This is a genomic window from Catellatospora tritici, from assembly GCF_019083965.1.
GTDB lineage: Bacteria > Actinomycetota > Actinomycetes > Mycobacteriales > Micromonosporaceae > Catellatospora > Catellatospora tritici.
The window spans coordinates 224834-339885 of the sequence record NZ_JAHRCY010000009.1 but is presented as its reverse complement, the minus strand read 5'-3'; the positions used below and the strand labels follow the sequence as shown (position 1 = coordinate 339885).

The 115052-nt window shown below is 71.3% G+C and carries 104 protein-coding genes (2 of these 104 running past the window's edge); 61 read left to right on the top strand and 43 right to left on the bottom strand.

Annotated features, from left to right (window positions below; all coding sequences use genetic code 11):
- On the top strand, positions 1 to 191 hold the 3' portion of the coding sequence (locus tag KUA19_RS22400) for an alpha/beta fold hydrolase (RefSeq protein WP_217398552.1). It extends 622 nt beyond the left edge of the window; only the last 191 of its 813 coding nucleotides appear in the window; the start codon falls outside the window, past its left edge; it ends in the stop codon at positions 189 to 191.
- A 3-nt stretch (positions 192 to 194) separates the two neighbouring features.
- Here the strand turns inward: KUA19_RS22400 and KUA19_RS22395 are convergent, their stop codons facing one another.
- Positions 195 to 767, bottom strand: coding sequence for a dihydrofolate reductase family protein (locus KUA19_RS22395; RefSeq protein ID WP_217398551.1), 573 nt, complete (start codon positions 765 to 767; stop codon positions 195 to 197).
- A gap of 121 nt (positions 768 to 888) precedes the next feature.
- Between KUA19_RS22395 and KUA19_RS22390 the strand changes: the two genes are divergently transcribed.
- Complete coding sequence (locus KUA19_RS22390) at positions 889 to 1392, top strand: winged helix-turn-helix transcriptional regulator (protein ID WP_217398550.1); 504 nt, start codon at positions 889 to 891, stop codon at positions 1390 to 1392.
- 9 nt (positions 1393 to 1401) lie between these two features.
- On the opposite strand, the gene KUA19_RS22385 is transcribed toward KUA19_RS22390, so the two are convergent.
- Entirely contained in the window at positions 1402 to 2802 is a 1401-nt protein-coding gene (locus KUA19_RS22385; RefSeq protein WP_217398549.1) for a serine/threonine-protein kinase, read from the bottom strand.
- A gap of 538 nt (positions 2803 to 3340) precedes the next feature.
- Between KUA19_RS22385 and KUA19_RS22380 the strand changes: the two genes are divergently transcribed.
- Positions 3341 to 3664 carry a hypothetical protein gene (locus KUA19_RS22380; protein WP_217398548.1) on the top strand — a complete coding sequence of 108 codons (324 nt, stop codon included), beginning with the start codon at positions 3341 to 3343 and terminating at the stop codon, positions 3662 to 3664.
- On the opposite strand, the gene KUA19_RS22375 is transcribed toward KUA19_RS22380, so the two are convergent.
- Positions 3657 to 4319 (bottom strand): hypothetical protein, encoded by a 663-nt coding sequence (locus tag KUA19_RS22375; RefSeq protein WP_217398547.1) that lies wholly within the window; start codon positions 4317 to 4319, stop codon positions 3657 to 3659. The two genes, KUA19_RS22380 and KUA19_RS22375, sit on opposite strands and share 8 nt — an antisense overlap.
- Before the next feature lie 231 nt (positions 4320 to 4550).
- On the opposite strand from KUA19_RS22375, the gene KUA19_RS22370 reads away from it, so the two are divergent.
- A complete protein-coding gene (locus KUA19_RS22370; protein ID WP_217398545.1) occupies positions 4551 to 5297 on the top strand; it encodes a hypothetical protein in 747 nt (248 codons plus the stop codon).
- 134 nt (positions 5298 to 5431) lie between these two features.
- Here the strand turns inward: KUA19_RS22370 and KUA19_RS22365 are convergent, their stop codons facing one another.
- Positions 5432 to 6997, bottom strand: coding sequence for an MFS transporter (locus KUA19_RS22365; protein ID WP_217398544.1), 1566 nt, complete (start codon positions 6995 to 6997; stop codon positions 5432 to 5434).
- 118 nt (positions 6998 to 7115) lie between these two features.
- Here KUA19_RS22365 and KUA19_RS22360 point away from each other — a divergent pair, with 118 nt between their 5' ends.
- Positions 7116 to 7781 carry a TetR/AcrR family transcriptional regulator gene (locus tag KUA19_RS22360; protein ID WP_217398541.1) on the top strand — a complete coding sequence of 222 codons (666 nt, stop codon included), beginning with the start codon at positions 7116 to 7118 and terminating at the stop codon, positions 7779 to 7781.
- Positions 7782 to 7818: 37 nt separating this feature from the next.
- On the opposite strand, the gene KUA19_RS22355 is transcribed toward KUA19_RS22360, so the two are convergent.
- The 4 genes from KUA19_RS22355 to KUA19_RS22340 form a co-directional block, all read right to left on the bottom strand.
- A complete protein-coding gene (locus tag KUA19_RS22355) occupies positions 7819 to 8661 on the bottom strand; it encodes a hypothetical protein (RefSeq protein ID WP_217398539.1) in 843 nt (280 codons plus the stop codon).
- Between the two features lie 286 nt (positions 8662 to 8947).
- On the bottom strand, positions 8948 to 9157 hold the full coding sequence (locus KUA19_RS22350; protein ID WP_254549872.1) for a DUF1737 domain-containing protein: 210 nt from the start codon (positions 9155 to 9157) through the stop codon (positions 8948 to 8950).
- Positions 9158 to 9358: 201 nt separating this feature from the next.
- The gene (locus tag KUA19_RS22345; RefSeq protein WP_217398537.1) at positions 9359 to 10003 is read right to left on the bottom strand and encodes a response regulator; all 645 of its coding nucleotides are present in this window, start codon (positions 10001 to 10003) and stop codon (positions 9359 to 9361) included.
- The gene (locus tag KUA19_RS22340; protein WP_217398535.1) at positions 10000 to 11172 is read right to left on the bottom strand and encodes a sensor histidine kinase; all 1173 of its coding nucleotides are present in this window, start codon (positions 11170 to 11172) and stop codon (positions 10000 to 10002) included. Before KUA19_RS22340 ends, KUA19_RS22345 begins: the two co-directional genes overlap by 4 nt.
- A gap of 149 nt (positions 11173 to 11321) precedes the next feature.
- On the opposite strand from KUA19_RS22340, the gene KUA19_RS22335 reads away from it, so the two are divergent.
- Positions 11322 to 12080 carry an ABC transporter ATP-binding protein gene (locus tag KUA19_RS22335; RefSeq protein ID WP_217398533.1) on the top strand — a complete coding sequence of 253 codons (759 nt, stop codon included), beginning with the start codon at positions 11322 to 11324 and terminating at the stop codon, positions 12078 to 12080.
- Positions 12077 to 14710, top strand: a complete 2634-nt coding sequence (locus tag KUA19_RS22330; protein WP_217398531.1) for an ABC transporter permease — start codon at positions 12077 to 12079, stop codon at positions 14708 to 14710. Before KUA19_RS22335 ends, KUA19_RS22330 begins: the two co-directional genes overlap by 4 nt.
- A 91-nt stretch (positions 14711 to 14801) precedes the next feature.
- Here the strand turns inward: KUA19_RS22330 and KUA19_RS22325 are convergent, their stop codons facing one another.
- Positions 14802 to 16772 carry an elongation factor G gene (locus KUA19_RS22325; protein ID WP_217398529.1) on the bottom strand — a complete coding sequence of 657 codons (1971 nt, stop codon included), beginning with the start codon at positions 16770 to 16772 and terminating at the stop codon, positions 14802 to 14804.
- A 239-nt stretch (positions 16773 to 17011) separates the two neighbouring features.
- Between KUA19_RS22325 and KUA19_RS22320 the strand changes: the two genes are divergently transcribed.
- Positions 17012 to 17401, top strand: a complete 390-nt coding sequence (locus tag KUA19_RS22320; protein WP_217398527.1) for a hypothetical protein — start codon at positions 17012 to 17014, stop codon at positions 17399 to 17401.
- A gap of 37 nt (positions 17402 to 17438) precedes the next feature.
- On the opposite strand, the gene KUA19_RS22315 is transcribed toward KUA19_RS22320, so the two are convergent.
- Both KUA19_RS22315 and KUA19_RS22310 read right to left on the bottom strand, forming a co-directional pair.
- Positions 17439 to 18296, bottom strand: a complete 858-nt coding sequence (locus tag KUA19_RS22315; protein WP_217398525.1) for an oxidoreductase — start codon at positions 18294 to 18296, stop codon at positions 17439 to 17441.
- A gap of 9 nt (positions 18297 to 18305) precedes the next feature.
- Positions 18306 to 19220: a carbohydrate kinase family protein gene (locus KUA19_RS22310; protein ID WP_217398523.1), complete on the bottom strand. Its 915-nt coding sequence runs from the start codon at positions 19218 to 19220 to the stop codon at positions 18306 to 18308.
- Between the two features lie 108 nt (positions 19221 to 19328).
- Between KUA19_RS22310 and KUA19_RS22305 the strand changes: the two genes are divergently transcribed.
- The 7 genes from KUA19_RS22305 (at position 19329) to KUA19_RS22275 (ending at position 28827) form a co-directional block, all read left to right on the top strand.
- Positions 19329 to 20849 (top strand): multicopper oxidase family protein, encoded by a 1521-nt coding sequence (locus tag KUA19_RS22305; RefSeq protein WP_217398522.1) that lies wholly within the window; start codon positions 19329 to 19331, stop codon positions 20847 to 20849.
- A 2-nt stretch (positions 20850 to 20851) separates the two neighbouring features.
- Complete coding sequence (locus KUA19_RS22300) at positions 20852 to 21658, top strand: MOSC domain-containing protein (protein ID WP_217398520.1); 807 nt, start codon at positions 20852 to 20854, stop codon at positions 21656 to 21658.
- A 319-nt stretch (positions 21659 to 21977) separates the two neighbouring features.
- Positions 21978 to 23603, top strand: coding sequence for a glycoside hydrolase family 10-like protein (locus KUA19_RS22295; protein WP_217398518.1), 1626 nt, complete (start codon positions 21978 to 21980; stop codon positions 23601 to 23603).
- Positions 23604 to 23692: 89 nt separating this feature from the next.
- A complete protein-coding gene (locus tag KUA19_RS22290; RefSeq protein WP_217398516.1) occupies positions 23693 to 24346 on the top strand; it encodes a spermine/spermidine synthase domain-containing protein in 654 nt (217 codons plus the stop codon).
- A gap of 350 nt (positions 24347 to 24696) precedes the next feature.
- The gene (locus KUA19_RS22285; protein WP_217398514.1) at positions 24697 to 25551 is read left to right on the top strand and encodes a hypothetical protein; all 855 of its coding nucleotides are present in this window, start codon (positions 24697 to 24699) and stop codon (positions 25549 to 25551) included.
- Between the two features lie 48 nt (positions 25552 to 25599).
- Entirely contained in the window at positions 25600 to 26796 is a 1197-nt protein-coding gene (locus KUA19_RS22280) for an MFS transporter (RefSeq protein WP_254549941.1), read from the top strand.
- Between the two features lie 453 nt (positions 26797 to 27249).
- On the top strand, positions 27250 to 28827 hold the full coding sequence (locus tag KUA19_RS22275) for a pectate lyase family protein (protein WP_217398510.1): 1578 nt from the start codon (positions 27250 to 27252) through the stop codon (positions 28825 to 28827).
- A gap of 80 nt (positions 28828 to 28907) precedes the next feature.
- On the opposite strand, the gene KUA19_RS44615 is transcribed toward KUA19_RS22275, so the two are convergent.
- Both KUA19_RS44615 and KUA19_RS22265 read right to left on the bottom strand, forming a co-directional pair.
- A complete protein-coding gene (locus KUA19_RS44615) occupies positions 28908 to 31013 on the bottom strand; it encodes a bifunctional diguanylate cyclase/phosphohydrolase (RefSeq protein WP_217398508.1) in 2106 nt (701 codons plus the stop codon).
- Positions 31014 to 32638: 1625 nt separating this feature from the next.
- Positions 32639 to 34855, bottom strand: coding sequence for a DUF11 domain-containing protein (locus KUA19_RS22265; protein ID WP_217398506.1), 2217 nt, complete (start codon positions 34853 to 34855; stop codon positions 32639 to 32641).
- Between the two features lie 141 nt (positions 34856 to 34996).
- Between KUA19_RS22265 and KUA19_RS22260 the strand changes: the two genes are divergently transcribed.
- From KUA19_RS22260 to KUA19_RS22250, 3 genes are all read left to right on the top strand, one after another.
- The gene (locus tag KUA19_RS22260; RefSeq protein ID WP_308167572.1) at positions 34997 to 35506 is read left to right on the top strand and encodes a mycothiol transferase; all 510 of its coding nucleotides are present in this window, start codon (positions 34997 to 34999) and stop codon (positions 35504 to 35506) included.
- 164 nt (positions 35507 to 35670) lie between these two features.
- Positions 35671 to 37584: a fibronectin type III domain-containing protein gene (locus KUA19_RS22255; protein WP_217398503.1), complete on the top strand. Its 1914-nt coding sequence runs from the start codon at positions 35671 to 35673 to the stop codon at positions 37582 to 37584.
- A gap of 293 nt (positions 37585 to 37877) precedes the next feature.
- The gene (locus tag KUA19_RS22250) at positions 37878 to 39173 is read left to right on the top strand and encodes a S1 family peptidase (protein WP_217398501.1); all 1296 of its coding nucleotides are present in this window, start codon (positions 37878 to 37880) and stop codon (positions 39171 to 39173) included.
- A gap of 134 nt (positions 39174 to 39307) precedes the next feature.
- Here the strand turns inward: KUA19_RS22250 and KUA19_RS22245 are convergent, their stop codons facing one another.
- A complete protein-coding gene (locus KUA19_RS22245) occupies positions 39308 to 39871 on the bottom strand; it encodes a TetR/AcrR family transcriptional regulator (RefSeq protein ID WP_217398499.1) in 564 nt (187 codons plus the stop codon).
- Positions 39872 to 39927: 56 nt separating this feature from the next.
- Here KUA19_RS22245 and KUA19_RS22240 point away from each other — a divergent pair, with 56 nt between their 5' ends.
- A complete protein-coding gene (locus tag KUA19_RS22240) occupies positions 39928 to 40989 on the top strand; it encodes an FAD-dependent monooxygenase (RefSeq protein WP_217398497.1) in 1062 nt (353 codons plus the stop codon).
- A gap of 9 nt (positions 40990 to 40998) precedes the next feature.
- Here KUA19_RS22240 and KUA19_RS22235 read toward each other — a convergent pair whose 3' ends face one another.
- Together KUA19_RS22235 and KUA19_RS22230 are read right to left on the bottom strand one after the other, a co-directional pair.
- Complete coding sequence (locus KUA19_RS22235; protein WP_217398495.1) at positions 40999 to 41619, bottom strand: hypothetical protein; 621 nt, start codon at positions 41617 to 41619, stop codon at positions 40999 to 41001.
- 190 nt (positions 41620 to 41809) lie between these two features.
- A complete protein-coding gene (locus tag KUA19_RS22230) occupies positions 41810 to 42187 on the bottom strand; it encodes a winged helix-turn-helix transcriptional regulator (protein ID WP_217398493.1) in 378 nt (125 codons plus the stop codon).
- Positions 42188 to 42290: 103 nt separating this feature from the next.
- On the opposite strand from KUA19_RS22230, the gene KUA19_RS22225 reads away from it, so the two are divergent.
- The 5 genes from KUA19_RS22225 (at position 42291) to KUA19_RS22205 (ending at position 46596) form a co-directional block, all read left to right on the top strand.
- Positions 42291 to 42653 (top strand): DoxX family protein, encoded by a 363-nt coding sequence (locus tag KUA19_RS22225; RefSeq protein WP_217398491.1) that lies wholly within the window; start codon positions 42291 to 42293, stop codon positions 42651 to 42653.
- Between the two features lie 216 nt (positions 42654 to 42869).
- Complete coding sequence (locus KUA19_RS22220) at positions 42870 to 43871, top strand: hypothetical protein (RefSeq protein ID WP_217398489.1); 1002 nt, start codon at positions 42870 to 42872, stop codon at positions 43869 to 43871.
- Positions 43872 to 43961: 90 nt separating this feature from the next.
- The gene (locus KUA19_RS22215; protein WP_217398487.1) at positions 43962 to 44786 is read left to right on the top strand and encodes an ATP-grasp domain-containing protein; all 825 of its coding nucleotides are present in this window, start codon (positions 43962 to 43964) and stop codon (positions 44784 to 44786) included.
- Between the two features lie 183 nt (positions 44787 to 44969).
- Positions 44970 to 45512, top strand: a complete 543-nt coding sequence (locus KUA19_RS22210; RefSeq protein ID WP_217398484.1) for a magnesium transporter CorA family protein — start codon at positions 44970 to 44972, stop codon at positions 45510 to 45512.
- A 16-nt stretch (positions 45513 to 45528) separates the two neighbouring features.
- Positions 45529 to 46596 carry a hypothetical protein gene (locus KUA19_RS22205; RefSeq protein WP_217398482.1) on the top strand — a complete coding sequence of 356 codons (1068 nt, stop codon included), beginning with the start codon at positions 45529 to 45531 and terminating at the stop codon, positions 46594 to 46596.
- 3 nt (positions 46597 to 46599) lie between these two features.
- Here the strand turns inward: KUA19_RS22205 and KUA19_RS22200 are convergent, their stop codons facing one another.
- The 6 genes from KUA19_RS22200 to KUA19_RS22175 form a co-directional block, all read right to left on the bottom strand.
- Entirely contained in the window at positions 46600 to 47196 is a 597-nt protein-coding gene (locus KUA19_RS22200) for a TIGR03086 family metal-binding protein (protein WP_217398480.1), read from the bottom strand.
- Between the two features lie 43 nt (positions 47197 to 47239).
- A complete protein-coding gene (locus tag KUA19_RS44610; RefSeq protein WP_308167571.1) occupies positions 47240 to 47938 on the bottom strand; it encodes an ester cyclase in 699 nt (232 codons plus the stop codon).
- A 127-nt stretch (positions 47939 to 48065) separates the two neighbouring features.
- Complete coding sequence (locus tag KUA19_RS22190; RefSeq protein WP_217398476.1) at positions 48066 to 49268, bottom strand: ABC transporter permease; 1203 nt, start codon at positions 49266 to 49268, stop codon at positions 48066 to 48068.
- A complete protein-coding gene (locus tag KUA19_RS22185) occupies positions 49265 to 49927 on the bottom strand; it encodes an ABC transporter ATP-binding protein (RefSeq protein WP_217398475.1) in 663 nt (220 codons plus the stop codon). The genes KUA19_RS22190 and KUA19_RS22185 overlap by 4 nt, the downstream gene beginning before the upstream one ends.
- Positions 49924 to 51000, bottom strand: coding sequence for a peptidoglycan-binding protein (locus KUA19_RS22180; RefSeq protein WP_217398473.1), 1077 nt, complete (start codon positions 50998 to 51000; stop codon positions 49924 to 49926). Before KUA19_RS22180 ends, KUA19_RS22185 begins: the two co-directional genes overlap by 4 nt.
- Positions 50997 to 51551, bottom strand: coding sequence for a hypothetical protein (locus KUA19_RS22175; protein WP_217398470.1), 555 nt, complete (start codon positions 51549 to 51551; stop codon positions 50997 to 50999). Before KUA19_RS22175 ends, KUA19_RS22180 begins: the two co-directional genes overlap by 4 nt.
- A 127-nt stretch (positions 51552 to 51678) precedes the next feature.
- Here KUA19_RS22175 and KUA19_RS22170 point away from each other — a divergent pair, with 127 nt between their 5' ends.
- The 5 genes from KUA19_RS22170 (at position 51679) to KUA19_RS22150 (ending at position 55020) form a co-directional block, all read left to right on the top strand.
- The gene (locus KUA19_RS22170; RefSeq protein ID WP_217398468.1) at positions 51679 to 52335 is read left to right on the top strand and encodes a response regulator transcription factor; all 657 of its coding nucleotides are present in this window, start codon (positions 51679 to 51681) and stop codon (positions 52333 to 52335) included.
- Positions 52332 to 53489, top strand: a complete 1158-nt coding sequence (locus tag KUA19_RS22165; protein ID WP_217398466.1) for a sensor histidine kinase — start codon at positions 52332 to 52334, stop codon at positions 53487 to 53489. Before KUA19_RS22170 ends, KUA19_RS22165 begins: the two co-directional genes overlap by 4 nt.
- A 73-nt stretch (positions 53490 to 53562) precedes the next feature.
- A complete protein-coding gene (locus KUA19_RS22160; RefSeq protein ID WP_217398464.1) occupies positions 53563 to 54213 on the top strand; it encodes a hypothetical protein in 651 nt (216 codons plus the stop codon).
- A gap of 64 nt (positions 54214 to 54277) precedes the next feature.
- On the top strand, positions 54278 to 54526 hold the full coding sequence (locus KUA19_RS22155) for a hypothetical protein (RefSeq protein ID WP_217398463.1): 249 nt from the start codon (positions 54278 to 54280) through the stop codon (positions 54524 to 54526).
- 89 nt (positions 54527 to 54615) lie between these two features.
- On the top strand, positions 54616 to 55020 hold the full coding sequence (locus KUA19_RS22150) for a hypothetical protein (protein WP_217398462.1): 405 nt from the start codon (positions 54616 to 54618) through the stop codon (positions 55018 to 55020).
- Positions 55021 to 55060: 40 nt separating this feature from the next.
- Here KUA19_RS22150 and KUA19_RS22145 read toward each other — a convergent pair whose 3' ends face one another.
- Positions 55061 to 56860 carry an ABC transporter ATP-binding protein gene (locus KUA19_RS22145; RefSeq protein WP_254549870.1) on the bottom strand — a complete coding sequence of 600 codons (1800 nt, stop codon included), beginning with the start codon at positions 56858 to 56860 and terminating at the stop codon, positions 55061 to 55063.
- Between the two features lie 78 nt (positions 56861 to 56938).
- Between KUA19_RS22145 and KUA19_RS22140 the strand changes: the two genes are divergently transcribed.
- Positions 56939 to 57355: a MarR family winged helix-turn-helix transcriptional regulator gene (locus tag KUA19_RS22140; RefSeq protein WP_217398460.1), complete on the top strand. Its 417-nt coding sequence runs from the start codon at positions 56939 to 56941 to the stop codon at positions 57353 to 57355.
- On the opposite strand, the gene KUA19_RS22135 is transcribed toward KUA19_RS22140, so the two are convergent.
- Positions 57336 to 57899, bottom strand: a complete 564-nt coding sequence (locus KUA19_RS22135; RefSeq protein WP_217398458.1) for a hypothetical protein — start codon at positions 57897 to 57899, stop codon at positions 57336 to 57338. The two genes, KUA19_RS22140 and KUA19_RS22135, sit on opposite strands and share 20 nt — an antisense overlap.
- Before the next feature lie 129 nt (positions 57900 to 58028).
- Here KUA19_RS22135 and KUA19_RS22130 point away from each other — a divergent pair, with 129 nt between their 5' ends.
- A complete protein-coding gene (locus KUA19_RS22130) occupies positions 58029 to 58754 on the top strand; it encodes a PIG-L deacetylase family protein (RefSeq protein WP_308167570.1) in 726 nt (241 codons plus the stop codon).
- Here KUA19_RS22130 and KUA19_RS22125 read toward each other — a convergent pair.
- From KUA19_RS22125 to add, 3 genes are all read right to left on the bottom strand, one after another.
- Positions 58751 to 59065, bottom strand: coding sequence for an NIPSNAP family protein (locus KUA19_RS22125; RefSeq protein ID WP_217398456.1), 315 nt, complete (start codon positions 59063 to 59065; stop codon positions 58751 to 58753). The genes KUA19_RS22130 and KUA19_RS22125 overlap by 4 nt on opposite strands.
- Positions 59066 to 59113: 48 nt before the next feature.
- Positions 59114 to 59794, bottom strand: coding sequence for a DUF899 family protein (locus KUA19_RS22120; RefSeq protein WP_217398454.1), 681 nt, complete (start codon positions 59792 to 59794; stop codon positions 59114 to 59116).
- Positions 59795 to 59891: 97 nt separating this feature from the next.
- Positions 59892 to 60851 carry an adenosine deaminase gene (add, locus tag KUA19_RS22115; protein WP_254549869.1) on the bottom strand — a complete coding sequence of 320 codons (960 nt, stop codon included), beginning with the start codon at positions 60849 to 60851 and terminating at the stop codon, positions 59892 to 59894.
- Positions 60852 to 60989: 138 nt separating this feature from the next.
- Between add and KUA19_RS22110 the strand changes: the two genes are divergently transcribed.
- Genes KUA19_RS22110 through KUA19_RS22100 form a run of 3 tightly spaced genes read left to right on the top strand, consistent with a single transcriptional unit; the run spans position 60990 to position 63244 of the window.
- Positions 60990 to 62165 (top strand): RCC1 domain-containing protein, encoded by a 1176-nt coding sequence (locus tag KUA19_RS22110; RefSeq protein ID WP_217398452.1) that lies wholly within the window; start codon positions 60990 to 60992, stop codon positions 62163 to 62165.
- A gap of 51 nt (positions 62166 to 62216) precedes the next feature.
- A complete protein-coding gene (locus KUA19_RS22105) occupies positions 62217 to 62870 on the top strand; it encodes a pyridoxine/pyridoxamine 5'-phosphate oxidase (RefSeq protein WP_217398450.1) in 654 nt (217 codons plus the stop codon).
- A gap of 59 nt (positions 62871 to 62929) precedes the next feature.
- Positions 62930 to 63244 (top strand): STAS domain-containing protein, encoded by a 315-nt coding sequence (locus tag KUA19_RS22100; protein WP_217398449.1) that lies wholly within the window; start codon positions 62930 to 62932, stop codon positions 63242 to 63244.
- Between the two features lie 51 nt (positions 63245 to 63295).
- Here the strand turns inward: KUA19_RS22100 and KUA19_RS22095 are convergent, their stop codons facing one another.
- Positions 63296 to 66223, bottom strand: a complete 2928-nt coding sequence (locus tag KUA19_RS22095; protein ID WP_217398447.1) for a glycosyl hydrolase family 95 catalytic domain-containing protein — start codon at positions 66221 to 66223, stop codon at positions 63296 to 63298.
- 975 nt (positions 66224 to 67198) lie between these two features.
- On the opposite strand from KUA19_RS22095, the gene KUA19_RS22090 reads away from it, so the two are divergent.
- From KUA19_RS22090 to KUA19_RS22065, 6 genes are all read left to right on the top strand, one after another.
- Positions 67199 to 68470: an ABC transporter substrate-binding protein gene (locus KUA19_RS22090; protein ID WP_217398445.1), complete on the top strand. Its 1272-nt coding sequence runs from the start codon at positions 67199 to 67201 to the stop codon at positions 68468 to 68470.
- Between the two features lie 69 nt (positions 68471 to 68539).
- Positions 68540 to 69430: a carbohydrate ABC transporter permease gene (locus KUA19_RS22085; protein ID WP_308167569.1), complete on the top strand. Its 891-nt coding sequence runs from the start codon at positions 68540 to 68542 to the stop codon at positions 69428 to 69430.
- Positions 69427 to 70272, top strand: coding sequence for a carbohydrate ABC transporter permease (locus KUA19_RS22080; RefSeq protein ID WP_308167568.1), 846 nt, complete (start codon positions 69427 to 69429; stop codon positions 70270 to 70272). Before KUA19_RS22085 ends, KUA19_RS22080 begins: the two co-directional genes overlap by 4 nt.
- Complete coding sequence (locus KUA19_RS22075) at positions 70269 to 72875, top strand: hypothetical protein (RefSeq protein WP_217398442.1); 2607 nt, start codon at positions 70269 to 70271, stop codon at positions 72873 to 72875. Before KUA19_RS22080 ends, KUA19_RS22075 begins: the two co-directional genes overlap by 4 nt.
- A complete protein-coding gene (locus KUA19_RS22070; RefSeq protein ID WP_217398441.1) occupies positions 72866 to 73573 on the top strand; it encodes a FadR/GntR family transcriptional regulator in 708 nt (235 codons plus the stop codon). Before KUA19_RS22075 ends, KUA19_RS22070 begins: the two co-directional genes overlap by 10 nt.
- Before the next feature lie 38 nt (positions 73574 to 73611).
- Complete coding sequence (locus KUA19_RS22065) at positions 73612 to 74583, top strand: LacI family DNA-binding transcriptional regulator (protein ID WP_217398439.1); 972 nt, start codon at positions 73612 to 73614, stop codon at positions 74581 to 74583.
- A gap of 23 nt (positions 74584 to 74606) precedes the next feature.
- On the opposite strand, the gene KUA19_RS22060 is transcribed toward KUA19_RS22065, so the two are convergent.
- The 3 genes from KUA19_RS22060 to KUA19_RS22050 are packed head-to-tail and all read right to left on the bottom strand — an operon-like array spanning position 74607 to position 77716.
- Entirely contained in the window at positions 74607 to 75773 is a 1167-nt protein-coding gene (locus KUA19_RS22060) for an argininosuccinate synthase-related protein (RefSeq protein WP_217398437.1), read from the bottom strand.
- A 57-nt stretch (positions 75774 to 75830) separates the two neighbouring features.
- On the bottom strand, positions 75831 to 76859 hold the full coding sequence (locus KUA19_RS22055) for a hypothetical protein (RefSeq protein ID WP_217398435.1): 1029 nt from the start codon (positions 76857 to 76859) through the stop codon (positions 75831 to 75833).
- Positions 76860 to 76870: 11 nt separating this feature from the next.
- Positions 76871 to 77716: a transporter substrate-binding domain-containing protein gene (locus KUA19_RS22050; protein WP_217398433.1), complete on the bottom strand. Its 846-nt coding sequence runs from the start codon at positions 77714 to 77716 to the stop codon at positions 76871 to 76873.
- A gap of 720 nt (positions 77717 to 78436) precedes the next feature.
- Here KUA19_RS22050 and KUA19_RS22045 point away from each other — a divergent pair.
- The 4 genes from KUA19_RS22045 (at position 78437) to KUA19_RS22030 (ending at position 82202) form a co-directional block, all read left to right on the top strand.
- Positions 78437 to 78841 carry a DoxX family protein gene (locus KUA19_RS22045; protein WP_217398431.1) on the top strand — a complete coding sequence of 135 codons (405 nt, stop codon included), beginning with the start codon at positions 78437 to 78439 and terminating at the stop codon, positions 78839 to 78841.
- A gap of 489 nt (positions 78842 to 79330) precedes the next feature.
- Complete coding sequence (locus KUA19_RS22040) at positions 79331 to 80170, top strand: universal stress protein (RefSeq protein ID WP_217398429.1); 840 nt, start codon at positions 79331 to 79333, stop codon at positions 80168 to 80170.
- A gap of 77 nt (positions 80171 to 80247) precedes the next feature.
- Positions 80248 to 81555: a sensor histidine kinase gene (locus tag KUA19_RS22035; RefSeq protein ID WP_217398427.1), complete on the top strand. Its 1308-nt coding sequence runs from the start codon at positions 80248 to 80250 to the stop codon at positions 81553 to 81555.
- Entirely contained in the window at positions 81543 to 82202 is a 660-nt protein-coding gene (locus tag KUA19_RS22030; protein WP_217398425.1) for a response regulator transcription factor, read from the top strand. Before KUA19_RS22035 ends, KUA19_RS22030 begins: the two co-directional genes overlap by 13 nt.
- On the opposite strand, the gene KUA19_RS22025 is transcribed toward KUA19_RS22030, so the two are convergent.
- Both KUA19_RS22025 and KUA19_RS22020 read right to left on the bottom strand, forming a co-directional pair.
- Positions 82199 to 83098: a DUF5996 family protein gene (locus KUA19_RS22025; protein ID WP_217398423.1), complete on the bottom strand. Its 900-nt coding sequence runs from the start codon at positions 83096 to 83098 to the stop codon at positions 82199 to 82201. The genes KUA19_RS22030 and KUA19_RS22025 overlap by 4 nt on opposite strands.
- Complete coding sequence (locus tag KUA19_RS22020) at positions 83095 to 83793, bottom strand: class I SAM-dependent methyltransferase (protein WP_217398635.1); 699 nt, start codon at positions 83791 to 83793, stop codon at positions 83095 to 83097. The genes KUA19_RS22025 and KUA19_RS22020 overlap by 4 nt, the downstream gene beginning before the upstream one ends.
- A gap of 175 nt (positions 83794 to 83968) precedes the next feature.
- On the opposite strand from KUA19_RS22020, the gene KUA19_RS22015 reads away from it, so the two are divergent.
- Positions 83969 to 84172 carry a cold-shock protein gene (locus KUA19_RS22015; protein ID WP_217398422.1) on the top strand — a complete coding sequence of 68 codons (204 nt, stop codon included), beginning with the start codon at positions 83969 to 83971 and terminating at the stop codon, positions 84170 to 84172.
- 195 nt (positions 84173 to 84367) lie between these two features.
- On the top strand, positions 84368 to 84760 hold the full coding sequence (locus KUA19_RS22010; RefSeq protein WP_217398420.1) for a four-helix bundle copper-binding protein: 393 nt from the start codon (positions 84368 to 84370) through the stop codon (positions 84758 to 84760).
- Between the two features lie 84 nt (positions 84761 to 84844).
- Here KUA19_RS22010 and lon read toward each other — a convergent pair whose 3' ends face one another.
- On the bottom strand, positions 84845 to 87181 hold the full coding sequence (gene lon, locus KUA19_RS22005) for an endopeptidase La (RefSeq protein ID WP_217398418.1): 2337 nt from the start codon (positions 87179 to 87181) through the stop codon (positions 84845 to 84847).
- 162 nt (positions 87182 to 87343) lie between these two features.
- Between lon and KUA19_RS22000 the strand changes: the two genes are divergently transcribed.
- Together KUA19_RS22000 and KUA19_RS21995 are read left to right on the top strand one after the other, a co-directional pair.
- Positions 87344 to 87721, top strand: a complete 378-nt coding sequence (locus tag KUA19_RS22000) for a hypothetical protein (protein ID WP_217398417.1) — start codon at positions 87344 to 87346, stop codon at positions 87719 to 87721.
- Positions 87722 to 88010: 289 nt separating this feature from the next.
- Entirely contained in the window at positions 88011 to 88400 is a 390-nt protein-coding gene (locus tag KUA19_RS21995) for a hypothetical protein (protein ID WP_217398415.1), read from the top strand.
- A gap of 142 nt (positions 88401 to 88542) precedes the next feature.
- Here the strand turns inward: KUA19_RS21995 and KUA19_RS21990 are convergent, their stop codons facing one another.
- Positions 88543 to 89058: a hypothetical protein gene (locus KUA19_RS21990; protein ID WP_217398413.1), complete on the bottom strand. Its 516-nt coding sequence runs from the start codon at positions 89056 to 89058 to the stop codon at positions 88543 to 88545.
- A 148-nt stretch (positions 89059 to 89206) separates the two neighbouring features.
- On the opposite strand from KUA19_RS21990, the gene KUA19_RS21985 reads away from it, so the two are divergent.
- Together KUA19_RS21985 and KUA19_RS21980 are read left to right on the top strand one after the other, a co-directional pair.
- Entirely contained in the window at positions 89207 to 89953 is a 747-nt protein-coding gene (locus KUA19_RS21985; RefSeq protein ID WP_217398411.1) for a hypothetical protein, read from the top strand.
- Positions 89953 to 90282 carry a winged helix-turn-helix domain-containing protein gene (locus tag KUA19_RS21980; protein WP_217398409.1) on the top strand — a complete coding sequence of 110 codons (330 nt, stop codon included), beginning with the start codon at positions 89953 to 89955 and terminating at the stop codon, positions 90280 to 90282. The genes KUA19_RS21985 and KUA19_RS21980 overlap by 1 nt, the downstream gene beginning before the upstream one ends.
- 115 nt (positions 90283 to 90397) lie before the next feature.
- Here KUA19_RS21980 and thrS read toward each other — a convergent pair whose 3' ends face one another.
- Positions 90398 to 91624 carry a threonine--tRNA ligase gene (thrS, locus tag KUA19_RS21975; protein WP_217398634.1) on the bottom strand — a complete coding sequence of 409 codons (1227 nt, stop codon included), beginning with the start codon at positions 91622 to 91624 and terminating at the stop codon, positions 90398 to 90400.
- Between the two features lie 256 nt (positions 91625 to 91880).
- On the opposite strand from thrS, the gene KUA19_RS21970 reads away from it, so the two are divergent.
- Entirely contained in the window at positions 91881 to 92270 is a 390-nt protein-coding gene (locus KUA19_RS21970) for a DnaJ family domain-containing protein (RefSeq protein ID WP_217398407.1), read from the top strand.
- On the opposite strand, the gene KUA19_RS21965 is transcribed toward KUA19_RS21970, so the two are convergent.
- Positions 92267 to 93538: an arginine deiminase gene (locus KUA19_RS21965; protein ID WP_217398405.1), complete on the bottom strand. Its 1272-nt coding sequence runs from the start codon at positions 93536 to 93538 to the stop codon at positions 92267 to 92269. The two genes, KUA19_RS21970 and KUA19_RS21965, sit on opposite strands and share 4 nt — an antisense overlap.
- Positions 93539 to 93641: 103 nt before the next feature.
- Complete coding sequence (locus KUA19_RS21960) at positions 93642 to 95450, bottom strand: GH25 family lysozyme (protein ID WP_217398403.1); 1809 nt, start codon at positions 95448 to 95450, stop codon at positions 93642 to 93644.
- A 163-nt stretch (positions 95451 to 95613) separates the two neighbouring features.
- Between KUA19_RS21960 and KUA19_RS21955 the strand changes: the two genes are divergently transcribed.
- On the top strand, positions 95614 to 95937 hold the full coding sequence (locus KUA19_RS21955) for a plasmid stabilization protein (RefSeq protein ID WP_217398401.1): 324 nt from the start codon (positions 95614 to 95616) through the stop codon (positions 95935 to 95937).
- Positions 95938 to 96004: 67 nt separating this feature from the next.
- On the opposite strand, the gene KUA19_RS21950 is transcribed toward KUA19_RS21955, so the two are convergent.
- Positions 96005 to 96400: a hemerythrin domain-containing protein gene (locus tag KUA19_RS21950; protein ID WP_217398399.1), complete on the bottom strand. Its 396-nt coding sequence runs from the start codon at positions 96398 to 96400 to the stop codon at positions 96005 to 96007.
- A gap of 120 nt (positions 96401 to 96520) precedes the next feature.
- Here KUA19_RS21950 and KUA19_RS21945 point away from each other — a divergent pair, with 120 nt between their 5' ends.
- Positions 96521 to 96760, top strand: coding sequence for a hypothetical protein (locus tag KUA19_RS21945; protein ID WP_217398397.1), 240 nt, complete (start codon positions 96521 to 96523; stop codon positions 96758 to 96760).
- A 147-nt stretch (positions 96761 to 96907) separates the two neighbouring features.
- Positions 96908 to 97663 (top strand): ATP-binding protein, encoded by a 756-nt coding sequence (locus KUA19_RS21940; protein ID WP_217398395.1) that lies wholly within the window; start codon positions 96908 to 96910, stop codon positions 97661 to 97663.
- Here KUA19_RS21940 and KUA19_RS21935 read toward each other — a convergent pair whose 3' ends face one another.
- Positions 97664 to 99259: a PP2C family protein-serine/threonine phosphatase gene (locus tag KUA19_RS21935; protein ID WP_308167567.1), complete on the bottom strand. Its 1596-nt coding sequence runs from the start codon at positions 99257 to 99259 to the stop codon at positions 97664 to 97666.
- 159 nt (positions 99260 to 99418) lie between these two features.
- Between KUA19_RS21935 and KUA19_RS21930 the strand changes: the two genes are divergently transcribed.
- Positions 99419 to 103729 (top strand): HAMP domain-containing protein, encoded by a 4311-nt coding sequence (locus KUA19_RS21930; protein WP_308167577.1) that lies wholly within the window; start codon positions 99419 to 99421, stop codon positions 103727 to 103729.
- Positions 103730 to 103740: 11 nt separating this feature from the next.
- Complete coding sequence (locus tag KUA19_RS21925; protein ID WP_217398631.1) at positions 103741 to 104283, top strand: response regulator; 543 nt, start codon at positions 103741 to 103743, stop codon at positions 104281 to 104283.
- 49 nt (positions 104284 to 104332) lie between these two features.
- Here the strand turns inward: KUA19_RS21925 and KUA19_RS21920 are convergent, their stop codons facing one another.
- On the bottom strand, positions 104333 to 106702 hold the full coding sequence (locus KUA19_RS21920; protein ID WP_217398393.1) for a SpoIIE family protein phosphatase: 2370 nt from the start codon (positions 106700 to 106702) through the stop codon (positions 104333 to 104335).
- Between the two features lie 149 nt (positions 106703 to 106851).
- Here KUA19_RS21920 and KUA19_RS21915 point away from each other — a divergent pair, with 149 nt between their 5' ends.
- Both KUA19_RS21915 and KUA19_RS21910 read left to right on the top strand, forming a co-directional pair.
- Positions 106852 to 107175, top strand: coding sequence for an STAS domain-containing protein (locus KUA19_RS21915; protein WP_217398391.1), 324 nt, complete (start codon positions 106852 to 106854; stop codon positions 107173 to 107175).
- A gap of 184 nt (positions 107176 to 107359) precedes the next feature.
- Positions 107360 to 108163, top strand: a complete 804-nt coding sequence (locus KUA19_RS21910; protein WP_217398389.1) for a SigB/SigF/SigG family RNA polymerase sigma factor — start codon at positions 107360 to 107362, stop codon at positions 108161 to 108163.
- A 75-nt stretch (positions 108164 to 108238) separates the two neighbouring features.
- On the opposite strand, the gene argS is transcribed toward KUA19_RS21910, so the two are convergent.
- On the bottom strand, positions 108239 to 109954 hold the full coding sequence (argS, locus tag KUA19_RS21905; protein ID WP_217398629.1) for an arginine--tRNA ligase: 1716 nt from the start codon (positions 109952 to 109954) through the stop codon (positions 108239 to 108241).
- A 269-nt stretch (positions 109955 to 110223) separates the two neighbouring features.
- Between argS and KUA19_RS21900 the strand changes: the two genes are divergently transcribed.
- The 3 genes from KUA19_RS21900 (at position 110224) to KUA19_RS21890 (ending at position 114720) form a co-directional block, all read left to right on the top strand.
- Positions 110224 to 110976 carry a class I SAM-dependent methyltransferase gene (locus tag KUA19_RS21900; protein ID WP_217398387.1) on the top strand — a complete coding sequence of 251 codons (753 nt, stop codon included), beginning with the start codon at positions 110224 to 110226 and terminating at the stop codon, positions 110974 to 110976.
- Between the two features lie 53 nt (positions 110977 to 111029).
- Positions 111030 to 111653, top strand: coding sequence for a DUF305 domain-containing protein (locus KUA19_RS21895; RefSeq protein ID WP_217398385.1), 624 nt, complete (start codon positions 111030 to 111032; stop codon positions 111651 to 111653).
- A gap of 646 nt (positions 111654 to 112299) precedes the next feature.
- Positions 112300 to 114720, top strand: coding sequence for a Xaa-Pro dipeptidyl-peptidase (locus tag KUA19_RS21890; protein ID WP_254549865.1), 2421 nt, complete (start codon positions 112300 to 112302; stop codon positions 114718 to 114720).
- A gap of 67 nt (positions 114721 to 114787) precedes the next feature.
- Here the strand turns inward: KUA19_RS21890 and KUA19_RS21885 are convergent, their stop codons facing one another.
- Positions 114788 to 115052, bottom strand: the end of a protein-coding gene (locus KUA19_RS21885; protein WP_217398383.1) for a class I SAM-dependent methyltransferase. 539 nt of this gene lie beyond the right edge of the window; 265 of the gene's 804 nt are visible here — the last part of the coding sequence; its start codon lies beyond the right edge, outside the window; it ends in the stop codon at positions 114788 to 114790.

The following is a 115052-nucleotide window of genomic DNA, read 5'->3' as shown; positions in this document are numbered from 1 at the left end:
GGAAGACGATCCCGTCCTACTTCGTGTACGGCTCGGCGGACAAGAACATCCCGGCGGCGGCACAGGACTTCATGGCCAAGCGGGCGGGTGCCAAGCAGACCGAGGTGGTCGACGGCGCGTCGCACGTGGTCATGGTGTCGCATCCCGACGCCGTCGCGAAGATGATCCAGAACGCGGCGAACGCCTCCTGACCGCTACCGTCGCGTCACCTCGAAGCGCAGGTCGGTTAGCTGGCCCGACTCGGCCAGTGCGGTGCGCTGCAGCTGCACCGGGCGGTCCGCGCCGGGGCGGGCGAAGAGCCGGACCCCGTCGCCGAGCAGCACCGGCACCACGTGGACGAGGATCTCGTCGAGCACGTCGGCGTCCAGGCACGCCTGGGCTACCGTCGGCCCGAAGACGACCACGTCCCGACCCGCGGCGGCCGTCCGCGCGGTGGCGACGGCGTCGCGGATCTCGCCACTGACGAACGCGACCTGTGATCCCGGCGGCGGCGCGGGCGGCCGGTGCGTGAGCACGAAGACCGGCCCCTGCCAACTTCCGCCGTAGGGGGCCCAGTCGGGGCGGGTCAGGGACATGTCGTACCACCTGCGTCCGGCCAGGATGGCGCCGGTGTCGCGGATCATCGCCGTGCCCGCTTCGGTGGGGCCGAGGTCGGCGCGCAGTGCCCAGTCCATCGAGTCGCCGGGTCCGGCGATGAAGCCGTCCAGCGACATCGTGGTGTGCCAGACGACTTTGCCAGCCGTTGTCGCGGCCGCGTCCGTACCCATCGGTCCTCCCGTGTCCAAGGCAAACTGATTGCATAATGCAATCGGTTTTGGACGGTATCCGACACCGCTTGTAAACTGCAAGCGGTTCGGTCCGCCGACACGCCAGCGAGGAGGGTCCCGGATGGAGGAGCCCCGCTCCGGGTGCCCGATCAACCTCGCCGTCGAGGTGCTCGGCGACAGATGGTCGCTGGTGATCATCCGGGACATGATGTTCGGCAACCGTCGCCACTTCCGCGACCTGCTGCACCACAACCAGGAGGGGATCGCCTCCAACATCCTCGCCGCGCGGCTGCAGCGCCTGACCGACCTCGGCCTCGTCACCCGCGGCCCCGACCCCGGCCACAAGCAGAAGGTCGTCTACAGCCTCACCGAGCCCGCGATCCAGCTCGTGCCGATCATCGCCGAGCTGGGCGCCTGGGGACTGCGGCACCTGCCTGCCTCGCGACCACTGGCCGTGCGGGCGCGGCTGCTGGCGTGCGGCGGGCGCGAGCTGTGGGACGAGTTCATGGACGAGCTGCGCGAACAGCACCTGGGCAGCGCCCGCCCGCCGGGCGCCGAACCGGTCGTCGCCCGGCTGCGCGCCGCGTACGAGGCCGAGCTCGCCGCCGAGCGGGCGGCGTCCTGAGCGGGCCGGTCAGGCCTGCTTGCAGGTCCCGAGCGCCTTCGCGACCACCACGTCGACCGGGTCGCCGACCCGCACCACGGTGCCCCCGGCCGGTGACTGCCGGATCGCGTAGCACTGGTCCAGCGTCATCTCGTACGTGATGCGCGGATCCAGGCCCAGCCGGGTCAGCTCCGAGCGGACCTCGCTCTCGGTCCAGCTGTACATGCCGGGGACCGTGCGCGCGGTGGAGTTGGGGCTCGGCGATGGTGCCGACGGGCTGGTACCGGTCGGGTTGCCCGGCGCGGGCGCCTTGCGGCTGGGCGTGGCCGACGGCGTCCGGCGTGCCGGACCGCGCCAGGAGGCGGTCGCCTGCGCGAGCGCGGTCGAGGCGGCACCGGTGGCGGCCGCCGATGCCGACGCGCCCGGTGCCTGGCCCTGGGCCGGATCCGCACCGTTGCCGGAGGAGAGGATGAGGACCGTCGCGGCCGCGACGGCGAGCACCGCGATCGCCCCGGCGCCTGCCAGCATGTTCCGCCGTCGCCGCGAGGATGCGGCGGCCGCTCGCGGAGTCGCGGCGGCCGCTCGCGGAGTCGCGGCGGCCGCTCGCGGAGTCGCGGCGGCGGTCGCGGCGGCCTCGGCCGCCTCGGCGAAGGCAGCGGCGGTCGGCCAGCGGTCGGTCGGCTCCTTGGCCAGCGACCGCTCCACCAGGGTTCGGGCCGGTTCCGGCAGGTCCGGCGGCAGCGGCGGGGGCGGCTCGTGCACGTGCTGGAGCGCGACCGACAGCGGGGTGTCGCCGGTGAAGGGCCGGCGGCCGGTCAGCAGCTCGTAGGCGACCACGCCCAGCGCGTACACATCGGTGGCGGGTCCGATGTCGTCACCGGTCACCTGCTCGGGCGCGAGGTAGGACGCGGTGCCCTGGATCTCGCCGGTGGCGGTGAGCCGATCTCCGGCGACGATGCGGGCGATGCCGAAGTCGGTGAGCGCCACCCGACCATCGGCCCGCAACAGCAGGTTGGCGGGCTTGACGTCGCGGTGCACGATGCCCTGCGAATGCGCGGCGTGGATGGCCCGCGCCGCCTGTCCGATCAGCCGCATCGCGCGGCCGGGCTCCAGCGGGCCGTCCTGGCGGACCAGCGACGACAGCGAATCGCCCTCGACGAACTGCATCACCAGGTACGCGATGCCGTCGGTCTGGCCGTAGTCGTAGATCTCGACGATGCCCGGGTGGCTCAGCGCCGCCATCGCCCGCGCCTCGGCCCGGAACCGGGCGGAGAAGCCGGGATCGGCGGCGAGGTTCGGCAGCAGCACCTTCACCGCCACCCGGCGCCCCAGGACGGTGTCGTCGGCGCTCCAGACCTCGCCCATGCCCCCGCGCGCGATCCGAGTCGTCAGCTCATAACGGCCGCCGAGCGTCACCCCCGGGTCAAGCATGCGCGCAAGCATTCGCCATGGATTGCGCGCCCGTCAAACCAGCAGCACATAGGACAGTGAGCGATCACTGGGCGGCGGTGTCTCGGCGGCTGATCGCCATCAGGGCTGAGACGCGGCCTCGGGTCGGCTGTCCGCGCGGTGAAATGACCGCAAATCGCGATCTTCGATGGCGGCGCTCGCGGGTGATTGCAGATTCCGGGCAGAAAGTCGATTTCTGCCGGTGAGCCGTGTGGTGTTGTGACCCGGAGCAGCGATCTTCGGGGCTGTGGTGCGCGATGATCGTCGTCCGCGGTCGAAATGTGCGCGTACAGCCGAGGTGGTGACCGCCGACCGCGATCTTTCGCTTGGGCACGAGGCTTGATCGCCGTCGGAGGTCAGAAGCTGCGCTGCCGCGACCCTGTGCGGGGGGCGGCGGAGTTCGCGATCTTGGCGGCTGGGCGCGTCGTGGCCCGCGCGATGGTGGCCGGTGCGGGTGGTTTGCGGCGAAGCGGACGTGTCGTGCCTGGTGAGCGGCGATGATGGGCGGAGGAGGTGGACGGTGTCGATCGGTCAGGGGACGTTGCAGGTGACTTTCGCGTACCCGGCGTTCACCCGGCTCTACCGGACCAGCTCGCCGCGCCTGCAGGTCGACGGCGTCGAGCAGGTGGTCCGCACCTGGGGCACGCACACGGTCGCCGTCGGCGCGGGCCCGCACCGAGTGCGGGTGTGGGTCGTGCCGAACTCCGGCACCGACTTCGGCGTCGCCGAGGAGACGGTGGTGATCGAGCTCGGCGCGCGGACGGGGCTGTCCTACCGGGCACCGCACTTCCACGGCGCCCACGGCAGGATCAAGGTGCTGCCGGTGGCCAGCACCGTCAGCTGACGCCACGGCGCGGATCGAGCCCGAACGCGGTCGCGACCAGCCGGACCGTATCCGCCTCGGCGGTCCGACCGTCCAGCTCCAGCCCGGTCAGGCCCAGACGGCGGACCTGCTCGGTCAGCCGCGCGGTGAACATCCGGTCGCGGTCGAGCAGGTTCGCCAGCGCCCGCCCCGGGTCGCCGGTCCTGGCGAGGAATCCCCACGACTGGCCGCCCCGGGCCTCGAACACGGCGGCGCGGAACCCGGGTGTCGGCAGCAGCCATACGGCGTGGTCGGGGTCGGTCAGCAACGGTGCGACGAGATCGGGCAGCAGCCGAAACCCTTCGACGACCACGATCGGGTCGTCGGGCAGCCGGAGCAGGTCCGCGACGATCTCGTCGAAGCCCTCGCCCTGATACCAGTGGAAGGTCTCCAGCATCTCCTCGGGCGTGCGGTGCACCCAGCGCTCGTCCATGTCCATCGCGATGAACCGGTGCAGGTAGGGGGCCGCCTGAGGCGACAGGCGGCGGGCGTGGTCGGGCATCGCGTCGTCGCTCGGGTAGCGGCGCAGGCTGTACCGGTCGGCCAGTCGGCGGGAGATGGTCGACTTCCCGCCGCCGCTGCCGCCGCCGATCCAGCGGACGTGCCGCAGCCGCCGGGCCAGCGCGTCCTGTCGCACGAGGTCAGCGTAAGGCCGCCCCGGGCGCGCCGTCGGCGACGGACCGGGGCATGACTGAGCCCGGAGACGATACGTAGACTCCTGGCGATGGGTGATGGTCGGCTGGCCGGGATCGAAGCGGTGGAGTGGCATCGGCTGCACCATGCCTACGGCCCCGCGACGGACGTGCCCGATCAGCTTCTCGCACTGCGCAGCCCCGACCGGGCCCGGCGCGGCGAAGCACTGTCGCGGTTGTTCGGCAACGTCTACCACCAGGGCACCAGATGGCAGGCCAGCCGGGCGGTCGTACCCTTCCTGGTCGCGCTGATCGACGACGCCGAGACGCCGGACCGCGCCGATGTGCTTCACCTGCTGCGGAGGATCGCCGTCGGCGACCGGCGTGATGACGGGTTGCCTTTCGATCCCGAGCGCGCGTTCGCGGCGGGCAACGCCTTCGACGGCGTGCGCGACGACGAACTCGTTCGGCGGTTCTACGCCGGGGAAGAGCTCGGCGACGACGAAGCGGGTGTGCTGGACGCCGCGGCGGTGCGCTGGGCGGCCGACAGCTATTTCAGCGCCGCAGCCTTTGTACCCGCGATCGTCGGCTGGGTGTCGGACCCGGACGATCAGGTGGCGGCCAACGCCGCAGCCCTGACCGCCTGGTTCGAACCCACCGCCGTCACCGTGTCCGCGCTGATCTCCGTGCCTGAGCGCCGGGCGCAGCCGCGGGCGAGCGCGAACCTGGCGCTCGCGCATTCGCCCTCCACCGAGGCTCAGGTCGACCGGCGACTGCGTGCGCTGGTCGGTTCGGGCACCGAGGTGGTAGCCGTCACGGCAGCTGTCGCCTCGGCATACCGGGAGGGCGAGTCGATGTCCGGAGAGGCGTTGTCGATCCTGGTCGACGCGTCCAGCCGGGACGATCTCGAGGCGATCGTCGGGTGGGACCGTGCCCCGCGCGGCTTCGTGATGCTCGCCCTGCAACGCCTCGGCCTCGGCTGACCTCGTCGACCGACGGCCTCGGCTGTCCTCTTCGATTGACGGCCTCGGCTGTCCTCTTCGATTGACGTGAAAACCGACTCGGGCCGTGCCCGCCGAGAATGGCGGCCACGGCCCGAGTGGGCGTGCGTCAGGCGTCAGCTGACCGTGGTGCGGGCGGTGTCGCGGTGACCCAGGTGAGCGTGCAGTTCGATCGGCTCGGCGGGCAGGTCCGCCACGCCCGCCGCGACGGACTCGGCCCGGCGGCGGCGGGCCGAGGGCAGGATCAGCGACGCGACCACGGCCAGCACGGCGACGCCCGCGCAGACCCAGAACCCGGACGTGAACGCCTGGTCGGTGGGCAGGCCCTGCGGCGTGGTGTTGCCCGCGATGACCGCCGCGACCACGGCGGTGCCGACGCTGCCGCCGATGGTGCGCACGATGCTGTTGACGCTGGTCGCCTCACCGGTGTGAGTGGCCGGGACCGACTCGATGATGGCGTTGGACATGGCCGCGAAGGCCAGGCCCATGCCCGCGCCGGTAAGCAGGCCGGAGGCGACCAGTTGCCAGAGCGAGTCGTGGACGGCGGCAGGCAGCGCGTACGCGGCGGTCACCAGGGCGGCGCCGAGGAACAGCGGCAGCTTGGGGCCGTAGCGGCGGTCCAGCAGGCCGGACAGGGGACCGAACACCAGCATCATCATGGTGGTCGGCATCAGGAACAGGCCCGCCTGCGAGACGGTCTTGCCGAAGCCGTATCCGGTGGCGGCGGGCAGCTCCAGCAGCATCGGGATGAGCAGGAACGTGCCGAACATGGCGAACCCGAACGCCAGGCCGACCAGGTTCGTCGCCCACACGCCCCGGATGGCGAGCAGCCGCATGTTGATGAGCGGTTCGCGTACCCGTAGCTCAACCAGGACGAACGCGATCAACGCGACCACGCCGACGGCCAGCAGGCTGATGGTCTTGGTCTCGTCCCAGCCCCACTCGCGGCCCTTGCTGATGGCCAGCAGCAGCGACACCAGCGACACCGACAGGATCGCCGCGCCGAGCACGTCCAGGCGCCCCGGCGTACGCACCGGCGACTCCGGCACGCCGAACAGCACGCCCAGCAGCGCCACGCCGATCAGCATCAGCGGGAACCAGAACAGCCACTCCCAGGACAGGTGCTCCACGATCGGACCGGCCAGCACGATGCCCAGGCCCGCGCCGATACCGAAGATGGCCGAGAGCAGGCCGACGGTGACGCTGACCTTTTCGCGCGGCAGTTCGTCGCGGACGATGCCGATGGACAGCGGCATGATCGCGCCCGCCGCGCCCTGCAGTGCCCGCGCCGCGACCAGCACCGGCAGCGTCGTGGACAGCGCGGCCAGCAGCGTGCCCGCCGCCAGCAGCACCAGCACGACCAGCATCATCTTGCGCTTGCCCACCATGTCGCCGAGGCGGCCGAGGATCGGCGTCAGCACCGACGCCGACAGCAGGTACGCCGTCAGCACCCAGCTGATGTCGCCGGTGGAGCTGTGCAGGTCCTGGGCGATGATCGGCAGGGCCGGGGCGACCAGCGACTGCAGCACCGCGAAGGCGAGGCCGCCCAGCGAGAGGAAGAGCACCACGAGGGTGCTGTTGGCGTGGCGTCCGCTGCGGGCAGCGGGCGGTGCGGCCGCCGCGGTGTCCGCGGGGATGGGCCCGGAGGTAGGCGCGCCCACCGTCTTGACTACGTGTTCCATTGGTTCCCGCCGAAGTAAACAATTGATTACTTGGACGGTATCCCGGTCCCGGAAGCTAAGTCAACAGTCGTTTACATCACATGGGGCACCGGCTACGCTGGTCGTGAAGGAGGGCGGAATGACAGTGGGCACCGACCAGGGACAGCGGCGCCGCGACGCGGGCAAGACCCGTCAGCTGCTGCTGGAGGTGGCGCGCCGGCGTTTCGCCCGTGACGGGTACGCGGCCACCACCGTGCGCGACATCGCCGACGAGGCGGGCGTCAACGTCGCCCTGATCAACCGCTACTTCGACTCCAAGGAAGGCTTGTTCGAGGCCTGCCTCGCCTACGCCGTGGAGGAACTGGCCCGCGCCGCGGGTGACGTGCCGCGCAGCGACATACCCGCCGCCATCGCGCAGCAGGCGGCGGGCACCACGCCCGATGGTGGGCCCAACCAGGTGCTGCTTCTGCTACTGCGCTCCTCCGGTGACGAGCGCACCGAGCAGATGCGGCTCGGCGTGCTGCGCCGCTTCGCCGAACGGCTGGCCGCGACCGCGGGCTGGCAGCCCGACACCCCCGACGACGGCCAGCTCATGCTCCGAGCCCAGCTCGTGCTGTCCGCCGCCATCGGGGTCACCCTGCTGCGCGTCTCCGGCCTGCAGCCGCTGACCTCCGCCACCGAGCACGACCTCGTCGAACCGCTGCGCGACCTGGTCCACGGTGTGCTGCACGCCGGGCCGCCGCGCCACCCGGGATCGGTCGGTGGCGACGACCCGGCTCCGGGCCGCCCCACCTCGGACGACTGACCGGCGGCTCGGATCCGCCGCCGGTCAGGTTGGTACCTCAGTCGAGCTCGCGCAGTTCCGCACGCAGCCCGGCCACCTGCGCCATGTAGTCGCTCTCGGCCAGGTCGCCGCGCCGCCGCGCGCTGTCGAGTGCGGCCAGAGCGTCCTCGATCTCCTCGATGGTGCGCTGGCGCGGTGCCGCCTGCGCGGCTGCTGCCTGCTCCGGCGACGGTGCGGCGGCGACCGGCGCGGCCGTGGGCGCGGCTGGAGCGGGCAGCGGTCGGCCGGGGTGTACGCCGACCACGACAGGCCTGCGGAACCACGCGTTGGACTCGCGCCGCGCCAGCAGGATGATGACCGCGATCAGTGCCATCAGACTCAGGATGCCCAGCACGGTCGCGGCGATCCGGTAGTACGGCGGGTAGCCGTCGGGCAGGCGCTGCGAGAACTGCCGCATGCCCGAGCCCGTGTTGCTCCACGCGTTGACGTAGCCGATACCGCTGAACGCGGGCGTGCCCGACGCGGCGGCCGCGCACAGCCCGCACATCAGCGCCAGTCCGCCCGCGATCCAGGCGAACACCCGGCCGGTCCGGCTACGGCCGCGGACCAGCACGGACAGCACCAGCATCACCACGGCCGCGACGACCGTCAGGACGATGGCCATGATCGCCACTCCCAGCGCGAAGCTGTGCAGCAACTCGCCGACCTTCTGGTCCACGCCGGACTCGCGCAGGGCCTGCGCGACGCGGTCCGGATAGCTCCCAGCGCCCGCGACGAGCATGCCCGCGTCGATCAGATAGGCGCCACCGACCCCCGCCAGCAGCCAGGCGGCGGCGGTCACGGTACGTGGCCGCGCGTCCGGATCCGCCGGGACGGTGTAGTCAGGAACGAGCTCGCTCAATGGGCCTCCCCGTGGCGTACCTGTGGATCTGCCGCTTCAGGCGCGGCGGACCCGTTCCGCGCCGTCGTGACGCAGCAGGGTCGACACGTTAGCAACCACCACCAAGGCGAGGAGCCGCACTTCCGGGAACGGGAGCCCGCAGTTTCGGGGAACGGGGAGCCCGCAGTTTCGGGGAACGGGGAGCCCGCAGTTTCGGGGAAACTGCACGAAAGGCGGCCAAGATTCGTGCAGTTTCCCCGAAACTGCACGCGGAACCCCCACCCACGCCGGGAGTGGGGCGGGCGGGTCAGTGGTCGGCGGGGCCGCCGGGCCAGACCACGGCCTGGGCAGCGATGATCTGTTCGCCGTCGAAGGTGACCGCCGCGCTGCCGTGCAGCCGGTAGCCGAGGTCGAGCGCCTCGCTGACCCGGCGGCAGAACTTGTCGTCGTCCGGGCCGGTCAGCAGCCGGTACCGGGGCAGCCCCTGCGGAGGCTGGTTGGTCAGGCCATTGCTCATGCCGCCAGCATGGCACGGATCGCAGCTCCGATCAGGCAGTCGGGCCGCCCGGAAGGTGGTCGGCAAGATCATCCGAGTTGCCGGGCAGTCGGGCGTATCTTGACCGCCCATACCCCCGATTGCCCGGCAACTCGACCCCGACCTGACCCGACCCCGACCCGACCCGACCCGACCCCGACCCCGACCCCGATCTCGACTCCGTCAGGGGAGGAGGCGGTGTTCCCAGGCCCAGGCGGCGATCTCGACGCGGTTGCGGGCGCCGAGTTTGGCCTGCACGCTGCCCAGGTGCGTCTTGACCGTGCCGAGCGAGATGAACAGTTGGGCGGCGATCTCGGCGTTGGTCAGGCCGCGCGCGGTCAGTTTCACCACGTCCAGTTCACGCGGGGACAGGCCTTGGTCGTCGCCGGTTCGACGCGGCAGCAGCGGAGTCAGGTGCTCCAGCAGCCGTACCGTGATCGACGGGCTGATCAGCGAGTCGCCCGACGCGGCCGCGCGGACCGCCTCGACCAGCAGCGCCGGTCCGGAGTCCTTGAGCAGGAAGCCGCAGGCGCCGTTGCGCAGCGCGGCGTGCACGTACTCGTCGAGGTCGAAGGTGGTCACCACGACCACTTTCGGTGGGTCGGCGACCCCGGGGCCGGCGAGCTGCCGCAGCGCCTCCAGACCGTCCAGGCGCGGCATCCGGATGTCCAACAGCGCCACGTCGGGCCGGACCCGGCGGGCCAGCTCGACCGCCTCGACGCCGTCGGCGGCCTCGCCGACCACCTCCATGTCCGGCTGGGCACCGATGATCATGCCGAAGCCGGTCCGGACCATCGCCTGATCGTCGGCGATCATCACCCGGATCACGGCGCCTCCCGCCAGGTCAGCGGCATCGCCACGTCGACGAGCCAGCCCCGCTCGATACCCGGACCGGCGGTGATCCGGCCGCCGACCGCCCGGACCCGCTCGGCCAGGCCGACCAGCCCGTACCCGCGTTCGCGAGCACCGGCCGGGCGGGGCGGGGCGCCGTCGTCGGCCACCCGGACGAACAGCCAGCCGGACGCGCGGCGCACCGACACGTCCACCACCCGTGCGTGCACCGCGTGCCGCCGTACGTTGGTCAGCGCCTCCATGACCACCCGGTAGGCGCTGGTGGACACCTCCACCGGCAGCCCCTCCAGCGGCCCGTCCACGTGCAGCCGCGCCACCGCCAGACTGGACTGGTTGAACCGCTCCAGCAGCGGCGGCAGGTCGGCCGCCCCGGCCACCGGCGCCAGCGGCGCCTCCGGTTCGCGCAGCACGCTCACCATCCGGCGCATCGACGCCATCGTCTCGGCCCCGGCCGCCTCGATCTGCTCCAGCGCGACCAGTGCCCGACTCGGATCCTGCTCGGCGACGTACCGGGCGCCCTGCGCCTGCACGATGATGCCGGTCACGTGGTGGGCGATGAAGTCGTGCAGGTCGCGGGCGAACTCGGCCCGCTGCGCGGCCCGGACCTCGTCCAGGGCCCGCCGTCGCCCGCTGTCCAGCATCCGCATGTACACCCCCGCGGTCACCACGGCCGCCGCCGCCATGCCGAGCAGCAACCCGAAGACGACCATCAGGTTGTCGGTGCCGCTGCGGAACGGCAGCAGGGTCACGGCGGCGCCGACGCCAAGCACGGCCCAGGGCGCGGTCCAGGCCGGTGCCCAGCGAGCCGTGACGTAGAGCAGCCCGAGCAGTCCGGCCGTCTCGGCCAGCCCCCAGCTGCCGTTCGCACTGGCGGAGACGCCGAGCAGCCAGAGCAGTCCGGTGACACCAAGTGACCCAGCGGCGCCCACCAGCGCGAACCAGGGCAGCAGCACCGATCCGGGTCGGTGCGGGAACAGCCAGATCGCGGCGATGGCCATGGCCGGTGCCACTCGCACCAGGGTGTGCAGGGGGTTCTCGTACAGCATGCCGTAGCGCAGGTCGATGATGCCGAGCACGGCCAGGCCGACGAAGGCGGCGAACCGGCCCAGCAACAGCAGCCAGGGGCGTAGGGGGGAGGTCGTCATCGTCACCCAGGGTAGCCACTGGTACGGCGGTGCCGGATCGGCCGAAAGTCATAGCGGCCCGGCGGCGAACCTGGCCGTCGGCCGATGCGCCGAGCACCGCCGGCACGGAAGGCTCTGCTGCGACAACGGGACCATTCCCTGGAGGACATGTGAGTACGCAGCAAACCGTCACCACCCGGGTCTACGCGGTGGCCGCGGTGGACCTGGTCAAGGTGTACGGCAGCGGCGACGCCGCGGTGCGCGCCCTGGACGGGGTGACGGTCGGCTTCACCCGGGCCGAGTTCACGGCGATCATGGGCCCGTCCGGGTCCGGCAAGTCGACCCTGATGCACTGCCTGGCCGGCCTGGACACCGCGACCTCCGGGCAGGCGCTGCTCGGCGGGACGGATCTGACCAGGCTCGACGACCGGGTGTTGACCAAGGCCAGGCGGGAGCGGATCGGCTTCGTCTTCCAGTCGTTCAACCTGCTGCCGCAGCTGACCGCGATGCGGAACATCACCCTGCCGCTCGACCTCGCCGGGCGGCGACCGGAACCGGAGCTGTTCGACTACCTGGTCACCGCGCTCGGCCTGGGCGACCGACTCGACCACCGGCCCAGTGAGCTGTCCGGCGGCCAGCAGCAGCGGGTCGCGCTGGCGCGGGCGCTGGTGTCGCGGCCGGAGGTGGTCTTCGCCGATGAGCCGACCGGCAACCTCGACTCGGCCTCCGGCGCACAGGTGCTGGCGCTGCTGCGCGACGCGGTCCGCGATCTCGGCCAGACCGTCGTCATGGTGACCCACGACCCCAACGCCGCCGCGTACGCCGACCGCGTCGTGCTGCTGGCCGACGGCCGGATCGCCGGTGACCTGGACCGGCCCGACCGTGCCGCGATCGTCGACGCGCTGGCGCAGCAGGCGGTGCCGCGATGAGCCGGGCGGTGCTGCGTACGCAGTTGGCCGGGGTGGCCCGGCGACCGGCCCGGCTGCTGCTCACGGGCCTGGCCGTGTTGGTCGCGTCGTTCGTGGTCTGTGCCGCGATGCTGGCCCAGCAGGTCACCGAGCGGTCCCTGCTCGAGAACCTGAGCGGCACGCCGGAGCAGGTGGCGTTCGTGGTGGGGGACGAGTCGGCCCCGGCGCCCGAACATGTCCTCGGTCGTATTCGAGCCCTGCCCGGCGTGGCCGAGGCGGTGGGCAGGTTCAACACCGGGGTGCAGCTCGGTTCGGGGGTCTCGGCCAACTACCTGCAGGTGACCGCCGATCCGGGCACCGGCCCGCTGGCGCTGGTCCACGCTGTCTCGGGCCGGTATCCGCAAGCCCGCGACGAGATCGCGATCACGCCGCGTACCGCCGACCGGATGGGTCTGACCGTGGGCGCGGTGCTGCACGCCCGGACCGGGCCGGACGTGCCGCCGGTCGACCTCACCGTCACCGGCGTCGTCGAGACGCCGCACGACTTCGGCGCCCAGGCGTACGCGGTGGAGGACACCGTGATCGCCCTGTCACCCGGCGGTCTGACGGGCAGGATCGAGGTGCGCCTGGCCGACGGCGCGGCGGCCCCCGAGGTGCGGCAGCGGCTCCAGCAGGTCCTCGACACCGAACCTCGTCCGGCCATCCCCGCAGGAGAGGCCACTCCTGAAGGTGGGGCCACTCCTGAAGGTGGGGCCACTCCTGAAGGTGGGGCCACTCCTGACGGAGAGCAGGCGCCGGTCCCGGGCATCCGCACCGGGGCCGAGGTGCGGGCCGAGGAGGCGGTCGCCGCGTTGGCGGAGGTCACGACGATCTTCACGGTCGTCGCCGTGTTCGTGGCCGTCGCCGTGATCGCCGCCGCGCTGGTCGTCGCGTCCACCTTCCGGATCGTGTTCGCCCAGCGCACCCGGCAGCTGGCCCTGCTGCGGGCGATCGGCGCCGACCGGGGTGGTATCGCCCGCGCGCTGGCCGTCGAGGGTGCGGTCACCGGGCTCGTCGCCAGCGCGACCGGCGTCCTGGCCGCGTTCGCGGTCGGCTACGGCGCCCCGCCGCTGCTGGGACTGTTCGGGACACGTCTGCCCGGACCCGGCACGCCGCCGGTGGCCGCGCTGGCCGTGGTCGGCGGCGCCGTCCTGCTGACCGTCGGCGCGGTGCTGGCGCCCGCGCGCTCGGCCGCCCGGGTCGCCCCGCTGGCCGCGCTGCGTACGGCGCAGACCGCCGGATCCCGACGTGACGTCGGCGTGGTACGCCTGCTGTTCGGTGCCCTGTTCGCCGCCGGAGCCGTGCTGTCGGCGCTGCTCGTGGTCGATCGCCTGCCCGGCCGGAACCCGGAGAACTACGCGCCGCTGCCGGTGCTGCTCGGCGTCGTCGCCTCCGGCACGCTGGCGTTCCTCGCGCTGATGCTGCTGGGCCCGCTGCTGGTCCGCCCGGTGCTGTGGGTGGTCGGGTGGCCGCTGCGACGGCTCGGCCCGGTCGGGCGGTTGGCGGTCGGCGGCATCGGCGGGGCGCCGCGCCGCGCCGCCGCGATCTCGGTCGTCGTCGCCCTCGGGGTGACCCTGATCGCCGGGGTCCTGGTCGGCGCCGCGTCGGTGCAGATCCTGGCCGACCGCGAGATGGCCCTGTCCACCCCGGCCGATTTCGAGATCACCACGGACGGGCCGCCGATCCCGGCGACGGTGCTGGAGCAGGTCCGCGCCCGGCCCGAGCTGGCGCACACCGCCGGCTACCGGCGCCTGGACGAGCTGCACATCGACGCCGACCCGCAGAACGTCTTCGACGCCAACGACCTCGACCTGACCGCGCTCCCGATGCTCGGTGGGCTCGACGTCGAGGCCGGGTCGCTGGCCGAGGCGGGACCCGGCCGGGTGGTACTGGCCGGATACCTCGCCGATCTGCTCGGTCGGCACGCGGGCGACCAGCTCACCCTGTCCCGGGAGGGCCGGACCGTCCAGGTCCGGGTGGCCGCGGTGCTGCCCGGGGCGGCCCCGCTGCACTCGGCCCTGATCGTCGACCGGGTCGACCTGGACCGGCTCGGCGCGGCGGACGGCTTCACCGGCATCCTGACCGACGCGGCCGGATCCGGCGAGGACGGCCGTACCGCCGGACAGCAGGCGCTGCGGCGCATCGCCGTCGACAACGGCAGGTTCGGGGTCAGCGTGCTGGCCGACGAGCGCGACGACCACCAGGCCGTGCTGGACGCGGTGCTGTGGATCGCGCTGGGCCTGGTCGGGCTGACCGTCCTGATCGCCGTGGTGGGCGTCGGCGCGACGACCGCGCTGTCGGTGGTGGAACGGATCCGCGAATCCGGGCTGCTGCGGGCGGTCGGTCTGTCCCGGGCCGGGCTGCGGACCATGCTGACCACCGAGTCGGGCCTGTACGGCGTACTCGGGGCGACCCTCGGGCTGCTGCTCGGGGTGCCGTACGCCTGGCTGGCGGTGCGGGCGCTGGGCCTCGACGCGCCGCTGGCACTGCCCGTGCCCGCGTTGGCCGGGCTGTTCGCGGCGCTGGTGCTGCTCACCGCCGTGGCCGGGGTGCTGCCCGCCCGGCGGGCGTCGCGGGTCAGCCCGGTCACCGCACTGGGCACCGACGACTGACCGGGGTTGAGAAGGGCACCTTCCACTCGGATTGCGAGCTGCGTTTCCGCTCGTCTCGCTGACGCGAGCCGACGAAGGTGCCCTTCCTTACCTAGAGGTGGCGGGTGGTGTGCAGAAGGTACTGCTTGCGGTCCAGGGGGTTGTGGTCGGTGCGGGCGCGCGTCGGTGCCGGTCCGCGCACCTGGCGGTGGTGGTCGAACACGCTCACCAGCACGCCCTCGCCGCGGGTGAGTGAGGGCAGCGCCCGCTGGAGTTCGTGCACCCGCACCGCGGGCAGTTCGGCCTCCAGCTCGCAGACCGCCCCGCTCACCGTGGTCGCCTGCGCGACCCCGCCCAGCTGGGCCAGCACCGGGACCACCGAGGCGAGCGCGTCGGCCGGGACCTCGACGTGCACCCGGTGGATCGGCTCGTGCACGTTCGTGCCCGCCTGCCGCAGCGCCGCCATCAGGACCAGCGGGGTGAGGTCGCGGAAGTCACCGGCCGAGGTCGACCACTTGCTCCACCCGTACGGCGGCGGCGGGGTGTAGGCCGACTCCGTCAGCGTGACCACGCAGTCGGTGACCTGCCACCCGCGTAGCCCCTGCCGCAGCGTGCGCCGGACCGTCTCCTCGACCGCCTTGATGAACGACAGTGGCAGTGAACCCAGCTCGATGCCGAGCCGGAACCGCACCCCCGAGCCGGTCTCGGCCGGTTCCAGCCGCAGCCCCACCCCGGCCCGGAACGGGTTCGCCCCGCCCATCGGCTCGGCGGCCGCCCCGCTGCCGAGCAGCCGTTCGAGGTACACCGTCGTCGTCTCCTGGAACGACACGGCCAGGCCGTGCTCGTCGGCCAGGGTCGCCTGGATGACCTCCTTCTGGACCTCGCCGTAGAGCGACACGGCCAGCTCGCCGCCGGCCGCGTCGTGGCGCAGCGCGATCAGCGGATCCTGCTCGGCGAGCTGGGCCAGCGCCGCGTGCAGGGCGCCGCGCTGCTCGGGCCGGGCGGGCAGCACCACCGTCTCCAGCGTGGGCGGGGCGAACTGGTGCCGGTCGGCGGCGTACGCCGTGGGTTCGCCCAGCGTGTCGCCGACGCGTACGCCGGTCAGGCCGGTGACCTTGGCGATCCGGCCCGCGGTGACGGCCGGGGCGCGTACGGCGGTGCCCTGGTCGAAGACGCTGATGCCGGTGACCTTCGCGGCCCGGCCGTCACCGAAGACGACCCGGTCGCGCAGGTGGAGCGTGCCGGAGTGGAGACGCAGGTACGCCTGCAGCTCCCCGGCGGTGCCGCGCTCCACCTTGAACACCGTGCCGCAGGCGGGTGCCGTCGCGTCGGCGTCGGTCGCGGGCAGCAGTCGGGTGATGCCCGCGATCAGCTCGTCGATGCCCGCGCCGGTCATGGCCGAGCCGAAGTACACCGGGTGCACCAGGGCGCGACCGGTCTGCTCGGCCAGCGCGGCGGGCAGCCGTACCCCCGGCATCCGTTCGTCGGTCAGGTAGGCCCGCAGCAGGTCGTCGTCGTGCTCGGCCAGCAGTTCGGCCAGGCTCGCGGCGAAGGCCGGATCATCGTGGGCATACGGCTGGAACGTCGCGTTCCGGTCGCCGAGGCCGGACACGGTCCCCATCGTGGCGACCGCCGGGGTGAGCCGGGCGCGCAGGTCGTCGAGCAGGCTGCCGTACCGTGCCCCGGCCCTGTCGATCTTGTTGACGAACAGCAGCGTCGGGATGCGCAGCCGCCGCAGCACCCGCATCAGTACGCGGGTCTGCGCCTGCACGCCCTCCACGGCCGACACCACCAGCACGGCGCCGTCCAGGACGCCCAGCACCCGCTCCACCTCGGCGATGAAGTCCGGATGGCCCGGGGTGTCGATCAGGTTGACGGTGACCCCGTCGACGACGAACGACACGACGGCCGACTTGATGGTGATGCCACGCTGTCGTTCCAGCGCGAGCGTGTCGGTCTGCGTGCTGCCCTCGTCGACGCTGCCGACCTCGTCGATGACTCCGGCGGCGTGCAGCAGCCGCTCGGTCAGGCTCGTTTTACCGGCGTCGACGTGCGCCAGGATGCCAAGGTTGAGTGATGGCAAGAAGCGTCATGTCCTCTGTGTGAGCGATGGCGAGACAGCGGGTGGACATGTACGCAGCTCGCATCGGACGCTCCTCGGTTCAGGGACAGGACTTTCCGCAGTACATCAGCGTGGGCCCACGAGGGGCAACCGGTTTTGTCCGGCTCTCGAGGCCGGGGCCGTCACGGCCGGGACGCGGCACTGGCCATGCCGAGCCGCCATGCTTCCATTGAGATGGTCCTCAATATAGTGTTCGATCTATGCGAAAGATTGCTCTCCTCTTTGCCGCCGTCGCCGCGACGCTGCTGATGAGCGCGGCTCCGGCCGCGGCCGCGACCGGTTGGACGTTCCACAGCGGTGGCTACGACGACGACGTCTTCTTCCAGACCCCTTGCCTGGACAAGGGCGCCGAGTTGCTGGCCGCCGGCACCGTCGCCGACTACCAGTGCAAGCTGAACCAGGGCAACGGGTACTGGGACCTGTTCGTCGTCAGCGGCACCTGGACCTACCGCAGCGCGCACTACAACAACGACGGCTTCGGCGCCGCGTGTGCCAACGCCGGGCAGGCGCTGGTCGGCAACGGCACCATCACGACGTACCAGTGCCGGTTCGACAACACCGCGTACGTGAAGCTCTGGGTCATCGTCTGAGCGTCGACCGGGCCCTCGGTCGCCGCCGAGGGCCCGGTCAGGCCAGGGTGTCGAGGGCGGCGAGCGCGTCGGCGGGCAGGACCAGGTCGGCGGCGGCGATGTTCTCGCGCAGATGCTCGACCGAGGACGTGCCCGGGATCAGCAGCATGGACGGCGAGCGCCGCAGCAGCCATGCCAGCGCCACCTGGTGCGCGGTCGCGCCCAGCCCGGCGGCGATCTCGTCGAGCTCCCGCGACTGCAGCGGGCTGAACCCGCCCAGCGGGAAGAACGGCGTGAACGCGACCCCCTCGCGCGTGCAGCGGTCCACCAGCGGGTCGTCGTCACGACGGGCGATGTTGTAGAGGTTCTGCACGCACACCACCGGCGCGATCGACTGCGCCTCGGTCAGCTGCTCCGCCGTTACGCCGCTGACCCCCAGGTGCCGGATCAGGCCCTGTTCGCGCAGCTCGGCCAGCACGGCGAACGGTTCGGCGATCGAGCCAGGCGTCGGCCGTTCCGCCCCGCCGACACGCAGGTTCACCACGTCCAGGGCCGCCACGTCGAGGTGACGCAGGTTGTCGTGCACGGCGCCGACCAGGTCGTCGCGGGACAGGGCGGGCGGCCACGACTTGTCCGGGCCGCGCCGGGCGCCGACCTTGGTCACGATCCGCAACTGCGGCGGGTACGGGTGCAGCACCTCGCGGATCAACTCGTTGACCGTGTACGGACCGTAGTAGTCGCTGGTGTCGATGTGGGTGATGCCCCGGTCCACCGCCTCGCGCAGCACCGCCGCCGCCGCTGCCGGGTCGCGCGGTGGACCCCACACCCCCGGGCCCGCGAGCTGCATCGCGCCATAGCCCATCCGGCTCAGCACCAGGTCGTCGGCGAGCGTGATACTTCCCCCGGGAGCAGTCATGATCCCACTCTAGGCAGAGACGGCGGCTGCGGCCCGGTCGATCGCGGCGTTCAGTCGCTGCGCGCTGATCAGATCCTGGTGCGTCCCGGCCGCCCCGCACGCGTACGCCCCGGACACCGCTCCGGCCAGCATGCAGTCCTCGATCGGGGCACCGGCCAGCCAGCGGCTCATGAACGCCGTGCTGAACGCGTCCCCCGCGCCGTTGCTGTCCACCACCGGCCGCTCGGGCGTCGCGACCGGGAACCGCTGAACCTGCGGCCGCACCCGGGTCAGCACCCGCGACCCGGCCGCGCCCTCGGTCGCCACGACGACCTGGGCGCTGCCCAGGTCCAGCACGCGGTGCATGATCTCGTCGACGCGCTCCGGTGCCGCCTGCCCGCTGAAGAAGACCAGGTCCGCTTCCAGGAAGGGCAGTGCCCACGGGTTGTCGCCGTCCCAGGCGTGGATGTCGGCCGAGGTCGTCACGCCCAGGCGCCGTGCGTCGGCGAACGCGCCGATCGCGTGCGACGCGGCGACGTGGACATGCCGGGCGCGGGCGAGCAGCGGCAGGTAGAACTCCGGCGGCAAGGCCAGGTCGGCGGGGTGGCGGCCGTCGAAGAACGAGAAGCGGCGCCCCTCGGCGTCGACCAGGTTGACCGCGCGTGGGGTGCCGTTGGGTGCGGGCAGGTGGGCGAAGTCCAGGCCGAGCTCGGCGTATCGGCGCAGCACCAGCTCGCCCAACGGGTCGGCGCCGAGGAAGTCGGCCAGCTTGGTGCGCAGACCGAGGGCATGCAGGCCCAGCGCGACGCCGTTGCCCGAGTGCGCGACGTAGTCGCGGATGGGCGCCACCGGCAGGAAGTCGCCGGGCGGCACGGACAGTGTCGGCACCTGAACGATCGTGTCGATACCGACACCGCCGAGGACCAGTACGTCGAAGTCGGGCATGGCATGACGCCTTCCGGGTGGCAGACAGGACGACCCGGAGCGGCGGGCGGCCCGACACTACCCAAACGAGTGCGATCGCGCCGCCCCTGCCGTCGTACGCGGCGCGCCGTGGCTGAGGTCGCCGCCGTTAGACCCGGCATGTCCTCCCGGCGCGCAGTCGCGTACCTCGCGATCACCCTCACCCTGCTCGCCGCGACCGCGGTGGCCCTCGACCGTTGGGTGTGGGCACCGGCGATGATCTCGACGGCGCAGCGGGTCGACTTCGCCCGGCGGCTGCCCGTCCCGCCACTGGCTCCGTCGCACCGCGACAGCCGTGGACGGCGCGTGTTCGACCTGCGCGCGCAGACCGGCGAGCACGACTTCGGCAGCGGCCCGGTGCGCACCGAGGGCTACGACGGCACCTACCTCGGCCCGACCCTGCGGATGACCCGGGGCGAGCAGGTCGTCGTGCACGTGCGCGACGACCTGCCCGAAGCGACCAGTGTGCACTGGCACGGCATGCGCGTGCCAGCCGCCGCCGACGGGGGTCCGCACCAGCTCATCCCGCCGGGGCGGTCCTGGTCGGCGTCGTGGCGGGTCGACCAGCCCGCCGCGACCCTCTGGTACCACCCGCACCCGCACGGCGCCACGGCGCGGCAGGTCTACCACGGGCTGGCCGGGCTGCTCATCGTCGACGACCCGGCCACCACCATCCCGCAACTGCCGCACGAGTACGGCGTGGACGACCTCCCGGTCATCGTGCAGGACAAACGCTTCACCGACGACGGGCGGCTCGACGACACCAGCGCGCCGCTGGCCGGGATCGGACTGCTCGGCGACACCGTGGTGGTCAACGGCGTGACCGGGCCGTACCTGCCGGTGGTCACCCGGCGGGTGCGGCTGCGGCTGCTCAACGCCTCCAACGCGCGCACCTACGACTTCGGGTTCACCGACGGGCGCCGGTTCGCGCTCGTCGGCACCGACGGCGGGCTGCTCGACGCCCCAGCCGACCTGCGGCGGATCATGCTGTCGCCGGGGGAGCGGGCCGAGCTCGTGGTCGGCGTCGACCCCGGCCAGACCACGGTGCTGCGCAGCTACCCGCACCCGCTGGGCACGGGGCGCCTGGGCGACCGGTTCGTCGGCGGCGACGACACCCTCGACATCCTGCAGCTGCGGGCCGCGGCGATCCTGCGGCCCAGCCCGGAGCCGCCGCGTACGCTCGCGCCGCTGCCGCGGGCGACCCGGGCGCAGGCGGTCCGCGTGCGGGAGTTCAGCCTGAACAACGACGCGATCAACGGGCAGCCGATGGACATGGGCCGTGTCGACGCCGCCCCGGTCGCGGGCAGCACCGAGATCTGGCGCGTCGTCAACGACGACGGCATCCCGCACAACTTCCACGTGCACGGGGTGCAGTTCCAGGTGCTGACCGTGTCCGGCGCGCCGCCGCCACCGCAGCTGAGCGGCTGGAAGGACACGGTCTACCTGCCGCCGGACGAACCCGTCGAGCTGATCATGTCGTTCCCCCGGCATCCCGGACCGGGGCTGTACATGTTCCACTGCCACCTGCTGTATCACGAGGACTCCGGCATGATGGGCCAGTACGCCGTCACGGATCCGGGGGCCGACATGAACACGCAGGCGGGGCACTAGCCGTGGGCCCGATCATCGCGATCCGCCGTTATCCGGTGAAGAGCGCCCTCGGCCAGGCCGTGGACCAGGTCGCCGTCGAACCCGGCGGCCTGCGCGGCGACCGCCGGTGGGCGTGTCTGGACCAGACCGACGGGTCGGTGGTCAGCCTCAAGCATCCGCACCGCTGGACGGGCATGTGCGCGGTCGGGGCGTCCATACCGTCCGATGGCGACACCGTCGTCCGCGTGGCGGGGCGGGACCATCTGGCCGGGACAGCGGAGGCCGACCGGGCGCTGAGCGAGTGGCTGGGCCGCCCGGTGCGGCTGAGCCGGGAGGCGCCCGCCGGCGCGCGGCTGCACCGCCTGCTGCCCGACGACCCGGGCATGGTGCCCGACTGGCTGGCCGCCGGGCCCGGACAGGAGACGGACGCGGCCTACACCGCCCGCGACGGCCGGTTCGTCGACTTCGGCGCGGTCCACCTGGTCACCACCGGCGCGCTGGCCGCGCTGGCCGCCGAGATCGGCCGCGACGGCGTGGACCCGTGGCCGTTTCGGCCCAACCTCGTCGTCGACGCGCCCGCCGACCCCGAGCCCGGCGCCGAACTGCGGGCCGGTGCGGTGGTGCTGCGGGTGCAGCTGCCGACGCCGCGCTGCATCGCGCCCGCGCTCGACGCCGCCGGGCGCCCCACCGACCGGGCGCTGCTGGGCGCCCTCGCCCGCCATCACCGCAAGGAGCTGCCGGGGCTCGGCCGAGCCGCCTGCTTCGGCGTGTACGCCGAGGTCCTGGCCCCGGGGCCGCTGGCCGTCGGGCAGCGGCTGACCGCGCGGTAGGGGCCGCCGCTGAGCCGCGACGCAGCTCTTACCGCGCCCTGTTGAGTGGCGGCGAGACCGGCCACCCCGGACGGCCCGGTCACCTCGCAGGGTCCGAGCAGTCGGATCACCGGCTCGATCGACTCGCTCCGCACGGGACCAGGATCCCACCGCCGGGCGCGGTCGCCAGCGCCACCGGGTGTCGGGAATGCGCCGATGCCGGATGCTTCGCGGCCCGCGTGGACGGTCCGATCCGGAGAGAGTTGATCGAAAGACTTGCGTTCTTGGTGAAGTAGTGAAATTTTCCTTTGCACTGATCCGTTTATGTGGAGGAAATCTCATGCGGAGGAGAATCACCGCTGCCGCGGTGACCACGGCGCTGCTCGGGGCGCTGCTGCTGCCTGGAGGCGCGCAGGCCGACCCGGTCGCCGGAAGCCTGTCTGCCCAGGACACCGCAGACTGCGTGCTCAACCCGGCGCTGCCCAAGCGCCAGTTCCGGGCGATGTGGATCGCCAGCGTCGTCAACATCGACTGGCCGGGCGGGCCGGGCCGGGCCGAGGAGGCGCTCAAGGCCGAGTACCGGGGCTGGCTGGACCTGGCGCAGCGGCTCAACCACAACGCGGTCGTCGTGCAGGTCCGCCCGACCGCCGACGCGTTCTGGCCCTCGCCGTACGAGCCGTGGTCGGAGTGGCTGACCGGTGCCCGGGACGGCAACGGCCCCGGCTGGGACCCGCTGGCGTTCCTGGTGTCCGAGGCGCACGCGCGCAACCTGGAGTTCCACGCCTGGTTCAACCCGTACCGGGTGTCGATGCCGCAGGGCGCCGGCGCCGACCCGAACCTGCTCGCGCCCAACCACCCGGTGCGCCAGCACCCCGAGTGGGCGCTGGCCTACCCGGTCAACGCGGCGGGCAGCCGCCTCTACTACAACCCGGGCATTCCGGCGGTACGCGCGTTCGTGCAGGACGCCATCATGGACGCGGTCGACAAGTACGACATCGACGGCGTCCACTTCGACGACTACTTCTACCCCTACCCGGCCGCCGGTCAGGACTTCCCCGACCAGGCCACCTTCGCCGAGTACGGCGCGGACTTCGCGACCAAGGCCGACTGGCGCCGCCACAACATCGACCTGCTCATCCAAGAGCTCAGTGGCCGGATCAAGGCCAGCAAGCCGTGGGTGAAGTTCGGCGTCAGCCCGTTCGGCATCTGGCGCAACAAGGCCGCCGACCCGCTGGGCTCGGAGACCAACGGCACCCAGTCCTACGACGCCAACTTCGCCGACACCCGCAAGTGGGTCAAGGAGGGCTGGCTGGACTACATCGTGCCGCAGGTCTACTGGAGCATCGGCTTCGCCGTGGCCGACTACGCCAAGCTGGTGCCGTGGTGGTCCGACGTGGTGTCCGGCACGAACACCCAGCTCTACGTCGGCCAGGCCGACTACAAGATCAACCTGGCCGGACAGCCCGCCGCGTGGTTCGACCCGAACGAGATGAGCAAGCACATCACGTTCAACCGGGACTACAACGTCGCGGGCAACGTCCACTTCTCCGCCAAGGACGTCAAGGCCAACCGACTCGGCGCCACCGACATCGTCGCCGCTGAGCAGTACAGCAAGCCCGCGCTCGTACCCACGATGGCGCAGCTGCCCGCCAAGCCGCTGATGTTCCCGGTCGTCACCTCGGCCACGCGTCAGTCCGACGGCATCGACCTGGCCTGGCGGCCGATCGCCGACGGCCTCGGCCCATTCGGCCAGGCCGCCTCGTACGCCGTCTACCGCTTCGACGGGTTCCAGCCGCGCCTGGGCGCCTGTGACCTGGCCGACGCCACCCATCTGATCACCACCACCCGCGGCACGTCGTTCACCGACACCACCGCGGTCGCCGGACAGCGTTACACGTACTACGTCACCTCGGTCGACCGGCTCTGGAACGAGAGCCCGGCCAGCCCGCCGCGACTGGTGCCCTGATCCTGCACCCGGGCACGCCCGCACCTGACGGGCGTGCCCGGCCCGCAATGAACGCGACATATCGGGGCACCACGGGTAGCTTCCTGAGCATGGAGACTGCTACCACCACCGTCGACCGGGCCGTCACCCCGCGCGGAGAGCTGGTGCTCCGGGAATGCGCCGGGCACTACGAGGTGATCAGCAACGGCGTGTTCCTCATGGACACCCGGGCCGGGCAGTCCGAACGCCTGCTGGTGCGGGCCGCGCTGGACACCGCCCCCGACGGCGCCCGTTTGCTCATCGGCGGGCTCGGCGTCGGCTTCTCGCTGGCCGAGGCGGCCGCCTCGGCCAAGCCCGCCCACATCACCGTCGCCGAGATCGAACCAACGCTGGTCGGCTGGCACCGCGGGCCGCTCGCCCGGTTCAGCGCCGGGGCCATGGACGACCCACGGGTACGGGTGGTCACCGCCGACCTGACCGCATGGCTGCGCACCACCGACGAGACCTTCGACTCCATCTGCCTCGACATCGACAACGGCCCCGACTGGACCGTCTTCGACACCAACGCCGCCCTCTACCAGCACGACGGCCTCGAACTGCTGCGCGAACACCTCACCCCGGCCGGCGTCCTCGCGGTGTGGAGCGCGAACGAGTCGCCCGCCTACGCGCGGCGGCTCGCCGCGGCGATCGGCCCGGTCCGGATCCTGCGTATACCCGTCCCGCGCGGCGAGCCCGACATCGTCTATCTGGCTCGTCCGCGCTGAACCGGCCGCCGGTCACATGGGCGGCGGCGGCACCGGCGGGATCGGTGAGGGCGTAGGCGTGGGCGGCTGCGGCGGCCCGGGAACCGGTGGGACCGGCGGCTGCGGCGGTTCCGGCATCGGCACCGGCGGCTGTACGGGATCAAGCGGATCGGTGGGCGTCATCTTCTGCCTCCAACAGGTCTATGCCTGCGATGTACCCGGAGACGTACCGCCGTCAAACGGGTGTACTCGATCAGACGATCGATTCGGTCGCCGGGTCCGCTGCGCCGACCCGGCCGCCACCCGGCGTTCTGGGTCGGATCTACGACTTGATCTTGGCGGAGTCAGTCGATCAACCTACCGTGACGGCCATGAACCCCTCCTCGCTGCGCCACGCGGCCCCCGGCGCCGCCCGGACGCGTACCCATGACAAGTCCGCCCAGGCATCGACCCGAGCCGTGCTGGCGCTGGCCGGGGTGCTCACATTCGCCCTGCTCGGCACGGCCGCCTGCGGGAAGAAGGACGAACCGCGGACCAGCGCGACCGCGAGCACGGAACTGACCGCCGGGCCCAGCGCGAGCACCGACCCGAGCGCGCAGGCATCGGCCAGCGCGGCGCCGCAGTCGTCGTCGACCGGTGGCGGCAGCGGCGAGAAGCCGCCGTCGTTCCCGTCGTCGGCCAAGGACTACGGCCTGGCGACCCTGGCCGCCTGGGCCACCGGCAGCAAGTCGAGACTGGACCTCTACGCCAACCAGGCGGCCGTCGCGCAGTTCATGGGTCACGGCAAGCCCAACAGCCAGTGGACCAACCTCAAGTGCGAAGCGGCCGGCGACGGCCAGACCGCCTGCGACTACCGCAACGCCCACGGCGACGACGCACGGCTGACAATGATGAACACGCAGCTCGGCCACCCGACCGCCACCACCGACGTGTTCATCAACCGCACCCAGTACGCCACCACCGCCAACCAGTATGTCTCCGACTTCATGGCGGCCTGGCAGGACCGCAACAAGCAGCGGATGACCCGCTACGCCAACTCCTCCATCGCGAACTCGTTCCTGGGCCAGACCCCGCCGACCGGCACCCAGGTCAACGCCACCCAGTCCGGTAGCACCTGGACGGTCGAGGTGACCGGCCTGCCGCTGGGCTCGGGCAACTGGACCTTCACCGTCAACGGCGGCAAACTCGGCGACGGCAACGCCATCACCGCGGCCAAGGCCGACTGACCGCTGCTGGTAGCGTCGGACACCCCTCCGACACTGTGGACGGTGACCATGCCCACGGCGCCCTCCGACCGGGATCCGGGCACGTTGCGACGCGCCCGGATCGCGGTGAGCCTCCAGTTCGCCCTGTACGGCACCATCCTCGGCACCTGGACCGCCCGCATCCCCGCCATCAAGCAGCACCTCGAGCTCACCGACGGGCAGCTCAGCGTCGGCCTGCTCGCCTTCGCCGCCGGTGCCATCATCGGCATGCAGGCCGCCGGACGGCTGGTCGACCGCCTCGGCAGCGCCAGGTTGCTGCTGCCGATCGTGCTCGCCGACGGCCTGCTGCTGGTCTCGCCCGCCCTGGCCGGAAACCTGGTCGTGCTCGTCGCCTGCCTGCTCGCCTTCGGCACCGCCCACGGGCTGCTGAACATCGCGATGAACGCGGCGGCGGTGCAGACGCAGCGGGCCTGGCAGACGCCGATCATGTCGTCGTTCCACGCCGTGTACAGCGTCGGCGGGTTCCTGGGCGCGGCCATCGGCGGCCTGTGCGCGTACGCGGGGCTGAGCGCCACCGCCACCTTCGCCGCGGTCACCGGCCTGGTCGCGGTCACCGCGGTCCCGACGGCCCGCTGGGGGCTCGACGCGGACGCGCCGCAGGCCCAGGTGCGGCCTGACCGCACAGTGGCCCCGCTGCCGGGGGTGACCCTGCTCGGGGTGCTCGTCTTCTGTTGCCTGGTGGGGGAGGGGGCGGCCGCCGACTGGAGCACCGTCTACCTGCGCGACAGCCTCGGCAGCACACCCGGCTTCGCCGCGGCCGCGTACGCCGCGTTCTCGATCATGATGATGGCCGGGCGGCTCGTCGGCGACCGGCTGACCAGAGCGCTCGGCCCGGTCCGGCTGGTACGGGCCAGCGGGCTGCTGGCCGCCGCGGGGCTCGGTGTGGCGCTGCTGATCGGGCACCCGGTCGCCGCCGTGGCCGGATTCGGCTGCCTGGGTGCGGGCCTGGCGTGCATCGCGCCGCAGGTGTTCTCGGCGGCGGGCAGTCAGGACCCGGCCCGCGCCGGCCAGGCGATCGCCCGGGTGGCCAGTCTCGGTTTCCTCGGCTTCGTGGTCGGGCCGATCGTGATCGGGGCGGCGGCTGAGGTCACCGGGCTGCCCGCCGCGCTGTCCGTGCCGGCGGTGCTGGCTCTTTTCGTGGCGGCCTCGGCCGCCGCGCTACGGCCCCGACCGATGGCCGCGGCCGTGTCACCCGCCGCAGGTTGAGCGGCGTATCCACACCGGCCATCACCTGCCCGGCCCGCGGTGGTGAATCCGCGGTTCATGGCGCTGCAACAATCCTGCAAACGGTCATTCATTGACTTCGTTTGTCGCGGGCTGCACCGTAGTGGTTGGAATGCGCTTTCCAAGCGTCGGCGGGGCCGGGCGACCCGCTGAGCGTCAACCAGGCGCGCGTGGGCGCGGACGGTCCGATCGCGCCTGACCGGACAGGTCCGGCCGCGCCGGGCAGGCCCACGGCTCCACCGGTTTGACCTGGACGCGACTGCCGGCGGCACCGGCCGCCGAGCCGCGCCGCGACAACCGATCCGATCCAGCACAGCACCCACATCAGAGGCGGTAGGCGATCTCACCGGCGACCAGCCGGGGGTCCCGGCTGCCTGCTCGGCGACCCCGCGACCGCGACGACATCAGGCAATCGAAGACGAAGGCGAGACCACAATGAAGCGAAAAGTCCTATGGCGACTGGCGGCGGCCGTGGCCACCACGACCGCGGCGGCCGCCGTCGGGGTGGCCCTGTCGGTGCCCCAGGCCTCGGCCGCGACCGGCGGCGTCACCGGCTTCGCGACCCAGAACGGCGGCACCACCGGCGGCGCGGGCGGCGCGACCGTGCGGGCCACCACCGGGACCGCGATCCACACCGCCCTGTGCACCCGGGCCAGTAGCAGCACCCCGATCATCATCCAGGTCGAGGGGACCATCAACCACGGCAACACCACCCAGGTGTCCGGGCCCAGCTGCAACACCGCCGCCGACAAGATCGAGCTCAAGGAGATCAGCAACGTCACGATCATCGGGGTCGGCGGCGGCGCGATCTTCGATCAGCTGGGCATTCACATCCGCAACTCCAGCAACATCATCATCCAGAACGTGACCGTCCGGAACGTCAAGAAGTCCGGCTCGCCCCTGTCCAACGGCGGTGACGCCATCGGCATGGAGAGCACCGTCCGCAATGTCTGGGTCGACCACGTCAACCTCCAGGCCTCCGGCGGCGAGGCAGAAGGCTACGACGGCCTGTTCGACATGAAGGACGACACCAGGTACGTCACCCTGTCCTACAGCACGCTGACCAACTCCGGCCGCGGCGGCCTCATCGGCTCCAGCGAGACCGACACCGGCAACGGCTTCATCACGTTCCACCACAACCTGTACCAGAACATCGACTCGCGTACGCCGCTGCTGCGTGGCGGCATCGCCCACATCTACAACAACTACTACGTGAGCCTCAACGAGTCCGGCATCAACTCCCGGGCCGGCGCCAAGGCCAAGGTCGACAACAACTACTTCAAGAACTCCATTGACGTCCTGGGCACGTTCTACACCGACGCGGCCGGATACTGGCAGGTCAGCGGCAACATCTTCGACAACGTGACCTGGTCGGCCCACTCCAGCGACCACAACCCCGCCGGACCGAACCCGGTCTCCAACACCACCGTCAGCATCCCGTACGCGTACACCCTCGACCCGGCCAGCTGCGTGCCGACCGTGGTCACCGCGACCGCCGGTGCCAACAAGGGCCTGCAGGTGTCCAACGGCAGCTGCGTGCCCACCTCGCCGACGGCCGGACCGAGCAGCAGCCCGTCGCCGCGCCCCAGTGCCAGCGCCAGCGCCTCGTCGAGCCCGAGCTCCCCGTCGCCGAGCCCCAGCCAGCCCAGCGGGACCAACCTGAGCATCGGGGCGGACTCCGACGGCTCCAGCAAGGCCAGCGGCACCAGCTACGGCAACGTCCGCGACGGTGACATGAACACCTACTGGTCGCCGACCGGCACGACCGGATCCATCTCGATCAAGTGGGCCTCGGCGACCCAGGTGTCGCGGATCAACATCCGCGAGTCCTCGGGCGCGGTCGGCCTGATCGGGAACTGGCGGGTCATCAACGCCGACACCGGCGCCGTCCTGGCCACCGGCAACCGGGCGGGCGTCATCAGCTTCACCTCGACCTCGCTGAAGAAGATCACCTTCGAGATCACCAGCTCGACCGGCACCCCCAAGGTCGCCGAGTACGAGACGTACGCCTGACGGCTCCGATCACCGCGTCGCGACCATGCTCGGCCGCGGCGCGGTGATCGCCCGTCCGGGGCCCGCCCCGTGACGCCCGTTCACCGCGCCGGACCGGGGGCGGTCCGGCTGAGGTCCGCGCCCGGCTCGGCGGACTCGTCGATCAGGTCGAGCAGCGTGTCGACGACCGCCGGATCGAACCGCGTGCCGCGGCCCTGGACCAGCTCGCGCCTGGCCTCGGCCTCGCTCAACGGCGCCGTGGGCGGCCTGCCCGCCCGCATCCTCGCCCAGGCGTCGCACGCGGCGATGATCCGTGCGCCGATGGGGATGTCCGTGCCCGCGAGCCCGCGCGGATACCCCGTACCGTCGAAATTCTCGTGCTGGGCGGCGACCAGCGGCGCGAGATCCGGGCGGTCGGCCAGTTCGACCAGCAGGCGGGCGCCCTCCTCCGGATGACGGCGCACGTCCTGCGCCGCGGGCGAGGCCGCGGAGGTGACCACCTTGCCGAGGTCGTGCAGTCGGGCCGCCGCGGCGACCCGGCGCTGCGCCGCCCCGTCGAGCCCCAGCCGTACTGCCGTCCGTGTCGCCCACGACGACACCATCGCCGCGTGCGCGGGCTCGCCCGACGCCACGTCGATCCGGTCGGCCAACCACACCAGCCCCGGCGGCAACTCGGCCACCGGATCGGGTGCCGCGGGCGCCAGCCCCGAGCCCACCACCCGGTCACGCCCGAGTGCTTTGGCGCGGTACAGCGCCTGATCCGCCGTCTCCACCAGCTTCCCGACGTCGGCCTGCCCCGCCTCCGCCGAGGCCACTCCGAACGAGGCCGTCAGCCGGATCCGGTCCGAACTGCCCCGGACCGTCACCGGTGTCCGGCACAGCCCGGCACGGATGCGTTCGGCCAGGTCGACCGCTGCCTGCCCGTCGGTGCCGGGCAACAGGCACGCGAACTCCTCACCGCCGTACCGGCAGATCAGGTCCCCGGCCCGCACCGACCGCCGCAGCAACAGGGCCACCTCGGCCAGCACCGCGTCACCGGTCGCGTGCCCGTACGTGTCGTTGACCTCCTTGAAGTGGTCCAGGTCGAGCAGGACCACGCTCAACGGAGTGCCGTGCCGGACCGCCGAGGCCGCCTCCACCACGAGCATCTCCTCGAAATGGCGCCGGTTGTAAAGGTCGGTGAGCGAGTCCGTGATCGCCTCGCTGCGCAGCCGCTCGGCCACGCGCGTCCGCTCCCGGGACGCGCCGACCTGCCGCACCAGCAGCCCCACCAGCAGCAGCAGTGTCACGCCCAGGGTCACCCGCGACAGCTCCCCGACCACGACCAGATCGGCCAGCGCGACGCCGCAGACGGTCACCACCGCCACCATCACCGGCAGGAACGACAGATCCGGCTCGACCGTGGGCCGCTCGTCGGACTCACCGCTGCGCCCCGCCACGACGGCGGCGATGCACAGCAGCACCGCCTCGGCCTGCCAGCCCATGTTCAACCAGCTCGCCGTCCGGTATTCGTGCTCCAGGGTCAGATAGGCGTATGCCGCGTCGGTGAGCGCGGCGATCCCGAACGCGGCTCCGGCGATCACCATGGACCGCGGCACGTGCCGCGGCCCGCTCAGCACCACCGCCGCGAGAATGCTGACGAGGCTCACCGAAAGCACCGGGTAGATGAACGCGGTGACCGCCCCGGCGTTCCAGGTGGTCGGCATCAGGGGCCCGAGCAGCAGTTGCCAGCCGAGCGCGGCACCACCGGCCGCCACCAGCAGTGCGTCGACCATCCGCCGGGTCTGCCGCAGCAGCCCCGCGCCCAGACCGACCACGATCGCGGGCACCGCGATCAGGTACGACAGGAAGTAGCCGACGTCCGCGAACGACGGCATCGGCACGTGGCCTGGCTCCTGGTAGGCGTAGCGGGCCCAGGTGAACTCGCCCGCGAACCAGAGCAGATTCGAGACGGCGAGCAGGCGCCAGGCGGTGCGGACGCGATGTCTCGTACGGGTGGCGGCGTAGATGCTCAGGCCCGCGGCGGCGGCGATGGGTACGAGATACACCACGTTGCCGACCAGAAGGGACGCCGATGGTGAATCCTGGGTGAAGAAGACCAGTAGGGCGTAAAACACCAGCCAGGCGAAGCCGATGAGCACAGTCGCCAGCACGACCCGGTCGGAAGCGGCGCCCTTCGCCCGGGTCTGTCCGGCCGCTCCACTCACCTCCGTGGCGACCTCCCGACCATGCCGACTACATGTCCGTACCAAGTCTCGCGCGCCGGGACCCTGACCGAAAGCAAACGCACGGACACCAGCCGCTCGGAGGTGCAGGATGGCGGGTGGTAATGGATCGATGCGGGTCACCTCTACGTGCGCCGGGCGCAGTTCGCGGTCAGGGTTGCGTGACGCTGTAGATGGATCACCCCCACATGCGCGGGAGCAGGCCAACCGCTCCAGCACGCCGACAGCTGGTTGGGATCACCCGCGCGTGCGCGGGGAGCAGCACATTCGCGCGGCCAAGGCGGCGAGCGCGATCCGTGCGGATTACCCCCACCTGCGCGGGGAGCAGATCAAGGCAGCCCTGCTCAGCTACGCGCTGGCGGGATCACCCCGCGTGCGCGGGGAGCAGGCTGCCCACGTGAGGAGGGGCGGGATCACCCCCGCTTGCGCGGGGAACAGGGGCCTTTGCGTGTGCACCCATTTGAGCTGCACCGGATCACCCCGCGTGCGCGGGGAACAGAAGTGGGCACACATGCTCGGCTTCGGCGGCCACGGATCACCCCCGCGCATGCGGGGGTGATCCCGCGCGCCGCAGCGTCGCGACGTCGCGGCCGGTCTGCTCCCCGCGCATGCGGGAGTGATCCCGGCGTGTGGCTGCCGGAAGCGGGTGCCTGATGCTGCTCCCCGCGCATGCGGGGGTGATCCCCGGTCCTGGCACGCGGTCGGCCGAGCGGTCGACTGCTCCCCGCGCATGCGGGGGTGATCCTTGGTCGAGGTTGACGATCGCCAGGGTGGCGGCCTGCTCCTTGTGCATGCGGGGGTGATCCGGCCTACGCGCTGAGCCTCTGGGGCGGCGACGACTGCTCCCCGCGCATGCGGGGGTGATCCGGCGGCGGTGACCACCCTGGCGATGACCGGCCCCTGCTCCCCGCGCATGCGGGGTGATCCCCACAACTCCCTCGTGCTGCCCGCTCCGGTGCTTGCTTCCCACGTACGCGGGGTGATCCACTGAAATGGATGTGTCACAGGTGGCTGTTGTCATGCTCTCCGTGCATGTGGGGGTGATCCGACTTCCAGGTTGTCCTCGCCCGTTGTATCCCACTGTTTCCCGCCTATGCGGGAGTGATCCTGACACCCGCATCGCGTGCCACACTGCCGCACCTGCTCCCCGCGAATGCAAGCGTGATCGAGCTCGACGATGCTGACCATCGGCCTCGGCGGCTGTTCCCCGTACGCGCTTGATGATCCGTTCCAGATCGATCAGCCTGCCGACCGGATTATCTGCCTTGCCAGCCCACAGGGGTGATCCCATCTCGGTCTTGGACGCGTATAGGCCGAATCGCTGCTCCTCGCACATCCGGAAGGATCTCAAGCGAACGCGGCCCGACGCCCATCCGGCAACTGCTCCTCGCGCAGGCGGGGTGATCCGAGGTCAGTGCACTTGCTGGTGATCGCCGGCGCCTGGTCTCCGCGCATGTGGGGGATCTGAAGATCTAAAAAAGGGTAGGGCTCCGCCGCCGATCCGGCACGTCGTGAACCGGGGACCAGCTGTCCAGCGTCTCAGCTACGAATGACGCCGCCGGTGCCGCGACCATCGCGGCACCGGCGGCGTCCTCATCCGAACAGGGTCAGGCCCTGTCCTTGTCATTCAGGAAGAGGACCGTGACCACGGTGTTGTTGGCCGGGTCGGGGTCGGGCGTGGAGCTGGACACGGTCGCGATGTTCACGAGCCGCTCCTTGTCCTTGTCCTTCTTCTTGCCCTCGGTCCGGGCGTCGTCATCGTCGTCGTCCGCGTCAAGCACCTTCGCCTTGATCACGAACTGGGCCGTGGAGCCGGCCGCGATCGTGTCCACGTGGCAGGTCACGACGTGCCGCTGCTCGTCGTAGTCGCAATCACGCGAGACGTACTGCACCTCCAGCCGGTCCGGGCTGAGCGGCAGCCGGTCCACCACGGTGACGTTCTGCGCGTCCGACGGCCCGCCCTCGCCGCAGTTGCCCCGGGTGTCCGGTACGGCGGTCGGCGAGTCGCCCGCGCAGCCCTTGTCGTTGTGCACGGTCACCAGGAAGGCGATCTGCTGGTGCTCGTCCGGCTTGACCCGGGCGACCTGCTCGCCCGGGGCGAGGCCGGCGGCCTCGATCCACAGGTCCGCCGAGGTCTCCACGTCGGTATCGGTGGAGGCGGTGTTGTTGTCGGTGTTGGAGTCCGGCGTGGTGGACGACACCGTCACCTCGTTGGTGAGGGTGGTGCCGTCCTCGACCGACGGGTCGACCGCGACGGTGATGGTCACCGTCTTCGAGGCTCCGGACGCGAGGTCGCCCAGCTGGCACACGACCTGGTCGGGCCCCTGGAACACGCAGACGGAGTTGTCTTCGGCGTCGACGCCGGAGACGAACTCGGTGTCCGGCGGGAGGGTGTCCTCCAGCTTGACCTGCTGCGCGGTCGACGGGCCGGCGTTGCTGGCGGTGATGGTGTAGACGAGCTGGTCACCGGCGAGCACCGGGTCCGGATCGTCATCCTTGGTCACCGACAGGTCCGCGTCGGCGGTGACGGTGGTCTTCACGCTCTTAAGGACGTCGTCGTTGTCCGGGTCAGCGGTCGCGCTGGACACCACGGCCTCGTTGAACAGGATGGTGCCCGTCACCGCGTCGGCGTCGAGCCTGCCCACGACCTTGATGAGGACGCTCTCGCCATTGGCCAGGTTGCCCAGGCCGCAGACCAGGTCGCGACCGGGCGGCTGGCCGTTGGTGCAGCTGCCCTTGCTCGGGGTCACCGACACGAAACTGACCCCGGCCGGGAGCGTGTCGCGTACGACGACGTCGTGCGCGGTGGAGGGGCCGTTGTTCGTCACGGTGATCTCGTAGGTCAACTCGGAGGAGCCCAGGGCCGTCTCCGGTCCGGTCTTGTCGAGGGACAGGTCAGCCGACCCGACGAACTCGACCCGGCCGATGGCCTCGTTGTTGTCCAGGTTCGGGTCGGTGCCGTTGCCGTCGACCCGGACCACGTCGTTGATCTGCGAGACGTCGGGTGCGTTGACGGCGACGCGGACGGCGGCACGGCGGCCGGGTGGAATCGTGCCGAGGTTGCACTGGATCTCGGCGTCGGTGACCGGCCCGGTCGAGGTCGGCGCGCACCGCGCGACCGGCTGGGTCCCCACGCTCACGACCTGGAACGGTGTGGCTGAGCTGAGGGTGTCGTGCAGCATCACGCCGACGGCGTCGGACGGCCCGAGGTTGTCGACGTAGATGGTGCAGAAACCGCCCGTTCCGGCCGGTGCGGGCTTGTCGGGCTTGCAGACCTTGGTCACGGCCAGGTCGGCTGAGCGCTCGACGGTGGTGGTCTGGGTCGCGGTGTTGTTGCCCGCGACCGGGTCGACGACGTTGTTCGCGCTGACCGTCGCCTTGTTGGTGAGGATGCCCGGTGGCAGGCTCGAAGGGATCTCCAGCTGCAGCGCGATCGGCACGACCTGGTCCGGTTGCAGGTTCGTGATGGTGCAGGTGACCTTGAAGGTCGTCTGGTCGAACACGCAGCCTGACGGGAGAGGTGTGAGCGGTACGAAGTCTGTCGGCAGCTGGTCGACCAGCGTCACCGTGGGGACTGCGCCGCCTGCTCTGTTGCCGACCTCGATGGTGTAGGTCAGCACCCGTCCGGCCAGGACCGGGTCAGGGAAGTCGGCCTTGTTGACATACAGGTCGGCGACGACGGGTAGCGCCTGGGCGGCGGTCCGCGCCGGTGAACCTGTTGTCGGATGGGGCGCCGCCCGTGCGGGGTCTGGCGCGAGGCTCGCCGCGAGTCCGCCGGCGAGCAGCAGTGCTCCCTGTGCGGCGAGAAGACGTCTGGGTGACAACGTGCCTCCTAGCTGGTTGATCTGGGTCCAATCACCCACATCGTCAACGGCGTCGGATCACGTTAGGTAATCACCTAACTACGTTTAGTGGCCATGGTGTGGTCTGCGGGCTCGGTGCGGAGCTTGGGTGATACTCGGCGGGTGACGACCTCACCGCCCAGCCCGTCCGTGCCGATGGAGTCCCGTAACGCGGTGCTCGCGGCCTATCTCGACTACTTCCGCGCCACCGTGCTGGCCAAGGCGACCCGACTGGCACCCGACGAGCTGCGCCGCAGCCGCCTGGCCTCCGGCTGGAGTCCGCTGGAACTGCTGAAGCACCTGCGCTGGGTGGAGTTGCGCTGGATCGAGTGGGGGTTCGAGGGCCGCACCTTCGAGGAGCCCTGGGGTGACTGGCGCGACGGGCGCTGGCACGTCGACCCGGATGAGCCGGCGGAGGAGGTGGTCGCCGCGCTGCGCGCGCAGGGCGAGCACACCCGCGAGATCATCATGGCCACCGATTTGGCCGAGGTGGGGCAGCCGGGACCCCGCTGGGAGGGTGCCGAGCCGCCGACGTTGGAGCGCATCCTGCTGCACCTGGTGCAGGAGTACGCCCGCCACGCCGGGCACCTCGACATCGTCGCCGAGCTCTCCGAAGACGAGCGTCCCGAGTAGCGATCGCGAAGAAATGTCCGGTATGGCGGGAGGCCGCCAACCTTGCCAGTGGCGCCGCGTCAGTATAGGCAAGCTTCTTTACTGTTAACTGTCTTTCTTGTATGTTCACGGAAACGCTTCTGTCCCGTTCGTCGATGTTTCATTCCCCCAAAGGAAGGTCGACAATGCGTTTCCGCCAAAAGCTCGCCGCGGTGGCTTCTGCCGCGGTGACCGTCGCCGCCGCGGTCGTGATGACCGCCAGCCCCGCCTCGGCGGCGAACCTGCTCAGCAACCCCGGCTTCGAGTCCGGCTCCCTGTCGCCGTGGACCTGTAGCGCTGGTCTCGGCTCGGTCGTGTCCAGCCCGGTCCACTCCGGAACCAAGGCCCTGCAGGGCGTGCCCAGCGCGTCCGACTACGCCCAGTGCAAGCAGACCGTGTCGGTCCAGCCCAGCACCACCTACACCGCGACCGCGTGGGTGCGCGGCGGCGGTGGCTACGTCTACCTGGGCATCACCGGCGGCACCTCGACCTGGAACCCGAACGCCGCCTCGAACTGGGTGCAGCTGTCGGTCAGCTATACCACCGGCGCCTCGCAGACCTCGCTCGAGGTGTACGTCAACGGCTGGTACGGCCAGCCGACGTACAACGTCGACGACGTGTCGGTGGACGGCCCCGGCGGCACGGGCGTGCCCGGCACCCCCGGCACCCCGTCGGTCGGCACGATCACCAACACCTCGATCGCCCTGTCCTGGGCCGCCGCGAGCGGCACGGTCACCGGCTACCGGGTGTACGAGGGCAGCACGGTCGTCGCCACCGTCACCGGCACCTCGACCACGATCGGCAGCCTGGGCACGTGCACCAGCCACAGCTACACCGTGGCGGCGTACAACGGCTCCGGCGAGTCGGCCAAGTCCGGTGCCGCCTCGGCGACCACCACCGGCTGCACCAGCGGCGTGCCGTCCGTGCCGGGCAACTTCCGGGTCACCGGCTCGACCGCGTCCAGCATCTCGCTGGCGTGGAACGCCTCCACCGGCACCGTCACCGGCTACCGCGTGTACGAGGGCACCACGGTCCGCGCGACCGTCACCGGCACCACGGCGACGATCAGTGGCCTGGCCGCCTGCGGCAGCCACACCTACACCGTGGCCGCGTACAACGGCTCCGGCGAGTCGGCGAAGTCGACGTCGGCGACCGGTTCCACCACCGGCTGCCCGACCGGCACCGCCATGGCCGCGCCGTACTACTACAACGGCTGGGGCAGCCCGCCGAACATCGCCACCGTCATGAGCTCGACCGGCATCAAGCAGTTCACGATGGCGTTCATGCTCTCCGGCGGCGGCTGCGTGCCGATGTGGGACAGCTCCCGTCCGCTGACCGGCGGTGTGGACCAGTCCACCATCAACACGATCCGCGCCAACGGCGGTGACGTCGAGATCTCCTTCGGCGGCTGGCAGGGCAACAAGCTCGGCCCGAACTGCTCCTCGGCCTCGGCCCTGGCCGGTGCCTACCAGCAGGTCATCAACGCGTACAACCTCAAGTACATCGACGTCGACATCGAGAACACCGACGAGTTCGAGAGCGAGGTCGTGCAGGACCGGATCCTGGGCGCCCTGAAGATCGTCAAGCAGAACAACCCGAGCATCAAGACGATCCTCACCTTCGGCACCACGACCACCGGCCCGTCGTACTGGGGCACCCGCCTGATCAACCAGGCGGCCGCGCTGGGTGCGAACATCGACGTGTTCACGATCATGCCGTTCGACTTCGGCGGCGGCGCGGACATGTCCGCCAGCACCATCAGCGCCGCGACCGGCCTGAAGAACGCGCTCAAGACGGCGTTCGGCTGGAGCGACGCGCAGGCGTTCGCCCACGTCGGCATCTCCGGCATGAACGGGTACTCCGACCAGTCGGAGATCACCTCGCTGGCCAACTGGACCAGCATCCGCAACTGGGCCAACACCAACCACATCGCGCGCCTGGCCTTCTGGTCGGTCAACCGTGACCGTGGCTGCGCGGGCGGCGGCCTGCAGGAGTCGTGCTCGGGCATCGCCCAGTCCGACTGGGCCTTCACCGCCATCACCGCGGGCTTCACCGGCTGACCCTCGGCCACCGCACCACGGCGCGGGCCGCCACCGGACACCCGGTGGCGGCCCGCGCCGCGTATGGCGGCGTCGGGGAACGCGCTGCAGTTCGGGGAAACTGCAGGAATCTTGGCCCGCATTCGTGCAGTTCTCCCGAAACTGCACGACGCCCCACCCCGCCCCGGCCCGCCTCGCGAGGCGCTCGGGCGGCTGCCCATCCCCGACAGTCGCAAGGGCGACGTGGCGTGGCGTGGAGGTGGGGGTGGCCCGCATCGTGAGGGCACTTCGCCCACCGATACGAGGAGATCACGATGGCTCGATGGAAGCGGCTGGCGTTCGGCGCCGGTGCGCTGGTCCTGGCCATTGCCGTGCTGCCGCCCGGCGCCGCTACTGCGGCCCGGCAGCCCCCGGCCGCCGCAGCTGCCGCACCCGCCGCGGAAGACCCGTTCGCCGAGGAAGCGGTCGGGTTCGCCAAGGAGCGCGGCATCAGCGAGGCCGAGGCCCGCAAGCGGATGTCCTGGCAGCTGGTCGCGCCCGACCTCGACGAGCGGCTGCAGCGCGAGCTCGGCACCCGCTACGGCAACGTCTGGATCGACGTACGCGACGGTGACCGGGTCAAGGCCGGGGTGACCGGTTCGGTCGACGACGAGGTGCGGGGCATCGTGAAGGCGGCCGCGGCCGCGGTCGGCCTGACCGACGGGTACGACGTCGTCGCGGTCAAGCGGTCGGCGGCCAAACTCGCGGCCGACAACGACTGGCTGGCCGATCAGATCATCCGTACCAATGTGGGGGTGGAGGCGCCGCTGAGCGCGGGCATCCGTACCGACCTCAACGCCCTGATGCTGCACGTGCCGCGGACCGGCACGTTGACCGCGGCGCAGAAGGATCTGATCACGACGGCGCAGGCTCGGCTCGGGGCGGGGCTGGTCCTGGGTACCTCCTCGGGGGCCTTCAAGACGTTCGCGTGCGACGTGCCGTACTGCGACAAGCCGCTGCGCGGCGGCGTGAAGATCAACCACCCGTCGACCTGGTGCACCGCCGGGTTCATCGCCCAGAGCAAAGTGGACAGCGTCAAGTACGTCGTGACCGCCGGACACTGCGCCTACCAGCACCTCGGTACATGGAGCAGCAAGAACGTCGCGCTGACCTCGACCGACATCGGCCCGGTGCACCACTGGATCTTCGACACCTACATCGGCGACATGGCGATCATCCGGATCAACGACTCGTCGGCGACCGGCTGGAACCCGCAGCCGTGGGTGCTGGTCACCTTGAGCTTCCAGACGACCGAGAACACGACGTACCACATCGCCTCGGACAACATGAGCGTCGTGGGCATGCGCATCTGCACCACCGGCGCGGCCACCCGGGTCACCAACTGCAGCCATGTCGAGGAGCTGGGCCTCACCGCGAGCCTGGATGGCCTGACCATGCGCAACCTGGGCCTGACCGAGAACTGCGGCAAGCCCGGTGACAGCGGTGCGCCCATGTTCGCCAGCCACGTCGGCTACGGCATCCTCGTCGGCGGCGACGAGGACGACTGCGAGATCGTGTACCAGGGCATCCGCACCGCCGAGCGCGAACTGAACGTCAACATCCTGCACTGACCCGCGCTTCGAACCCCGCGCCCCGGCCGCGCGTGGCGCGGGTTTCGCTGCAGTTTCGGGGAAAGTGCAGGAATCGTGGCGATGATTCCGGCAGTTTCCCCGAAACTGCCCGCTGATCTTGGTGGGGTGGCCGGTCAGTGGGCGGTGATGCCCGCCAGCATGGTGCGGATGGCGGGGGTGGGGTCGAAGTCCGGGTCGGGGCAGGCGAGCTGGATCGCGACCAGGCCGTCGACCAGGGCGAGCATGCTCAGGTAGTCGGTGCGCGGATCGGTGGAGCCGAGCCGGGCCACCCACGGGATGCCCCAGGCGGCCAGCCGGTCCCGCGCGGCGCGGATCTTCCCCTGCAGTTCAGGCTGGAACGCCGCCTCGTGGAAGACCGCGTGCCGGGCCAGCGTCAGGTGCCGGGCGGCTCCGGTCAGCTGGTGCACCATCGCCGCGATGAGCTGCGCGAACTCCTCGGGTGAGGCGGGCGGGGCGGCACGTTCGTCGACCAGCCGCTGCCATACCTGCGTCTCGATCTCGACCAGGCGGTCCAGCACCGCGCCGACCAGGGCGTCGCGGGTGCGGTACCCGTTGGAGGTCGACCCCTCGGGCAGGCTCGCCTGCGCGTCGACGGCGCGGTGGGTCAGGGCCCGCAGCCCGCGGGTGCCGAGCACGGCGATGGCGGCGTCGAGCGTCTGCTGCCTGCGATCGGACATGAGAGGCACACTACACCTGTAGTCAGGCGCACTACACCTGTAGTACGTTGCGGGGTATGACGAGAACAGCAGCCGTCGTGGGCGGCGGCATCGGCGGTCTGACCACCGCGATCGGCCTGCGGGCCGCAGGCTGGCAGGTCACCGTGTACGAGCGCGGCCAGGCCCTGCCCACCACCGGCACCGGCCTGGGCATCTGGCCCTCCGCGCTGCGCGCCCTCGACGGCCTCGGCGTCGGCCCAGCCGTCCGAGCCGCGGGCCGCCCACAGGAGAACGGCGCGATCCGCAGGCCAGACGGGCGGCCCATCGTGGCCCTCGACATGGACCGGATCCGCGCCCGGCACGGCGAACCGGTGCACCTGGTGCCCCGGCCCGCGCTGCTGCGCGTGCTGCACGACGCGCTGCCGTCCGGGACGGTCCGCTTCGACACCCCGGTCGACGACGTGACGGGCCTGCGCGCCGAACACGACGTCGTGATCGGCGCCGACGGCATCGGCAGCCGCGTGCGCGCCGCACTGTTCGGCGACCGGCACGGCCTGCGCTACGTGGGCGCCACCGTGTGGCGCGGCACCGCCGACCTGGACATCTCCACCGGCGGCGAGACCTGGGGCAGCGGCGCCCGCTTCGGCGTCACCCCACAGGGCCCCGGCCGCACCAACTGGTACGCGGTGCTGACCGTGCCCGAACACCACCGGCTGTCGCGCCCCGACGCCGACGAGCTGCGCCGTCACTTCGGCGACTGGCACGACCCCATCCCGGCCGTGCTCGACCGGTACGCCACCTCGAACGTGATCCGCCACGACCTGCACCACCTGGCACCGGCGTTGCCGTCATACGTGCGCGGCAACGTGGCGCTGCTCGGCGACGCCGCGCACGCGATGACCCCCGACCTCGGGCAGGGCGCCTGCCAAGCGATCATCGACGGCGCGGTGCTGGCCGGGTGCCTGGGCGGCGGCGAGGTGGCCGAGGGGCTGCGGGCGTACGACCGGCAGCGCCGTCGGCCGACCCAGCGTATGGCCGCCGCCTCGCTGATGGTCAACCGCCTGGCCCAGGCGAGGCGCTGGCACCTTGCCCGCGACCTCGTCATGCGCTTGGCCCTGTCGTTCGGGCCGCCCGCCTGACGGGCGGGACTAGCCGTACAACCGCGTTGCCCAGTAGACCTGTCGGGCAGGCCCGATATACACCAATGCAACCATGACGTCTGACAATGCGATCGGGGCGGAGGCGAGAAAGCGCCGCTCCGGGTCGCCGTCTCGGATCCGCGGAAACTCGGCGACGAAGGTGACCTCGCCCGTGGCGGGCGAGGTGGACAGGGCACTGCCGCCGCCCTGCCACGTGTGGTCGTCGATCTTGATGTCGCCTGCGCCTCGGAGCCACGGGTACTTCTCCGCCACCCGATTCTCCACGCCGTCGCCGCCGGAGAGCACCCTGTGCCCACTCCCCGAAACACCCGCGATCTGTGGTGGCTTGAGATCCACCCGCTTGTCCACCACGAAGATCATGAACCAGCCATCGTCGTGCCAGTCGCCGTGGCTGCCCGGCACCGGCCGCCAAGAGATCCGCCCGCCAACGACGGTGGACTCCTCATCGGCGTTGTACTTCATCCCGTGATAATCGGCCCCCAGCCCCTTTTCGGACGGCAGCATCTGCACGGTGGCGGTCAGCTCCAGCACCTCAGGGCCGTAGGGCGGCCGCTCATGCTGCCAGCGGTAGACCACGAACCCGACCGCGAGGAGCGCGACGAGCGCCACCGCGATGATCCTCCGACGATTCCGAAACACGCCCGAGATTCCACCAGAGTCGCGCCCGTTTTGCAGCCCCGGCCGGTCCACCGCTTGCGGGCTGTGATGGCAGTGATGCTTCGGCACCTCGCGGCGCTGGTCAGATCTGCCCGAGTCGTCCCCGTTCAGCCGGAGAGGACCATGACCCGGGAGACAGGACCTAGTGGTCGCGGGAATCGTAGGCCTGGTGGCTGCGCTCGATCTCCGGGTTGTGCTCGACCGCCCACTCGGCCAGCGCCACCGCCGGTCCGACCAGCGTGCGGCCCGTGGCCGTGAGCTCGTACTCGACCCGTGGCGGCACCTCGGCAAAGACCGTACGCCCGACCAGCCCGTCGCGTTCCAGCTGCCGCAGCGTCAGGGTGAGCATCCGCTGGGAGATGCCGGGGATGCGCCGCAGCAGCTCAGTGAAGCGCATGCGCTGCCCGTGCAGGGTCGCGACCACGAGCAGGGTCCATTTGTCGCCGATGCGGTCGAGGATGCCGCGGATGGCACGGCCGCCGTCACCGCGGATCAGGCAGACCTTCTCGTACTCCGACATCGGGCTCCTGGTCGAGGTCAGGCACATGGATGTGCCTTTTGTAAGGCTCCCGATGGTGACCCATCATGGTGTTCCGCACAAGTCGTAACCATTGGAGGTCGCCGTGGTCGTCGCGTACTGGATCATCGCCGGGCTGCTGGCCGTGTTCTACCTATACGCCGGTGGGAAGAAGGTCGCGCAGAGCAAGGAGCAGCTCGCGCCGATGATGGGATGGGTTGACACTGTGCCGATGCCGGTGGTCCGGCTGATCGGTGTCGTGGAGATCCTCGGCGCGCTCGGACTGATCCTGCCGCCGCTGACCGGGATCGCGCCGGTGCTCGCGCTCGTGGCCGCGATCGGCTTCGTGATCCTCCAGCTGCTGGCCGCCGGTCTGCACCTGTCGCGCGGCGAGGTCAAGGAGACTGGCCTCAACGCCGTCCTGATCATCCTCGCCGCCCTCGCGGCCTGGCTGGCCACGGCTCTCTGACCGGGTATCGGCGCCGGGCGGCGGTTTAGGAGGCCGCGTCCAGCAGTCGCTCGACGATGTCCGCGAGTTCTGTCACGGGGCGCCGCCCGTCGAGACGCCGAGGGGTGCGCTCAGCAGGACGACCTCGTGGACTTGCCCGCGCCCGACATCCCTGTCACCAGCATCCGACCCACCCTGCGACCCTATCGGTCAGTCGGAGCCCTACACTGCGCGATCATGACAGAGAGCGTGCTGCTGGGCGAGATCACCAGTCCGTCGGGCGAGCTGGTGCTCATGGACGGCGGCTACCTCGGTCTGTGGTCCGGCGACCGCTCCCCGGACGAGGTCCGGCAGCCCGACGAGCCGCCCACCGTCGACTTCGAGGTCGTCGGGCCGGATGCCGAAGCCGCGGCGCGCTGGTTCGACCGGCAGTCCGGCCGAACCCGGTACGACATCCCGCGACAGGGCGCCGCCCAATTCGTCGAGCTGTTCGACGGCCACTGCGTGGAGCACGGCCACCGGGCGCAACTGCGCGCGTTCGAACAGCGGGTTCCGCACCGGGCACGGGTCCGGCACGCCATCGCCGGGGGTGAGTCGGACTTCCTGATCAGCGGTGTGCCGGTGGTGTCCGTCGGCGGCCTGCCGACCGATCGGGCGTTCCCCGTGACGGCGGTGCCCGACCCCGACAGCGGCTGGGCGCACCTCCGCATCCAGGTCGGCGACCGGCCGGTCACCGGGACGCGCGAGCTGGGCCGGATCGGCGTCGACTGGGCCCGGTTCGTGTTCGCCGACGCGGACGCGCTGAGCGGGTGGATTCACGACGACCCGGTCGACGGCCTCGCCGACGTCGTGTTCTGGGGGCTGCACCAGGCCGAGGTCGCGGCCGAGTTCGGGGCCTCGCGCACCGGCACGCCCGGCGACGACAACTTCGGGTGGCTCAACCTTCCGATCGCGGAGGCGTACGCCAAGGCGGTCGCGCTCGACGAGCGCCGTACCGCGGCACCGCAGCGGAGGTTCGCGTTCGACTTCCGCCCCCATTCCCATCACTGGCAGGTGATGGCGGGAGTGCGCGCGTCCGAGCACGAGGCCGCGACGATCGAGGTCGGCGGGGCGCGCGTCATGTTCGCGATGACCTCGATCGGCGACGGGTTCTTCCCGGTGTACCTCGACCATGACGTCGCCGGTGCCCCGGTCGCCATCCGCATCACGATCCAGGGCGACGATCAACTCCACGCGTGACCTGCGCACCCGACCACAGAGCAGGCACTTCGAACCGTGACGAGGATATTCGTGCGACGACGACCTGGCTGACCGGCAGAATCACCGGCCGTGAACATCGCCGTCTCTGGTGCCGACTTCCTGGTGCTGCCCCCGCGTCCCGACCGTACCGCCGAACTGCTCGCCGCGGCCGCCGGTAGGCGAGGCCTGGCCGTGGAGCGGCTGACCGGCCCGGTGGTGCCGGACCGGCTGCGGCGGTCCGGGGGCGGCCACCTGTACGGCGGTCCGATCTTCACTGCGGCGGTCGCCGCAGATCTCGATCTGGCTCTGCTCGAACCGGACGACGACTGGCTGACGCGGCTGCCGTACGAGTACACGCGCCGCGACATCACCCTCACCACGCTGGGCGAGGCGCGCTGGTCCCGTGCGCCGATGTTCGTAAAGCAGCCCCGGGCCAAGGACCTGGCGGCCGGTGTCTACGCCGACGGCTCGCGTCTGCCCGGCAACGACCGCCACCCCGCCGACACTCCGGTTCTGGTCAGCGAGATCGTGACGTTCCTGGTGGAGTACCGGCTGTTCGTCCTGGACGGCGCCGTGCACGCCGCCAGCCGGTACGCGGTCAGCGGGCGCCTCGACCCGGCATCCCTCGACGCCTGCCGGGACCGCGCCGCCGTGCTCGATTTCGCGGCCGACCTGCTCGACGCCTGCGCCGACAGTCTGCCCAGCGCCGTGGTCGTGGACGTCGGTCTGGCCGCCGACCCCGATCGGGGCGACGAGCACTGGGCCGTGGTGGAGGCGAACATGGCCTGGTTCAGCATCGGCTACGCGGCCGACCCCGACCGGGTGCTGGACGTGCTGCTCCGCGCGTCCGGGCCGCGAGACCGCCTGGCTCTCCGCGACCAGGCGTTCACCCGGTCGCCGAGCCTGGCCGCCTGACCGGGTCCGCAGGCCTGAACAGGGCCATCGGCACCCGACGGTCGTGCGGAAGTGGTCGTGCGGTCGGCTGGTTCTCGCGGCAACGGCCGGGCGAGGCGGCCGCCGCGTGTTACGGTCCGGCCTGTCGTTTTGACGTCCGTCCTAAGTGCTGTGTCCGATGTGCCTGCCGGGAAGGCGGTTCGCGTGTCGAAGGGTCTGGTCAGCCTCGCCGGCGGCCATGTCGTGTTCGGGGAGGCGGTGTCGCGCATCGCCGAGTCGCTGAGTCCGCTCGGTGCGGCGGCGCGGATCGTCGCCGAGTCCTATGCCCTGGTCGCCGAGATGCGCCGGATCAACCTGGAGAAGGTCCAGGTAGCCGACGACAAGGAGATCAAGCTGGCGCTGCTGGACCAGCGCCGCCGGGAGTCCTCGGCGACGCTGCGGCAGATGCGGCAGGAGCTCGGCCGGGCCGACGACAGCGCGAAGGCGCTGCGCGAGTGCATGGTCAACATGCAGCGCGAGACGGTCAAGCCGGGCGTGGCCTCGGAGGACCGCCGGGCCTACCTGGAGCTGACCCAGCACTTCACCACGATGCTGGTGCAGCACCACGCCGACCTGACCGGCGGGGTCGCCTCCGTCGTGGACAAGGTGCTCAACGGCTCGGGCGCCGCGGCCCTGGCGCCCACGCCGCGCGAGCAGGGGTCCGGCCCGGCGCAGAACGGCGGCCGCGGCCGCGATCGGCGCCGGTGACGGCGGGTACTGAACCGTGGAGAAGAACAGTAACGGCGGCTGCTTCGTCGGGCTCATCGCCGTGGTGGGTCTGTGCTGCGGTGCGCCGCTGAGCATGCTGCTGGCGGCTCCGGCGATCGCGGCCTGGATCGAGTTCAGCGGTGTCGCGGAATTCAAGCAGTACCAGCAGGAGTGGCTCTGGGCCTCGATCGGCTCACCGCTGCTGGCCCTGGTGCTGGTCCGGCTGATGTTGAGCCGGACGGGCCGGTTGCGCGGCGGGTCGGTGCCGCTGGTCAAGCGGTGGCTGGGCGTCCTGGTGCGGGCGGCGGTGCTGCTCGCGGCGGTGAACGTGACCACGTTCGTGCAGCTGCTGCGGGCGGGCCGGACCGACCACGTCATCGCCGACGGCACGTCGAAGTTCTGGGTCACGGCCCTGGTCGGCGTCGTCGTGCTGGCGACGATCGCGTGGTGGGACGGGCGTCCCGAGCCGGTCACGGTCGAGGAGGTCCGCGCCGCGGCCGCCGACGCGGACCGGGCCCTGCGCCGGGTCCGGGCGGAGAACGAGCGGGTACGCAGGCAGGCCGAGCAGGTGCAGGCCCGGATCGCGAAGCTTCGCGAGCGGGCGGCCCAGGCCGGGGGACAGGCGAAGAAGGCACCGGGCGGGCAGCGGCAACCCGCCGAACAGGCCGCGGGGCGTTCCGATGTCGACTTCCACTCGCTGCGTACGTTCCACCGGGAGTCGTACCAGTGCGCCGACACCGCGCACCTGGCCTACCAGTCCACGCAGACGTCGCTGCGGTTCATGTCGACGGTGGTGCGCCGGGCCCGCAGCGCGCCGGTGCACTGGGTGGCGGTGGGCCGAGGGGCGAGGCAGACCCGCGCCGAGATGCGGGCGGCCGCGACGCACCTGGCCCGGTCCCACAGCGAGCTGAAGGTCCACGTCGATCAGGGTCTGCGCATGGTGCGTACGTTGAACGCCAACACCTCCGAGCTCAAGCACGAGATCCGCGACAGCTGCGGTGAGCCCGGCCGACGCTGGTTCGAGGAACTGGAGCAGCGGATCGAGGACGCCCGCAACGAGCGTCGGCTGAGCCGCAACGGCTGACGGTCAGGCCGAGTCGCGGGTCCACCGGGGATCGCGACCGGCGTAGCCGAGCGCGCGCTCGAACGCCGACGCGTCCTCGGGCACCTCGACGACCGGGCCGAACAGGCCGCCGCGCATACCGGCCTGCTCCGGCCGGGCTGAGGCCTCGGTGAAGTGGAGGACGGCCTGGACGCTGGCCGGGTCGCAGGTGAACTTCTGGTCAGTGGCGCGGGCGAGGTCCCAGCCGTGCAGGACGAGTTCGTCGAGCGCGGCCACGGCCATCACCTCGGCGGGCAGGCTCACTCCGCCCGCCTCGGCCGTGCCCAGCCAGGCGGCCGGGTCGCGCCAGGCGGCGGCCAGTCCGTCCAGCCGCTGCGGCAGGACGTCGCGCCAGGCCGGATCGAGGTGCTCGGCGGTGCCAAGGCCCGGCCGGGACTCGAAGCCTTCGGGCGGGGCGGCCTTGCGGGCGGCCAGGGTGAACGCCAGGGACAGCCCCATGATGTGGTCGAGCAGGGCCGCGACCGAGAAGTCAGGGCAGGGTGTGGGGTTGTGCAGGTCGCCGTCGGACATGCCGTCGAGCAACCGCACCACCTCACGGGCGGCGGGTTCGAGATCGATCATGGTCGGGGTTGTTCCTCTCGTGGTACCGGTCGCCGGCGCCGTTTCACCTGGACATGTCGTCCGGGATGAGGCCGAGTTGGCGGTACAGGCTCAGGTTGTCCCAGTTCCACCAGGCTTCGCGGACTCTGCCGTCCTCGAACCTGAAAATAGACATACCGGACATAGTACACTCCCGCCCGGTGGCTTCCACGCCGTGGAACTCGCCGTGGTGTATGCCCGCCCAGCTCCACCGGGTGGCGACCTCGTCGCCCTCGGCCAGCTGGTTCTCGACGGCGAAACGGAAGTCGAACCCCTGTCGGTAGCCCTCGACCTGGGCCCTCAGCGAGTCAAGGCCGACCGTCTCGCCCTCGCTGGCCGGGTCGTGGCCGTAGTAGTCCTGCGCGAACAGCTCGGGCAGCAGGTCCAGCCGCCCCTCGGAGGCGATCAGGTCGAAGAACACCCGGGCGTTCATCTTGTTCAGCTGCTCGTCGCGGATGACGTCGAGGTTGGTGAAGGTCGGCGGCTGCCCGCACAGCGCCGTCATCTCCTGGAAGATCCGCTCGGTCTCGGGCAGTTGCGAGTTGCGCATCGCCTCGTCGTACGAGGGGAACTCGACGATCTCCAGGTAGTGGTCGGCATCGTCGCGGTCGCGGCCGATGAGCGTATGCGTGGCCGTGCGCCTGCCGACGGTCTGCTCGACCCAGGTGTCCATCAGGCGGCTGAGGTCTTCCGGGCGTTCGGTGCGGCAATCGATGATCTGCACGAATGGCATGGCATGCCTCCCTGCTCCAGGGCCGCGCCTCAGGCCGATACGCGGCCTTTGTCCAGCGTATGCCGCACACCGCGACGACCGGCGCGGGTTGGCGGACCCGCACCGGCCGTCCCGGCGGCTACGGCGTCGCCAGCGCCTCGGTCGGGGACAGGCGGGCGGCCCGCACCGCCGGGTACAGCCCGGCGACCGCACCGATCAGCACCGTCGCCCCGACCCCGCCGACCGTCGCCCAACCGGGCACCACGGCGGGCCACGACTGGGTGGCGGCGTACCCGGCGGTGACCGCGACGCCGACCAGCACTCCGCCGACCCCGCCCAGGGCCGACAGCAGCAGCGACTCGGCCAGGAACTGCAGCCGGATCTGGCCACGGGTGGCGCCGAGCGAGCGGCGCAGCCCGATCTCGGCCCGTCGTTCCAGCACCGAGATGACCATGGTGTTGGCCACGCCCACCCCGCCGACGAGCAGCGCCACCGCGCCCAGGCCGAGCAGCAGCCCGGTGAAGGCCCGGTTGGAGGCCTCCCGGGCGGCCAGCGCGTCGGAGGGCCGCGACACCTTCACCTCGTACGGCGCCCGCGGGTTCGCGGTCGCCGCCAGCACCGCCCGCACGGCGTGCACCGCCGAGTCCTGGGTACGGGTGTAGACCGTGGTCGGGTGCCCGTCGAAGCCCAGCCGGTCCTGCGCGGCGGGCCAGCCGATCAGCGCCGCGCTGTCCAGCTCGGGCGCCAGCGCCACCGGGTCGAGCACGCCGACCACGGTGAACCAGCGCCCGCCCGCGTACACCTGGATGTCCTGGCCCGGTGCGCCGATGCCCAGCCGCCGCGCCGCGCTCGCGCCGAGCACCACGGCCGGATACCGCTCGGTTGCCGCGTTGAGCCAGGTCCCGCCGGACAGGGTCGCCGCCACGGTGCCCAGCAGGTTCAGCCGGGCGGCCAGCACGGTCAGGCCGCCGGACTGCGCGGCCGGGATCCGGTCGCTGCGATACACCTTCGCGCCCGACACCTTGCCGGTCGCGGCGACCGAGGTCACCGGCCCGATCCGGGCGATCATCGGTACCGCCTCGACCGGCAGCGTGGCGTCGCCGCCACCCATCTTCTCGCCCGGGGTGACGGTGAGCAGGTTGGTGCCCAGCGCGGCGAGCTGCCGGTCGAGCTGCGCGCTCGACGACGACGAGATGCCCACCACCGCGAGCATCGCGGCGATGCCGATGGCGATGCCCAGCGCCGACAGGAACGCCCGCAGCGGCCTGGTGCGCAGCCCGGCGCCGCCGACCCGGACCACGTCGTCGGGCCGTAGCCGGGCCGGGGTGAGTGCGGCGGTCACGCGCACACCGCCCCGTCGCGCATGGCGACCTGGCGGGGCAGGCTCGCGGCGATGTCGCGGTCGTGGGTGATCACCAGCACGGTGGTACCGGTCGAGTGCAGCTCCCGCAGCAGGTCCATCACCGCCCGCCCCGACGCCGAGTCGAGGTTGCCGGTCGGCTCGTCGGCCAGTAGCAGCGCCGGTTCGCCGACCACGGCGCGGGCGACGGCGACCCGCTGCCGCTCGCCGCCGGACAGCTCGTGCGGGCGGTGGTGGACGCGGGCGGACAGGCCCACCCGGTCCAGCGCCGCCTCCGCCCGTTCGCGCCGCCGCCGTAGCGGCACCCCGGCGTACAGCAGGCCGTCGGCGACGGTGTCCAGCGTGGACTGGCCGGGGGCCAGATGGAACTGCTGGAACACGAATCCGATGCGGCGGGCGCGCAGCGCCGACAGCTGCCGGTCCGACAGCCGCGCCACGTCGTGGCCGTCGACCCGCACCGTGCCCGCCGTCGGCCGGTCCAGGGTGCCGATCAGGTGCAGCATGGTGGACTTGCCGGAGCCGGACGGCCCGACGATCGCGGCCAGCTCGCCGTACCCGACGGTCAGGTCGACGGCGTCGAGGGCGGTCACCCCGCCCGGGTACGCCTTGGTCGCCTCGACCAGCTCGACCAGCGCCGTCATGCGGGCATCCCCACGATCATGCCCTCGGCCAGGCCGTCGCCGCTCACCTCGACGCTGCCGCCGGAGAACAGGCCGGTGACGACCGCGACGACCCGGGTCGCCGAGCCGTCAACCACCTGTACGCCGTAGCCGCCCTCGGCCAGCGCCAGCAGCGACCCGACCGGCACGGTCAGCACGTTCTCGCGCCGCGAGGCCGTGAACGCGACCCGCACCGCCGCCTCGTCCAGTCCGGCCAGGGCTTTCGGGTCGTCGGCGGTGACCGTCACCCGCAGCACGGTCCTGGCCTCGGCCTGGGCGCCGTCGCCGGGGTCGATGACCGTCTCGGTCCGCCAGACCGCGCCCGCGACCGTGCCGCCGTCGGGCAGGGCGATCGTGACCGGCGCCTGCGCGGGCGCCAGCCGCCGGTCGGTCACGGACAGATCCACGGTGACCACCCGTTGTGCCCCGCTGTAGGACAGCACCGGCTGGCCCGGGGCGAGGCCGTCGCCCAGCGCCGCGCTGTGGCTCGCGACCCGCACCGCGCCGCGGGCGTAGACGACCCGGCCCAGTTCGACCGCGCCGGTCCGGGGCAGGCCGAGCGCCTGCTGCCACTTGCGTACGGCGGTGGCCGTCCCGGCCGAGTACGTGTCGTCGACGGTGAAGCCGCCGTATCCGAGCGCGGCCAGGTTCTGCTCGAACTGGCGCACGTCGGGCCCCCTGGTGCCGGGCGTCAGCGGGCGGTAGGCGGGCAGGGTGCCGTACAGCAGCACCACCGGGGTGTTGTCGAGCCGGAACAGGGCCGTGCCCCGGTTGATCGTGGACCCGGTCACGGGCAGGCTCGTGACCGTACCGGCCAGGCGGGTGGACACGGCCGTGCTGGTGCCGTAGCCGAGCTCGCCGGTCTCGGTCTGCGTGTCGACCAGCGTCTGCCGCCGCACCGCCGCGGTCGCCGGCGGCAACTGCCGCTGCGGTTGTGGATCGTTGCCGGTCAGGTCCAGGTCGACGGCGACGGCCGTGGCGGCGGCGGCGCAGACGGCCAGGCCCGCGACCGCCGCGACGGTGTTGCGCCGGCGGCGCGGCCGGTCGCCGGTCACCGCGGACCCTGGGTGCTCAGGCTCGGTCCCTCGCCGCCGGGCGGCACCGGCAGCAGGGTGCGGCACTTCTCTTCGGCCGCCTTGACCTTCGGGTCGTCCGGCGGGAAGTCGTTGCCGTTGACCGCCAGCCCTTCGTCGGAGGGGTCCGGGAAGGTGGCCAGGCCGTTGTCGCGCATGCACTGGGAGTACCGGCGCAGCATCTCCAGCCGGTCGGCGGGCATCTTCTGGGGTTCGCCACCATTGGGCAGCAGCGGCTTGCACTTGCTCTGCGCCGCGTCGATCACCTTCGGGTCGAGCCCTTCGCCATTGAGGTCCATCCGGAACTCGCCGTTGGCCCCCACCTCGGGATCCTTGAACGTGGTCACCCCGTTGTCGCGCATGCACCGCGCGTACCTGAAGATCGCCTCACGCTCGTCGGTAGCGGCGCCCGCGCTCGCGGCCGGGCTCGCCGTACCCCCGGCCGTGGCGACCCCGTCGCCGGTCTGCGGGCTGCTACACGCGGCGAGCCCGGCGGCCGCCAGCACTGCCACCGCCCCGATCCTGATCCGCATCGCTGTCTCCTTCACCGTGGCCGCACCCTCGGCGGCCACGGCGGCAAGCTGACCAGAGGGCCGGTCACCCGGCCGTCAGCGAAAACGGTGACGCGGAATTGACGCGGTGCTGTGGCACCCTTGACCAGTGCGGATCTTGGTGGTGGAGGACGAGCCGCGCGTCGCCGACGCGGTGGCCCAGTGGCTGCGCGGCGACGCGCACGCCGTCGACGTGGTCCACGACGGCGCCGCGGCCCTGGAACGCATCGGCGTGCACGAGTACGACGTCGTCGTGCTCGACCGGGACCTGCCCCTGGTGCACGGTGACGACGTGTGCCGGGCGGTGCTGCGCGACGAACCCGACGCCAAGGTGTTGATGCTCACCGCCGCCGCCGACCTCGACGACCGCGTCGCCGGGCTGGCCCTGGGCGCCGACGACTACCTGCCCAAACCGTTCGCGTTCGCCGAGCTGTCCGCGCGGGTCAACGCGCTGGGCCGCCGGGCCCGGCCCGCCACGCCGCCGGTCCTGCAGCGCGCCGGTATCCGCCTCGACCCGCACCGGCGCGAGGTCTACCGCGACGGCCGCTACGTGCCGCTGTCGCGCAAGGAGTTCGCGGTGCTCGCCGAGCTGCTGCGCGCGGACGGGGCACCGGTGTCGGCGGAGAAGCTGCTGGAGAAGGCGTGGGACGAGCACGCGGATCCGTTCACCCATACGCTGCGGATGACGATTTTGAAGTTGCGCCGCAAGTTGGGCGAGCCACCGGTCGTGCTGACCGAACCGGGCGTGGGGTATCGCATCCCATGAGCCGCCTGACCATCCGCGCCCGCCTCACCCTGGTGTACGGCACCCTGGTGCTGCTCGCGGGCCTGCTCATGCTCGCCGTCACCTTCGCCCTGGTGTCGCAGGGCGAGCCGCACAACTCCGTCACCACCGTCGGCTCGGAGCCCCGGACCAGTGCCACCGCCGCCCCGAACCCCAGCCCGCCCGACGGCGTGCCCACGTTCACCCAGGAGTCGGGCAACTTGTGGCACGACGTGCTCGGCACGCTGCTGACCCGGGGTGTGATCGCCGTGCTCGTGGTCGGCGCCATCGCGGCCGGGTTCAGCTGGCTGCTGGCCGGGCGGCTGCTGCAGCCGCTGCACCGGGTCACCGAGACGGCCCGCCGCATCGCACAGGCCCCGGTCGCCGACCGCGGCCTGCACGAACGCATCGCGCTCACCGGGCCCCACGACGAGATCAAGGAGCTCGCCGACACCTTCGACGTGATGCTGGCCCGGCTCGACCGCGCCTTCGCCGGGCAGCGCACCTTCATCGCCAACGCCTCGCACGAGCTGCGTACGCCGCTGACGGTCAACCGGTCCGTGCTGGAGGTCGCGCTGCACCGCGGCGACCCCGACCCGAGGCTGCGCCAGCTCGGCGAGACCCTGCTGGAGATGAACACCAGGCAGGAGCGGCTGCTGGACGCGCTGCTGCTGCTGGCCCGCTCCGAGCGGGAGCTCACCAAGCGGTCGTACGTGGACCTCGCCGACGTGGCCGAGCACGTCACCGAGCAGCTGGACGTCGGCGCGATCGAGCTGCGGACCGAGCTGGCCGAGGCGCCTACCAGCGGCAACCCGGCGCTGCTGGAGCGGCTGGTGCAGAACCTGGTCGACAACGCACTGAGCTACAACGTGCGCGAGGGCGGGTTCGTGCTGGTCGCCACCAGTACCCGGGCCGACGGCAGCGCGGTGCTCCAGGTGGTCAACACCGGGCCGGTGGTGCCGCGATACGAGGTCGCGGACCTGTTCGAGCCGTTCCACCGACTCGGCGCCGACCGTACCGGGGCGACCCCGGCCGGGCTCGGTCTCGGCCTGTCCATCGTGCAGGCGGTCACCCACGCCCACGGCGGCACCGTCGCCGCCGAACCCCGGGAGGGTGGCGGCCTGACGGTCGCGGTGGTGCTGCCGGCGGCGCCGTAGCACACCGATGCGGTACGCGCGGCGCTTCGGCTCGGACCGGGCGCGCGACGCCCGGTGCGGGTACTGTGGTGTCGTGCCTGGAACACGCTCACCGGCACAAGACGTGGCCCGTGCCGAGGCTGCCCGAGACGAGCTCGACGAGCTCGGACTCAAGTACTTCATGGACGTGCGCGCCACGGCCCGGCGCATGCTGGAACACCTGAACCGGCACAGCCGCACCGCCTTCGCGGCCGCCGTGGCCAGGCGCCTGTTCGCCGAGTCCGCGCTGCCCGACCAGGACCATCCGGATGTGCTCTTCTGGCGGCCTGTCCTGGACGCGGTTGACGAGGGCCTGGCCGGGGGTTTGGACGCGACCGGGCGGGTGGCGGAAGGGCTGGGCCGGTTCTACCTGAGTCCGGCCTACACGGTCCGTCCACACGACGATCCGATGAACCGTGACGACAATCGGATCATGGCTGCCTGCTACACGGCGGAGTGCTATCTGCACGGCTCGACGGAGTTCGCGACCTGGGCCGGGTGGCGCGGCTTCGACACCGCCGCGATCCACGCGGCGAGCGACCCGATGTGGCCACGCCGCCGCCCACCCGAGATCACGCCGTACGCGTGGGAGCTGGCGCATCCGAGTGTGCAGGCCGAACTCGACCAGCAGCTCGCCGACCTCGAACAATTGGCCGACGGGGACGGGTGGTCCGGGTTCGACGGGTCAGGCAACTCCGGCCGCTGAGGCAGGGCGCCCGCGTCGGCCTGTCGTTCGTGGACAGGCCGTCGCGGTACGCGGACTCGTCCGGATGCTCGCGCTGCTGCCCGCCGATCCGGCCACCGACCGGCTGCTCGGTGCCCTGGCCGACACGTCGACCGTATGGATCGCCGGTGCCGGACCGCGCTGTGCGAAGACGGCCGCGGCCGCCGTGAAGGCGCTGGCCCGGATCGGTTCGGTCACCGCACTGGCCGAGCTGGCCCGGCTGTCGCGGCAGGTCACGCATCCGTTGGTGCGCAAGCGGATCGATCCGGTCCTGTCGGCCGCGCTCCGTTCCTGACCGAGGATTTCCGGACCCAGGCGATCGCCCGACAGGACTACGCTGCCGGTGCGATCGGGACGATCGCGGGACACAGACGGGGGTACGACGTGGACAGCGCTGTGAGAGAACAGGTTTCCCGTCCCGGGTCACGGTTCTTCGAGGTGTGGACAGGCTTTGCCAGCGGAGTCGTCGGCTTCCTGTTCGGGGCGTGGGCGTTCCTCTACGTGGGCATGTTCACGGGCGACGCCGATGCCGGCGATCAGATGGGCGCCGGGCTCGGTGCGGCCGGTGTCCTGGGCCTGGTCGCCGCGGTCGCCGTGCCGGTCGCAGCGTTCCGGGGCCGCCACCGTCGCGCCGCGCGATCGCTCGGGTTGATGATCGGCTGGCTGGTCGGAATGGCGATCCTGGTAAACCTGTGGGTCGTCGCCTACCCCGTGCTCGCCGACCTCTCCGGCACCTGCCCCTGCGAGCCGTTGATCGAGCAGCTGAAAGTCGGTGCACCCTTCCTATGAGTGCGGCTGACGGCACGGGCATTCCACGCGGCCCCGGCCGCTACGCGGCCAGTGCCGCGTAGCGGCCGCCGACCTCCAGCAGGGTGTGGTGCGAGCCGGATTCGAGGATCCGGCCGTGGTCGACCACGGCGATCTGGTCGGCGTCGCGGACCGTTGACATGCGGTGCGCGATCGTGATCGTGGTACGCCCCCGGGCCAGCTCGTCCAGGGCCCGCTGGACGGCGCGTTCGGTTTCGGTGTCCAGGGCGCTGGTCGCCTCGTCCAGCACCAGCACGCGCGGGTCGCGCAGCAGGGTACGGGCGATCGCGATGCGCTGCTTCTCGCCGCCGGAGAACCGGTGCCCGCGCGAGCCGACGACGGTGTCGTAGCCGTCGGGCAGGGCGGCGATCAGGTCGTGGATCTGCGCGGCGCGGGCGGCCTGCTCCAGCTCGGCGTCGGTGGCCGACGGCCGGGCGTAGCGCAGGTTCTCCCGGATCGTGGTGTGCAGCAGGTAGGTCTCCTGGCTGACCACGCCGACGATCGCGGCGACGTCGGCCAGGCGCATGTCGCGCAGGTCGATGCCGTCGACGGTGATCCGTCCCGCGTCCGGGTCGTGCAGTCGCGCGATCAGCGCCGCCAGGGTGCTCTTGCCCGAGCCCGTCTCGCCGACCAGGGCCAGCGAGCTGCCTGCCGGTACGTCGAGACTCACCCCGGCGACCGCGGCGGTGCCGCTGCCCGGGTACGCGTACGTGACCTCCTCCAGGCGCAGGTGGCCCTGGATCTCGGCCGGGTTCACGGCTACGGGATGCGGCGGGTCGGCGACCTCCACCGGCAGGTCGAGGTATTCGAAGATGCGCGCGAACAGGGCCAGCGAGCTGGTCAGCGAGACGCCGACGTTCAACAGGCCCATCAGCGGCCGGAACAGGTTGCCCTGCAGCGCGGTGAACGCGACCAGGGTGCCGATGCTGAGTGTGCCCGCGGTGCCGGGCAGCCCGGCGCCCAGGTAGATCAGGGCGGGGATGGCGGCGAAGATGATGCTCATGGAGGCCATCCGCCAGCGACCGGCCAGCTCCGACCGCAGCTCCAGGTCGATCAGGCGCTCGGACGAGGCGGTGAACCGGTCGACCAGCGCGGCACCGGTGCCCATGGTCTTGCTGAGCTGCACGCCGCTGATGGACAGGCCCTCGTCGATGGTGACGTTGAGGTCGGCCAGCTCACGCTGACGCTGGGCGGTGATGGCCTGGCGCATCCGGGCCACCCGCCGGGTCAGGTGGATGGCCGGGGGCAGCACGACCAGCGACACCAGCGACAGACGCCAGGACAGGGCGACCATGGCCACGGCGGTGGCGACCGTGGTGGTGAGGTTCGAGGCGATCGAGGTGGCGGTCGAGGTGACCACCGACTGCATGCCGCCGATGTCGTTGGTGATGCGCGACTGCACCTCACCGGTGCGGGTGCGGGTGAAGAAGGCGATCGACTGGCGGTGCAGGTGGGCGAAGACGTCGGTACGCAGGCGGTGCATGATCTGCTGCCCGACCGTGGTCGAGATCCAGGTCTGTACGACGCCGAGCGCCGAGGTCAGCGCGGCCACGGCGACCATGCCGAGCACGAGCCAGACCAGCAGGGTCAGGTCGGCGTGCGGCAGGGCGACGTCGATGACCTCGCGCAGCAGGAACGGCGAGGCCATGGCGATGACCGACGAGACCACGATGATCGCGGTGACGACGGTGAGCTGCCACCGGTGGGCGGTGAACAGGGTGCCGATGCGGCGCAGGGACACCTCGCGGGCCTGGGCCTTCTCCTCGGCGGTGACGGTGCGCGAGCCGCCGCCGCGACCGCGTTCGAAGGATGGGCGTTCCAATGGGCGTCTCCTCTATCGGGGGATGCTGAGGTTACCTCAACATGAGGTAGCAACAGCAACCCCTGATACGGTATTCCCGTGGAAGAGCAGGACGAGGCGAGCCTTTCTGAGGCGTTCTGGGGTGTTGCGCGCCAGTTGCGCCATCTGACGAAGGATGCCCTGGCACCGTGGCAGGTCAGCCCCTCGCAGGCGCGGGCGCTCGGGGTGCTCGGACGCGAGCGGGCGCTTCGCCTGAACGAGCTGGCCGAGCAGTTGCGGATCGCACCGCGCTCGGTCACCGAGGTCGTCGACGACCTCGAGGCGCGCGGTCTGGTGGAACGCCGGGCCGACCCCGCTGACCGCCGGGCGACGCTGGTGGCGCTGACCGAGTCCGGTAGTGAGGTGGTCGCGGCGATCGGGACGGCACGCCGGGCCGAGGCCGACCGGTTCTTCAGCGCCCTCAGCCCCGCCGACCGGGCTCACCTCACTCGAATCCTCAAACAGCTCTCCGCCTGACAACCGGAGCTTCCCACCACCGCACCTCGACGACCCGGTCCGCGCGGCGGCGCAGGAAGCGGCGTCGACTGCTGCCGGTCGCGTGCAGGACTCGGCCCGTGTCGTCGAAGCGCCATGTGGCGGCGACCACGCGATCACCGGAGAGCCACTCCTGCCTGACGATCGACCGTCGCAGCTGCCGCAGCAGCCAGGCGGCCGTCCAGCTCGCGCACTCCTCGGGGTCGACGGTCGCACCGCACGCGGTGAGGTCTTCGCGATGGGGGTTGTCCAGCAGGTGCTCGTCGCCCCACATGCCGTCTAGCGCGTGCCCGCGCGGGTGGTTGGTCCAGTACGCGACCTGGAGGGTGTTCTGTGGAACCGCAAGACCTGGAATCTCCAGCTCGAGGTACAGCGGCGTGAACCACACCTGCGACGCGGTGTCCTCGGGACAGATGCCCGCCACGGTCCAATCGGCCGCCTCCTGCCGCAGCTGATCGAGATACGCGGCCTCTGCGGCGTTACGCCCAGGTTCATCAGGAAACCATTGGCTGGCAGGTGCGTCCATCGCCCGATCATGTCGCCCATGCCTCGGAGCCGCCAGCACTTTGCGCTGCGGACCCGCCACACCGGCCACTCAGGCAGCTCTCCGCCTGAATCGGGGTTCGCCGAAGTCAGTGGCGCATAGGGTCGGGTCGTGGAGCAGCTGGAGCCGATGCCGCAGCAGTGGACCCGAGCGTTGGCGATCGCCGCACACCCCGACGACCTGGAGTACGGCGTGGCCGGTGCGGTCGCGGCGTGGACGGCGGCCGGCAAGGACGTGCGATACCTGCTGGTGACCCGGGGCGAGGCCGGGATCGACACGCTGCCCCCGCACGAGTGCGGGGGGCTGCGCGAAGCCGAGCAGCGCGCCGCCGCGGCGGCGGTGGGCGTGGCGCAGGTGGAGTTCCTCGACCACCACGACGGCGTCATCGAGTACGGCCTGGACCTGCGGCGGGACCTGGCCGCGGCCATACGCCGCCACACTCCGCAGCTGGTCGTCACCACCAACCTGCACGACAGCTGGCCGGGCGACGGCTGGAACTCGCCGGACCACCGCCATGTCGGTCGTGCCGTGCTGGACGCGGTCGCCGACGCGGGCAACCGGTGGATCTTCCCGGAGCTGCTGGGGCTCGGCCTGCAACCGTGGGCGGGTGTCGCCTACGTCGCCGTCGGCGGTTCACCGCGGCCGACGCACGCCGTCGACGTCACCGACAGTCTCGACCGGGCCGTGGCGTCGCTCAGCGCGCACCGCACCTACCTGCAGGCGCTCGGGCAGAATCCGATGGCCTCGCCACGCGAGTTCCTGCAGTGGCAGGCCGACCTGGTCGCGCCGAGCTTCGGCGGGCGCCGGGCCACCGCTTTCGAGCTGTACCGGACTTAGCCGCGCTCTGGGAGCAGCGGGCGCATGAACGTGCGTTCGTAGCGCAGCACACAGCCGCTGTCGTCCCTGATGCGGTCGGCCGCGATGAAGTCGGGGTCGGTGCCGAACCGCTGCCGGTACACCTCGTACGCGGCGAGGCTGGGGAAGCTGAACAGCGCCAGGGCCTTGTCGCTGGCACCCTCGGCGGGCAGGAAGTAGCCGTGGTGGACGCCGCCGTGCAGGTCGACCAGCTCCATCCATCGGCGACCGAACTGCTCGAAGGCGGAGACCTTCGCCGGATCGATGACGTACTCGACGACACAGGTGATCACGCCTGATCGTAGGCTTCGGCTTCGACGCCACGACGGCGGCGGGCCGGTCTAGTAGGTGAGTGCGGCGAACCAGTCGTCCCGGCCCTGCCGGGTCAGGTCCAGGATGTGCCAGACCGGGCAGAGCAGGTCGATGCCGCGCTGGTCGATGTCGTCGGCCATGCGGGGGTGCGCCGAGTAGGAGTGGCGGATCGAACCGTCGTCGTCGCGGGTGAACACCGACACCGTCGAGTCCTGGACACCGTCGGCGTCCTCGCTGCCGAGGTCGTACTTGAAGGTGCCGGATCCGGCGCTGAGCAGGCGCAGGTTCGTCCATCCCCGGCTACGGCCGTGGGCGCGCAGCGCGGGCGTGTCCGCCGCCGCGACGATCGCGAGGTCGACGGTCTGCGCGAGGTGGCGGGCGATCCCGTTGAACCCGTCGATCCACATGGTGCACATCGGGCACGGGTCGGTCTGCTTCTTGCCGTACATGAGGTGGTAGAGGACCAGGTCGCGGCCGGGCCGGGTGAACAGTTCGCTGAGCCGGACGGTGGTGACCGGCTCGTCACCGGCGTCCAGGTCGGCCGGGCCCTGCTCGAACTCGTAGTCGGTGACGACAGGACCGGGCGGCAGCGCCCGCCGCAGCTCGGCGACCCGTTCCCGATGGCGCATCAGCTCGATCTCGGCCTGACGTAGCTGCTCGCGGGCGTCGGCGTACTCGGCCGACTCCGCGCTGAGATTGGTTTGTCGCATCTTGGGCTCCAAGGTCCGCTATTCGACCTGGACGTGCCGTCATGGCGCTTGACCTTGGTTCCCCGCGGCGATCTGACGGCTTACGGCACCCGCAGCATCACCGGGTGAGCCACGCGGCGACATCGGCGAGCAGTTGCTTCGTGCGTTCTGCTGGAGCGGCCGAGGCGGTGATCGAGTGCCGGGCCAGCGCGGCCAGCTCCTCGTCGGTGAGCGCGAGGTGGTCGCGGGCCAGGGCGTACTGCCCGGCCAGGTCGGCGCCGAACAGCAGCGGGTCGTCGGTGCCCAGCGCCACCGGCACGCCCGCCGCCAGCAGTTTCCGCACCGGCAGCCCGGCCAGCTCGGCCACCCCCAGCGGCGGGTACGACGTCGGGCAGAGCTCCAGCGCGACGTTCCGCTCGGCGAGCAGCTCCAGCGTGGCCGGGTCGGCGTACGCGGTCAGCCCGTGGCCCACCCGGGCCGCGCCCAGCCGCTCGACACACGCGCGCACGTGCCACGCACCCTCGTAGAACCCACCGTGCGGCACCGCGATCAGCCCCGCCTCAGCGGCCACCCGGAACGCGGGCACGAAGTCCTCCACCCGGCCGCGCCGCTCGTCATTGGACAGCCCGTACCCGACCACACCCCGCCCGGCGTACCGGGCGGCCAGCTTGGCGGTCCGTATGGCGTGTTCCGGCGGCGCGGCCCAGCTCGCGGCCAGGATGACGCCCATCCGGTCACCGGCGGCGGCCAGCACCGTCTCCACGACCGCCTCGTATCCACCCAGCCGTTCGGCGTAGGAGGACGGGTCGACCTGCAGCTCGGTCCACCCCGCGCCGCAGGCGGCGTCGTCCTCGGCGGCCTCGGTGACGACCCGGGCGATGTCGTCGGCGGTACGCAGCACCGCCCGCGCCAGGTCGTACCGCGACTGGAACGCCTCCCACCCGTGCGCCCCCGCCGGGATCGCGTCCGGCACCGGCAGCCCGGCCCGCGCCGCCAGCTCCGCCAGCGTCGCCGGCCGCATCGAGCCGGTCAGGTGCAGGTGCAGGTTGGCCTTGGGCAGTGTGGTCAGGTCGCGCATAACCGCCAGGCTATCGCCGTACCGACGGCTGTCGAACCGCCCCGACCAGCGGACCAGGCCGGCTCGACTGGCGTGTCGAACAGGGCCGACCTGGGTGGCGACGGTACAAAGGGCGAGGGTCAGCAAGCGGGGAGTGGCATGGGACGCAGGCCGGCACGGCGCTTGGCGAGCGCGGCAGCCGTAGGAGCACTGCTGGCGGCGCTGACCGCCACCGGTGCGTGGGCGGGGCAGGACCGGGAGACGTCACGAGCCGCCGTGGCCTGGGGCGACAACAGCACCGGCCAGCTGGGCGACGCGACCGACCAGCAGCGGCACACGCCCGTGGCAGTCTCGGACCTGCGGAAGGTCCGGCAGCTCGGCGCCGGTACGGCGTACGGCATCGCGCTGCTGGCCAACGGGACCGTCCGGGCCTGGGGCGGCAACGAGCGCGGCCCGCTCGGCGACGGCACGCAGGACGCACACACCACCCCGGGCGTGGTGGCGGGCCTGTCCGGCGTACGCCAGGTCGCGGCTGGTTCCGTGCACGCCCTGGCCCTGCTCGAGGACGGCACGGTCCGCGCCTGGGGCGACAACACCAGCGGCCAGCTCGGCCTCGGTGTGCTGGGCGGCCTGCGCACCACACCCGTGCCGGTCCCGGGCCTCAAGCACGTACGCGCCATCGCCGCCCGCGACAGTTACTCCCTGGCCCTGCTTGCCGACGGCACCGTGCTGGCCTGGGGCAACAACAGTGCCGGGGTGCTCGGCAACGGCACCGTCGGGACCAACGACCCGACCCCCGCGCCGGTGCACGGGCTGAGCGGCGTACGCGCCCTCGCCGCGGGCAGCGGGCATGTGCTGGCCCTGCTCAAGGACGGCACGGTCCGCTCGTGGGGCGCCGACGACGTCGGCCAGCTGGGCCGCGGCACCGTCGGCGCGCCGGACCCGCTGCCGGCGACCGTGTGGGGGCTGGCGGAAGTACGCGCCGTCGCCGCCGGTCTCGACCACAGCCTCGCGCTCCTCGAGGACGGCAGGGTCTGGGCCTGGGGCGACAACCAGGACGGCGAGCTGGGCATCGGCACGTTCGGCGGCCTGCGTGACCGCCCGGTCGCCGTGTCCGGCCTGAGCGGGGCGCGCGCCGTCGCGGCCGGGTTCCATACCAGCTACGCGCTGTCGCGCCGGGACGACGCGGTCGTGCTCGCCTGGGGCGGCAACGACCGCGGCCAACTCGGCGACGGCAGCACCACCAGGCGCGCCGCCCCCGTCACCGTCCAGACGAGCCTCGACGACGTCGGACCGCTCGTGGCCGGTGACGGGTTCGCGCTGGCCGCGGGTTAGCCCAGCCGATCGCCGCCAGGACGGGTACCCGTGCCGCACTATCCTGCGGACATGGACGACCTCGCCGCCACCATCCGCGCGCTGCCCGTCATGGCCGGACCGCAGCTGCGGTTCGACCCGGCGACCGCGCCGGGCGAGCCGACGGAGCTGTTCCGGGCCTGGTTCGCCGAGGCGGTCGCGCAGGGGGTCGCCGAGCCGCAGGTGATGCACCTGTCGACCGCGGACGCGGCCGGGCGCCCCAGCGGCCGGGTGGTGCTGCTGCGCGACGTGACAGCCGAGGGCTGGGTCTTCACCGCCCGCTCGACCAGTCGCAAGGGCCGCGAGCTGGCCGCCAACCCGGCGGCGGCGCTGACGTTCTACTGGCCCGGCATCGGCCGCCAGGTCCGGGTGGGCGGGACGGTCCAGCCCGCGAGCCCGCGGCGCAGCGCCGCCGATTCTCTCGCCCGGCCGCAGTACGCCCGGATCCCGGACCTGGCCGGACCCGAGAGCGAGCCGCTGGCCGACCTGGGCGAGCTGGCACGGGCGTACGAGGCGGCCCGCGCGCGCCTGGACGCCGACCCGGACGCGGTCGCCCCCGACCACACCGTCTACGTGCTGGCCCACGACGAGGTCGAGTTCTTCCACGGCAGCCCCGACCGCCGCCATGTGCGGCTGCACTACTGGCGCGAACCGGCCGGCTGGAGCACCACGCTGCTGTGGCCGTGACGTGCCGATTCGGTTTGTCGCGACGGAGTGCGGGGTACACGCCGACGGAGGAGGTGGCCGTGGCGGACAAACGGGTTACCCACACGACCGCGGTCGAGGGCGAGGTCTGCCGCGTCGCGCTGGCGGGCGAGATCGACATGGCGGTGACCGAGGAGGTCACCGACTGGCTGTGCACCGCGATCGACTCCTCCGGCTGCCGCCGACTCGAACTCGACCTGTCGCAGACGCTGTTCCTCGACTCCACCGGGATCACCGCGCTGCTGCGGGTGCGCCAGTACGCCGATGAGCGCGGCGTCGGCTTCAAGTGCGTCGACACCGCGCCGTTCGTGCGGCGCGTCTTCCAGGTCACCGGCGTCGCCGAGTACCTGACCTGAACCGCGGCGGTGAACCCGGGCGGGCGGAGCGATCCGCCCGCCCGGGTGCCGTCAGTTGGTGATCAGGTCGAACTCCTCCCACGGGCCGATGGCGGTGCGGTTGGCGATGAGCGGCGCCGCGCCGGCGTTGTCGGCGGTGACGATGTTGTTGTTCGCGCGGGCGCGCAGGCTGACGCTGCCGCTCGCGTTGTTGATCAGGTCGAACTTCTCCCACGCGCCGATCGAGGCCCGGTTGGCGATGAGCGGCGCCGCGCCGGCGTTGTCGGCGGTCACGAAGCTGCTGTTGGTCCGCGCCCGCAGGCTCACGGTTCCGTCGGCGTTGCTGATCAGGTCGAACTGCTCCCAGCCGCCCACCGTGGTGGCCTTGGCGATCAGCGGCAGTGCGCCCGCGTTGTCGGCGCTGACCAGGTTGTTGTTGGCGTGGGCGCGCAGGCTGGTGGTTCCGGCCGCCCCGCCGCTGGTGACGCGCAGCGACGAGATGGCGTCGTTGTTGCCGGTGCTCCCCAGGTTCGGGTTGTCGGCGCCGATGACCCACGAGGTGCCGGTGAACCCCGCGTCGGCGTACGCGGTGACGGTGTAGCCCGACGGCACGCGGATCGACGAGACGCTGTCGTTGGCGATCCCCGCGGCCTGCAGTTGGGCCAGGTCGTAGTTGCCGGTGCCCAGCGTGACGGCGCTGCCGCCGTAGTTGATATCGGCGTAGAACGTCGGGCCGGTGGTGCCGCCCCCGCTGCTGCCCAGCGGCAGATCCATCCGCCGCAGGATCTCGGCGTACGAGGTGCCGTTGGGGGCCAGGTGCAGGGTCTCGCCCGCCGAGGTGGCGATGGTGATCTTCGTGCCGGAGACGGTCCCCGCCGCCGCGCCGTTGCGGAACAGCGCCAGAGTCTGTCCCGGCCACGGGTTGGTGAACGTGAGCGACCGGCCCTTCTGGCTGACCACCCGCAGGTACTGGGCGGTGTTGGCGCGCAGGTCGCTGGAGACCAGGAACCCGCCGAACGCGCTCAGGTCACCGAACTTGGCGTTGGTGCCCGACGGCCAGGTCGCAAACACCCGGATGTTGTTCTGGAACGACTGCAGCAGCATCTCCGACAGGCCGGAGGTGACGGCGTTGAGGTTCTCGATGCCGCCGCCGTTGTGGTGGATGTGCATGTTCGGGTAGCTGCTGGACGTCGCCTCGGTGCGCAGGTGCGACAGGATGGTGGTCGGGTTGTAGCCGACGCGGGCCGCGGCGGCGTAGAACGTGGCGGGGGCGTTGCCGCCGTGCCAGGCGTTGGCGAGCTGGCCGATGGTGTTGCGGGCGTTGGCCAGGTCGGCGGCGGGGCTGTCCAGGCCGACCAGGTCACCGGGGTAGATGAACTGGGCGGCGATGTCGTTGCCGTCGTCGATGAAGTCGCTGCCGACCTCGGTCTCGCGTACGACGGTCTGCCCGTTGCGGGTCATGGTGGCGGGCTTGCTCAGCTTCGACAGGATGTCCTGCCAGGTGGAACGCAGGGTCGCGTCGGTGTTGAGGGCGGTGCTCATGTCGACCAGGCCCCGGAACAGCAGGTGCACCAGGCCCAGCGACATGCTGCTGTTGGTCTGCGGGTAGGCCTGGCCCTCGTGCGGGGCGTCGTTGGTGATCACGTACCGGTTGCCCGCCGCGTCCCAGACCAGGTAGTTCTGCCAGAACAGGCCGACCTGCTTGAGCCACGGGTAGACCGTGTTGGCGTAGCCGGTGTCCCAGGTGTGCTCGAACCGCATCACCATGTTGCTGGCCAGGTTGGCGGCGTTGGACTTCTGGTTGTGCAGCGCCAGGTCGGCGCTGGTGCCCAGCGGGGAGATGCCGACCGGGTACAGCACGCCGGTGAAGCCGTTCTGGCCGGCCAGGGTCTGCGCGCGCGACTGCCAGTCGAGCACGGGCTTGTCGTACGCCCCGGCCTGGTCGAGGCGGTTGGTCGGCAGGGCGGCGTAGAACGGCGTCTCGTAGTTGTAGTTGGTGTGGTAGTCGCCGTTCCAGCCCATGTTCCCGGTGATCCAGTTGCCCCACAGGCCGGGCGCGTACTTCCCGTTGCGGCTGGAGGCGGCCAGTAGGTACAGCGAGCCGTACCAGCTCTTCTCGACCGCCTTGTCCGGGATCTCGACGTACGACTGGGACCAGTAGTTCGACCACCAGCCGCGGTGTGCGGACTTGTAGCCGTCGACGTCGGGCTGGGTCAGGTTGGTCACCAACGACACCGCGTTGGCCTGGTAGCTGCCGGTGTCGATGCTGGACAGGATGCCCACGGCCAGCGTCGAGGTGGTGCCCGGCGCCAGGGACAGGGTGAGCCGGTTGCCCGACAGCGACTGCGTGCCGCCGATCGTGCGGGCGGCCATCCGGGCCCGGGGGTCCCCGGTGCCGCCGGTGTCGGCCTGCACGTCGGCGCTGAGCACCCGGCCGTCGTTGGACGCGGTCGGGGTGCCGCCCGCGCCGTTCTGCAGCGTGATCGTGATGGTCTGGGTCGACCCGCCGGTCAGCGTGAACGAGGTGACGAACAGGTTCCGGTTGGCGTCGGTCCAGCTGGTGGTGGTCAGCGTCTGCCCGCCGAGGGCGTACGTGCCGCGCACCTCGGCGTTCCGGATGTCCTGCACCACGTTGTACGACGACCCGGCCAGCCCCGCCGCGGCGACGACGATGCGGCCCAGCGGCTTGATCGCGTGGGTGGAGCCGGAGAAGAAGTCGTTCTTGCCGACGTAGAACGTCTGGTTGCTGATCGGGCCGCCGGACACCACCCCCAGGTCGCCGTTGCCGAGCATCGGGCCGTCCTGGGTGGTGCCGGAGGTGAGGTTGGTGGGCGGGCTGGTCCAGACGCCGGTGTACTGCCCCGCGATGCGGGTGCCGTGGGCGGCGGTGGTGGCGTCGGCCCGCGCGGGGGCGGGGCCGGTGACGGTGAGTGCGGCGGCGGCGAGCAGCGCCGCGGCGGCGGCACGGCCAGACCGGGCTGCCGCGGGTCGGAAGCGCATGAGCATCCTCCCAATCGGTCGGGGACGGACGGTGGCGTGAGGGTGCGGGGCACCGCCCGAGCGGCACGAGGCCGTCGGCTGCGGTGGTGGTACGGGATCCGTACTGGTCCGGTACGCCAGGTGGAGCGGGGCGGCGAAACGCGACCGTAATGTTGGAAGACAACGTTATCCACGACTTCGCGGTGCCGTAAAGACCCGGTGGCGCGGCCCGGTCCGCGCCCAAGATTCCGCCAGCCCGCGACGATGTGGAGTCGACCAGGTCAGGGTGGTTGCGTCGCCATCGCGCGGTCGCGGACCGGCACCGAAACATCGGATCTCCCGGGCGGCCATTGGGCGGACCATGCTCGACGTGATCGAGGGCCGGTAGTGGTCGCGCGGACGCGGTCGGGTGGTGGCAATTCGGTGGATTCCCCCGCAGGTGCGCCTCAGGTGCGCCTCGGGTACGCCTCAGGTGCGTCGCCGGGCGTCGCCCTGGCCTCGCCGATCATGCAGTTTCGGGGAAAGTGCACGAATCGCGTCCAAGATTCCTGCACTTTCCCCGAAACTGCAGCAACAACCCCCCGCGGGCGGTGGGGTGATGACGACCGGGCGGGCGGCCACGCGCGGCCACCCGCCCGGAATCCAGGTCTCCGGCCGGATCGGCCGGTGCGCATGAGCTGGATATCGTTTTCTCTGCCTGTCCGGCGACGGATCGGCGATCTGATCATCCGATGTCGTCGCGGGCAGGCGTCGCCAGGCCCGGTTGCCGTCGCGGTCGGGCACTGAACTGTGGCAACACGGTAGGACGCCGCGCCTCCGCCGTCAATGCTCGCCGTTCGCGGGGTCGGCGCGATCGCCCGTTGACATCGGAGGTCTGCCGGTCCTACGCTTCGGGCCGATCATCGAGATAACGTTGTCACGGCGAGGAACCGCCGCGATGACACCCCCCGAAACCGCCGACGCGCCGGCGTACCGACCCGTCCCCAGGAGGACTCCGTGAAGCTCCTTCGCACCGCGGTCGCCGCATTGGTCGCGGCGACCGTACTGGCCGCGGCCGCGTGCTCCACCAGCGAACCGACCCCCAGCGGCACCACGAATCTCAGCTTCCTCACCTTCGAGACCCCGGCCCTGACCGCCACGTTCTGGGACGACTCGATCACCACGGCCAAGGCGGCTGTGCCCGGCGTGACCATCAACAAGATCGTCGCGCCGAACACCGACCGCAACGCCTACGCCAAGCAGCTGCAGGCCTCGGGGCAGTTCCCGGACCTGCTGGCGTCGATCAACCCCAAGGACTTCATCGACGCGGGTCTGCTCACCCCGTTCGACAAGCAGTGGCTGCAGGACAACTTCGTGCTGCCCGCGGGCAACGACATCAACGGGCAGTCCTACATCCCGCCGACCAACTCCCAGATCATCCCGATGGTCTTCTACAACAAGGAGATCTTCGCCAAGAACGGCCTGTCGGTGCCCAAGAACTGGGCTGAGTTCATGCAGGTCGTCGCCAAGCTCAAGGCGGCCGGGGTGACCCCGATCGAACTGGCGGGCGGCGAGCCGTGGTCGGCCAGCATGCCGCTGGTCGGCCTGGTCAGCGCCAACGTGCTGGGCAAGAACAAGACCTGGATCGCCGACCGGTACGCCAAGAAGGTCAAGTTCACCGACGCCGACGTCGTGGCCGCCGTCAGCAAGCAGCGTGAACTCATCACCGCCGGTGCTTTCGACAAGGGCGCCCTGGGCGTGAACTACGCCGACGCCAACGCCCAGTTCCTCGCGGGCAAGGCGGGCATGTACCTGATGGGCAGCTGGTTCATCGGCCAGATCAAGCCCGAGCAGGCAGCCACCTTCGGCACGTTCCTGCTGCCCACCGATGACGGGTCGCTGGTGGTGCCGTTCAACGTCGGCGGCACCACCGCCGTCAGCGCCAAGGCCGCCGATGTGGCCAAGGCGGTCGAGTTCGCCAAGGCCTGGTCGCTGGCCCCGGCCAACCTCAAGGTCCTCATCGAGACCGACGGCGCCTTCCCGATGCTCAAGAACGTCAAGCTGGAGGACTTCGGGGCCAAGGTGACCCCGGTGTTCACCGAGGCGTTCGCGCTGGTCGGCCAGGAGAATACCAAGGTCAGCTCCGCCGGTTGGGTCAACAACGACGACGCGTTCCCGCCCGGCGTGTCCGATCTGTTCTACGCGCTGTCGCAGCAGCTGTTCACCAACGGCGACGTCGCGGGCCAGCTCGCCGCCCTCGACACCGCCTGGGACAAGGCGGCCAAGTAGTCCCCCGGGACCCCGGCACCCGGTGTCGGGGTCCCGCTCCCCGAAAGGCCGCTCCCGAAAGGATCGACGGTGCCGACCCCTCGCCGCGCCGCCCGCCCCACCCTGGGCCTGGCGCCCATCGCCTGGACCGCCATCGCCCTGTACGCCGCGTTCCTCATCTACCCGGTGCTGCGCAGCCTGCTGCTCAGCTTCACCGACCGCAACCCGCTGCGCGCCGACAGCAGCTTCGTCGGCCTGGACAACTACCGCGAGCTGTTCGTCGACGAGCGGCTGCGCACCACGCTGCTGTTCACCGTGACCGTGGTGGTCGCGGTGACGCTGCTGGCCAACGCGTTCGGCCTGGCGTTCGCGCTGCTGCTCAACCGGCAGAGCATGAGCTACCGGGTGCTGCGCACGCTGGTGTTCATTCCGCAGGTGCTGTCCGGGGTGATCGTCGCGTTCGTCTGGCGCAGCATCCTGACCGAGAACGGCCTGCTCAACGCCGCCCTGCAGCGGATGGGCCTCACGAACGAGCCGGTGAGCTGGCTCGGCAGCGCGCAAATGGCCACGCTGTCGATCTGCGGGGTGGTCAGCTGGATCACCATCGCGTTCGCCACCGTCGTGTACTCGGCCTCGCTGCGCTCGGTCCCGCCCAGCCTGTACGAGGCCGCCCGCGTCGACGGCGCCGGCGCGTTCCGCCGGTTCACCCACGTGACCTGGCCGATGATCGCGCCCGGCACCACCATCACGGTCGTGCTGTGCCTGATCACCACGTTCAAGCTCTACGACGTCATCGCGGTGCTGACCGGCGGCGGTCCCGCCAAGAGCACCGAGTCGACCGCGTTCTACCTGATCCAGGTGGCGTTCACGAACAACCTGTTCGGCTACGCGTCCGCGATCGCGATGCTCCTGCTGGCGCTGACCGCGGGCATCGCGTACCTGGTCACCCACCTGCTGCGCAAGAGAGAGGGCCGGCTGTGAGCGCCATCCCGACCCGCGTCCCGGTCCGGCGGCGGCTGCACACCGCCGCGGCCTGGCTCATCGTCGCCGCGTACGTCATGCCGATCTACGTGGCGCTGGTGAGCACGTTCAAGACCCAGGACCAGATCCTGGCCAACCCGGCCGCCCCGCCCGCGCCGTTCACCCTCGACAACATCATGCACGCCGTCGACCGGCCCGACCGGCTGGTGCAGGGCGGCCTGGCCAACTCGGTCCTGGTCACCGTGCTGACGGTCGGACTGCTGGTGCCGCTGGCCTCGGCGGTCAGCCTGTGGATCAGCGAGCGCACCCCGCGCGTACGGGCGCTGCTGCTGGCGTTCTTCGCGCTCGGGCTGATGGTGCCGCCGCAGGTGGTGCTGCTGCCGATCGTCGGGCTGCTGCAGCAGCTCGGGCTCGACCACACCTACCCGGGCCTGATCCTCAGCAACGTCGGCGGGGGATACCTGTCGTTCGCGGTGTTCGTGTACGTCGGCTTCCTGCGCACCGTACCCCCGGAGATCATCGAGGCCGCGCGCGTCGACGGCGCCTCCGACCTGCGGATCTGGTGGCAGGTGGTGATGCCCGTGGTCCGTCCCGCGACCGCGACCGTCAGCATCTTCCTCGGGCTGTGGGTGTGGAACGACTTCCTCAACCCGCTGTTCATCCTCGGCCCGCTGCAGGGCCAGACCATCACCACCGGCATCTACCTGTCCGTCGGCGGCTACTCCACCGACTACGGGCAGCTGTTCGGGATCATGTTCCTCGCCGCGATCGTCCCCGTCGTCGGATACCTGATCAGCCAGCGCGAGTTCATCCACGGCCTGATGTCGGGAGCGGCGAAGTGACCTCCACCAGCGGCGTGCCCGCCCTCGACGAACTGCGCGGCGACTGGCTGCCGCGCGCCGAGCTCGCCCACCTGCCCAGCCTGCGCAACCAGTGGGGGCAGGCCCACGCCAACGCCGATCTGACGTCGCTGTCGTGGCTGGCCGTCCCGCCCTTCAGCGGCGGATACCACACCGGCGTGCTGCGCCTGGACGGCCGCGTCGTGGCAGCCGAGTCCATGCGGTGGGCGCCGTGGGGGGTACGCCGTCGCGCGGTGCACGGGCAGGTCACGGTCACCACCGACACCCGGCTCGGGTACGAGTCCACCGACGTCTGGTGGCGCACCACCGTGGTCAACCCCGGCCCCGACCCGGTCACCGTCCACGTCGCGCAGGAGCTGCTCGCCCCGGTCGCGACCTCGGACACCGGCTGGGGCTGGCTCTACGGCACCCCCTGGTCGGCCGGGCACCAGCACGACTTCTTCGCCACCGAACGGGTCCGCGCCGAAGTGCTCGCCGACGAGCCGCGCCCCGTGCCGCTGTACGCCCCGGGCGCCCGCTGGCTGCGGCTGGGCCGTCCGCGTACCCCCGGCATCCAGCGCGACGAGGACACCTCGCCGATGCTGCTCGACGCCGAACTGCCCGACCACACCAGCCCCGACGCCGCCCGCCCCCGCCCGGACGCGGCCCGGGTCCGGGTCCGGCTGGCCGGACGCGAGTTCGAGCTGACCGACCCGCACACCGAGTTCCGGCTCGACCCGGTCACCCTCGCCGACCTGCCGCCCATCGAGGTCCTCGTCGAGGACGCGACCTCAGGGGTCGTGCTGACCCACGGCAACCACCCCGACTCGGCCCAACTCGGCCTCGACGAGGGCCGCCCCTGGCTGCGGATCGGCGGCGAGCACGCGTCCGGACCGGACCGGCTCACCCCCGGCGCGTGGCACCAGCTGCGGGTCGAGGTCGACGCCGCGGGCGCTCGGCTGATCGTGGACGGTGCGTCGGTCGCCGCGACCCGGCCCTGGTGGGACGGGCAGCGCTGGACCGCCTCGGTCGAGGCCGACACCGTCGTGGTCACCGACAGCGCCTCGGCCTGCGCGGGCGTCTACGCGTTCGCGACCGCACCGGACGAACTGATCGCCCAGGGCAGCCGGGGCACGGCATCCTGGCGGGCCAGCCTGGCCCCGGGCGAGACCGTGCAGCTGGGCGTCGTGCTGCGGCTCGGTGTCCACGCCGCCGATGCCGCACGTCAAGCCATGGCCCACGCCGCCGGGTTCGCCGCGCGGTTCGACGCGATCGCCGACCGTTGGCGCCGGACCTGGGCGGCGGCGTTCACGCCGGGCAACGACGAGTTCAGCGGGCACCTGCCGACGCTGGTCACCGAGGACAGCGGGCTGGCCCGCACGTACTACCTCGGTGCGCTGCTCGCCGTCTACCTGCGCAACACCGGCGTCAGCCCGATCGGGCCGGTGTTCCTGACCGGCGGACCGCGGCTGGGTCCCACGATCACGTTCTACTGGGACCAGTCGGAGTTCGCGCGCACCGCCGCGCTGCTGGAACCGGCCGGGATGCGGGCCTGGATCCTGGCCGCGCTGGCGCAGCCGTACGACCGCTCGCACTCCTTCGACACCCGCAACCTGCTGCCGGTCGGCAACCACTACGCCGCCAACGACCATGCCCTGTTCCGCACCGTTCAGGCGTACGTCGGCGTCACCGCCGACCTGGGCCTGCTGCGCGAGCAGGCCGGGGGCGGCACCGTGCTCGACCACGTCCGGGCGATGGCCTACCGGCACCGCGACCAGCGGGCCGCCTTCGGCGCCGGAGTGCTCGCCGACTACGGCCGCGACGCCTGGGAGCTGCTGGAGTGCGTGCCGAACTACCGCGACGCGGTGGTGTCGTTCAACGCCGGACAGGTCGGCATGCTGCGCGCGTTCGCGCACCTGCTGCGACTGCTCGACCAGCCGGAGGAGGCCGCCTCGGCCGACGCCGACGCCACCGAGCTGTCGGCGGCGGTGCTCGGCCAGTACGCCCCCGGCGGCCGGTGGCGCACCGCCCACCCCGAAGGCGACGAGACGATCGGTCACTGCCTCGACTTCGCGCTGGTCACCGCCGACATGGGCGAGGACCTTAGCGAACCGCGGCGCAGTGAGATGGTCGACTTCGTCACCGGGCACCTGCTCGACGGCGACTGGATGCGGGCGCTGGCCCCCGACGACCCGGTCGCGCCGCACTCCGACCGCCCCGATCACGGCGCCGCCGGGGCGTTCTGCGCCTGGCCGGGCGCCACCGCGTACGGCCTGTGTCGCCTGGGCCGCCCCGACCTGGCCCAGCAGCTGCTGGGGCGGCTGCACGCCGCCACCTCCGGCGGGCTGTGGGGGCAGGCGATGGAGGCAGTCGGTGGGGGACGGTTCCGGGTCGCCGAGCGAGGGGTGGCCAACCGCGACAGCAATGCGGGCGTGGCCGCCACCGAGGCGGTCATCGCGGGCCTGTTCGGCATCCACGCCGGATACGCCGACCTGACCGCCCCGACCGGCAGCCTGACCAGCGCGGCGGGCGAGCTGCGCCACGTCAACGCGCACGGGTTCGCGGGCGAACTCGCGGCGGCGGTCGGGGGAGCGCCGTGGCGCTGACCGACGAGGCCATCGACAAGATCAAGGAGATGATCCTGTCGGGGGCGCTGCAACCGGGCGCCCGGCTGCCCAAGGAGACCGAGCTGGCGCAGCGGCTGGGACTGTCGCGCAGCTCGCTGCGCGAGGCCGTCCGCGCCCTGGCTCTGATCAACGTCCTGGACGTACGGCAGGGGCACGGGACGTTCGTGACCAGCCTGGAACCGGGCATGCTGCTGGAGGCGATCACGTACGCGGCGGACTTCCACCGCGACGACACGGTGCTGCACTTCTTCGAGATGCGGCGCATCCTCGAACCGGCCGCCGCCGCGCTGGCCGCCGAACGCATCGGCGACGGCGAGGTCGAGCGGCTGCGCCACGTCGTCGACGACTTGGCCCCCGACGCCGAGATGGACCGGCTCGTCGCCAACGACCTGGAGTTTCACCGGCTGGTGGCGGCCGCCTCGGGCAACCCGGTGCTCCAGTCGGTGGCGCAGGCGTTGGCGGCGCCGACGACCCGGGCGCGGATCTGGCGTGGACTGACGCAGCCCGGCGCCGCGACGCGTACCCGCGAGCAGCACGCCGCGATCCTCGACGCGATCGCCGCCAGGCGACCCGACATCGCCCGCGCCTGGGCGACCGTGCACGTGCACGGGGTGGAGGAGTGGCTGCGCACGGCGCTGTGTGGCACCGCGCCTAGGCTAGGAGCCGACGAGCAATGAGGAGCAGGATGACCCAGCCCGGCCGTAAGCGGCCGACCATGCGCGATGTAGCCCGCGAGGCCGGTGTGGCCCTGCGGACCGTGTCGCGAGTGGTCAACGACGACCCCACCGTCGGCGGGGAACTGGCCGCCCGGGTCCGCACCGCCATCGCCGCGCTCGAGTACGAACCGGACGAGCACGCCCGCCAGCTGCGCCGCGGCACCAGTGGGCTGATCGGCGCGGCGATGCGCAACTTCGTCGACGCCCACCCCGTGCTCAGTGCCGTGGACGCCACCGCCCGGGACAACCGGATGACCGTGCTGGCCATGTCCACCGAGGACGAGGAGGAGCGTGAACGCGAGGCGGTCATGTCGATGTGCCGCCGCCGCGTCGACGGGATCATCATCGAGCCCATCGGAACCAACCATCAGTACCTGGCCGCCGAGATGGCCTCAGGGCTGCCGGTGGTCGCGGTCGACCGGCCCTGCGGCGGCATCGCCGCCGACACGGTGATCTCCGACAACGCGGCCGGGATCGGGATGGCGTTCCGGCACCTGGTGCTGCACGGGCACCGGCGCATCGCGTACCTCGGCGATGCCGAGCGCATCTTCACCGGCCGCGAGCGTGCCGCCGCGTTCCGTGCCTGCATGGCCGCCAACGGCGAACCGATCGAGGGCCTGGTCCACCCGGGACAGATCGACACCGCGCGCGTGGCCGCGTCGCTGGCCGCCGTCCGTGCCGCCCGCGCGACCGCGCTGATCACCGGTAACGCCCAGGCCACGGTCGAGGTGCTGCGGCAGCTCGGCCCGGACGCCGGGTCGCTGGCGCTGATCGGGTTCGACGACTTCCCGCTGGCCGACCTGCTGCGGCCGGGTCTCACGGTGATCGCGCAGGACAGCGCGACGATCGGGCGTACCGCGATCGGGATGCTGCTGGCCCGGATGGCTGATCCGGACCGGCCGGTGCAGACGGTCACCGTCCCGGTGGAACTGATCGTCCGAGGCTCGGGCGAGCTGCCCCCGCCCGGCTGAGCCGCCGCGACCGGGAACGAGCATCAAGCACCGGTGATCTCCCTCTCCCAGGCTTCCCGGTCGCGCACGTACAGCGGGTCCTTGGCCCGGATCGCGGTCACCTCGAGCCTGCCGGCCGACAGGGCCAGCCGCACACTGCCGGTCACGCGCCGAGCCACCGAGCCGATGAAGGCGTCCGCGGCGGAGCGCAACTCGCCGAACCAGCGGCCCTCCACGGCCTCTCGGGTCCAGATCTGCTCCATCGACATCTTCTCGCGGATCATCTCGCTGTCGACCACTGCCGACTCCAGTTGGCGGTAGGCCATGAGCAGCGCTGCTGCCGCCGGCATCTCCCGCACCTCCAGTACCTTCACCCCGGCGGCGAGTTGCTCGAGGCCGGCGTACCTGCCGATACCGAACCGGCCAACCGTCCTGTTCAGCTCGTCGATGAGGCGTACAAGGTCTGTGGGCTCGCCGTCGATCGAGACCGGACGCCCCTCGGTGAAACCGAGCGTGAGTTCGAGCGGTTCGCGGTCGGCCTCCTGCGCGCTCCAGAGATAGAGCGACGGGTCGACTGTGAACTGCTCGGGATCGTCCAGCGACCCGGACTCGAACTCGCGGCACCACAGGTTCGAGTCCGCGCTGACCGCGTGGTCGTCGGCGGTGAGCAGTCCATAGCCGGCCAGTCCGTCGCGTTTGTGTGACCTGGAGACGATCGACAGTTCGTACGGCGAGCCGAAGCTGCCAATGAAACCGAGCTGTGTGATCGCACCGTTGAGCCGCCGCAGGGTGTTCTGCGACTGGTTGGCCGTGTGCAGCAGCGCTTGTGCGCCTACGTCGCGGGCGAGAGCAACGCCCTCGGCGGCGATGAGCGGTCGGCTCAATGAGGCGCTGATCGGGTGTACACCGAGGTAGACCGCCTGCGCGTGCAGTGCCGGGAGCACGAACTGCTCGGCGAAGTACTGGCTGCGCTCGAGTACGCAGACCTTGAACCCGAACGCGTCCGTGACGTTGTCGATCTTCGACTGGTCGATGTTGCCACCGAGGTCCACGGCCAGGGGGATCACCTTGGCCAACCGGCGCTGTGCCAGCAGGTGCAGGAGGTACATGCCGTCGAGACCGCCACTGAAAAGGGTTACTACCGGCACCTCCGGGTCAAGATCGTCGAGATCGTCGATGCAACGTATGTTCCGGGAGCCGAGGCGGCTCATGGCAACCCTCCTTAGACCCGGCTTTCGAGGTCTGGCGCCTCACAGCCGGATGACGGCTTACTCGTAGGGCGCTGCCCGGCAGGCCGGTGCCATCTCGGCGGCCGGCCGGATGCGGCGGCCGGTTGCCCTCAGTACGGAGTCCTCCACCCGGAAGCCGTGCACGTTGAGCTTCCCGTACATGGGCAGCTCCTCGGAGGCCGGGCAGAGGAACCGGGCCACCACCTCGTCGTTGAGGATGTACTGGATTCCGCCGTTCTCTCTCAGCAGCGTGATGTACCGGTCATCGACGTTGACCACATGTCCGCGCAGGTAGCGAAGCTGGTCGTCCCCATCGGCGGCGGGAGTCTGCTGAACCACGACCGACAGCGGCAGAACCGGCTCGGTGATCAGCGGAATACCGGCCCAGACGAAGAAGCAGAACGCGGCGACGTGGGCGAATATCGCGATCGGCAGGACCAGCTTCGGCAGTAGTGGTCCTGCGACCACGACGGCCAAGAACGCTGGAATCACCAGCAGCGCGATCACCCGGTACTCGTGGGTTGTCCTCGCCGCGCTCAGGGTCGGCCAAAGGATCGCCAGGTAGGCGACCAGCCCGAGCGCGAGCCCGACGAGCAGTGGCCATCGGAGTGATCGGCCGGCGGCGACCTGGAACGCCGCGCAGGCGGCAAGGCCCAGCAGTGGCAGGAAGAGGATCTGCCAGGTCAGGGCCGCCATCACGAAGGTGACGACCTTGAGCCAGGGCGGAGTGCGCGAGGACCAGCGTGCGACCAGGAACAGCCGCCCGCGGGTCAGGTTCCGATCACTGGCGTTCAGGACGCCGCCCACGGCGAACACCGCCACCAGGACCGCGGTGACGAACCAGGTGGCGGTGGCGATCAGCGACGCGACCAGGTTGAGCGGCGGCACGTTCTCCACCAGCAGCAGCGTGGTCTGCAGGTCGCCGCCTGCTTCCACCCAGAGCCGCAGTACCGACAGGACGGCAGGGATGCCGATGCTCAGAAACCCGAAGGTGAAGTCGCTGCGGCTGAGCCACTCTCGGGGCTCGTCGTCGGAGTGCCTGCTGGCGGCACCGGTTGTCTGAACCATGTCGATGCCTCTCAGCGGGTGTCCGCGTCGGCATGATCGGTAAGTTCGATCACGTTCTGCGGAGGCGGCTGCGACTTCGGGCCGAGGATCTTTGCCAGTGTCGTGTCGTAGGCGATCTGCCAGCGGCTGTTCTTTCGTTTGTCGTACTGCTTCTTCAGGATGTATCCGACCAGCGCCTGCAGATGCGGATCGTCTATCGGGATCCCCACCCCAACTGGTTCACCAGGTCCGATCGTGATGCTCGGCACGATGCTGAACTTGCCCGGAGTGGCGTAGAGAAAGCCTGCCAGAATCGTTTCCCCGGTGCTCATTGCGTCGAACGCCGGCGGCTTCTGCAGCAGGCCGTTGTAGCAGTCCCGGGCGGACGCCATCGGCCTGATGTCGAGACCCAGGTTGAGCGCCTGCAGGTTCGTGAAGGACGTCGTATAGGGTCCTGGCACGCAGACGCGTTTGCCGCGCAGATCGGTGATGCTGCGGACGCTGTTCTCCGAGCTCTTGGGGACCATCACCTTCTGGTCCGTGACGATATACGGGCCTGCGAACTTGATGTGCTTTCGGCGGTCCTCGGTGTCGGTCAGACTGGCCAGAACCATGTCGACGGAGCCGTCCTCGATCTTGGTGATGCGCTCGAGGACGTTGATGCCGACGAACTCGACCTCACCTGGCCTGCTATAACCCAACTCTTCCGCGATGAGCCGGCCGACTTCGACGTCGAAGCCGCTGAACTCGCCTTTGGAGTCCTGGATCCCGAGTAGCGGAAGGTCCCTGGTCACGCCGATACGCAGTTTCGGCTGGCCGTAGATATGTGACTGCTTGAGGTATTCCTGGACCGAGGGAGGGCTCTCGTGACGGAACACGCTGCAGGACCCCGTGGCCGTGATCAGTGCGAGGCTTGAAATAACCGAAATCGTAGTCACAAGCGACCGTGCACGTTCAATTGACAACACTGGCAGCCTCGCGCCTGGTCTCCAAAGTCATGGAGTAGTGTTAACAAACATTCAGATGCGTGACATCAGCCGAACAGGTGCATCCACCAGCGCCAATGGATGGTTGCGTGTGGATGGCGCGTCCATCCGGCAAAGCGCTGTCGACTACGCAAATCAGGAGGAAGTCGGAGCGGTACTGCTGTCTTTCATGCCGTTTCCGTAGTAGAAGGTGCCCCTTGTCGACGGGCTGGTTCAAGGATGCGGGCGGTAGGTCGCGTGATCGAAATCCGTGGTGGCCTGGCCGTTGAGATCCCACCATCCAAAGGCCGAAGGACTGCCGGCCGTCTCCGTCGCCGAAGCGCAACCGGCTCGCCGTCGCCGATGTCCAGGCCGAGGCGCGCCGCCGAGCGCGACCGTCGACGGGTGCCCGGTGAGAGCGCCCTGATGGCGGGTGGCCGCGCGCAGCACCCGGGATCCGGTGTCGTCGCCGGTGAGGTACAGCAGTCGGTGAACCCGCCGGAGTGCGTCGACACGTTGCTGTGGACCGGATGGAACAGCCCCTCGGCGTGGCCGAGGTTGTGCGAGCGCGGCGCTACCGCATACCGCCGATATATGCTTTATCTGCGCATATAGCAAATATTGGAGGAGATCATGGATGTCCTCTTGCTCATCGGCCGGATTCTGCTGGCGCTGATCTTCCTGGGCTCCGGAATCAACCATTTGACCAAGCCACAGGACGTCGTCGGCTACTCCGAGTATCGCAACGCGCCCGTGGCCGGGGGCATGGTGCGGGCCACGGGCGCCTGGATCCTGCTCGGCGGCCTGTCGGTCGCGCTGGGGATCCTCGGCGATCTCGGCTCGCTGATGTTGATTCTGTTCCTGCTGGCCACGGCGTTCCGGGTGCACCACTTCTGGACCGACACCGACCCGGCGACCAAGGCCACCGAGCTGGCGATGTTCATGAAGAACATCGCGATCGTCGGGGGCCTGCTGCTGGCCTTCGTGCTGTTCCGCACCGAGACGGCGGGCTGGACACTGACCGGACCGCTCTTCTGAGAGCACCACCGGGCCGGGCCGGGGCGTCGCGCCGGGCCGGGGCGGGCCGGGCCGGGGCGGGCCGGGCCGCCGCGCGGGTGGACCTTGGCGGCCGCTCGCCAGGCACGTTCGCGAAAGCGGGCGCCAGGCGAGGGCGAATCGGGGGCGGGTCGGGCAGACCCGCCGGACAGGTTTGGCCGGAGCTCGGCGTGGGTAACCCGTGCCCGGCAGTCGACCTCTCCCGATGCAGCGTGGGAGCCCGCCGTTAACCGTGTTCCGAGGGGCATCCGGACGCGGTCACCCTGCGGAGAAACCGGCTGTCCGGGCTCGGTCGGTGGCTCGCGTGGCCGCGACGTCGAGCGAAAGCCCAGCCGCCGCGCCCCCGGCGGCTGGGCTTTGGCCGTACTCGCAGGACGTGAACAGGCAGGTCGTGCCGGGGTTAGCCTGTATGCGGTGGCGGAGTGCACGCGCCGACCGGCCACCGCAGGCTAGGCCGGAAGGAGGCCGCCAGTGCAGACCCTGGAGCGCCCGATCACCGTCGGCGTCGACGGGACCACGGTGTCCCAGCCCGCGATCGAATGGGCGGCCGACACCGCGCAACGGCACGACCTGCCGCTGAAACTCGTGTACGTGATCGACTCACCCGGCCCCCGGGTCGGCTACGACTACATCTCCCGAGAACTCGACGACGCGGGTCACGCGGCGGCCGACCGGGCCCGTGACGTGGCCCTGGCCGGCCATCCGGGCCTCACCGTGCAGACGGTCACCGTCAACGACGACAGCACGCACGCCCTCATCAACGAGTCCGACCACGCCAGCATGATCGTGGTGGGCAGCAAGGGGCACAGCGGCTTCTACGACATGGTCATCGGCTCGACCAGCCTGCAGACCGCGATGCACGCGCACTGCCCGGTGGCGGTGATCCGTCCCCGCACCGACGACCCGGACAACCCGGCGCGCGGCCGGGTCGTGGTCGGGGTCAGCTCCTCGCCTTACGCGGTGCACGCGCTCGGGCTGGCCTTCGAGGAGGCGGCACTGCGCGGGGTCGGGCTGACCGCTGTGCATGTGCGGTCGAGCCATGGTGACGCGGCCAGGGACGAGGCCACCCTGGCGGCGATGTTCGACCCCTGGACCAAGCGCTACCCGGCCGTGGACGTGAACCGGGTCGACCTGAACGGTGACGCCGCCAAGGTGCTGACGCAGTTCTCGCGCGGCGCCGAGCTGCTGGTCTCCGGGTGCCGTGGGCACGGCGGCATCGCGGGCATGCTGCGCGGGTCGACCAGCCAGGCGATGCTGCACCACGCGGGCTGCCCGGTCCTGGTCGTGCACGACCACGACCCGGTCGGCTGAAAAGGTAGGGCTGGGCATACCCGGGAACTATGCGCAGGCGGCTGGGTTCGCGCCGTCGCCGTGGATAGCGTGGTCGCGTGCCTGTTGATCAATATCTGCTGCCGGCGCTGCGGCGCCGCCGATACCTGCTCTCCGCCTGGCCGTGGCGTGCCATGGCCTACCTCGCCACCACCGTGCCCGTCGCCGCCGTCGTCGCGCCGGGGGTGCTGCTGGTGGCCCTGACCTGGTTCGCCACCGGCCGCCGCCTGGCCGACGGAGCACCGCTGCGCCAGCTCGACGTCATCGCGCCGCTGGTCTGTACGGTGCTGGCCGTGCTCGTCGCCCCGTTGCTGTCGATCCCGCTGGCGGTGGCCGAGCGATGGCGGCTCGGCCTGGCCGACGACCGCCCGGTCACCTCGGCACACCGACCCGCCGTCGCCGCGTGGCTGCGCACCCGCTACAGCGAGGCCGCGACCTGGCGGGAGGTGCTGTACGCGGTCCTGCTCGGCAGTCTCGTGCCGCTGGTCTACGGCATGGTCGCGCTGTTGCTGTTCATCGAGGTCGCGTTCCTGACCGGGCCGTTCCTCATCCCGGAGGGGGCGGGGCCGATCACGCTGGGCGCCACGACCGTGGACACCCCGCAGCAGGCGGTGCCGTACGCGCTGCTGGCCCTGGTGCTGCTGCCCGCCGTGCCGTACCTGCTGGGCCTGCTCGCGGCCGGGCAGGCGGCGCTGGCCCGCGCGCTGCTCGGCGCCCCACCCGGCGACGCCACCGCGCTGCGCGAGGTCGCCCGCTCCCGCGTCCGGCTGATGACCGCGTACGAGGCCGAACGCCGCCGCATCGAACGCGACCTGCACGACGGTGTGCAGCACCGGCTGACCAGCCTCACCCTGCAGCTGTCGCTGGCCCGCCTCGACACCGCTGACGACTCGCCCGCCGCCGCGCCGCTGACCCGCGCCCACGAGCAGGCCAAGGAGCTGATGACGGTGCTGCGCGACCTGATCCACGGCATCGCCCCGCAGACCCTGCGTGATCTCGGCCTGCCCGCCGCGCTGCGCGAACTGGCCGACCGCTCGCCGCTGCCGGTCACCGTGGCCGTCGCCGACGACGCCACCGAGCGCCTGCCCGACCTGGTCGAGAGCACCGCCTACTTCGCCGCGTCCGAGGCGCTGGCCAACACCGCCAAGCACGCCGGGGCCACCCGGGCCGAGGTGACGGTGACGCGCGGCGGTGACCTGTTGGTGCTGGAGGTGCGCGACGACGGCCGGGGCGGCGCCGACCCGGCCCGGGGCACCGGACTGTCCGGACTGGCCGACCGCGCCGCCACCGTACGCGGGCGGCTGCTGCTGGCCAGCCCGGTCGGCGGACCCACCCTGGTGCGGGTGGAGTTGCCGTGCACCCCGTGACCAGGGTGGTCCTCGCCGAGGACGGGGTGCTGCTGCGCGAGGGCCTGGTCGGCCTGCTGGCCCGGTTCGGGTTCGAGGTGGTGGCCGCCGTCGGCGACGCCGACAGCCTGCTGCGGGCCGTGGCCGAGCACGAGCCGGACCTGGTGGTGACCGACATCCGGATGCCACCCGGCCAGTCCGACGAGGGGCTGCGCGCCGCGGCGACCCTGCGCGCGCAGCGGCCGGGGCTGGCCGTGGTGGTGCTCAGCCAGCACGTCCAGCCCGAGTACGCCGCGACCCTGCTCGACAGCGGCGACGGCCGAAGCGTCGGCTATCTGCTCAAGGACCGCGTCGCGGACCTGGAGGACTTCGTCGCCGCGCTGCGCACCGTGGTCGGTGGCGGCACTGTCATCGACCCGGAGGTGGTCCGCAGGCTGATGCGGCAGCCGCGCGATCCGCTGGCCGCCCTGTCGGCCCGGGAACGTGAGGTGCTGGCCCTGGTCGCCGAGGGCCACTCCAACGCGGCGATCGCCCGGCGCCTGTTCGTGACCGAGGCGGCGGTCGGTAAGCACATCGGCAACATCCTGACCAAACTCGACCTGCCGCAGACCGACGACACCAACCGGCGGGTGCTGGCCGTGCTGACGTACCTGCGGGCGGGCGGCTAGACCCGCTCCAGGTTCGGGCGGTCCCACGCGGCCAGGTCGGCGGCCGAGTCGTAGGTGTGCTGCAGGAACGCCAGCAGCACCGCGTCCGGGTCGTCGGCCCGCGCCACGGTCTCGTACGGCAGCACGAACTCGCCCAGCTGCTCGTCATAGTGGGCCCCGGCCGGGACCCGGTCCCGGAAGCCGGGCGGCTCCGGGTAGGCGTACGCGTAGAAGATGCCCTGCCCGCCGCCGCCCGGCCAGTAGCCGCAGCTGCTCACCTCGTGGCTGTAGGCCTCCTGGCTGACCCGGTCGGGGCAGTTGGGCACCCCGCCCGGGTGCAGCGGCGCGGGCCGCCCCGAGAACCTGGTCACCGCAAGGTCGAACGCGCCCCAGAAGAAGTGCACCGGGCTCACCTTGCCGACGAACCGCGACCGGAACTCCGTCAGCACCCGGTGTGTCTGCACCAGCGACAGCCAGAACGCGTGGGCGAAGTCCGGGTCGTAGGCGCAGTGCTGCCGGTCGGCGGCGAACGGCACCACCTCCGGCAGCTCCACCGGCCGTCCCATCAGGTCGACCTGGATGTCCAGATCGTCCAGCCGAGCCAGCACGTCGGCGTAGAGGTCGGCGACGGACCGGCCGCGCAGGTCCACCTCCGCGACGCGCCCGTCGGTGGTGCGCAGCTCCAGCACGTGCCGCCGGAAGTCGAAGACCATTTCCAAGCCGATGACGCCGTACGGCATCAGCGACGTGGTCAGGCCCCGGGCGTCGACGTACAGCGGCACCTGCCACCAGTGGTTGACCATCGGCTCCAGGGCCAGCCGGACCTTGCCCACGATCTGCGTCCACAACTGCAGCGTGTCGCGGGTGTCCGACCACCGGTCCAGCGGCAGCGCGGGCCACGCGCCGCGCGAGGTCACGGCCCGCTCCGTCCCCGCGTACCCGGGTCGGCCTCGAACCGGTACACGCAGATCTCGTCCAGTTCGGCGTCGACGAAGGCCTGCGCGCTCGGTGCCCGGTAGGACGCGAGCCGGGTCAGCCCGTGCGGGGGCAGGTGCCCGCGGTCCGGGTCGCCCAGCAGCACCTGGGCGCCACCGGCCACGGCTCGATGCAGGAACCCGAGCATCCGCTCGGCCACCTGCGACTGGTAGAGCACGTCCCCGGCGAGCACCACGTCGGCGTCGGTGTCGCCGTCGAGCAGGTCGCCGAGCCGGGCCGTGACGTCGGCGTGGTTGGCGCGGGCGTTGTGCGCTATCGCGGTGATCGCGTACGGGTCCACGTCGTTGGCCTCGACCCGCGCCGCCCCGGCCAGCGCCGCCGCGATCGCGGCCAGCCCCGACCCGGACGCCAGGTCCAGCACCTTGCGCCCGGACACCACCTCCGGATTATCCAGCAGGTAGCGCGCCAGCGCCTGCCCTCCCGCCCACGCCGACGCCCAGTACGGCGCGGCGAGCCTGCTCCCGGCCTCGGCCTCCATCCGCGCCCACCACACGATCGAGTCGACCGCGGTGTACAGCCGTATCTCCGGCACCAGCGGCACCGGGGTCAGCTGCAGCCGATCCAGCCCTTCGGCGCTGGGAGCGCGCAGTTCCCGTTCCAGGTCGATGACTCCCATTCGGCTTCTCACGTACACAGGATGCCCGTTCGGGGCGCGAAAACACCGCAGACCACGATTTCTAAGCGACAAAACGCCGCGCGATTACGCCAACCGGGGTTAGTGTCAGGTGCACGTGGGGCGGGGGTCGCGCCGCGACACAGGCACACCGCCTCACCGCTGAAGGGGAAATTGCATGCCAACGGGCACCGTGAAGTGGTTCAACGCAGAAAAGGGCTTCGGCTTCATCGAGCAGGACGGTGGCGGACCTGACGTGTTCGTGCACTACTCGGCGATCACCGGCAGCGGATACCGCGAGCTGCAGGAGGGGCAGAAGGTCGACTTCCAGGTGACGCAGGGTCAGAAGGGACCTCAGGCGGCCGACGTACGTCCGCTCTGAAGACCGTGACGGCCGCCCGCGCGGCGGCCTTCCACACTGGATCGCACAGGACGAGAACGGGTTTGGACCTCCGGGTCCAGCCCGTTTTCGTTATGAACGGCCTGGCACCGGAGTTGCCATCCGGCCCGGTGGCGGATGCCGCACGGGTAGAATCGATCTTCGGGACTACGCGAGGGCGGTCGAGAGATGCAGCCGATGACGCCGATGTACCGCGACGAGCATGATCTGAGCCGCGACATGCGGACCGCGTGCGTGCACGCCTGCAACACCTGTGCCGAGGTGTGCAACGCCTGCGCTGATGCCTGCCTGGGCGAACCCGAGGTCGCCGAGCTGGTCCGCTGTATCCGCACGAACCTGGACTGCGCCGACATGTGCGCCACCGCCGGGGAGGTGCTGGACCGCTTCCGCGGCGACCACCCGGAGTTGGTACGGGCCGTGCTGGACGCCTGCGCGATCGTGGCGGCCGTCTGCGCCGAAGAGTGCCGGATGCACGCCGACCGGTACGCCCACTGCAAAGCCGCCGCTGACGCCTGCGACGAGTGCGCCACCGCCTGCGCCGCCATGCTCCGCGAACCGGCCCTGCTCTGACGGGTACGCCGAGGGGCGCCCCACCGGTGTGGAGCGCCCCTCGGGTAACCGGTCAGACGGGTCGTCGATGAGACGGGTCGCCGCTCAGACCGTCGCGAGCCTGGGCCCGGCGGGGACGTCGCCCGCGTCCTCGACCGGGCGCAGGGCCACGGCGAGCACGTCGGCCACGTCGGCCAGCACGTGGATCTTCAGCTCCCGGCGCACGTCCTCGGGCACGTCGTCCAGATCCGGCTCGTTGCGGGCCGGGATGACGACCTCGGTCAGGCCCGCCCGGTGCGCGGCCAGCAGCTTCTGCTTGACCCCGCCGATCGGCAGCACCCGGCCGTTGAGGGTGACCTCGCCGGTCATCGCGACCTCCGGCCGCACCGCCCGCCCCGACGCCAGCGACGCCAGCGCCGTGACCATGGTGATACCGGCGCTCGGGCCGTCCTTGGGCACCGCGCCCGCGGGCACGTGCAGGTGGATGCGGCGTCCGGCCAGGGCGTTCGGGTCCAGGCCGAACCGGCGCCCGTTGGAGCGCAGGTACGACAGCGCGATGTGCGCCGACTCCTTCATCACGTCGCCCAGCTGACCGGTCAGGGTCAGCCCCGGCTCGCCCTCCATCGAGGTCGCCTCGATGAACAGCACGTCACCGCCGGCGCCGGTGACCGCCAGGCCGGTCGCCACGCCGGGCGTGGCGGTCCGCTCGGCGGACTCGGGCGTGAACCTCGGTCGACCCAGGTAGTCCTTCAGGTCGGCCTCGGCCACGTGCACGGGACCGTCGGCGCCGGCCAGCTTGACGGCGACCTTGCGCAGGATGCGACCGATCGAGCGCTCCAGCTGCCGTACGCCCGCCTCGCGGGTGTACTCGGCCGCGACCTTGCGCAGCGCGTCCTCGCCCACGGTGGCCTCGTCGGCGGTCAGCCCGGCCCGTTCCAGCTGCCGGGGCAGCAGGTGGTCGCGGGCGATGGCGACCTTCTCCCGCTCGGTGTAGCCGTCCAGGGTGACCAGCTCCATCCGGTCCAGCAGCGGGCCGGGAATGGTCTCCACCACGTTGGCGGTGGCCAGGAACAGCACGTCGGACAGGTCGAGGTCGACCTCCAGGTAGTGGTCGCGGAAGGTGTGGTTCTGCGCCGGGTCGAGCACCTCGAGCAGGGCGGCGGCCGGGTCGCCGGAGAAGCCGACGGCCAGCTTGTCCACCTCGTCGAGCAGCACGACCGGGTTCATCGAACCGGCCTCGCGCAGCGCCCGCACGATCCGGCCGGGCAGCGCGCCGACGTACGTGCGCCGGTGGCCGCGGATCTCGGCCTCGTCGCGTACGCCGCCCAGCGACACCCGGACGAACTTGCGACCCAGCGCCCGCGCGACCGACTCGCCCAGGCTGGTCTTGCCCACCCCGGGCGGCCCGGCCAGGGCCAGCACCGCGCCGGAGCCGCGCCCGCCGACGACCTCCAGGTGCTTGGCGGCGCGCCGGTTGCGCACGGCCAGGTACTCCAGGATGCGGTCCTTCACGTCGTCCAGGCCGGTGTGGTCGGCGTCGAGCACCGCCCGCGCCTGCGCGAGATCGGTGTTGTCCTCGGTGGTCACGCCCCACGGCATCTCCAGCACCGTGTCCAGCCAGGTGCGGATCCAGCCCGTCTCCGGGGAGGCGTCGCTGGCGCGCTCCAGCTTGCCGACCTCGCGCAGCGCCGCCTCGCGCACCTTCTCCGGCAGGTCGGCGGCCTCGACGCGGGCCCGGTAGTCGGCCGAGCCCTCCGGCTCGTCCTCGCCGAGCTCCTTGCGGATCGCGGCCAGCTGCTGGCGCAGCAGGAACTCGCGCTGGGACTTCTCCAGCCCCTCGCGTACGTCGTTGCTGATCTTGTTGGCGACCTCCTGCTCGGTCAGGTGCTCGCGCGCCCAGCCGACCAGCAGCTCCAGCCGGGAGGTGACGTCGGGCGAGCCGAGCAGCTCGACCTTCTGCGCCAGCGTCAGCCAGGGGGCGTAGCCGGCCGAGTCGGCCAGCTCCGACAGGTCGGTCATCCGCTCGACGGCGTCGACGACCTGCCAGGCGCCGCGCTCGGACAGCATCGAGGTGACCAGCGCCTTGTACTCGCGGGCCAGTTCGCGGGCCTTGCCCGCCGGTTCGGGTTCGGTGACCAGGGTGGCCTCGACCCACAGCGCCGCGCCGGGGCCGGGCACGCCGGAGCCGATCTTCGCGCGGGTGACGCCGCGGATCACCGCGACGCGCTCGCCACTGGGCAGCCGGCCCACCTTCTCGATGATCGCGGTGACGCCGTACGAGCCGTAGTCGCCGTCGATGCGGGGCACGGCCAGCACGGTCTTGTCGCCTGCTGCCCGCGCGGCGTCGACAGCGGCCTGGACGTCGGGGTCGAGCGCGACCTGCGCGACCATCCGGGGCAGCAGAACGGCGTCGTCGAGCGGGAGGACGGGGAGTGTGGTCATTATCAGACACCTGCCATTCGCTACTTGAGTCTGCTCGGCTCAAGTCCATCGGGGCCGAGGTTGTTCCACCGCTCTGGCCGATGTGACCCAGGCCACTATCCACCGCTCGACGCCGGTACGACGGGGCACACGGGACGCGAGGAATTATCGATACTGTTCGGCATGATCGATGACGACTTCGCCCCGCCACCCGCCCCGGGCGCCGGGCAGGGCAACCCCCGCCGGGCCGCGATCAGGATGGTGCTGCGCTGGAACGCGATCCCGCTGCTGCTACTGGCCCTTACCGTCTTCACGCTGTACCAGGACGGCGGGCAGTCCTTCTTCATGCCGGCGCCCGTCCTGGCCACCTTCGGCGGGGCGGTCCTCGTGGTGGCGACCGCGATCGGCGTGGGGGTGGCCGCACTGATCGCCAGGTCGTCGACGCTGAGCAACTCCGCCGCCTACGGCCTGGGCACGGCGGCGGCCGCGCTCGGCTGGGTGATCTCGTTCGCGCTGTGGTTCAGCCTCCTCGCGTCCGGCGCCTTCAGGCTCCTCCGCTAGCCCCGCCCGCCCCGTGACCCCACCACCCGCACCACCCCACACCGTCCGACCACCCCGCGCGCCGCGCGGCCCGCGCGCCATGATCGGCTGCAGTTTCGGGGAAAGTGCAGGAATCTTGGGCCGCTTATCAGCACTTTCCCCGAAACTGCAGCCGCCCGCGACGCCTGGCGAGCGCAGGCGGCCCTGCGTCGTCGTGACCCGGCGGGGCCACCGCGGGGCTGGGTGTGGGGTGGTTCGACCGGGCCGGACGGTCGGGTCTCGGTTGGACATCGGCCGTGATACTGGTGCCATGACCGCCCCCGATGTCGAGCCGACCCCGCCCGTCGCCGGTCACGTACCCGCGAGGGGTCACCCCGTCCGGACCGCGATCCTGACCGTGCTCGGCTGGAACCTGCTGGTGGCGATCGCGCTGGGCGTGTGGGTGTACACGGTCCGGGCCACCGGGTCGGCGGAGGACTGGTCCGACCTTCTCGCGTACGTGCTGATCGTGGTGGGCGGCGTGGCGATCGGCCTGGCCACGGCGGCGGGTGTCGTGATCGCCGCGATCGTGGTGACGCGAAAACTCAAGTTGGGCGAGGTCCGCCATGCTTTCGCCGTGGGCACCGCCTCGACTCTCGCCGGTTGGGCCGTCCCGGCGATCGCCGTGATCCTGTACGCCGCAGTCGGCGCCGCCAGGTGACAGTCCGGCGGCGCTACCGCTGCGATCGTGTACGGCAGCCTGACCGCTACTCGGCTGGGTGGCGGCCACGCTGATGTGATCGCCACGCCAGGACAGCTCGACTGACGCCGGGACCCTCTCCCGGCGCGAGCGGACACGTGAGTCAGCAGTGCCCCACCGGGATGTAGTGATCCGGCTCGTCCGAGCCGTCGCCAGTCGTGGCCGCGCCCGGAGAGGGTGCGCCCGGAGAGAGCGCCGCCGGTGCCGACATAGCCGGTGCCGGTGCCGCATGGGCATGGGCATGGACGCGGTCGCGGTCGCGGAAGGTCAGCCAGGGCATGGTCAGCGCGGTGATCACCGGCATCACCAGGTACGACGAGGCCACGTCGGTGAAGTAGACGTCGAGTCCGACGGTGAACGCCCCGGAGGCGTACAGCAGCAGGTCCAGTGCGACGCAGACCGCCGCCCACCCCGCGCCGACCAGGGCTGCCGACACGGCGGTCAGCGTCGGCCGGTGGGACAGGTACCGAATGGTGCCGCCGAGCACGGCGGCGACCAGCACGGTCAGTTTGATCGACTCGTACAGCGCCTCGTGCTTGCCCTCGGCGGGCAGCAGGATCAGCGAGATGGCCACCAGGGCGGCCCAAACCGCGCACCCGTAGACGACGACGCGCTTCATGTCTGACACCTTTCGAGTGTTACGTCCGGTTCAGTAGGTACAACTCGAAATGTCGCTGGCAGGCACGGTCACCTGGCTGACTCGGGAGCGGGTGCGGCCGCACAGAAAGTCTCTTGCGCCGAGAGGTCTGTAATGCAAAGCTAACTGCATGACACACGAATCCGTCCCCCAGGCGGACACTCCGCACGAGCTGCTGGCGGTCGTACGCGACCTGACGCGCCAGGTCCGTGTCGCCCAGCGCGGCACCTGGTTCCCGCTACTGGTCTTCGCGGTGATCACCCTGCTCGCGATACCCGTCTACCGGTACGCCCCCTTCGTCGACCTCTTCGACACCTGCCGCTCCAGCCAGGGGCAGACCGTCTGCAGGACGCCCAACCCGTTCGAACTCGGGTACTGGACGGTCGCGCTGGTGCTCGCCTACGCGACGATCGCGGGCTTCTACGTCAGGCAGGCCCGACGGCGCGGCGTGGGCAGCCACATCCGCCCCTACGTCGTCGTCGGCATCGTGCTGGCCGTCCTGATGGCGGCCGTGTCGGTCTGGCTGGTGTTCCACCCGCTCCTGCCCGTCCCCGCCGACCCCTTCGCCGGCGATCCGATCGAGATCAAGGTCGGGCCGGCCGGGTGGCTGGTCAACGGGCTGGCCAGCCCCCTGGCGGTGATCGGGCTGGCGTTGCTGGTGCTCGCATGGGTCGAACGCCACTGGGCACTGCTGGGCTACAGCCTCGGCTACCTGGCGATCGCGATGGTCATGGGCAGCCAGGTCATCCACGCGACCTCGCGCTGGTTCTTCCTGCCGTACCTGCTCGTCCCCGCGGTGGTCCTGCTGCTGGGCGCCGCCGCGTTCGCGGTGTTCCGGCCGGGCGCCGAAGCCGCGACCACCAAGGTCCAGCCGTGATGACCGACCATCCCACCAACGGCCTCGACGACGTGGTCCACCAGCGCGTCCGCTTGGGCATCCTGGCCATCGCCCACCAGGCCCGCCAGGTCGAGTTCGGCTTCCTGCGCGAAACCCTCAAGCTGACCGCGGGCAACCTCGGACAGCACCTGACCGTGCTGGAGAAGGCCGAGCTGGTCCAGATCGAGAAGGGGTACGAGGGCAAGCGCCCCCGCACCTGGGTCACCCTCACCGCCGCCGGCCAGACCGCCCTGCGCGACGAGATAGCCCACCTGAAAAAGCTCATCCACCAGGTCGAACAGACCGACCCCATGCCCACCCGCGACTGACCGCCCCGCCCCCGCCCCACCCGCCCCCGCCCGCCCCGCCCGTCCTCGAGCGCCGAAGTTGCCGGGCAATTGGGGGTATGCAACGTTGCATACCCCCAATTGCCCGGCAACTCGATCACAGCTCGAGGGCGGGGGAGCGGGAGGTGACGACGGCGCCGATCAGGGCAAGGGTGTCGGCGACCGGGCGGGCGGGCAGTTCCCGGCCGTCGCGCAGCCGCAGCGACACCTCGCCCGCCGCAGCCTCGCGCGCCCCGAGCACCGCCAGGTACGGCACCTTCCGCTGCGCGGCCAGCCGGATCCGGTTGCCCAGTGACCCGTCCAGCAGCAGCTCGGCGCGCAGCCCGGCCCGCATCGCCGCGTCGTGCAGCCGCCGCGCCGCCTCGTCCTGGGCCTCGCCGATCGGCGCCACGGCCAGCTGCACCGGGGCGTACCAGGCCGGGAAAGCGCCCTGGTGCACCTCGATCAGGTGCGCCATCAGCCGTTCCAGGCTGCCCACGACGCTGCGGTGCACCATCACCGGTCGGGCCCGCTCACCGTCGCGGTCGACGTAGGACAGGTCGAAGCGCTCCGGCTGGGCGAAGTCGACCTGGATGGTGGACAGCGACCACTCGCGCCCGGCTATGTCCCGTACCTGGATATCGATCTTCGGTCCGTAGAAGGCGGCCTCGCCGGGCACCTCCTCGAACGCGATTCCGGCCCGCACGAGCGCCTGGCGCAGCAGATCCTCGGCCAGGGCCCAGTCGGCAGGGGAGCCCAGGTAGGCCGGGCCTTGCCCGCGCAGCGACAGTCGGAACGAGTCCGCGGCGAAGCCCAGCACCCGGTGCGCTTCGACGATCATGGACAGGATCGCGGCGACCTCATCGCCGACCTGGTCGAGGGCGCAGAAGATGTGCGCGTCGTTGAGCGAGATGGCCCGGACCCGGCCCAGGCCGCCGACCACGCCGGAGCGCTCGGCCCGGTACATGCCGCCGAGCTCGGCCACCCGCAGTGGCAGCTCGCGGTAGGAGCGGCCGCGCGCGCCGAACACCATCGCGTGGTGCGGGCACAGGCTCGGCCGCAGCATCAGCGCCTCGGCCTCGGGCTGACCGGCCTCGGCCAGGGGCGGGAACATGTCGTCGCCGAACTTCGCCAGATGCCCCGACCTTCGGTACATCTCCCGTTTGGCCATCGGCGGGGAGTACACGTGCTGGTATCCGGCCAGCCGCTCGGCCTCCCGGATGTAGGACTCGATGGCGTGGCGCGCGGCGGCGCCGTTGGGCAGCCAGATCGGCAGCCCGGCGCCGACCAGTGGATCGGAGTGGTAGAGCTCGAGGTCGCGGCCGAGCTTGCGGTGGTCGGCCAGGTGCGCCTGGGACATGATGATCTCTCCTCGGATGTGTCGGCGGGCACACGTCCGGGCAAAGACATCGGCCCCGGGGCGAGTGCCCCGGGGCCGACGGATGACTGGTTTCAGCAGATCAACACGCGGTCACGCCGGGGTGTCCCGGCGTCGTCGTGCTCAGCTGCTGATGCATGGGCACGACGATACGCGCTGGCCGGCGCGACGCAACCGGATTTCCGCGCGGTAGATTTCGCGCGAGGGAGACTGGGGGTGCGTCATGGGTCCCGCGTACGAATCGGCGATCGACAGGCAGATCCGCGAAGCGCAGGAGCGCGGCGAGTTCGACAACCTGCCCGGGGCGGGTAAGCCGCTGCCTGGCGCGGGGGAGGTGCTGCCCGACGACTGGTGGCTGCGTGACCTGGTCCGCCGCGAGAGCCTGGCCGGGGCGCTGCCCGCCACCCTGCTGCTGCGCCGCGACATCGAGGACCTGTCCGACAAGGCGGCCAAGAAGTTCAGCGAGGCGGACGTACGCAAGATGGTCGCCGAGATCAACATGCGGGTGGTCCAGGCCAACCGCGGCCTGCTGGCCGGTCCCGCCGTCACGCTGGCGCTGGTCGACGCCGACCAGGTCGTACGCGACTGGAAGGCGCGCCGCCGGGCTCACTAGGGATCGCGCAGCAGCGGGCAGGTCATGCAGTGGCCGCCGCCACGGCCCTTGCCGACCTCGAACCCGTCGATCTCGACGACCTCGACCCCGGCCTCGCGATACTTGCGGTTGCTGTTGATGTTCTTCGAGTACGCGATGACCACGCCCGGCGACACCGCCACCACGTTGTTGGCGCAGTCCCACTGCTCGCGCTCCTGCTGCGGCTCGTCCCCGCCGGTGGTCACCACGCGCAGGTCCTTCTCCGGCAGGCCGATCGCGTCGGCCACCGCGCCGAGGAAGGTCTTCTCCGGCGTGACCTCCAACGTTCCCGCCCGGTCGCCCGGTCGCAGGCTGTACGCCGTGGTGCTGTCGATGACCTTCGGGTAGACGGTGACGGTGTCGCGGTCCATGAACGTGAACACCACGTCCAGGTGCATGAACTGGCGCTGGCGGGCCAGCCGCACCGCGATCACCCGGTCGGCGGCCTGCTTCTCGAACAGCCTGCGGGCCAGGATCTCGGCCATCTGGGCGGTGGTGCGTTCGCTGATGCCGATCAGCACGGTCCGGTTGCCCACCGGCATCACGTCGCCGCCCTCCAGCGACGCCCGCCCGTAGGACTGGATGTCGAACTGGTCGTGCTCCTCGGCGTTGGCCGCGTCCGGGTACCAGAAGGTGATCCCGGCCTGCCGGAACATCGGGTGGAACCGGTACACGGTGCCCAGGTTCACCGTCTCCAGCTGCCGCGACGGCCAGTACATCGGGTTCAGCGACACCCCGTCGTAGATCCAGCAGGAGGTGTCGCGGGTGAACAGGTGGTTGGGCAGCGGCGGCAGGATGAACGAGGAGTCCACCGTGGTCGACACGGTCAGTGACGACCCGGCCAGGTCGGTGTCGGCGAACTCGATCAGCTCGGCCCGGGTGACCCCGCCGGTCAGGTGGGTGGCCAGGGTGCGGTCGTCCATGTTCGCCAGCGCGCCCTGCACCGCCTCGACCATCGACGGCCCCACCGTGTACGGGCTGACGGTGTGCTCGATGACCCACTGCCGGGCACCCGGCTGACCCAGCGCCTCGGTCAGCAGGTCGTGCAGCAGGAACACCTCCACGCCGCGCCCGCGCAGCTCGGCCACGAACTGGTCGTGCTCGGCCTGCGCCTGCTCCACCCACAGCACGTCGTCGAAGAGCAGCTCACCCCGGTTGGACGGGGTTAGCCGCCGCAGCGCCAGGTCCGGGCGGTGGACCAGCACCTTCCGCAGGGTGCCGACCTCTGAGTGAACCCCGAATCCGCGCATCGTGCCTCGCTCTCGAGGGCAGGCCGGGCCCTCCTCGCCGCTGACCCGAATCTATCGTGCGGTTACGAGCGATTTTCACGGTTTGGTGCACAATTCTGGGCGGTCACAGATCCGGGACGACCGGCCGCTGCTCCAGCCCCGGCTTGCCGCCGGGCGCCGGGGACATCGGCCGGGGGCTCATCGGCACGCTCGGCTCGACCAGCGGCGCCGGGCTGGGCGACCCGCTCGGCGAGGCACTGGGCGAGGCACTGGGCGACGGAGACGGCTGCGGCTGCGGGTCGGGCAGGATGCCGGTCTCGCCGTAGCGGAAGGCCAGGTCGGGCAGGTCGCCGCCGAGCAGGTTGTTCAGCAGCAGCCAGCGCATGGTGGTGCCGGAGGCGTCGACCGCGCCCGGAGTGAACTTCTTGTCGCCGTCCCAGTCGCCGACCAGCGGCACCGTGTACACGCCCCCGAAGCCCAGGTGGATCTCCGCGGTCGTCGCGGTCAGCGAGTTGACCAGGTAGTAGTCGTGCCGTTCGCCGTCGTTGTCGACCGTGCCCGGCGTGTACGTCCCGTTGCCGTCCCAGTCGCCCACGACCGGTGTCTTGCCCGCGTCGCCGACGGTCAGCTTGACCTCGGTCTTCGGGTCGGTCAGCGAGTTGGTGAACTTCCAGTCGTGCCGCTTGCCGTCGGCGTCGGCCGTGCCGGGCGTGAACGTGCCGTTGCCGTCCCAGTCGCCGACCAGCGGCACGTCCTCGATGTCGCCGTACCCGACGTGGATGTCGGCGGGGCCGGGACGGAACCCGTTGGCCAGGTAGTAGTCGTGCCGCTTGCCCTCGCTGTCGACCGTGCCCGGCGTCCAGGTGCCGTTGCCGTCCCAGTCGCCCACGATCGGCGCCTTCTCGACCTCGCCGTACTCGAAGTCGAGGTCCGGGGTGAGCAGCGGGTCGGCACCGCCCGCCGCGATCGGCGCGGTGCCCTTCTGGTTGGTCAGCCGCCAGCGCCAGTGCTCGCCTGCCGGGGTGACCAGGCCCGCGGTCATCGTCCCGTTGCCGTCCCAGTCGCCGACCACCAGCTTCGGCATCGGCCCCAACGGGTTGCTGGCCAGCGCGGCGAGCTCGGCCAGCGAGCCGTTGAAGACGTTCTGGTCGCCGGGCAGCTTGCCGTGGTTGGCGTACTGCCACAGGGTCCAGTGGTCCCAGCCCGCGGGCAGCCCGTTGACCTTGTCGGTGTAGCTGGAGATGAACAGGTAGTGCCGCCCGAACGCGGTGCTCCTGCCCGTGCACGGGTTCCACCAGTTCGGGTTGGTGTAGATCATCGTGGCGCTGCCGGTGCGCTCGCGGACCCGCTCGGTGAAGTCGCGGATCCACTTGACCAGTTCGCTCTTGCTCTTCCCCCAGCACGGGTGGTCGGCGACGTACTTGCCGCCGCTCTTGTACGGCCACTCCATGTCCAGCATCGGCGGCAGGGTGTGCCCGTCGTTGGTGTACCGCGCCCGGTCCAGGAAGTAGTCGGCCTGGGTGCGGCCGCCGCTGCGGTCGGGCCGGGCGAAGTGGTACGCCCCGAAGTACACCCCGTTGCGCTTGGCCCCGCTGTTGTTCTTGCCGAACTGGTCGTCGTAGTAGTGGGTGCCCTCGGTCGCCTTCGCGTACGCGAACCGGGCGCCCTTGTCGGCGACCTTCTTCCAGTCCACGTCGGGCTGGTAGTGGGACACGTCGATACCGGTGACCGGGTAGCCGCCCGGCGCCCCCATCAGCATCCGCCCGGACGGCGCCGCCGGCAGGCCCGCACCCGCCCAGCCGTCGGTTATTCCGTCCGGCGCGGGTTCGCCCGCCGCCCGGGTGCTCAGGGTCAGTCCCAGCACGGCGGTGGCCAGGGCGGTCACGGCGGCCAGAGTCGGCGCCACGCGGTTGATGCGGGTGTGGTGCGGCACGGCGACTCCTCGGCCAGACGGGGCGACCGCATGATCGCCGGGCGCCTGACCTGCTCAACGCCGCCCGTCGCGAAGCGTTGCGCCTGGTCGAGGCCGATGCGCGTTTGATCGGACCGTCGCATGGGCAATTGGTCAGGCGGACGTGCGAGGAGAGGAGGCGGTCATGCCGCAGCGCGCCTGGAGCAACAAGCGGGAACGCCAGTACGAGCACATCAAGGAGAGCGCCGAGGACCGCGGCAAGCCGGAGAAGGTCGCCAAGGAGATCGCTGCCCGAACCGTCAACAAGGAACGGGCCCGCGCGGGCGAGGCCAGGCAGTCCAGCGCCCTGTCGCGCAACGACATCTCCTCCGGCCGCCGGGGCGGCCTGCGCTCCCACAAGGGCGAGGGCGGCCGCACCCGCGACCAGCTGTACGAGGAGGCCAAGCGCAAGAACATCAGGGGCCGCTCGACCATGACGAAGGCACAACTGGAGCGCGCCGTCAGCTGACCTTTGGGTAAGGAAGGGCCCCTTCTTATCGCTTTGCGAGGTAGAAGGGGCCCTTCTTAACGGCTGCTCACAGCTGTTCGGCCAGGCGGCGCAGGAGGTCGCCGGGGACGCTGCGGCGCAGCCGGGCGAACTCCTCGCGTTCGACGTACGCCGTGTGCTCGGCGAACGTGCCGCACAGCGCCTCCAGCCGGGGCCGGAAGGCGGGGTCGGCCACTCCGCCCTGGGCCAGTTCGGCCAGCACCGGCCGCCAACCGGGCACCAGCGGCACCTGCCAGTCCAGGTACGGCGCCACGACCTGCCGCTCGGCCTGCTCGTGCACCGTCAGGAAGCTCACCAGCTGTTCGAACAGCTCGCCTCGGGCGATGCTGGGCGCCGAGCGCAACTGGGCCAGCACCGCGCTGATCTGCTGGTGCTGGGCGCGCAGGTGATCGACCACGTCGGCGGGCGGGTTCGCGTCGGACATGGCGGAGGTCCCTTCGGTGGGTGGCTCTGCGTGCTGGATTACCCGCCCCGGCACCGTCTGACACGTGCGGTTTCATCGATCTGCACCTGGTTCGTCCGCTGTGGAAGGCACGCTTGACGGGTGGACAAGATCGCTGCGAAGTTCGTACACGGTGCCGCCGAGGTGACCCGGGAGATCGAGGTCGAGTCCGCGGCCGACCCGCCGACCACCTTCTCGATCCTGCTGCCCAGCGGCTACGAGCCCGGCGACCCGATGCACGCCGAGGTCCCGTGGGAGGCCGTGTATCTGCGCGAGGCCAATCCGATGGGTGATCCGCCGTGGATATACCGCTTCCAATCGATCGTCGACCCCGAGGAGTAAACCGCCCGGTTTATCCGTGACCCGGTCAGGGAACCCGCAGGGTGTGAGTCTGCGGCACGCGATCGTGGACCGACTGCCGCCAGATGCGGCGAAGGCAGGCCCGGACGGGTACGACGCACTCCGGGCGACGACGCGAAGCGGGTAGCCATGCGGGAGCGGACAGGCCTCGACGAGGGCCGGGTGCGCTGCGCGCAGGAGCGCGACAGCGGACAGGTAACCACCACCCGGCTCGAAGGGGTGCTCGATCTCGTCGGCGCCGCCTCGGTCCTCGCGTTCCTGCTCCGCGCGCTCAGCGGTAGGCCGCAGGCGCTGCTGGTGGATGTGTCCGGGCTGGAACTGACGGACGGATCGGTGTCGGCCTTCACCGACGCGGCCCGGCACGCGGCCGCCTGGCCCGGCTGCGAGCTGCTGCTGTACGGCCAGCACGGCGACCTCGCCGCCGCCCTGAGTGAACTGCACGACCGGGGCGGGATGGCGTTGTGCGCCGACCGCGACGACGCGCTGCGGCAGGCGGACAGTCGTACCCCGGCCCGGCTGCGGGTGCAGGGGCTCAGCCCCGACCTGCACGCCCCGGCGGTCGCCCGCGACATGCTCGCCGACGGCTGCGCGCTGTGGGACGTGCCCGCTCCCGCACATCTGCTGCTGCGCCAGATCTGCAGCGAACTGGTCTCCAACGCGGTGCGCCACGCCCGCACCGACTTCACCCTCGAACTGCGCGAAACCGACGAGGAGGTGCACCTGGCCGTGCGTGATCATGACCCCACGCTGCCGCCCGCACCCCGGGACCGGTCCGGGGACAGTCGCGGCCTGCTGTTGGTGGACGTCCTGGCGTCGCACTGGGGAGTGACCCCGGTCGAGGGCGGAAAGGTCGTCTGGGCGACGGTGCGGCGTACGGCGGGGTAGTCAGCCCGCGTCGTTGCGGATCGCCATGATCGCCATGTCGTCCCGGGCGGGCTCGCCGGAGAACTCCAGCGCCGCCGTGCGCAGCCGCGTCGCGATCACGTCCGCCGGATGCCCCGCCAGGTACGTCAGCCGCTGCGCCAACCGCCGCGCCCCGAAGAACTCGGTGCCGCTGCGCCGCTCGGTGACCCCGTCGGTGAAGAACACCAGCGTCTCGCCAGGGCGCAGCGTCAGCAGGGTGGGCTGGCAGGTCACCGGGCTGATCAGCCCCAGCGCGGTGCCCCAGTCGCCGACCTGCTCCACCAGGCCGTCGGCGTGCAGCACCAGCGGCCGGTCGTGCCCGGCCAGGTACAGCGTCACCGGTACCCCGCCGTCGCGGCCGGGCGCGTCGAACGCGGCCAGCGCCAACGTGCAGTAGCGCTCGGAGCGTTCACTCAGCGTCGTGTTCAGGGTGGCCAGCACCGACTCCAGCGGCCGCCCCTCGCCCACGAGCAGCCGCAGCACCTCGCGGACCAGGCCGGTGGCCGCCGCGGCGGGCACGCCCTTGCCGGAGACGTCGCCCATCACCACCAGCCAGCGGCCGTCGGGCATCGGCATGATGTCGTACAGGTCGCCGCCGACCTCGGCGCCGCGCCCGGCCGGCACGTACTCGGCGCCCAGGCTCAGGCCCGGGATCACCGGCAGCCGCGTCGGCAGCAGCGCCTGCTGCAGCGTATGGGCCACCGCCTGCCGTTCGGCGTGGATCGCCGCGTTGTCCAGCGCCAGCGCACAGCGCCGGGCCAGCTCCTCGGCGATGGTCGTCTCGTCCGGGTCGCGTGCGGCGTCCGGGTCCCGCCCGACCCCGAGCACCCCCAGCCACTGTCCCCGTGCGAACAGCGGCACCGCGAGCCCGGCCAGCGGTGACGGCAGCGGAACGTGCTGTCCGGCCCGCATGGTGGCGTTGATGCCCGGCGCCTGCATGAGGTGGGTCAACTCGGCCGCGGCCGCCTCCAGCCAGTCGCTGCGCTCCTCGTCGGCGTGCGCGGCGGCGGACAGCTCCAGGCGTTTGCCGGAGACCCGGTGCAGTGTGCACCAGCTGCCCAGTCGCGGCACCACCAGGCGGGGGATGAGCGCCAACGTGAGCGACAGGTCCAGCGACTGGGCCAGCAGTTCGCTCGCCTCGGCCAGGAACGTCAGCCAGGTGCGGTGCCGCACGTCGGTGTCGCGTAGCCGCAGGTGCTCCAGCGCCATGCCCAGGCGCTGGGCGGCCAGCAGCGCCATGGTTTGGTTGCCGGGCTCGTCCGGTGCGCTGAGCAGCAGCTCGCCGCTCCAGGGGCGGCTCACCGGCACACGTTGATACAGCGACCTGGTCGAGCCGGGGCCGCCGGTGGCGGCCAGGCGGTGCGGGCCGCGTCCGTCGCCGTGGTCGATCGTGATCCGACAGCCGTCGGCACCGGTCAGCCGGACCAGTGTCTCGGCCAGCTCGGTCGCGAAAGCACCGAGTCCGCCCGCCTCGTCCAGTTGGATCTCGACACGCAGCAGGGCGTCGACGGCGGAGAGATCGGTCGATGCGGTTGGCACGTCGGGCTGTGGCGCGGCGGCCGCGCGCGGGTTCGGCACCTTAGTAGTCTCCGCCGATCGGCCGTGTCCTGCCAGCCCGCGGCTCGCGTCGCGCTGACAGACGGACGATGATAGGGCGAGCGACACGGCGGCGGGTGCACCGTCGCCGGTGACGGAGGAGGTCGGCGGGTGGCTGGAGCGACTGCGCAGCGGGAGCGGGTGGACGAGGCCCAGTGGCACGAGGTCGCCGCGGCCCTGCACGCGATGCGTACGGGCGACTTCAAGGTGCGCCTGCCGCGCCGGGCCGGCGTGGTCGGCGAGGTCGCCGACGCGTTCAACGAGGTGATCGCGCTGCAGGAGCAGCGCAACCGGGAGCTGCTGCGCATCTCGCGGGTGGTCGGCCGGGAGGGCCGGGTCACCGAGCGCATGGACGAGGAGGCGTACGACGGCGCCTGGGCCGAAGGCATCAAGGCCGTCAACAACCTCATCGACGACCTGGGCCGCCCGACGGCCGAGATCGCCCGCGTGATCGTGGCCGTGGCCGAGGGCGACCTGTCGCAGCACATGCGCCTGGACATCGACGGGCGGCCGCTGCGCGGCGAGTTCCTCACCATCGGCCGCACCGTGAACCGGATGGTCGACCAGCTGTCCTCGTTCGCCGACGAGGTCACCCGGGTGGCCCGTGAGGTCGGCACCGAGGGCAAGCTGGGCGGCCAGGCCGACGTACGCGGTGTCTCCGGCACCTGGCGCGACCTGACCGACAACGTCAACTTCATGGCGTCGAACCTGACCGCCCAGGTGCGCTCGATCTCGCAGGTGACCACCGCGATCGCGCAGGGCGACCTGTCCCAGAAGATCGCCATCTCCGCTCGTGGCGAGGTCGCCGACCTGGCCGACACCATCAACTCGCTGACCGACACGCTGCGCGTCTTCGCCGAGCAGGTGACCCGGGTGGCTCGCGAGGTCGGCACCGAGGGCAAACTGGGCGGCCAGGCGGAGGTGCCCGGCGTGGCCGGGACCTGGAAGGACCTGACCGACGCCGTGAACTACATGGCGTCGAACCTGACCGCGCAGGTCCGCAACATCTCCCAGGTCGCCACGGCGGTGGCCCGGGGCGACCTGTCGCAGAAGATCGCCGTGGCCGCGCAGGGCGAGATCCTGGAGCTCAAGGACGTCGTCAACACGATGGTGGACCAGCTGTCGTCGTTCGCCGACGAGGTGACCCGGGTTGCCCGTGAGGTCGGTTCGGAGGGCAAGCTCGGCGGTCAGGCGCAGGTGGCCGGGGTGTCGGGCACCTGGCGTGACCTGACCGAGAACGTGAACCAGCTCGCCTCCAACCTGACCGGTCAGGTCCGTAACATCGCCCAGGTCACCACGGCTGTGGCCCGGGGCGACCTGTCGCAGAAGATCACGGTCGACGCGCGGGGCGAGATCCTGGAGCTGAAGTCGACGGTGAACACGATGGTGGATCAGCTGTCGTCGTTCGCCGACGAGGTGACCCGGGTCGCGCGTGAGGTCGGTTCGGAGGGCAAGCTCGGCGGTCAGGCGCAGGTGGCCGGGGTGTCGGGCACCTGGCGTGACCTGACCGAGAACGTGAACCAGCTCGCGGGCAACCTGACCGCCCAGGTTCGTAACATCGCCCAGGTCACCACGGCTGTGGCCCAGGGTGACCTGTCACAGAAGATCACGGTCGACGCGCGGGGCGAGATCCTGGAGCTGAAGTCGACGGTCAACACGATGGTGGATCAGCTGTCGTCGTTCGCCGACGAGGTGACCCGGGTCGCGCGCGAGGTCGGTTCGGAGGGCAAGCTCGGCGGCCAGGCGCAGGTGCGCGGGGTCTCCGGCACCTGGCGCGACCTGACCGACAACGTGAACGTCATGGCGTCCAACCTGACCGCGCAGGTCCGCAACATCTCCCAGGTCGCCACGGCGGTGGCCCGGGGTGACCTGTCGCAGAAGATCACCGTCGACGCCCAGGGCGAGATCCTGGAGCTGAAGTCGACGGTGAACACGATGGTGGATCAGCTGTCGTCGTTCGCCGACGAGGTGACGCGTGTCGCGCGCGAGGTCGGCACCGAGGGCAAGCTCGGCGGCCAGGCGCAGGTGCGCGGCGTCGCGGGTACGTGGCGCGACCTGACCGACAACGTGAACTTCATGGCGTCCAACCTGACCGGTCAGGTCCGCAACATCGCCCAGGTCACCACCGCGGTGGCCCGGGGCGACCTGTCGCAGAAGATCACCGTCGACGCGCACGGCGAGATCCTGGAGCTCAAGAACACCGTCAACACGATGGTGGACCAGCTGTCGTCGTTCGCCGACGAGGTGACGCGAGTCGCGCGCGAGGTCGGTTCGGAGGGCAAGCTCGGCGGCCAGGCGCAGGTGCGCGGGGTCTCCGGCACCTGGCGCCACCTCACCGAGAACGTGAACCAGCTCGCCTCCACGCTGACCAACCAGCTGCGCGCCATCGCGACGGTGTCCACGGCGGTGACCCGCGGCGACATGACCCAGCGCATCACCGTCGAGGCGCAGGGCGAGGTCGCGGAGCTCAAGGACAACGTCAACCAGATGATCGTCGCCCTGCGCGACACCACCAAGAAGAACGCCGAGCAGGGCTGGCTCGACTCCAACCTGGCCCGCGCCGGTGAGCTGCTGCAGGGCCAGCGCGACCTGGAGCAGGTCTGCCGCATGATCATGTCGGAGGTCACGCCGCTGATCGACGCGCAGCTCGGCGCGTTCTTCCTGTCCGTGCTCGACGGCGACGTCTCCCAGCTCCAGCTGGCCGCCGCGTACGGCTACTCCACCGATGGCGCCGCCTCCGGCTACGCCCCCGGCGAGGGCCTGGTCGGGCAGGCCGCCCTGGACCGGCGGGCCATCCGCGCCGGGGCGGGCAAGACCACGCTGATGGTCCGCTCCGGTATCGCCGAGACCGCCGTCGCCGACCTGATCGTGCTGCCGATCGCGTTCGAGGGCGAGTCGCTGGGCGTGATCGAGTTCGGCAGCGTCACCGCCTTCTCCGAGCTGCACCTGGACTTCCTGGACCGGCTGGCGGGCACCCTGGGCATCGCGCTCAACACCATCCTGGCCAACCGGCGCACCGAGGAGCTGCTGGCCCAGTCGCAGCGGCTGGCGCAGGAGTTGCGCGACCGCTCGGTCGAGCTGCAGCGCACGAACAACGAGCTGGAGGAGAAGGCGGCCCAGCTGTCGGAGCAGAACCGCAACATCGAGATCAAGAACCGGGAGATCGAGCTGGCCCGGCTGGGTCTGGAGGACAAGGCGCGCCAGCTGTCGGCGGCCTCGCAGTACAAGTCGGAGTTCCTGGCGAACATGTCGCACGAGTTGCGTACGCCGCTGAACTCGCTGCTGCTGCTGTCGCGGCTGCTGGCCGACAACACCGAGAACAACCTGCACGCCAAGCAGATCGAGTTTGCCCGCACCATCCACAGTGCCGGGTCGGACCTGCTCGCCCTGATCGACGACATCCTCGACCTGTCCAAGATCGAGGCGGGCCGGATGGACGTGCAGCCCGGTGAGGTACGTTTCCGCGAGGTGTGCGACTACGTGGAGCAGGCGTTCCGGCCGCAGGCCGAGGACAAGGGCCTGACCCTGGAGGTACGCCTGTCCGAGGTGCTGCCCGCGGGCATGATCACCGATGCGCAGCGGCTGCAGCAGATCCTGCGCAACCTGCTGTCCAACGCGGTCAAGTTCACCGAGAGCGGCCTGGTCACCCTCGAGATCGGACCGGCACCGGCCGACCTGGTGTTCGAGGAGGCGTCGCTGCACCAGGCCGGGGAGGTGGTGATGTTCGCCGTACGCGACACCGGCATCGGCATCTCCGCCAGCAAACTGGCCCTGATCTTCGACGAGTTCCAGCAGGCCGACGGCACCACCAGCCGCAAGTACGGCGGCACCGGCCTGGGCCTGTCGATCAGCCGGGAACTGTCGCGCCTGCTCGGCGGCACCATCACCGTGACGTCGGCGCCGGGGGAGGGGTCGACGTTCACCCTGTACCTGCCCGGCATGCTCACCGGCGCCCCGGCCGTGCTGACGCCGCCCCCGCCGCCCCTGCCGGTGACGGCGCCGGTCGGCCGCCCGATCATCGGCCGTGCCGCGAGCGAACTCGTCGCCGACGAGGTGGCCCTGCCGTTGGGCGGCGCCACCGTGCTCATCGTCGACGACGACGTGCGGAACGTGTTCGCGCTGGCCAGCGCGCTGGAGCAGCACGGCATGCGAGTGCTGTACGCCGACAACGGCAACGACGGCGTCCGGCTGCTGGCCGAGCACGCCGACATCGACATCGTGCTGATGGACGCGATGATGCCCGAGCAGGACGGCTACGAGACCACCCGCATCATCCGCCGCAATCCGCACCTGGCCGACCTGCCGGTGGTGTTCCTGACCGCCAAGGCGATGCCCGGCGACCGGGAGTTCGCGCTGGCCGCCGGGGCGAGCGACTACATCACCAAACCGGTCGACCTGGACGAGCTGCTGCGGCTGATGTCGGCCTGGATCACCCGTAAGGAGCAGGCATGAGCCAGCCGACCGTGACCGGCCCGGCCAAGGTGCTGCTGGTCGACGACCGCGCCGACAACCTGGTGGCGCTGGAGGCGATGCTGCAGGGGCTGCCGGTGGACCCGGTCGCTGTCAGCAGCGGTGAGGCCGCGCTCAAGCGGCTGCTCATCGACGACTTCGCGGTGATCCTGATGGACGCGTACATGCCGGGCATGGACGGGTTCGAGACGGCCGGACACGTCAAGCGGCGCGAGCGCACCCGCCACATCCCGATCATCTTCCTCACCGCCGCCGACGGTGACGCGCGCCTGGCCCTGCGCGGTTACGCCGCCGGTGCGGTGGACTACCTGACCAAGCCGTTCGACCCGTGGGTGCTGCGGGCCAAGGTCGCCATCTTCGCCGAGCTGTGGGCCAAGAACCAGCAGCTGCGCCAGCAGGCGGCGCAGTGGAGCAGGCTGTCGGCGGCCGCGCAGGAGGCGGTGCGGCTGCTGGCCGAGCCCGGCCAGTCCGAGCAGGCCCGCGCGGCCCTGCTGGCGGCCCTGCCCGCCGCGCAGCGGGAGGCGGCCTCGGCCTGAGCCGGACGCTGCCCGGCGGACGGTGGGCAGCGCGGCCCGGGTCAGTCGACTACTCCACGTCGAGGACCAGCATGCAGGCCTCGTCGTCGCGCTCGGTCGGCGTGATCTCCCACAGGGCGGCGCTACCGCCGTCGCGGTGCGCGGCCTCGACCCGGTCCCGGAAGTCCGACAGCGGGTCGCGCTTGCGCCGGTGCAGTACGCCGTCGGTGAACGCGACCAGGCTGTCACCCGGGGCCAGCGTCATCGTGGCGGTGGCGAACCGCATGCCGTCCATCAGGCCCAGCATCGGCCCGGTCTGCTCGTCCACCGCCCGGGCGGCTCCGTCGCGCACCAGGATCGGCTGCAGGTGCCCGGCCGAGGCCCAGGTGAGGGTGCGGTCCTGCGGGCGGTAGCGGGCGATCAGCAGGCTGGCCAGGGGCGCGTCGGGCGCCCGCATGATCATGTCGTTGATGCTGCGCAGGATGTCGGCGGGGGCGGCGCCGGCCACACCCAGGGCCATCACGGGGAAGCGCAGCCGCACCACGGCCGCGGCCGCGACCAGGCCGGTGCCGCAGGTGTCGCCGATGACACACAGCATGCTGCCGTCGTCGAGCCGATCGGCGTCACAGAAGTCGCCCCGCAGCGCCGTACGCGGCGAGGTGGCGGCGTAGTGGCGCCCGGTGACCCGCACCCCCGGCCCGGCCAGGGTCAGGTCGCGGTTGGGGTACAGCAGCCGGGTCAGGTTGCTGGTCAGCGCCTGCTCGGCGGCCAGCTGCAGCTGCCGCGCGGCGGCGGCGTTCTCGCTGCGCGTGGACCGGTCCTGCGCCGCCCGCTTCTCCGACACGTCCTGCAGCACCAGTCGGATCAGCCGCACCTCGCCGTCGTGCAGGTCCGCCTCGCCGAACACGCGCACCGGCACGATGCCGCGGGTGGTGTTCAGCCGTAGCTCGGCCAGCTCCGTACCGCCCTGCGCCAGGTCGACCAGCAGCTGCTTCAGCGCGCCCCGGTCGCTGGCGGCGAACAGCCCGGCGAACTTCTCCAGCGTCATCGGTCCGTGCTCCGGCTCGCGGTCGACCAGGCCGTAGAGGCCCGCCGACCACACCGCGTCCTTGGCGCGCAGGTCCCATTCGGCCCAGCCGAAGCGGCCCAGCGTCTCCAGCCGCGCCATGCGCTCGTCGTTGCTCAGCGCGTCGTCGATGCGCGACCAGCTCGCCAGCAGCGCGTCACCGATGCGCACCGCGCGCCTGTTGAGCACCACCCGGCGCGGTCGGCCGTCGATCAGGGCGTCCTCGGTGCTGGCCTCGCGGCTGAACGGCACGTCGTCGCGCAGCAGCTTCACGTACGCGTCGAAGACGCCGTTGGCCCGCAACTGCGGGTACGCGTCGAGCAGTCGCCGCCCCACCGTGTCGCCCTCGTCGACACGGGCCTGCCGACTCACCGCCGCGATGGTGAAGTCCTCGACGGTGTCGCCGACACCGTGCACCGGCACCAGCAGGTGGCCCGGTCCGTCCATCACGTCGAGCATCGAGGCCAGCCACAGCGGCAACTGCGCGGGCGTGTCGTCGGCGGTCGGCCACAACCGCCGTAGCGCCCGCCCCGTCCCCGCCGCGAGCTGGTCGAGATAACCCCGGTCGACGGCGTCGAACTGCTGCGGCTCGGCCCAGACCAGGGCCAGCACGCCCACCACCTGCTCATCGGCGACCAGTGGGAACGCCGCGCGGGCCAGACCGGGTCCGATCAGGACGAAATCGTGCGGGGTGAGTCCGTCGATGAGCAGGGGCCGCCCGGTACGGGCCGCGTTGCCCACCACCGTCGGCAGCGAACTCGGCGAGCGACGCCACTCGCTGGCGACCTGCGCGGGCCAGCCGTGGCTGGCCACCAGCCGCACCGCCTCGTCCGGCTCGACCACGAACACCGCCGCCGCGCCACCCGGCGGGTCGCCCATCCCGATGGTGACCAGGGCCCGGGTGAGAACCTCGAAGTCTTCGGCGGCGTCCATCGCCGCCAGGCACCGCCGCAGCGTCCGGGCCTGCGCGGTGGGTAGCGGCTGATCCGGGTTGTCGGCCAGGCCGACCCTGGTCCGCGGAGCGGCCACCGATGCCGCGACCTGCGAGCCCAGCGTCGCGGGCGCTACCACCGGTGCCGCCGGCGAGGTCGGGGCCACCGGATCCTGGGCGGCCGCGGTCGCGGGCACCCGGGCGCCGACGATGTCGGCGGCCAGGTCGACCACGCTGACGTTGCGCTGCTGGGACATGGTCGACAGCTGCCCGAACGCGGTCTCCGGATCGCAGCCCAGTCGCTCGGCGAGGATGCCCTTGGCCTGCTCGATGAGCCCCCGGGTACGCATGGCCCGCCGTAGGCCGGACACCTCGGACTCCAGGCGCTGTACCCGCGCGACCCAGTCGTCGTCCGCGGGCTGCTGCCGTGCCGCTCGCACCATGGAAGTCCCTCTGCCCCGCTGTCCTGTCGTCGAAACCGCCGTTGTCCGCCTTCTCTCTACCAGACCGCCCCGGGTCGCGGCCAGGCGGTGCGACAGGTGTCCGGTACGTCGCTGACATGCGTTAATGGGAGGGGACGGAAAGGGAGCCGATGGGTCGCGAGTTCGGTGTCGAGCACACCATCGAGGACGGGCTGGCAGTGGTCCGCGTCCGGGGCGAGATCGACCTGATGACGGCGGGCGCGCTACGCGACGAGCTGTGCGCGGCCGTACAGGCCGCGCCCGTCGTCATGGTCGACATGTCCGGGGTCGGATTCCTGGACTCGACCGGGGTGCGGTCGCTGTTCGACGCGTACAAGTGCGCCTCCGACGTCGGTCACCAGCTGTACGTCCGGGACGCCCAACAGTGGGTGGCCAAGGTCCTCGATGTGACCGGCGTGGGGAGGCTGCTCACGCCGCCCGCGACGAAAATGTGACGGCGCGGCAGGTCGCGCGGGACTTGTTTCGGAGAGTACGCTTACCCATGTCGCGAATGCGGCAAACCGGCGTCGCCGCAACATAAGGCTTCGCCTGGTGCTCCAGCAGCAGGGCACCACCGCCAGCTCTTCCTGTCGTTCCACCGCGCGGGGCGCGACAACGGCAGGGGACCAGGTTCCGGCCATGAACACCACGTTGACCGCCACCGGCGGTACGGGCTCGTTGACCGATACTTTTGCCCAGTTCCATGACCAGTTGCTCCTACTGCACCGTCTGCCGGATTGTGACACCGGCAGAGAGCGCCTGCGCGCGGAGATCATCTGTGGCTGCGCCCCCGTGGCGCGGCGCCTGGCGCTGCGCTTCCGCAATCGCGGCGAGGAGCTCGACGACCTGACCCAGGTCGCCACCATCGGCCTGATCAAGGCGGTGGACCGGTACGAACCCGAGCGCGGCGTGCCGTTCGCCAGCTACGTGCTGCCCACCATGCTCGGCGAGATCAAACGGTACTTCCGCGACCGCACCTGGACCCTGCACGTACAGCGCTCGCTGCAGGAACTGCACCTGGCCGTGTGCCGGGCCGTGCCCGAGCTCAGCCAGCAGCTGCAGCGCACGCCCACCGTCGACGACCTCGCCGAGCACCTGCACGTGAACGCCGAGCAGGTGCGCCAGGCGCTCGACTGCGCCGCGGCGTACACGGCGGGTTCGCTCAACGCGCCGGTGGGGGAGGACGGGGCCGAGGGGCAGCTGCAGGATCTGCTGGGCGACGTCGACGGCGAGGTGGAGAGCCTGCCCGAGCGGGACGCGCTGCGCCAGGCCATCGACACCCTGCCCGAGCGGGAACGCCGCATCCTGCGGCTGCGGTTCGTCGACTGCCGTACCCAGACGGAGATCGCCGAACAGGTCGGCGTCTCGCAGATGCACGTCTCCCGCCTGCTCGCCCGCGCGCTCACCGTCCTGCGCGACCGTCTCACCAGCGAAGACGACTGACCGTCCGGCGCACCGACCCGTGTTGGCGGCAAAACCCCCGCCCCTCCCCGAAGGAGCGGAGGGGCGGGGGGACTGTCACATCCGGGGTGGGGCGGCGATGCCGAGCAGATCCAGGCCGCGGGCGATGACGCGGGCCGTCAGGTCGCACAGGGCCAGCCGACTCGCCAGCACCTCATCCTGGGTCCTGAGCACCGGACAACTGTCGTAGAACGACGTGTACGCCCCGGCCAGCCCTTGCAGATACGCCGCCAGCCGGTGGAACTGCAGCGTCTGGCCCGCCTGCGCCACCACTGCCGGGAAGCGCAGCAGCTCGATCGCGAGCGCCCGTTCGGCCGGGTGCTCCACCAGGATCGTCGCCGCCGGATCCGGCGCCACGCCGCCCCTCCGGAAGATCGACTGAATCCGCGCGTACGTGTACTGCAGATATGCCCCCGTGTCCCCGCTGAACGACAGCATCCGATCCCAGTCGAACGTGTAGTCCTTGCCCCGCTCGCTGGACAGGTCGACGTACTTGATCGCGCCGATGCCGACCGCCCGCGCCACGGACGCCTGGGTGTCGGCGTCGAGTTCCGGGTTCTTCTCCCGGACCAGGGCCAGTGCCCGCGCGACCGCTTCGTCGAGCAGGTCGGCGAGCTTCACCGTGTCACCGGACCGGGAGGCCAGTTTGCGACCGTCGGCGCCCAGCACCAGGCCGTACCCGACGTGCACCGCCTCGGCGGGTTCCTTCAGCCAGCCCGCCTCCCGCGCGGTCTGGTACACCATCTCCAGGTGCTGACGCTGCTCGGTGCCGACGACATACAGCATCCGGTCGGCGTGCAGTTCCTGGGTCCGGTAACGGATCGCGGCCAGGTCGGTGGCGCCGTAGCCGTAGCCGCCGCCGCTCTTGCGCACGATGATGGGCAACGGTTCGCCGTCACGCCCGGTGAACCCGGCCGGGAACGCGCACTGCGCCCCGTTGCTGTCGCGCAGCAGGCCGAGCTCGTCGAGTTCGTCGACGACGCTGTCCAGCCGGTCGTTGTAGAAGGACTCGCCGCAGAAGTCGGCGCCGGTCAGGGTGACGCCGAGTTTGGCGTACACGCTGAGGAAGTATTTCTCGCTCTCGGCGACCAGCAGCCGCCACAGCCGCAGCGTGGCCTCGTCCCCGGCCTGCAGCGCGACCACCCGCGCCCGAGCCCGGTCGGCGAAGCCCGGCTCTCCGTCGAATTTCGCCCGCGCGGCCCGGTAGAAGCCGCTCAGGTCGCCGACCGACAGTTCGTGCACCGCCTCGGCCTCACCGACGTCGAGCAGGTGCTCGATGAGCATGCCGAAGGGGGTGCCCCAGTCGCCGAGATGGTTGGCCCGCACCACGTCGTGGCCGAGCCAGGTCAGCACCCGGGCGGCGGCGTCGCCGATGACGGTCGAGCGCAGGTGCCCGACGTGCATCTCCTTGGCCACGTTGGGCGCCGAGTAGTCGATGATCACGGTCTGCGGCAGCTCGGCCGTCGGCACGCCGAGCCGAAGGTCGGTGTAGACGTGGCCGAGCAGCCGCGCGACCGCGTCGTCGTGCAGGGTGACGTTGATGAACCCCGGCCCGGCGAGTTCGGCGGTGGCCAGGTCGGCCAGGTCGGCGGCGGCCAGCACCTCGGCGGCGATCTCCCGGGGGTTGCGGCCCAGCCTGCGGGCCAGCGCGAGCGCTCCGTCGGCCTGGAAATCGGCGTGCTGCGAGCGGCGCAGCGCCGGGTCCGCGGGGCCGTCGGCGACCGTGGCGAAGGCCGACGCGAACCGGTCGAGCAGCAGGGATTCCAAGTCGATCATGATGGATCGTTCGCTTTCTGCGAGAAGGCAGGGCAGGGCGAAAGGCGAAGAGCCTTCGGGGGTATGGCGGCAGCGACGCTGTTGTGGGCGCGGATGCGCTCAGCGGGCTGCCGGAACGCGTCGTCGCGCGACGCGGGACCCGGACGCGGGCAGGGACCGGCCGGGACGGCGGTCGCGGAGCCACTGCGGGGTCATGCGCCCGACCATACCCGATCGCACCCGAAATGGGGTCGTGGGATTCCCGCGACGCCGCGAGGATGGTTGCCATGACGCAGTCGCCCGACTACCGCTTCTACGGCGACCTCGCCCGCTGGTGGCCCCTGATCTCCCCGCCGGACGACTACGCCGAGGAGGCCGAGTTCGGCGCCACCGTGCTGGCCACCGCCTCGATCCCGGTACGTGAGGTGCTGGAGTTGGGCAGCGGTGGCGGCCACAACGCCGCACACCTGCGCCGCCACTACGACATGACGTTGGTCGACCTGTCCGAGTCCATGTTGGCGATGTCGCGACGGCTGAACCCGGACTGCCCGCATCACGTCGGCGACATGCGCACGATCCGCCTCGGCCGCGTCTTCGACGCCGTCTACGTCCACGACGCCGTCGACTACATGATCACCGAGGACGACCTGCGTGCCGCCGTCGCCACCGCGTACGCCCACACCCGCCCCGGTGGCGTCGCCGTATTCGTGCCCGACGAGACCGCCGAGAGCTGGGAACCCGGCACCGACCACGGCGGCGCCGACGCCCCCGACGGCCGGGCCGCCCGCTACCTGTCCTGGTGCTGGGACCCCGACCCCGCCGACACCTGGACCGCCACCGAATACTCCTTCCTGCTGCGCGAGGCCGACGGCACCGTGCACAGCGTCCACGAGACGCACCGCACCGGCCTGTTCGGACGCGGTGTCTGGCTGCGCCTGCTCGCCGAGGCCGGGTTCGAGGTGCGTGTCGTCGAGGAGGAGACGACCGAGGACCGGCCGCCCCGCGAGTTCTTCACCGGCCACCGCCCCGCCATGGATTAGCGTGGACCGGGTACGCCGGAACCGCCGGTGACCACACCGGAAGGTTCCCGCCCATGCCCGGCTCCCGCCGTCACCGTCCTGCCGCGCTGCTCACCGCGGCGGTCGCGGCCGCGCTGCTCGGCGGCTGCGGCACCGACCACGCGGGCATGGGCCATGGCGCGATGCCGGACGCCGCGATCGCCGGATCGGCGTCGGCGGCCGCCTTCAACGCCACCGACGTGATGTTCGTACAGATGATGATCCCGCACCACCAGCAGGCGGTGCAGCTGTCGGACCTGGCCGCGAGCAGGGCTAACGATGCGCGGGTGAAGCAGTTGGCCGCGCAGATCAAGACCGAGCAGCAGCCGGAGATCGACACCATGCTCGACTGGCTGGACGCGTACAAGCAGCCGACCCTGAGCTCGGGCGGGATGGACATGGGCCATGGCGCCGATCATGGCGCCATGGCCGGGATGGCCACCGACGCCCAGCTCAAGGCGCTCGGTCAGGCGTCGGGTACGCCGTTCGACCGGATGTTCCTGACCCTGATGATCGCCCACCACCAGGGCGCGCTCACCATGGCCGATCAGGAGCTGGTCGACGGCACCAACCCGCTGGTCCGGCAGCTTGCGCAGCAGGTCGTCAACAGCCAGTCCACCGAGATCGCCACCATGCGCTCCATCCTGGACCGCCTTTAGCCGTCGTCCTGCCGTCGGCCGCGCGGCCGACGGCGAACCGGGCCAGTGTGTACCGGATTGCGACTTTGCTCTGCACCCATCGGCTTGCTCTGCACCCATCGGCTTGCTCTGCACCCATCGGCTTGCTCTGCACCCATCGGCTTGCTCTGCACCCGGGGACGCAACACCGGTGCGCCGGTGGGTGCAGAGCAAGGTCGGGGGTGCAGAGCAAAGTTGCCCGCGCGGCCGTTCGTTTGGCCGCGCCGCCGCGCCGCCGCGCCGCGCCGCGCCGCACGGTGCCGTGCCATGCCGCGTTGTTGTCCGTCGCGCTCGCCGGGATTCACCAGCGTCTGCCGCGGCTCCTCGCGCACTGCGTTCTTCGGTTGATCGCCGCTTGCGGTCGGAACCTGGATTCCTGCCGCAGAGACTGACCGCCAATGCCGATCACCGTGTGCCGGGTCGGCCTTGATCGCGGTCGGCGGTCGCTTTCCCGAGCCTGAACGCGATTCGCGACCCTGGGCGGCGGTCCTGGCGGGTTTGGTCGTGTGGTCGCGGCAAACGGTGACCGGCCGGAGGCTCAATCACCGACATCGATCTAATAATATCGACAAACATCGTGCTATTGCGATAATCGGCTGACCATCCATCACCCCTGGAAGGAAGCCAAATGCGGTTCACCCACCGCGCAACGATCGCTTTCGCGCTGCTCGCAGCCGCCCTCCCGGTCTCGACTGCCGGTGCGAGCGCGGCGGCGCCACCTCAGGCCGCGCTCGCCCAGATCGAGGAGCGCGTCTACGTGGAGTCCAGCGTGGACTCCAATGGCGACGGACGGCTCGACCGGATCGCCATCGACATCGCCCGGCCGTCGACAGGCGGGCCGTTCCCCGTCGTTTTCGAGCAGAGTCCGTACCGCAACGGCCTGGCCAACGCCGCGAACCATGGTGTGAACGTCGGCGCCCTGCCGCAGGAGGGCCTGTTCCCGCTCGCCCCGGCCGCCCCGCCGACGGCCGGACCGGGCGTCAACGTCGCCAGGCCGGTGCCGGACCTGCCCGACTGGTACGACGACTACTTCGTGCCCAAGGGGTATGCGGTCGTGCTCGGCCACAGCCTCGGCACCGGCGACTCGGACGGCTGCCCGACCAGCGGGGACATGCAGGAGACGCTGGCCACGACCGCGGTCGTCGACTGGCTCAACGGTCGCGCCCGCGGGTTCAGCGCCTCGGGTGCCCAGGTGACGGCCTCCTGGAGCACCGGCAACGTCGGCATGATCGGTATCTCGTACAACGGCACGCTGCCGAACATGGCCGCCGCCACCGGCGTCGCCGGGCTCAAGGCGATCGTGCCGATCTCGGCGATCTCCAGCTGGTACGACTATTACCGCGCCAACGGGCTCGTCGTCGCCCCGGGCGGGTACCAGGGCGAGGATGCCGACGTGCTGGCGCGGGCCGTCGTCGACCGGACCGACTGCACGAGCCGGATCAACCAGATCGAGTCCGACCAGGATCGGGTGACCGGCGACTACAAGCAGTTCTGGGCCGACCGGGACTACGTCGGCAAGGCGAACAAGGTCACCGCGGGTGTGTTCGTCATCCACGGCCAGGCGGACTGGAACGTCAAGGGCCAGCACTACGCGCAGTGGTGGGACGCGCTGCGGGCCAACAATGTGCCGCGCAAGATCTGGCTGCACAACGGCGGCCACGGCACGACCTCGCGCGCGGACTACAAGGCGACGGTCGAGCGCTGGTTCGAGTACTTCCTCAAGGGGATCGACAACGGCATCCTCACCGAGCCCCGGGCCGAGGTGCAGTTCAAGGACGGCACCTGGCGCCAGTACACCGACTGGCCCAACCCCGGCGCCGCCAATGCCGTCTTCAAACTCGACGCGACCTCGGCCACCGCACCCGGCGGGCTGACCCTCGGCACGCCGACCGGCACCTCGGCGCAGTCGTTCACCGACAACGGGCGCACCAGCACGGCGACGACGCTGGTCGCGAACCCGGACAGCGCGAACGGCAACCGGCTGGTCTACCGGACCGGCAACCTGCCCGCCGCGGTCACGCTGACCGGCGCGCCCCGGGTCTCGCTCCGGCTCGCCGTCACCAACCGCAACGACGCCAACGTGACCGCGCTGCTGGTCGACTACGGCGGCACGGGCACCAGCACCACCCCCGTGATCGTGACCCGCGGCTGGATCGACCCGCAGAACCGCAACAGCCGCGCCAACAGCGAGAAAGTCGTGCAGGGCACGGAGTACCCGCTGACCTTCGCCATGCAGCCCAAGGACTACGTGTTCGCGGCCGGTCACCGGATCGGCCTCGTGGTGATCTCCACGGACTACGACTACACGCTGCGCCCGCCGGCCGGGGCCGTACTGCGGCTCAACCCGGTCGGCAGCACCCTGACGATCGCGCAGACGGGCCTGGCCACCGGCGACGACTTCGCGATCTCGGTGGCTCCGACGGCGGGCGCGACCAACCCGGGCGGCTCGCTGACCGCGACCGTCGCCACGGCCGTCATCAGCGGTGCCGGGCAGAGCGTGGCGCTGTCGGCGGCCGGACTGCCGACGGGTGTGACCGCGTCCTTCAGTCCGTCGACCGTGACGGCGGGCGGCAGTTCCGCGCTGACGCTGAGCACCACCGCGTCGGTCGTGCCGGGCACGTACCCGATCACCATCACCGGTACGGGCACCGCTGCCACCCGCACCGCGGTCTACTCGCTCACGGTCAACGGGGCTGGCGGCTGCAAGGCGACCAACTCGGCCGATGTGGCGATCCCGGACGCGGGGGCCGCGGTGGAGAGCACGATCACCATCAGCGGCTGCCCGGGTACGGCATCGGCGTCGTCGACGGCGGAGGTGCACATCGTCCACCCGTACCGCGGTGATCTCGTGGTGAGCCTGGTCGCGCCGGATGGGTCGAGCTACTCGCTGAGCAACCGCTCCGGTGGCAGCGCCGACGATATCCACCAGACCTTCACGGTCAACCTGTCCGGCGAGACCGCCAATGGCACGTGGCGGCTGCGCGTACAGGACGCGGCGGCCGCCGACGTCGGCCGGATCGACACCTGGACGCTGACGCTCGGCTCGTAGGCGCAGCATCGTGGTGACCCCGCGATGACCGTCGGACGGCCGTCAGCGCGGGGTCACCACACAAGCCTCACGCCCGTCCGACGATCTCCCCGTGCAGGACGGTGAACCAGCCGTCGGGGTCGGCGGCCCAGGAAGCCCACGCGGCGGAGAGCTGCCGCAGTTCGGCCTCGGTGGACAGGCCCTCGCGCAGCAGCTGCTCGGCCATGGCGGACTTCACGATCCGGTCCGCCCACATGCCGCCCCACCACTGCCGGTCGTGGTCGTCGGCGAAGGTCCACAGGCTGGCGGTCGCGGTGACGTCGGTGAACCCGGCCGCCCGCGCCCAGGACAGC

Excerpts from the sequence above, each read along its gene's own strand:
- KUA19_RS22395 (WP_217398551.1), bottom strand. The coding sequence starts at position 767 with ATGGGTACGGACGCGGCCGCGACAACGGCTGGCAAAGTCGTCTGGCAC.
- KUA19_RS22390 (WP_217398550.1), top strand. The coding sequence starts at position 889 with ATGGAGGAGCCCCGCTCCGGGTGCCCGATCAACCTCGCCGTCGAGGTG.
- KUA19_RS22385 (WP_217398549.1), bottom strand. The coding sequence starts at position 2,802 with ATGCTTGACCCGGGGGTGACGCTCGGCGGCCGTTATGAGCTGACGACT.
- KUA19_RS22365 (WP_217398544.1), bottom strand. The coding sequence starts at position 6,997 with ATGGAACACGTAGTCAAGACGGTGGGCGCGCCTACCTCCGGGCCCATC.
- KUA19_RS22360 (WP_217398541.1), top strand. The coding sequence starts at position 7,116 with ATGACAGTGGGCACCGACCAGGGACAGCGGCGCCGCGACGCGGGCAAG.
- KUA19_RS22350 (WP_254549872.1), bottom strand. The coding sequence starts at position 9,157 with ATGAGCAATGGCCTGACCAACCAGCCTCCGCAGGGGCTGCCCCGGTAC.
- KUA19_RS22340 (WP_217398535.1), bottom strand. The coding sequence starts at position 11,172 with ATGACGACCTCCCCCCTACGCCCCTGGCTGCTGTTGCTGGGCCGGTTC.
- KUA19_RS22330 (WP_217398531.1), top strand. The coding sequence starts at position 12,077 with ATGAGCCGGGCGGTGCTGCGTACGCAGTTGGCCGGGGTGGCCCGGCGA.
- KUA19_RS22320 (WP_217398527.1), top strand. The coding sequence starts at position 17,012 with ATGCGAAAGATTGCTCTCCTCTTTGCCGCCGTCGCCGCGACGCTGCTG.
- KUA19_RS22315 (WP_217398525.1), bottom strand. The coding sequence starts at position 18,296 with ATGACTGCTCCCGGGGGAAGTATCACGCTCGCCGACGACCTGGTGCTG.
- KUA19_RS22310 (WP_217398523.1), bottom strand. The coding sequence starts at position 19,220 with ATGCCCGACTTCGACGTACTGGTCCTCGGCGGTGTCGGTATCGACACG.
- KUA19_RS22295 (WP_217398518.1), top strand. The coding sequence starts at position 21,978 with ATGCGGAGGAGAATCACCGCTGCCGCGGTGACCACGGCGCTGCTCGGG.
- KUA19_RS22290 (WP_217398516.1), top strand. The coding sequence starts at position 23,693 with ATGGAGACTGCTACCACCACCGTCGACCGGGCCGTCACCCCGCGCGGA.
- KUA19_RS22285 (WP_217398514.1), top strand. The coding sequence starts at position 24,697 with ATGAACCCCTCCTCGCTGCGCCACGCGGCCCCCGGCGCCGCCCGGACG.
- KUA19_RS22280 (WP_254549941.1), top strand. The coding sequence starts at position 25,600 with ATGCCCACGGCGCCCTCCGACCGGGATCCGGGCACGTTGCGACGCGCC.
- KUA19_RS22275 (WP_217398510.1), top strand. The coding sequence starts at position 27,250 with ATGAAGCGAAAAGTCCTATGGCGACTGGCGGCGGCCGTGGCCACCACG.
- KUA19_RS22255 (WP_217398503.1), top strand. The coding sequence starts at position 35,671 with ATGCGTTTCCGCCAAAAGCTCGCCGCGGTGGCTTCTGCCGCGGTGACC.
- KUA19_RS22250 (WP_217398501.1), top strand. The coding sequence starts at position 37,878 with ATGGCTCGATGGAAGCGGCTGGCGTTCGGCGCCGGTGCGCTGGTCCTG.
- KUA19_RS22245 (WP_217398499.1), bottom strand. The coding sequence starts at position 39,871 with ATGTCCGATCGCAGGCAGCAGACGCTCGACGCCGCCATCGCCGTGCTC.
- KUA19_RS22240 (WP_217398497.1), top strand. The coding sequence starts at position 39,928 with ATGACGAGAACAGCAGCCGTCGTGGGCGGCGGCATCGGCGGTCTGACC.
- KUA19_RS22230 (WP_217398493.1), bottom strand. The coding sequence starts at position 42,187 with ATGTCGGAGTACGAGAAGGTCTGCCTGATCCGCGGTGACGGCGGCCGT.
- KUA19_RS22220 (WP_217398489.1), top strand. The coding sequence starts at position 42,870 with ATGACAGAGAGCGTGCTGCTGGGCGAGATCACCAGTCCGTCGGGCGAG.
- KUA19_RS22200 (WP_217398480.1), bottom strand. The coding sequence starts at position 47,196 with ATGATCGATCTCGAACCCGCCGCCCGTGAGGTGGTGCGGTTGCTCGAC.
- KUA19_RS22185 (WP_217398475.1), bottom strand. The coding sequence starts at position 49,927 with ATGACGGCGCTGGTCGAGCTGGTCGAGGCGACCAAGGCGTACCCGGGC.
- KUA19_RS22175 (WP_217398470.1), bottom strand. The coding sequence starts at position 51,551 with ATGCGGATCAGGATCGGGGCGGTGGCAGTGCTGGCGGCCGCCGGGCTC.
- KUA19_RS22165 (WP_217398466.1), top strand. The coding sequence starts at position 52,332 with ATGAGCCGCCTGACCATCCGCGCCCGCCTCACCCTGGTGTACGGCACC.
- KUA19_RS22155 (WP_217398463.1), top strand. The coding sequence starts at position 54,278 with ATGCTCGCGCTGCTGCCCGCCGATCCGGCCACCGACCGGCTGCTCGGT.
- KUA19_RS22135 (WP_217398458.1), bottom strand. The coding sequence starts at position 57,899 with ATGGACGCACCTGCCAGCCAATGGTTTCCTGATGAACCTGGGCGTAAC.
- KUA19_RS22120 (WP_217398454.1), bottom strand. The coding sequence starts at position 59,794 with ATGCGACAAACCAATCTCAGCGCGGAGTCGGCCGAGTACGCCGACGCC.
- add (WP_254549869.1), bottom strand. The coding sequence starts at position 60,851 with ATGCGCGACCTGACCACACTGCCCAAGGCCAACCTGCACCTGCACCTG.
- KUA19_RS22110 (WP_217398452.1), top strand. The coding sequence starts at position 60,990 with ATGGGACGCAGGCCGGCACGGCGCTTGGCGAGCGCGGCAGCCGTAGGA.
- KUA19_RS22105 (WP_217398450.1), top strand. The coding sequence starts at position 62,217 with ATGGACGACCTCGCCGCCACCATCCGCGCGCTGCCCGTCATGGCCGGA.
- KUA19_RS22095 (WP_217398447.1), bottom strand. The coding sequence starts at position 66,223 with ATGCGCTTCCGACCCGCGGCAGCCCGGTCTGGCCGTGCCGCCGCCGCG.
- KUA19_RS22065 (WP_217398439.1), top strand. The coding sequence starts at position 73,612 with ATGCGCGATGTAGCCCGCGAGGCCGGTGTGGCCCTGCGGACCGTGTCG.
- KUA19_RS22060 (WP_217398437.1), bottom strand. The coding sequence starts at position 75,773 with ATGAGCCGCCTCGGCTCCCGGAACATACGTTGCATCGACGATCTCGAC.
- KUA19_RS22055 (WP_217398435.1), bottom strand. The coding sequence starts at position 76,859 with ATGGTTCAGACAACCGGTGCCGCCAGCAGGCACTCCGACGACGAGCCC.
- KUA19_RS22045 (WP_217398431.1), top strand. The coding sequence starts at position 78,437 with ATGGATGTCCTCTTGCTCATCGGCCGGATTCTGCTGGCGCTGATCTTC.
- KUA19_RS22020 (WP_217398635.1), bottom strand. The coding sequence starts at position 83,793 with ATGGGAGTCATCGACCTGGAACGGGAACTGCGCGCTCCCAGCGCCGAA.
- KUA19_RS22015 (WP_217398422.1), top strand. The coding sequence starts at position 83,969 with ATGCCAACGGGCACCGTGAAGTGGTTCAACGCAGAAAAGGGCTTCGGC.
- KUA19_RS22010 (WP_217398420.1), top strand. The coding sequence starts at position 84,368 with ATGACGCCGATGTACCGCGACGAGCATGATCTGAGCCGCGACATGCGG.
- lon (WP_217398418.1), bottom strand. The coding sequence starts at position 87,181 with ATGACCACACTCCCCGTCCTCCCGCTCGACGACGCCGTTCTGCTGCCC.
- KUA19_RS22000 (WP_217398417.1), top strand. The coding sequence starts at position 87,344 with ATGATCGATGACGACTTCGCCCCGCCACCCGCCCCGGGCGCCGGGCAG.
- KUA19_RS21995 (WP_217398415.1), top strand. The coding sequence starts at position 88,011 with ATGACCGCCCCCGATGTCGAGCCGACCCCGCCCGTCGCCGGTCACGTA.
- KUA19_RS21990 (WP_217398413.1), bottom strand. The coding sequence starts at position 89,058 with ATGAAGCGCGTCGTCGTCTACGGGTGCGCGGTTTGGGCCGCCCTGGTG.
- KUA19_RS21985 (WP_217398411.1), top strand. The coding sequence starts at position 89,207 with ATGACACACGAATCCGTCCCCCAGGCGGACACTCCGCACGAGCTGCTG.
- KUA19_RS21980 (WP_217398409.1), top strand. The coding sequence starts at position 89,953 with ATGACCGACCATCCCACCAACGGCCTCGACGACGTGGTCCACCAGCGC.
- KUA19_RS21970 (WP_217398407.1), top strand. The coding sequence starts at position 91,881 with ATGGGTCCCGCGTACGAATCGGCGATCGACAGGCAGATCCGCGAAGCG.
- KUA19_RS21965 (WP_217398405.1), bottom strand. The coding sequence starts at position 93,538 with ATGCGCGGATTCGGGGTTCACTCAGAGGTCGGCACCCTGCGGAAGGTG.
- KUA19_RS21955 (WP_217398401.1), top strand. The coding sequence starts at position 95,614 with ATGCCGCAGCGCGCCTGGAGCAACAAGCGGGAACGCCAGTACGAGCAC.
- KUA19_RS21950 (WP_217398399.1), bottom strand. The coding sequence starts at position 96,400 with ATGTCCGACGCGAACCCGCCCGCCGACGTGGTCGATCACCTGCGCGCC.
- KUA19_RS21940 (WP_217398395.1), top strand. The coding sequence starts at position 96,908 with ATGCGGGAGCGGACAGGCCTCGACGAGGGCCGGGTGCGCTGCGCGCAG.
- KUA19_RS21920 (WP_217398393.1), bottom strand. The coding sequence starts at position 106,702 with ATGGTGCGAGCGGCACGGCAGCAGCCCGCGGACGACGACTGGGTCGCG.
- KUA19_RS21915 (WP_217398391.1), top strand. The coding sequence starts at position 106,852 with ATGGGTCGCGAGTTCGGTGTCGAGCACACCATCGAGGACGGGCTGGCA.
- KUA19_RS21910 (WP_217398389.1), top strand. The coding sequence starts at position 107,360 with ATGAACACCACGTTGACCGCCACCGGCGGTACGGGCTCGTTGACCGAT.
- KUA19_RS21900 (WP_217398387.1), top strand. The coding sequence starts at position 110,224 with ATGACGCAGTCGCCCGACTACCGCTTCTACGGCGACCTCGCCCGCTGG.
- KUA19_RS21895 (WP_217398385.1), top strand. The coding sequence starts at position 111,030 with ATGCCCGGCTCCCGCCGTCACCGTCCTGCCGCGCTGCTCACCGCGGCG.
- KUA19_RS21890 (WP_254549865.1), top strand. The coding sequence starts at position 112,300 with ATGCGGTTCACCCACCGCGCAACGATCGCTTTCGCGCTGCTCGCAGCC.